The organism is Fictibacillus sp. 7GRE50, from assembly GCF_015903875.1.
GTDB classification, from domain to species: domain Bacteria; phylum Bacillota; class Bacilli; order Bacillales; family Fictibacillaceae; genus Fictibacillus; species Fictibacillus phosphorivorans.
Map to the genome: position 1 here is coordinate 345,784 of NZ_JACZDW010000003.1, position 115,343 is coordinate 461,126.

Annotated in this window: 119 protein-coding genes and 1 riboswitch (1 of these 120 running past the window's edge); of the genes, 3 read left to right on the forward strand and 116 right to left on the reverse strand. The window is 39.6% G+C overall.

Features of this window, described 5'->3' with window-relative positions; genetic code table 11:
* Window positions 1–450: 450 nt before the first annotated feature.
* The 88 genes from dapA to smc form a co-directional block, all read right to left on the reverse strand.
* Complete coding sequence (gene dapA / locus IHV12_RS12940) at window positions 451–1,320, reverse strand: 4-hydroxy-tetrahydrodipicolinate synthase (RefSeq protein ID WP_197127764.1); 870 nt, start codon at window positions 1,318–1,320, stop codon at window positions 451–453.
* Window positions 1,321–1,332: 12 nt separating this feature from the next.
* Window positions 1,333–2,598, reverse strand: a complete 1,266-nt coding sequence (gene dapG / locus IHV12_RS12945; RefSeq protein ID WP_197127763.1) for an aspartate kinase — start codon at window positions 2,596–2,598, stop codon at window positions 1,333–1,335.
* Between the two features lie 21 nt (window positions 2,599–2,619).
* Complete coding sequence (gene asd, locus IHV12_RS12950) at window positions 2,620–3,663, reverse strand: aspartate-semialdehyde dehydrogenase (protein ID WP_197191129.1); 1,044 nt, start codon at window positions 3,661–3,663, stop codon at window positions 2,620–2,622.
* A gap of 153 nt (window positions 3,664–3,816) precedes the next feature.
* Entirely contained in the window at window positions 3,817–4,410 is a 594-nt protein-coding gene (gene dpaB / locus IHV12_RS12955) for a dipicolinate synthase subunit B (protein ID WP_197127761.1), read from the reverse strand.
* 5 nt (window positions 4,411–4,415) lie between these two features.
* The gene (gene dpaA / locus IHV12_RS12960) at window positions 4,416–5,306 is read right to left on the reverse strand and encodes a dipicolinic acid synthetase subunit A (protein WP_197127760.1); all 891 of its coding nucleotides are present in this window, start codon (window positions 5,304–5,306) and stop codon (window positions 4,416–4,418) included.
* Between the two features lie 305 nt (window positions 5,307–5,611).
* A complete protein-coding gene (locus IHV12_RS12965; RefSeq protein WP_197127759.1) occupies window positions 5,612–6,853 on the reverse strand; it encodes a M16 family metallopeptidase in 1,242 nt (413 codons plus the stop codon).
* 76 nt (window positions 6,854–6,929) lie between these two features.
* Window positions 6,930–7,904: a polysaccharide deacetylase family protein gene (locus tag IHV12_RS12970; protein ID WP_197191130.1), complete on the reverse strand. Its 975-nt coding sequence runs from the start codon at window positions 7,902–7,904 to the stop codon at window positions 6,930–6,932.
* Window positions 7,905–8,104: 200 nt separating this feature from the next.
* Window positions 8,105–10,219 carry a polyribonucleotide nucleotidyltransferase gene (pnp, locus tag IHV12_RS12975; RefSeq protein ID WP_197127757.1) on the reverse strand — a complete coding sequence of 705 codons (2,115 nt, stop codon included), beginning with the start codon at window positions 10,217–10,219 and terminating at the stop codon, window positions 8,105–8,107.
* A gap of 193 nt (window positions 10,220–10,412) precedes the next feature.
* A complete protein-coding gene (gene rpsO, locus IHV12_RS12980; RefSeq protein WP_066240919.1) occupies window positions 10,413–10,682 on the reverse strand; it encodes a 30S ribosomal protein S15 in 270 nt (89 codons plus the stop codon).
* A 139-nt stretch (window positions 10,683–10,821) separates the two neighbouring features.
* Window positions 10,822–11,760, reverse strand: a complete 939-nt coding sequence (gene ribF / locus IHV12_RS12985; RefSeq protein ID WP_197191131.1) for a riboflavin biosynthesis protein RibF — start codon at window positions 11,758–11,760, stop codon at window positions 10,822–10,824.
* Window positions 11,761–11,785: 25 nt separating this feature from the next.
* Window positions 11,786–12,697 (reverse strand): tRNA pseudouridine(55) synthase TruB, encoded by a 912-nt coding sequence (gene truB / locus IHV12_RS12990; RefSeq protein ID WP_197191132.1) that lies wholly within the window; start codon window positions 12,695–12,697, stop codon window positions 11,786–11,788.
* A gap of 82 nt (window positions 12,698–12,779) precedes the next feature.
* Window positions 12,780–13,163: a 30S ribosome-binding factor RbfA gene (rbfA, locus tag IHV12_RS12995; RefSeq protein ID WP_066393771.1), complete on the reverse strand. Its 384-nt coding sequence runs from the start codon at window positions 13,161–13,163 to the stop codon at window positions 12,780–12,782.
* Between the two features lie 31 nt (window positions 13,164–13,194).
* Window positions 13,195–13,473 (reverse strand): DUF503 domain-containing protein, encoded by a 279-nt coding sequence (locus tag IHV12_RS13000; protein WP_144700710.1) that lies wholly within the window; start codon window positions 13,471–13,473, stop codon window positions 13,195–13,197.
* Window positions 13,470–15,794, reverse strand: a complete 2,325-nt coding sequence (gene infB, locus IHV12_RS13005) for a translation initiation factor IF-2 (protein WP_197191133.1) — start codon at window positions 15,792–15,794, stop codon at window positions 13,470–13,472. The genes IHV12_RS13000 and infB overlap by 4 nt, the downstream gene beginning before the upstream one ends.
* Before the next feature lie 15 nt (window positions 15,795–15,809).
* Window positions 15,810–16,115, reverse strand: coding sequence for a YlxQ family RNA-binding protein (locus tag IHV12_RS13010; RefSeq protein WP_197127752.1), 306 nt, complete (start codon window positions 16,113–16,115; stop codon window positions 15,810–15,812).
* Entirely contained in the window at window positions 16,112–16,378 is a 267-nt protein-coding gene (gene rnpM / locus IHV12_RS13015; RefSeq protein ID WP_197191134.1) for an RNase P modulator RnpM, read from the reverse strand. The genes IHV12_RS13010 and rnpM overlap by 4 nt, the downstream gene beginning before the upstream one ends.
* Window positions 16,379–16,398: 20 nt before the next feature.
* Window positions 16,399–17,502, reverse strand: coding sequence for a transcription termination factor NusA (gene nusA, locus IHV12_RS13020; protein WP_197191135.1), 1,104 nt, complete (start codon window positions 17,500–17,502; stop codon window positions 16,399–16,401).
* Window positions 17,503–17,521: 19 nt separating this feature from the next.
* On the reverse strand, window positions 17,522–17,992 hold the full coding sequence (gene rimP / locus IHV12_RS13025) for a ribosome maturation factor RimP (protein WP_197127750.1): 471 nt from the start codon (window positions 17,990–17,992) through the stop codon (window positions 17,522–17,524).
* 156 nt (window positions 17,993–18,148) lie between these two features.
* On the reverse strand, window positions 18,149–22,450 hold the full coding sequence (locus tag IHV12_RS13030) for a PolC-type DNA polymerase III (protein WP_197191136.1): 4,302 nt from the start codon (window positions 22,448–22,450) through the stop codon (window positions 18,149–18,151).
* A gap of 217 nt (window positions 22,451–22,667) precedes the next feature.
* The gene (locus tag IHV12_RS13035) at window positions 22,668–24,380 is read right to left on the reverse strand and encodes a proline--tRNA ligase (RefSeq protein ID WP_197191137.1); all 1,713 of its coding nucleotides are present in this window, start codon (window positions 24,378–24,380) and stop codon (window positions 22,668–22,670) included.
* Window positions 24,381–24,407: 27 nt separating this feature from the next.
* Entirely contained in the window at window positions 24,408–25,670 is a 1,263-nt protein-coding gene (gene rseP, locus IHV12_RS13040) for an RIP metalloprotease RseP (RefSeq protein ID WP_197127747.1), read from the reverse strand.
* A 5-nt stretch (window positions 25,671–25,675) separates the two neighbouring features.
* Complete coding sequence (dxr, locus tag IHV12_RS13045) at window positions 25,676–26,833, reverse strand: 1-deoxy-D-xylulose-5-phosphate reductoisomerase (RefSeq protein ID WP_197191138.1); 1,158 nt, start codon at window positions 26,831–26,833, stop codon at window positions 25,676–25,678.
* A 16-nt stretch (window positions 26,834–26,849) separates the two neighbouring features.
* Entirely contained in the window at window positions 26,850–27,638 is a 789-nt protein-coding gene (locus tag IHV12_RS13050; RefSeq protein ID WP_197191139.1) for a phosphatidate cytidylyltransferase, read from the reverse strand.
* Between the two features lie 13 nt (window positions 27,639–27,651).
* Window positions 27,652–28,407, reverse strand: coding sequence for an isoprenyl transferase (locus tag IHV12_RS13055; protein ID WP_197127744.1), 756 nt, complete (start codon window positions 28,405–28,407; stop codon window positions 27,652–27,654).
* Between the two features lie 169 nt (window positions 28,408–28,576).
* Window positions 28,577–29,134, reverse strand: coding sequence for a ribosome recycling factor (frr, locus tag IHV12_RS13060; protein ID WP_137789640.1), 558 nt, complete (start codon window positions 29,132–29,134; stop codon window positions 28,577–28,579).
* Window positions 29,134–29,859, reverse strand: a complete 726-nt coding sequence (pyrH, locus tag IHV12_RS13065) for a UMP kinase (protein ID WP_066393724.1) — start codon at window positions 29,857–29,859, stop codon at window positions 29,134–29,136. The genes frr and pyrH overlap by 1 nt, the downstream gene beginning before the upstream one ends.
* 337 nt (window positions 29,860–30,196) lie before the next feature.
* On the reverse strand, window positions 30,197–31,075 hold the full coding sequence (gene tsf / locus IHV12_RS13070; protein ID WP_197127743.1) for a translation elongation factor Ts: 879 nt from the start codon (window positions 31,073–31,075) through the stop codon (window positions 30,197–30,199).
* Window positions 31,076–31,177: 102 nt separating this feature from the next.
* Window positions 31,178–31,903, reverse strand: a complete 726-nt coding sequence (rpsB, locus tag IHV12_RS13075) for a 30S ribosomal protein S2 (RefSeq protein ID WP_137789641.1) — start codon at window positions 31,901–31,903, stop codon at window positions 31,178–31,180.
* A 157-nt stretch (window positions 31,904–32,060) separates the two neighbouring features.
* Window positions 32,061–32,492 (reverse strand): DUF6115 domain-containing protein, encoded by a 432-nt coding sequence (locus IHV12_RS13080; RefSeq protein WP_197191140.1) that lies wholly within the window; start codon window positions 32,490–32,492, stop codon window positions 32,061–32,063.
* A 1-nt stretch (window position 32,493) separates the two neighbouring features.
* A complete protein-coding gene (locus IHV12_RS13085) occupies window positions 32,494–32,763 on the reverse strand; it encodes a hypothetical protein (protein ID WP_197191141.1) in 270 nt (89 codons plus the stop codon).
* Window positions 32,764–32,781: 18 nt separating this feature from the next.
* Window positions 32,782–34,122, reverse strand: a complete 1,341-nt coding sequence (locus IHV12_RS13090) for a DUF342 domain-containing protein (protein WP_197191142.1) — start codon at window positions 34,120–34,122, stop codon at window positions 32,782–32,784.
* An 11-nt stretch (window positions 34,123–34,133) separates the two neighbouring features.
* Window positions 34,134–34,898, reverse strand: a complete 765-nt coding sequence (locus IHV12_RS13095; protein ID WP_197127739.1) for a FliA/WhiG family RNA polymerase sigma factor — start codon at window positions 34,896–34,898, stop codon at window positions 34,134–34,136.
* A gap of 30 nt (window positions 34,899–34,928) precedes the next feature.
* Window positions 34,929–35,417 (reverse strand): chemotaxis protein CheD, encoded by a 489-nt coding sequence (locus IHV12_RS13100; RefSeq protein ID WP_197191143.1) that lies wholly within the window; start codon window positions 35,415–35,417, stop codon window positions 34,929–34,931.
* Window positions 35,410–36,042 carry a chemotaxis protein CheC gene (locus IHV12_RS13105; RefSeq protein WP_197127737.1) on the reverse strand — a complete coding sequence of 211 codons (633 nt, stop codon included), beginning with the start codon at window positions 36,040–36,042 and terminating at the stop codon, window positions 35,410–35,412. The genes IHV12_RS13100 and IHV12_RS13105 overlap by 8 nt, the downstream gene beginning before the upstream one ends.
* 1 nt (window position 36,043) lies before the next feature.
* Window positions 36,044–36,508 carry a chemotaxis protein CheW gene (locus IHV12_RS13110; protein ID WP_231618138.1) on the reverse strand — a complete coding sequence of 155 codons (465 nt, stop codon included), beginning with the start codon at window positions 36,506–36,508 and terminating at the stop codon, window positions 36,044–36,046.
* A gap of 11 nt (window positions 36,509–36,519) precedes the next feature.
* On the reverse strand, window positions 36,520–38,526 hold the full coding sequence (locus IHV12_RS13115; protein ID WP_197191144.1) for a chemotaxis protein CheA: 2,007 nt from the start codon (window positions 38,524–38,526) through the stop codon (window positions 36,520–36,522).
* Between the two features lie 18 nt (window positions 38,527–38,544).
* Complete coding sequence (locus tag IHV12_RS13120; RefSeq protein ID WP_197191145.1) at window positions 38,545–39,591, reverse strand: protein-glutamate methylesterase/protein-glutamine glutaminase; 1,047 nt, start codon at window positions 39,589–39,591, stop codon at window positions 38,545–38,547.
* Window positions 39,592–39,598: 7 nt separating this feature from the next.
* The gene (locus tag IHV12_RS13125; RefSeq protein WP_197191146.1) at window positions 39,599–40,456 is read right to left on the reverse strand and encodes a MinD/ParA family protein; all 858 of its coding nucleotides are present in this window, start codon (window positions 40,454–40,456) and stop codon (window positions 39,599–39,601) included.
* Entirely contained in the window at window positions 40,449–41,570 is a 1,122-nt protein-coding gene (gene flhF, locus IHV12_RS13130; protein ID WP_197191147.1) for a flagellar biosynthesis protein FlhF, read from the reverse strand. Before flhF ends, IHV12_RS13125 begins: the two co-directional genes overlap by 8 nt.
* Entirely contained in the window at window positions 41,570–43,603 is a 2,034-nt protein-coding gene (gene flhA, locus IHV12_RS13135; RefSeq protein WP_197191148.1) for a flagellar biosynthesis protein FlhA, read from the reverse strand. The genes flhF and flhA overlap by 1 nt, the downstream gene beginning before the upstream one ends.
* A 23-nt stretch (window positions 43,604–43,626) precedes the next feature.
* Complete coding sequence (flhB, locus tag IHV12_RS13140) at window positions 43,627–44,706, reverse strand: flagellar biosynthesis protein FlhB (protein ID WP_197128219.1); 1,080 nt, start codon at window positions 44,704–44,706, stop codon at window positions 43,627–43,629.
* 4 nt (window positions 44,707–44,710) lie between these two features.
* On the reverse strand, window positions 44,711–45,484 hold the full coding sequence (gene fliR, locus IHV12_RS13145) for a flagellar biosynthetic protein FliR (protein ID WP_197191149.1): 774 nt from the start codon (window positions 45,482–45,484) through the stop codon (window positions 44,711–44,713).
* A gap of 4 nt (window positions 45,485–45,488) precedes the next feature.
* Window positions 45,489–45,758: a flagellar biosynthesis protein FliQ gene (gene fliQ, locus IHV12_RS13150; RefSeq protein WP_066393686.1), complete on the reverse strand. Its 270-nt coding sequence runs from the start codon at window positions 45,756–45,758 to the stop codon at window positions 45,489–45,491.
* Window positions 45,759–45,771: 13 nt separating this feature from the next.
* Window positions 45,772–46,452, reverse strand: coding sequence for a flagellar type III secretion system pore protein FliP (gene fliP, locus IHV12_RS13155; protein WP_137789655.1), 681 nt, complete (start codon window positions 46,450–46,452; stop codon window positions 45,772–45,774).
* Complete coding sequence (locus IHV12_RS13160; RefSeq protein ID WP_197191150.1) at window positions 46,445–47,107, reverse strand: flagellar biosynthetic protein FliO; 663 nt, start codon at window positions 47,105–47,107, stop codon at window positions 46,445–46,447. Before IHV12_RS13160 ends, fliP begins: the two co-directional genes overlap by 8 nt.
* A gap of 7 nt (window positions 47,108–47,114) precedes the next feature.
* Window positions 47,115–47,477 carry a response regulator gene (locus IHV12_RS13165; protein WP_197127729.1) on the reverse strand — a complete coding sequence of 121 codons (363 nt, stop codon included), beginning with the start codon at window positions 47,475–47,477 and terminating at the stop codon, window positions 47,115–47,117.
* Between the two features lie 18 nt (window positions 47,478–47,495).
* Window positions 47,496–48,632 (reverse strand): flagellar motor switch phosphatase FliY, encoded by a 1,137-nt coding sequence (gene fliY, locus IHV12_RS13170; protein WP_197191151.1) that lies wholly within the window; start codon window positions 48,630–48,632, stop codon window positions 47,496–47,498.
* Entirely contained in the window at window positions 48,626–49,618 is a 993-nt protein-coding gene (gene fliM / locus IHV12_RS13175) for a flagellar motor switch protein FliM (RefSeq protein ID WP_137789658.1), read from the reverse strand. The genes fliY and fliM overlap by 7 nt, the downstream gene beginning before the upstream one ends.
* A 34-nt stretch (window positions 49,619–49,652) precedes the next feature.
* Window positions 49,653–50,081 carry a flagellar basal body-associated protein FliL gene (gene fliL, locus IHV12_RS13180; RefSeq protein WP_197191152.1) on the reverse strand — a complete coding sequence of 143 codons (429 nt, stop codon included), beginning with the start codon at window positions 50,079–50,081 and terminating at the stop codon, window positions 49,653–49,655.
* Entirely contained in the window at window positions 50,082–50,294 is a 213-nt protein-coding gene (locus IHV12_RS13185) for a flagellar FlbD family protein (RefSeq protein WP_197127726.1), read from the reverse strand.
* A gap of 48 nt (window positions 50,295–50,342) precedes the next feature.
* Entirely contained in the window at window positions 50,343–51,248 is a 906-nt protein-coding gene (gene flgG, locus IHV12_RS13190; RefSeq protein ID WP_197191153.1) for a flagellar basal body rod protein FlgG, read from the reverse strand.
* 83 nt (window positions 51,249–51,331) lie between these two features.
* Window positions 51,332–51,706 (reverse strand): TIGR02530 family flagellar biosynthesis protein, encoded by a 375-nt coding sequence (locus IHV12_RS13195; RefSeq protein ID WP_197127724.1) that lies wholly within the window; start codon window positions 51,704–51,706, stop codon window positions 51,332–51,334.
* Window positions 51,707–51,718: 12 nt separating this feature from the next.
* Complete coding sequence (gene flgD / locus IHV12_RS13200; protein ID WP_197127723.1) at window positions 51,719–52,171, reverse strand: flagellar hook assembly protein FlgD; 453 nt, start codon at window positions 52,169–52,171, stop codon at window positions 51,719–51,721.
* A 6-nt stretch (window positions 52,172–52,177) separates the two neighbouring features.
* Window positions 52,178–53,335 (reverse strand): flagellar hook-length control protein FliK, encoded by a 1,158-nt coding sequence (locus IHV12_RS13205; protein WP_231620756.1) that lies wholly within the window; start codon window positions 53,333–53,335, stop codon window positions 52,178–52,180.
* Between the two features lie 25 nt (window positions 53,336–53,360).
* Window positions 53,361–53,927 (reverse strand): MotE family protein, encoded by a 567-nt coding sequence (locus IHV12_RS13210; RefSeq protein WP_197191155.1) that lies wholly within the window; start codon window positions 53,925–53,927, stop codon window positions 53,361–53,363.
* Between the two features lie 14 nt (window positions 53,928–53,941).
* Complete coding sequence (gene fliJ, locus IHV12_RS13215) at window positions 53,942–54,361, reverse strand: flagellar export protein FliJ (RefSeq protein ID WP_197191156.1); 420 nt, start codon at window positions 54,359–54,361, stop codon at window positions 53,942–53,944.
* A 17-nt stretch (window positions 54,362–54,378) separates the two neighbouring features.
* Window positions 54,379–55,695 (reverse strand): flagellar protein export ATPase FliI, encoded by a 1,317-nt coding sequence (gene fliI, locus IHV12_RS13220; RefSeq protein WP_197191157.1) that lies wholly within the window; start codon window positions 55,693–55,695, stop codon window positions 54,379–54,381.
* A complete protein-coding gene (gene fliH, locus IHV12_RS13225) occupies window positions 55,692–56,489 on the reverse strand; it encodes a flagellar assembly protein FliH (RefSeq protein WP_197191158.1) in 798 nt (265 codons plus the stop codon). The genes fliI and fliH overlap by 4 nt, the downstream gene beginning before the upstream one ends.
* Window positions 56,482–57,495 (reverse strand): flagellar motor switch protein FliG, encoded by a 1,014-nt coding sequence (gene fliG / locus IHV12_RS13230; protein WP_197127717.1) that lies wholly within the window; start codon window positions 57,493–57,495, stop codon window positions 56,482–56,484. Before fliG ends, fliH begins: the two co-directional genes overlap by 8 nt.
* A 14-nt stretch (window positions 57,496–57,509) precedes the next feature.
* Window positions 57,510–59,102: a flagellar basal-body MS-ring/collar protein FliF gene (fliF, locus tag IHV12_RS13235; RefSeq protein ID WP_197191159.1), complete on the reverse strand. Its 1,593-nt coding sequence runs from the start codon at window positions 59,100–59,102 to the stop codon at window positions 57,510–57,512.
* An 81-nt stretch (window positions 59,103–59,183) separates the two neighbouring features.
* Entirely contained in the window at window positions 59,184–59,486 is a 303-nt protein-coding gene (fliE, locus tag IHV12_RS13240) for a flagellar hook-basal body complex protein FliE (protein WP_197191160.1), read from the reverse strand.
* Between the two features lie 12 nt (window positions 59,487–59,498).
* The gene (gene flgC, locus IHV12_RS13245) at window positions 59,499–59,945 is read right to left on the reverse strand and encodes a flagellar basal body rod protein FlgC (RefSeq protein ID WP_197191161.1); all 447 of its coding nucleotides are present in this window, start codon (window positions 59,943–59,945) and stop codon (window positions 59,499–59,501) included.
* A 2-nt stretch (window positions 59,946–59,947) separates the two neighbouring features.
* Window positions 59,948–60,334 carry a flagellar basal body rod protein FlgB gene (gene flgB / locus IHV12_RS13250; RefSeq protein WP_197191162.1) on the reverse strand — a complete coding sequence of 129 codons (387 nt, stop codon included), beginning with the start codon at window positions 60,332–60,334 and terminating at the stop codon, window positions 59,948–59,950.
* A 451-nt stretch (window positions 60,335–60,785) separates the two neighbouring features.
* Window positions 60,786–61,565: a GTP-sensing pleiotropic transcriptional regulator CodY gene (gene codY, locus IHV12_RS13255; RefSeq protein ID WP_197127713.1), complete on the reverse strand. Its 780-nt coding sequence runs from the start codon at window positions 61,563–61,565 to the stop codon at window positions 60,786–60,788.
* 24 nt (window positions 61,566–61,589) lie between these two features.
* The gene (gene hslU, locus IHV12_RS13260; protein WP_197127712.1) at window positions 61,590–62,984 is read right to left on the reverse strand and encodes an HslU--HslV peptidase ATPase subunit; all 1,395 of its coding nucleotides are present in this window, start codon (window positions 62,982–62,984) and stop codon (window positions 61,590–61,592) included.
* 22 nt (window positions 62,985–63,006) lie between these two features.
* Window positions 63,007–63,546 (reverse strand): ATP-dependent protease subunit HslV, encoded by a 540-nt coding sequence (gene hslV, locus IHV12_RS13265; RefSeq protein ID WP_137789675.1) that lies wholly within the window; start codon window positions 63,544–63,546, stop codon window positions 63,007–63,009.
* Between the two features lie 24 nt (window positions 63,547–63,570).
* On the reverse strand, window positions 63,571–64,476 hold the full coding sequence (gene xerC, locus IHV12_RS13270; protein WP_197191346.1) for a tyrosine recombinase XerC: 906 nt from the start codon (window positions 64,474–64,476) through the stop codon (window positions 63,571–63,573).
* A gap of 61 nt (window positions 64,477–64,537) precedes the next feature.
* Window positions 64,538–65,842, reverse strand: a complete 1,305-nt coding sequence (gene trmFO / locus IHV12_RS13275; protein WP_197127710.1) for an FADH(2)-oxidizing methylenetetrahydrofolate--tRNA-(uracil(54)-C(5))-methyltransferase TrmFO — start codon at window positions 65,840–65,842, stop codon at window positions 64,538–64,540.
* A gap of 13 nt (window positions 65,843–65,855) precedes the next feature.
* Window positions 65,856–67,931, reverse strand: a complete 2,076-nt coding sequence (gene topA, locus IHV12_RS13280) for a type I DNA topoisomerase (RefSeq protein WP_197127709.1) — start codon at window positions 67,929–67,931, stop codon at window positions 65,856–65,858.
* Between the two features lie 99 nt (window positions 67,932–68,030).
* On the reverse strand, window positions 68,031–68,897 hold the full coding sequence (dprA, locus tag IHV12_RS13285; protein ID WP_197191163.1) for a DNA-processing protein DprA: 867 nt from the start codon (window positions 68,895–68,897) through the stop codon (window positions 68,031–68,033).
* A 78-nt stretch (window positions 68,898–68,975) separates the two neighbouring features.
* On the reverse strand, window positions 68,976–69,890 hold the full coding sequence (sucD, locus tag IHV12_RS13290) for a succinate--CoA ligase subunit alpha (protein WP_153238551.1): 915 nt from the start codon (window positions 69,888–69,890) through the stop codon (window positions 68,976–68,978).
* A 34-nt stretch (window positions 69,891–69,924) separates the two neighbouring features.
* Window positions 69,925–71,085, reverse strand: a complete 1,161-nt coding sequence (gene sucC, locus IHV12_RS13295; protein WP_137789680.1) for an ADP-forming succinate--CoA ligase subunit beta — start codon at window positions 71,083–71,085, stop codon at window positions 69,925–69,927.
* Window positions 71,086–71,286: 201 nt separating this feature from the next.
* Window positions 71,287–71,445 carry a small, acid-soluble spore protein, alpha/beta type gene (locus IHV12_RS13300; RefSeq protein ID WP_197127707.1) on the reverse strand — a complete coding sequence of 53 codons (159 nt, stop codon included), beginning with the start codon at window positions 71,443–71,445 and terminating at the stop codon, window positions 71,287–71,289.
* Window positions 71,446–71,491: 46 nt separating this feature from the next.
* On the reverse strand, window positions 71,492–71,767 hold the full coding sequence (locus IHV12_RS13305; protein ID WP_197191164.1) for an EscU/YscU/HrcU family type III secretion system export apparatus switch protein: 276 nt from the start codon (window positions 71,765–71,767) through the stop codon (window positions 71,492–71,494).
* Complete coding sequence (locus tag IHV12_RS13310) at window positions 71,764–73,230, reverse strand: hypothetical protein (RefSeq protein ID WP_197191165.1); 1,467 nt, start codon at window positions 73,228–73,230, stop codon at window positions 71,764–71,766. The genes IHV12_RS13305 and IHV12_RS13310 overlap by 4 nt, the downstream gene beginning before the upstream one ends.
* Entirely contained in the window at window positions 73,223–74,008 is a 786-nt protein-coding gene (locus tag IHV12_RS13315; RefSeq protein ID WP_197191166.1) for a ribonuclease HII, read from the reverse strand. Before IHV12_RS13315 ends, IHV12_RS13310 begins: the two co-directional genes overlap by 8 nt.
* A 357-nt stretch (window positions 74,009–74,365) precedes the next feature.
* The gene (gene ylqF, locus IHV12_RS13320) at window positions 74,366–75,229 is read right to left on the reverse strand and encodes a ribosome biogenesis GTPase YlqF (protein ID WP_197191167.1); all 864 of its coding nucleotides are present in this window, start codon (window positions 75,227–75,229) and stop codon (window positions 74,366–74,368) included.
* An 11-nt stretch (window positions 75,230–75,240) separates the two neighbouring features.
* Complete coding sequence (gene lepB, locus IHV12_RS13325) at window positions 75,241–75,792, reverse strand: signal peptidase I (protein ID WP_144700811.1); 552 nt, start codon at window positions 75,790–75,792, stop codon at window positions 75,241–75,243.
* Between the two features lie 84 nt (window positions 75,793–75,876).
* The gene (rplS, locus tag IHV12_RS13330; protein ID WP_066393605.1) at window positions 75,877–76,218 is read right to left on the reverse strand and encodes a 50S ribosomal protein L19; all 342 of its coding nucleotides are present in this window, start codon (window positions 76,216–76,218) and stop codon (window positions 75,877–75,879) included.
* Between the two features lie 113 nt (window positions 76,219–76,331).
* Window positions 76,332–77,072: a tRNA (guanosine(37)-N1)-methyltransferase TrmD gene (trmD, locus tag IHV12_RS13335; RefSeq protein ID WP_197191168.1), complete on the reverse strand. Its 741-nt coding sequence runs from the start codon at window positions 77,070–77,072 to the stop codon at window positions 76,332–76,334.
* On the reverse strand, window positions 77,072–77,587 hold the full coding sequence (gene rimM / locus IHV12_RS13340) for a ribosome maturation factor RimM (RefSeq protein WP_197127701.1): 516 nt from the start codon (window positions 77,585–77,587) through the stop codon (window positions 77,072–77,074). The genes trmD and rimM overlap by 1 nt, the downstream gene beginning before the upstream one ends.
* A gap of 49 nt (window positions 77,588–77,636) precedes the next feature.
* Window positions 77,637–77,768, reverse strand: coding sequence for a hypothetical protein (locus tag IHV12_RS22910; RefSeq protein WP_255520069.1), 132 nt, complete (start codon window positions 77,766–77,768; stop codon window positions 77,637–77,639).
* Window positions 77,769–77,985: 217 nt separating this feature from the next.
* Window positions 77,986–78,213 carry a KH domain-containing protein gene (locus tag IHV12_RS13345; RefSeq protein WP_066393598.1) on the reverse strand — a complete coding sequence of 76 codons (228 nt, stop codon included), beginning with the start codon at window positions 78,211–78,213 and terminating at the stop codon, window positions 77,986–77,988.
* Between the two features lie 21 nt (window positions 78,214–78,234).
* The gene (gene rpsP, locus IHV12_RS13350) at window positions 78,235–78,507 is read right to left on the reverse strand and encodes a 30S ribosomal protein S16 (RefSeq protein WP_066393596.1); all 273 of its coding nucleotides are present in this window, start codon (window positions 78,505–78,507) and stop codon (window positions 78,235–78,237) included.
* 82 nt (window positions 78,508–78,589) lie between these two features.
* Complete coding sequence (gene ffh, locus IHV12_RS13355; protein WP_197191169.1) at window positions 78,590–79,936, reverse strand: signal recognition particle protein; 1,347 nt, start codon at window positions 79,934–79,936, stop codon at window positions 78,590–78,592.
* A 15-nt stretch (window positions 79,937–79,951) separates the two neighbouring features.
* Window positions 79,952–80,275, reverse strand: coding sequence for a putative DNA-binding protein (locus IHV12_RS13360; protein WP_066393591.1), 324 nt, complete (start codon window positions 80,273–80,275; stop codon window positions 79,952–79,954).
* Between the two features lie 271 nt (window positions 80,276–80,546).
* Complete coding sequence (gene ftsY, locus IHV12_RS13365; RefSeq protein ID WP_197191170.1) at window positions 80,547–81,530, reverse strand: signal recognition particle-docking protein FtsY; 984 nt, start codon at window positions 81,528–81,530, stop codon at window positions 80,547–80,549.
* Between the two features lie 14 nt (window positions 81,531–81,544).
* Window positions 81,545–85,111 carry a chromosome segregation protein SMC gene (gene smc / locus IHV12_RS13370; RefSeq protein ID WP_197191347.1) on the reverse strand — a complete coding sequence of 1,189 codons (3,567 nt, stop codon included), beginning with the start codon at window positions 85,109–85,111 and terminating at the stop codon, window positions 81,545–81,547.
* A gap of 231 nt (window positions 85,112–85,342) precedes the next feature.
* Between smc and IHV12_RS13375 the strand changes: the two genes are divergently transcribed.
* Window positions 85,343–85,567 (forward strand): DUF1128 domain-containing protein, encoded by a 225-nt coding sequence (locus IHV12_RS13375; protein ID WP_144700821.1) that lies wholly within the window; start codon window positions 85,343–85,345, stop codon window positions 85,565–85,567.
* A 50-nt stretch (window positions 85,568–85,617) separates the two neighbouring features.
* Here the strand turns inward: IHV12_RS13375 and rnc are convergent, their stop codons facing one another.
* The 11 genes from rnc to IHV12_RS13430 form a co-directional block, all read right to left on the reverse strand.
* Entirely contained in the window at window positions 85,618–86,328 is a 711-nt protein-coding gene (gene rnc / locus IHV12_RS13380) for a ribonuclease III (protein WP_231607268.1), read from the reverse strand.
* A 184-nt stretch (window positions 86,329–86,512) separates the two neighbouring features.
* Entirely contained in the window at window positions 86,513–86,746 is a 234-nt protein-coding gene (gene acpP, locus IHV12_RS13385) for an acyl carrier protein (RefSeq protein WP_066240701.1), read from the reverse strand.
* Window positions 86,747–86,891: 145 nt separating this feature from the next.
* Window positions 86,892–87,632 (reverse strand): 3-oxoacyl-[acyl-carrier-protein] reductase, encoded by a 741-nt coding sequence (gene fabG / locus IHV12_RS13390; RefSeq protein WP_197191171.1) that lies wholly within the window; start codon window positions 87,630–87,632, stop codon window positions 86,892–86,894.
* Window positions 87,625–88,575 carry an ACP S-malonyltransferase gene (gene fabD / locus IHV12_RS13395; RefSeq protein WP_197191172.1) on the reverse strand — a complete coding sequence of 317 codons (951 nt, stop codon included), beginning with the start codon at window positions 88,573–88,575 and terminating at the stop codon, window positions 87,625–87,627. Before fabD ends, fabG begins: the two co-directional genes overlap by 8 nt.
* 3 nt (window positions 88,576–88,578) lie before the next feature.
* Window positions 88,579–89,577: a phosphate acyltransferase PlsX gene (gene plsX, locus IHV12_RS13400; RefSeq protein WP_197191173.1), complete on the reverse strand. Its 999-nt coding sequence runs from the start codon at window positions 89,575–89,577 to the stop codon at window positions 88,579–88,581.
* 6 nt (window positions 89,578–89,583) lie between these two features.
* Window positions 89,584–90,156, reverse strand: a complete 573-nt coding sequence (fapR, locus tag IHV12_RS13405; protein ID WP_197127695.1) for a transcription factor FapR — start codon at window positions 90,154–90,156, stop codon at window positions 89,584–89,586.
* A gap of 171 nt (window positions 90,157–90,327) precedes the next feature.
* Window positions 90,328–92,364 (reverse strand): ATP-dependent DNA helicase RecG, encoded by a 2,037-nt coding sequence (gene recG / locus IHV12_RS13410; protein ID WP_197191174.1) that lies wholly within the window; start codon window positions 92,362–92,364, stop codon window positions 90,328–90,330.
* 2 nt (window positions 92,365–92,366) lie between these two features.
* On the reverse strand, window positions 92,367–93,254 hold the full coding sequence (sdaAA, locus tag IHV12_RS13415) for an L-serine ammonia-lyase, iron-sulfur-dependent, subunit alpha (protein WP_197191175.1): 888 nt from the start codon (window positions 93,252–93,254) through the stop codon (window positions 92,367–92,369).
* 12 nt (window positions 93,255–93,266) lie between these two features.
* Window positions 93,267–93,929 (reverse strand): L-serine ammonia-lyase, iron-sulfur-dependent subunit beta, encoded by a 663-nt coding sequence (gene sdaAB, locus IHV12_RS13420; protein WP_197127692.1) that lies wholly within the window; start codon window positions 93,927–93,929, stop codon window positions 93,267–93,269.
* Between the two features lie 96 nt (window positions 93,930–94,025).
* The gene (locus IHV12_RS13425; protein WP_197127691.1) at window positions 94,026–95,708 is read right to left on the reverse strand and encodes a DAK2 domain-containing protein; all 1,683 of its coding nucleotides are present in this window, start codon (window positions 95,706–95,708) and stop codon (window positions 94,026–94,028) included.
* A 15-nt stretch (window positions 95,709–95,723) separates the two neighbouring features.
* A complete protein-coding gene (locus IHV12_RS13430) occupies window positions 95,724–96,086 on the reverse strand; it encodes an Asp23/Gls24 family envelope stress response protein (protein WP_066240675.1) in 363 nt (120 codons plus the stop codon).
* Window positions 96,087–96,320: 234 nt separating this feature from the next.
* On the opposite strand from IHV12_RS13430, the gene rpmB reads away from it, so the two are divergent.
* Window positions 96,321–96,509, forward strand: a complete 189-nt coding sequence (rpmB, locus tag IHV12_RS13435) for a 50S ribosomal protein L28 (RefSeq protein WP_066240673.1) — start codon at window positions 96,321–96,323, stop codon at window positions 96,507–96,509.
* Between the two features lie 235 nt (window positions 96,510–96,744).
* Here the strand turns inward: rpmB and spoVM are convergent, their stop codons facing one another.
* The 17 genes from spoVM to IHV12_RS13520 all read right to left on the reverse strand — a co-directional run bounded on the left by spoVM (window position 96,745) and on the right by IHV12_RS13520 (window position 114,445).
* The gene (gene spoVM / locus IHV12_RS13440; protein WP_007202502.1) at window positions 96,745–96,825 is read right to left on the reverse strand and encodes a stage V sporulation protein SpoVM; all 81 of its coding nucleotides are present in this window, start codon (window positions 96,823–96,825) and stop codon (window positions 96,745–96,747) included.
* A gap of 104 nt (window positions 96,826–96,929) precedes the next feature.
* Entirely contained in the window at window positions 96,930–97,574 is a 645-nt protein-coding gene (locus IHV12_RS13445; RefSeq protein WP_197191176.1) for a thiamine diphosphokinase, read from the reverse strand.
* The gene (thiT, locus tag IHV12_RS13450) at window positions 97,571–98,140 is read right to left on the reverse strand and encodes an energy-coupled thiamine transporter ThiT (protein ID WP_197191177.1); all 570 of its coding nucleotides are present in this window, start codon (window positions 98,138–98,140) and stop codon (window positions 97,571–97,573) included. Before thiT ends, IHV12_RS13445 begins: the two co-directional genes overlap by 4 nt.
* A 91-nt stretch (window positions 98,141–98,231) precedes the next feature.
* A riboswitch (TPP riboswitch) is annotated at window positions 98,232–98,338 on the reverse strand.
* A 21-nt stretch (window positions 98,339–98,359) separates the two neighbouring features.
* Window positions 98,360–99,007, reverse strand: coding sequence for a ribulose-phosphate 3-epimerase (gene rpe, locus IHV12_RS13455; RefSeq protein ID WP_197191178.1), 648 nt, complete (start codon window positions 99,005–99,007; stop codon window positions 98,360–98,362).
* Window positions 99,007–99,897, reverse strand: a complete 891-nt coding sequence (gene rsgA, locus IHV12_RS13460) for a ribosome small subunit-dependent GTPase A (protein ID WP_197127687.1) — start codon at window positions 99,895–99,897, stop codon at window positions 99,007–99,009. The genes rpe and rsgA overlap by 1 nt, the downstream gene beginning before the upstream one ends.
* A 2-nt stretch (window positions 99,898–99,899) precedes the next feature.
* Window positions 99,900–101,933 (reverse strand): Stk1 family PASTA domain-containing Ser/Thr kinase, encoded by a 2,034-nt coding sequence (gene pknB / locus IHV12_RS13465; RefSeq protein WP_197191179.1) that lies wholly within the window; start codon window positions 101,931–101,933, stop codon window positions 99,900–99,902.
* Window positions 101,930–102,688, reverse strand: a complete 759-nt coding sequence (locus tag IHV12_RS13470; protein ID WP_231620737.1) for a Stp1/IreP family PP2C-type Ser/Thr phosphatase — start codon at window positions 102,686–102,688, stop codon at window positions 101,930–101,932. Before IHV12_RS13470 ends, pknB begins: the two co-directional genes overlap by 4 nt.
* Window positions 102,689–102,695: 7 nt before the next feature.
* The gene (gene rlmN / locus IHV12_RS13475) at window positions 102,696–103,781 is read right to left on the reverse strand and encodes a 23S rRNA (adenine(2503)-C(2))-methyltransferase RlmN (protein ID WP_197127684.1); all 1,086 of its coding nucleotides are present in this window, start codon (window positions 103,779–103,781) and stop codon (window positions 102,696–102,698) included.
* Window positions 103,774–105,147 (reverse strand): 16S rRNA (cytosine(967)-C(5))-methyltransferase RsmB, encoded by a 1,374-nt coding sequence (gene rsmB, locus IHV12_RS13480; protein ID WP_197191181.1) that lies wholly within the window; start codon window positions 105,145–105,147, stop codon window positions 103,774–103,776. Before rsmB ends, rlmN begins: the two co-directional genes overlap by 8 nt.
* A 2-nt stretch (window positions 105,148–105,149) precedes the next feature.
* The gene (fmt, locus tag IHV12_RS13485) at window positions 105,150–106,079 is read right to left on the reverse strand and encodes a methionyl-tRNA formyltransferase (RefSeq protein ID WP_197191182.1); all 930 of its coding nucleotides are present in this window, start codon (window positions 106,077–106,079) and stop codon (window positions 105,150–105,152) included.
* A 2-nt stretch (window positions 106,080–106,081) separates the two neighbouring features.
* Window positions 106,082–106,555: a peptide deformylase gene (def, locus tag IHV12_RS13490; RefSeq protein ID WP_197127681.1), complete on the reverse strand. Its 474-nt coding sequence runs from the start codon at window positions 106,553–106,555 to the stop codon at window positions 106,082–106,084.
* A 19-nt stretch (window positions 106,556–106,574) separates the two neighbouring features.
* Complete coding sequence (gene priA / locus IHV12_RS13495) at window positions 106,575–108,983, reverse strand: primosomal protein N' (RefSeq protein ID WP_197191183.1); 2,409 nt, start codon at window positions 108,981–108,983, stop codon at window positions 106,575–106,577.
* Window positions 108,980–110,188, reverse strand: coding sequence for a bifunctional phosphopantothenoylcysteine decarboxylase/phosphopantothenate--cysteine ligase CoaBC (gene coaBC, locus IHV12_RS13500; RefSeq protein ID WP_197191348.1), 1,209 nt, complete (start codon window positions 110,186–110,188; stop codon window positions 108,980–108,982). The genes priA and coaBC overlap by 4 nt, the downstream gene beginning before the upstream one ends.
* 140 nt (window positions 110,189–110,328) lie before the next feature.
* Entirely contained in the window at window positions 110,329–110,535 is a 207-nt protein-coding gene (rpoZ, locus tag IHV12_RS13505) for a DNA-directed RNA polymerase subunit omega (RefSeq protein WP_197191184.1), read from the reverse strand.
* Window positions 110,535–111,152 carry a guanylate kinase gene (gene gmk / locus IHV12_RS13510; protein ID WP_197127678.1) on the reverse strand — a complete coding sequence of 206 codons (618 nt, stop codon included), beginning with the start codon at window positions 111,150–111,152 and terminating at the stop codon, window positions 110,535–110,537. The genes rpoZ and gmk overlap by 1 nt, the downstream gene beginning before the upstream one ends.
* Before the next feature lie 15 nt (window positions 111,153–111,167).
* Window positions 111,168–111,425 carry an extracellular matrix/biofilm regulator RemA gene (gene remA / locus IHV12_RS13515; protein ID WP_066240628.1) on the reverse strand — a complete coding sequence of 86 codons (258 nt, stop codon included), beginning with the start codon at window positions 111,423–111,425 and terminating at the stop codon, window positions 111,168–111,170.
* Between the two features lie 347 nt (window positions 111,426–111,772).
* Entirely contained in the window at window positions 111,773–114,445 is a 2,673-nt protein-coding gene (locus tag IHV12_RS13520) for a calcium-translocating P-type ATPase, SERCA-type (RefSeq protein WP_197127677.1), read from the reverse strand.
* A 97-nt stretch (window positions 114,446–114,542) separates the two neighbouring features.
* Here IHV12_RS13520 and IHV12_RS13525 point away from each other — a divergent pair, with 97 nt between their 5' ends.
* Window positions 114,543–115,343, forward strand: the start of a protein-coding gene (locus IHV12_RS13525; protein ID WP_197191185.1) for an Rqc2 family fibronectin-binding protein. Its footprint extends 909 nt past the window's final position; the window shows 801 of its 1,710 coding nt (coding positions 1–801); the start codon lies at window positions 114,543–114,545; its stop codon lies off the right edge, out of view.

The window sequence follows — 115,343 nt, forward strand, 5'->3', positions numbered from 1 at the left end:
CGTCACTTAAAAACATTATACTCTATGAGAGGAATACAAAACAAGACTGAGCAAAAGACAAATAAAAATAAGGTTATCGTTGTACGTAATAGTTTTGACACTTTGGACTAATTTTTTCTGTATTTAGACACCAGCTGGCAGTACGATCAATTATGAGTAGAATTAAGTCTCTGATTCGATGTTTCTTGATTGAATCAGGGCTTTTTTGTTTTACATGGTAGCCTTTGCCGCTGTTTGATCTAGATTGAAACGTTCGTTTTGTTTGTGGAAATCGCAAAGTTAAATAATTTCACGGTAATATATTTTATTTTCACGGTAAATCAAAATATATTCACATATAGAGCCAATAATTTCACGGATAAAATTATTTAACCGATTTTCGACAAAATGCGGCAACATCAAAAAAAGGGCAGCGCATATAAATCACATGCGAAGCCCTGTTTTACTGTTTTACAAGCTGTTTAATCTGTTTGAGAGTGCTTCTCTTTCAGATTGATTTAAAGGTAATAACGGCAATCTGACTCCACCAACATCAAGCCCTCTTAATTGTAGCGCTGTCTTTACAGGAGCTGGACTCGGTGCTTTAAAGAGCTCCTGCATAACCGGAAGCAACTTTCGGTGAATACGAGCAGCTTCTTTATTTTCGCCATTGCTAAACGCTTTAATCATCGTTTGCATCTCGTTACCGATCACATGTGAAGCCACTGAAACGATTCCCGCACTTCCTATTGCTAAAGAAGGAAGGGTTAGACCGTCGTCACCGCTGTAAACAACAAAGTCGTCCGGAGTATTCTCAATAACTTCACTCATTGTATCTAAATTTCCGCCTGCATCTTTTAATGCAACAATGTTCGGTACTTCAGCTAGTCGAAGCACGGTTTCAACCGAAAACGTAATTACTGATCTTCCCGGTATGTTATACGCCATGATTGGAAGGCTGATTGCACTTGCAATTGCTTTATAATGAGCGATGATACCCTCTTGACTTGGTTTATTATAATACGGTGCTACGATCATAATTGCATCCACACCGATTTCTTCAGCTTTTTTTGAAAGATCAATGGATGCTTTCGTATTGTTACTTCCTGTTCCTGCAACCACAGGTACTCTGCCATCGACTACTTTTACAACATGTTTAAAAAGTGCTATTTTTTCTTCTGTAGTCAAAGTCGCAGACTCTCCGGTAGTCCCAGCTACTACTAGACTATCCGTTCCATTGTTAAGCAGATGGTTAACCAGTTTCGTCGTTCTGCCAAAATCGATGTTCCCTTTGCTGTCAAAAGGCGTTACCATCGCAGTGCTAATACTACCAAAATTCATTTACTTCACTCCTCAATACTCATTAAACTGCTGCTGTACAATTTCTTGTAAGTTCGCAGATATTCCTTCCTCATTCAAACGAAAAGCGGAATGAAGAGCATTTACCGATTCAATCAGATCTGCTTTCTTAACCAGTACCCAGATCGTCGTATGCGAATCAGCAGATTGTAAGATTTGTATGTTCCTGCTAGATAATGATTCTACGATAGCTGCTGTAACCCCTGGCGTTCCTGCGATGCCCGCTCCCACTGCTGATACTTTAGCACAATCACGGTTCACTTCAGGTTCGTATCCAAGATCTTTTAATTTTGCTAAAGCCATATCCGTCTTGTCTTCCATGATCGTATATACGACACCTTTTGGACTGATGTTGATAAAGTCTACTGAAATTTGTTCTTGGGCCATGGCTTTGAACACTTTTGTATGAAGGTCATACTGACCATCGTTGGCATACACTTTAATTTGAGTAATGTTTGAAACATGTGCAATACCCGTGATGATCGATTCCTGAACGTCTTTACCAGCAGGTCCCTTTACGGCTGATGTAACAAGGGTTCCTGGAAGATCTGAATAGGTTGAACGAATTCTTAACGGGATCTTGGCTTGCATGGCGATCTCTACAGCACGTGGATGAATGACCTTTGCTCCTTGATAAGCCATGTTGCAGATTTCAGCATATGTTACGACGGATAGCGGTCTTGCATCTTTAACAAGTCTAGGGTCAGCAGTCATTACCCCTTCTACATCTGTAAAAATATCAATAAACTCAGCTTCTAAAGCAGCTCCTAATGCCGAAGCACTCGTGTCACTTCCACCTCTACCAAGTGTTGCGATATCTCCAGTTTTAGATTGGCCTTGAAAACCTGCAACAACTACTACTTGATGATGTTCAAGTTCTGACTTTATCCGATCTACTTTCATATCTATAATTCTAGCATTTGAGAAGTCATCATTGGTTCTAAAGCCTGCTTGTGGACCTGTTAAGGCTACAGATGAAAGACCTGTTGTATTTAACATTCCAGAGAATACAACTGATGAAATGATTTCTCCGCAAGACAACAAGAGGTCTTGTTCTCTGTTAGAAATCTTATTTTTATCCCCTACAAGGCTTAATAAAGTATCAGTAGCGTAAGGATCACCGAAACGTCCCATTGCTGAAACGACACAAACCACTTTATAGCCTTCTTCTACAGCATTTTTAATATGACGGATCGCTTCAACACGTCCTGTGTCATCTTTTAAAGAAGTTCCCCCAAATTTTTGAACGATTATCTTCATGAATGCACCTTCTTTATAAAATTAAAGCAGATCTAATTTGATTAAGCTCTCTGCGATTTGAACGGAGTTATATGCAGCACCTTTAAGTAAGTTATCTGATACTACCCACATGTGATAGGCGTTATCACGGTCTAAGTCTTTACGTATTCTGCCAACAAAAACATCAGGCAGACCTGCAGCTATTGCAGGCATAGGGTAGATCTGTTCTTCAGGCTGATCCTGAAGCGTGATGCCTGGAGATGTTTTTAATAGTTCTCTTATTTCTTGAACGGTAGGGTTGCCATTCTCAAATTCTGCATACAAAGATTCTGAGTGTCCTGTCTCAACAGGTAATCGCACGCACGTTGCTGCGATCTCTAGATTTTCTAAGTGCATAATCTTTTTTGTTTCGTTCATCATTTTCAACTCTTCAAATGTATAGCCGTTCTCTTCAAATTTATCAATTTGTGGAACCGCGTTGAAAGCGATCTGATAGTGCTTTTTGTCTGAAGCACAAGGCATGATGGAAGCCTCGAAAGATTCATCGTTTAGAATCGCTCTTGATTGTTCTTTTAATTCCTCAACTGCTTTTGCTCCTGCTCCTGAAACAGCTTGATAAGTAGAAACAATTACTTTTTTAAGGCCGAACCTTTCGTGAAGAGGCTGAAGAGCAACGACCATCTGTATGGTCGAACAGTTCGGATTTGCAATAATTCCATTATGTTTTAATAGATCTTGTTCGTTTACCTCTGGTACAACGAGTGGTACGTTCGGATCCATCCTGAATGCGCTCGTGTTGTCTACAACGATTGCTCCTCTTTTCACCGCTTCGTGTGCAAGAGCTTTTGAAACTGAACCTCCAGCAGAGAACAAAGCAAGATCTACACCTTCAAATGCTTCTGGTGTTGCTTCTTGAATTGTATGAGATTCTCCATTAAAGGAAATGACCTGTCCTGCTGAACGTTTACTTGCAAGAAGGGATAGTTTCTTTATTGGAAAATTTTTTTCACTTAACGTGTTTAACATCTGCTGGCCAACTGCGCCAGTTGCTCCTACTACAGCTACATGAAATGATTTTTGGCTCATACTTTATTAACTCCTTTATTGTTTAAGGTAAGCAATCTACAACAGAAGGAGAAACTCAAAGTTTTAGTTTCTCCTAGTTAATCCATATAATTTATCATATTTTATCATAAACTTTGAGGTTATGAACGGATTTTCTTCTGTTGTTTCAATCTATTACCCTAAATCTCTTACCCTAAGAACGGGCTGGAGCTGTTTCCCTTGTATGGCTAGCTCGATTGTTTCAATAAGGGTATCCATGTGAGCGACTAATGAATTTTGCTTTTTGACTGGATCATCTTGACTGAAGGGAATAAAATAGATGTTCTTTGTCGCCATCAACCTCATGATATTTACACCGTTCAATCCAAGACCATCGTTTGTCGATATTCCGAGAACAACCGGTTTTTGGTTACGAAGTGTTGCTTTTGCTCCCATTAATACAGGAGAATCTGTCATAGCATTAGCAAACTTGCTTATCGAATTTCCGGTCAACGGAGCAATAACCATACAATCTAGTGGTGTTTTCGGTCCAAATGGTTCAGCCTTTACGATGGAATCTACTGGATCATTTCCTGTGATCTGTTTAATCTTTTCCACCCATTCTCCTTCTTCTCCAAAACGTGTAGACGTGTGCCCTACGGTATGTGTAAAGAATGGAGAAACATTCGCCCCGAGCTCTACTAGCTTTTGAATCTGTGGAAATACGGCATCATACGTACAATGAGATCCTGTTAAACCAAAACCGATATGTTTACCTTTAAAATCCATTATAATTACCCCTTCCGCTTAAATTCATTGATTAAGAGCTGCGAAAGTACGTTTGCAACGATCTTACCCGCTGTTTTAGGTGCAACAATTCCTGGCAGTCCAGGTGCAAGAAGTGCTTTAATCCCTCGTTTTTCTGCATACCTAAAGTCAGTGCCTCCAGGCTTTGAAGCCAGATCAACAACTAATGTATGTGAAGGAAACTTTGAGATTACATCAGCATTAACAATCTGTGTAGGAATCGTGTTGATGCAAACATCCGTTTCATAGACCTCATTTTTCAGATCATCTAAATGAAACGGAATCATTCCCATCTCTGAGATCCTAGCCATATGTTCAGATTTTCTCGCTCCGACTTTTACGCGTGCCCCTAATGCTTGGAAAGTTCTTGCAACACTCATTCCTACACGTCCAAAACCTAGAACAACCGTATTAGATTGATGGATGGTTATATCTGTGTGTTGGATGACCATCATGATCGTTCCTTCAACAGTAGGAATGCTGTTATAGATCGCAACATCATCTCTTTCAAACAACTTCGTTAGTTTTCTGTTGCTGTTTGTTGTAATACCATCTAAATAAGAATTGCTGATTCCTGAAAATACTTGGCAGTGGTCTTTCGTCTTTTTAAGATGATCTTCTGTTAGAATCATTTTTTTATTAGAGAAAATGGTATCGATCTCCCCTTGCAGTCCTGTTCCACTCACAGGCAGAATGATACTGTCTAACTTTGAGAAATCTACTTCATCTATATTCATTTTTGAAGCCCCAGTGAATCCGTGATCAAGTTGGTCATAACCGATAAGTGTAAGTATCGCATCCAGTTCTGTTAGTTTCCGAATAACCTCTAACTGTCTCGCATCGCCGCCAAAAACTGCGATATGCAAATCCGTTAACATTCTTTCTCCCCTTTCTCCGTTGTTCCATTTCTTGCAGGGGATTGCTATCCACGCTCAACATCATATGAACACCCCGCCTATCTGGTGACAGAAAGACTTTCTGTACAACGGTAAAACTGATATTTAAAGTCATCATTTCAATACGCTAAGTAACACGATCATAAGTTTTCAATCAACATCATTATATTCACGAGCAACTCCTATGTTTGGGGCATTTTAGGAAACGTTTAGCCCATTTTTAAAGAGGTTTTTTGAAAACTCAAAAAACCCGGATGAACTCCGGGTTTTTTAAGAATAACTGTATGCTATTGAAGTCCTTTTGGAAGTTCTCCATTTGGACTCACTAGAGATGCTGAACATCCTTCACTAAAGATAGACTGAACCAACGTGTCCACATCGTCTTTGGACACTTTATCGATCGATTCGACCATATCATCAAGGGTACGATGATAACCTAAGATGAGCTCATGTTTTCCATTGCGGCTCATTCTGCTATTCGTGCTCTCAAGACTCAGCATCAAGTTTCCTTTTATCTGTTCTTTAGAGTTTTTCAGCTCTTTGTCAGTAATTCCGTTCTCTTTTAAATCATCAACTATATTTAAGACCGTATCATACAGCTCATCTAATTGATGTGGAGCTGTTCCTCCATAAATAGTAAAGATCCCATTATCCTGAAACGCTGAATGGTAAGAGAACACCGAATAAGCTAATCCCTTCTGCTCCCTTACTTCTTGAAACAAACGGCTAGACATGCTTGATCCAAAAATGTTATTGAGGATGATCAAACTGTAGCTGCGTTTATCTTTAAGAGAAAGTCCTGGAAAACCTAGACATAGATGTGCTTGTTCTGTTTCTTTCTTACGAGAAAGTTTCTCTGGATAGAAAACCGGCGTTTCAATTACTGGTTTAATAACTCCACTTGTTTTGTAGTCACCGAACCATTTTTCAACTTCCTTTATGAAAGATTCATCAACGTTTCCTGCGACAGAGATGACTACTTCTTCGGGAACGTAATGAGTATCCATATAATCTCGAAGTGTATTCCCCGTAAACGTGTTCAATGTTTCTTCCGTTCCTAATATAGGAAATCCGAGTTCGTGGTTTTGAAAGCTAGCACGGCTCAACATATCGTGAACAATATCATCTGGTGTATCTTCATACATTTTAATTTCTTCTAACACAACATTCTTTTCTTTTAATAACTCTCCTTCGTCAAAGGTTGAGTTAAAAAACATATCTGCTAGTACTTCAAGAGCATATGGTGAATGCGTATCAAGAACTTTTGCATAATAACATGTGTATTCTTTTGAAGTGAAAGCATTCACTTGTCCACCGATGCTATCAAAAGATTCTGCAATTTCTCGTGCTGTTCTTGTCTTTGTACCTTTGAAGAACATATGCTCCAGAAAATGCGAGATTCCGTTATTTTTTGTGTTTTCAAATCTGGAGCCTGTGCCGATCCATACACCGATCGCAACAGAGCGTACAGTTGGAATGTTTTCCAAAACAATTCGCACGCCGTTTGAGCATGTATATCTGTTAATCAAACTTGTTTCCCCCTAGCTGTCAGTTGTTCCACTAATCATAGGAACAATATACCATTATCATAACACGTACACAACTTTACTTGATTGTTTTAGGGACTAATCTCTTCTCATCCATCAAATCTGACACCGTTCCGATGCTGTATCCTTTTTCTTTTATTCCTTTAATTAATTTATCTAGACCTGCTGAAGATGATTCTGTTGGGTGCATTAAAATCATTGCACCAGGATGTACTTTGCTGAGAACTCTGCTTACCATTTCGTCAGGATTAGGTTTTCTCCAATCGATCGTATCAACCGTCCAAAGTATCGTTTTCATATCCATCTCTGAGGCGATCTGCACAACGTCGTTTCGAAAACTTCCACTTGGAGGCGCAAACCATTTTGGATGGATGTCTAGTGTTGCATGTATCACTTCGTTGGTCTGTTTAAGTTCCTCTGTAATCCGTGAATTGGTCATCTTTTTTAAATCCGGATGAGAGTAAGCGTGATTACCGATCTCATGTTTTTCTTCTGCAATCATTTTCGCGAGTGACGGATTCTTTTTCACCCAAGAGCCATCTAGAAAATACGTTGACTTCACATTATTCTTTTTCATCGTCTGAAGCATACCAGGCAGGTACTCATTACCCCACGCTACGTTTACTAACAGTGTAACCATAGGCTTTTCTGGATTACCTCTATAGATTGGAGATGCAGGAAGGTTTTCAAGATGAACACTTGGATTTATTTGCTTTATAACAAGTTTATTCTCATCAAATTTATTTGCTTTCTTCATCGCTTTAAAGGATGCTTCCATGTCAACAACAATGCCATTATAACCGGGAGTGGCTTTCCAGACTGGATCGATCTCTGCATTTTTAGGAGGACGATTTAGCTCCTTCGCTTTTTCTTTGATCTGCTGATAGATTGAATTAGACTCCATTTGTGAAACGGCTGTGCTCTGAGCCTTCAAACTTTCGATATAGGTGCTCGTAAATGGATTATGCAACGAAAACGCTATCGCAGTGATAACAAATACTACTAATGACCATTGAAGAATTTTATTTTTCACGTAAACTCCCTCCCTGTAATCAAGGTATGTATGTGTTGGACAGGTTAGAACGTTTATACGATTCTCGTAGGGAAGAGAGATTTAGTATGGATGAATTATCAAGTTTATATTCAAATCACATTGAAAAATAAACAAAAAAAAAGACTGACCAACCGGATACAGAGGTATCCGTTTTTGGTGCAGTCTTTTTACTTCCTATATTATACGTTTTGCTGCTGTTCGTTCTTTGCTTTTTCTTCTTTCAACACAACTTTGCGAGATAAGTTTACGCGACCTTGATTATCGATCTCCATAACTTTAACCATGATCTCGTCACCGAGCTTCACAACATCTTCAACTTTTCCTACACGTTCTTCAGCAAGTTCAGAGATATGAACGAGTCCATCTTTGCCGCTGAATAGTTCTACAAACGCACCAAACTTTTCAATACGTTTAACTTTACCCATGTAGTATTCTCCAACTTGAACTTCACGAACAATATCTTCAATGATCTTCTTCGCTTTTTTGTTCATAGATTCGTCAGTTGAAGCGATGAAGACTGTACCATCTTGCTCGATATCAATCTTAACACCCGTTTCTTCGATGATCTTATTGATGATTTTCCCGCTTGGCCCGATTACATCACGGATCTTATCTGGGTTGATCTTCATCGTTAAGATCTTAGGTGCATATTGAGAAAGTTGTGTACGAGATTCTGAAAGTGTAGCGAGCATAGACTTCAGAATGATCATACGTCCTTCTTTTGCTTGAGTTAAAGCTTCTTGAAGAATTTCACGGTTGATTCCTGAAATTTTAATATCCATTTGAAGAGCAGTGATACCGTTCGGAGTTCCTGCCACTTTAAAGTCCATATCTCCAAGATGATCTTCCATACCTTGAATATCTGTTAGAACCGTTACATCTTCACCGTCTGAGATCAGACCCATAGCGATACCAGCAACTGGAGCTTTGATCGGAACACCAGCATCCATCAATGCAAGCGTACTTGCACAAATACTTGCTTGCGATGTAGAACCATTTGACTCTAATACTTCTGAAACAAGACGGATCGTGTATGGAAACTCTTCTTCGTTCGGAATCACTTGCTCTAAAGCACGCTCACCTAGTGCACCATGTCCGATCTCACGTCTACCTGGTCCGCGCATAAATCCTGTCTCACCCACACTGAATGGAGGGAAGTTATATTGGTGCATGAATCGTTTTGATTCTTCTACACCTAGACCATCTAGAACTTGAACGTCGCCAAGAGCTCCTAACGTACAGATGCTGAGGGCTTGAGTTTGTCCACGTGTAAATAGACCTGAACCATGCGTTCTTGCTAAGATGCCGACTTTTGAAGAAAGTTGACGGATTTCATCTGTCTTCCTTCCATCCGGACGTACTTTCTCCTTAAGGATCAAGCGTCTCACTTCTTCTTTGATGAGTTTATGTAAAACCTCTTTAGCTTCGCTGGCTTTATCTTCATCTTCTTCGTAACGAGAAGCGACGTTTGCACTTACAGCGTCTAAAGCTTCTTGACGAGCATGCTTTTCAACAACTTTAACTGCTTCTTTCACATCGTTTCCAACAAATTCACGAACTTCTTGTTCCACATCTTTATCTAGCTCATGAAGAACGATCTCCATCTTTTCTTTACCGATTTCAGAAACAATCTCTTCTTGGAAAGCGATTAAGCGTTTGATCTCTTCGTGACCGAACATGATCGCTTCAAGCATAACTTCTTCAGAAACTTCTTCTGCACCAGCCTCAACCATGTTGATGGCATGTTTAGTACCTGCCACAATCAGTTGAATATCACTCTTTTCATTTTGTTCAACCGTTGGATTAATCACAAATTTGCCTTCGATTCGACCAACTGTTACTCCAGCGATCGGTCCTTCAAAAGGAATATCAGAAATAGACAACGCAAGTGATGACCCAATCATTGCAGCCATTTCTGAAGAACAGTTTTGATCCACACTCATTACTGTGCTGACAACTTGTACTTCGTTACGGAACCCATCTGCGAATAAAGGACGGATAGGGCGGTCGATCAAACGACTCGCTAATACCGCTTTTTCGCTTGGTCGTCCTTCACGTTTAATAAATCCACCTGGGATTTTACCTACTGCATATAAACGCTCTTCGTAGTTTACTGTCAGCGGAAAGAAGCTAAGATTTTTAGGCTGTTTTGATGCAACAGCTGTTGAAAGTACTGCAGTATCGCCATATCTGACCATTACAGCACCGTTCGCTTGTTTTGCTAATTCTCCAATTTCGAACGTAAGCGTTCTACCCGCCCAGTCCATTGTAAAAGTTCTTTTTTGTTGATCCATTTTACTTGGTACTCCTCTCAACACTTAGAAAAATCCTATCATATTATGGTTCTATTATATCCTAACGTAGTCCTTCCTAAAAAGAAAAACTCGAAAGAATTTACTCATACATACCAAGAATAACATGTTTAGTGCCGTTTATGGATGAATGCTTGCAATAAAAAAAGCGGGAAATATATCCCGCTTTGCTGGATTAACGACGTAATCCAAGTCTTCCGATCAATTCGCGGTAACGCGTGATGTCCTTGTTACGTAGGTACGTTAACAAGTTACGGCGCTTACCAACCATTTTCAATAGACCACGACGTGAGTGGTGATCTTTCTTGTGTGTACGCAAGTGATCATTCAACTCATTGATTTGTTCAGTAAGGATAGCGATTTGAACTTCTGGAGATCCAGTGTCCGTATCATGTACCTTATACTCGCTGATTAGTTCGTTCTTACGCTCTTGAGTAATAGCCATCCTTTTCACCTCCTTAATAATAGAAACACCAATTACCGAGCAAACGTCGGTGACTCGATTTGCCAAGCAATGGTTATATGCACATTAAAATGTACAGTTATTATCATAGACTTTTTATAGAATAAATGCAAGTTTTTTATTACAGGGACTGTATGATTTCAAATGTTCTGCTTTTATCAGCATGAAGCTGGGCAATAAGTTCGTCTATTCCGCTAAATTTCTTCTCATCACGAATTCTCTTCAACCAAGTGATTCGAACATCTTCCCCATATATCTCTTTGTTGAAATCGAAGATATGAACTTCGAGAGATGGTTTTTTTTGATCATCTTTAAATGTAGGTTTGTACCCTACGTTCGCCATCGCGAAATAACTCTTATTATCGATGATAACTTCTACTGCGTAAACTCCTACTTTTGGCAATGAATATTGATCGGTGTCTAAGTTCGCTGTTGGAAATCCTATCGTCCGACCACGTTTATCGCCATGTATCACTGTGCCGGTGAGTGTATACCTTCTACCAAGGTAAGGCTGAAGCTCATCGACTAGACCTTCTTTAAGATGGTTTCGAATCAATGTAGAGCTTATTTTTTGACCATCTTTTTCGATCTTTTCAATAACAGTCTGCCCAAATTGACCGTTAGATTCTTTCACTAAAGTTTCAACATTACCTTTTCCATACTTTCCATATGAAAAATCAAAACCGGTAACAACATGGATCACATTCAAACCAATCACATACTGATCAACAAACTCCTGCGTATCTAGACCCGCAAATACATGATCAAATTTTACAAGATAAAATCTTTCTACACCCATCTCCTCTAGAATCTTCTTTTTTTCTTCAAGAGGTGTGATGTATGTCCAATTATGATCACTCTTGCCTAACACGACAGACGGGTGCGGGTGAAAGCTCATAACAGCAGGAACAGCGTTGTTCTTCTTAGCAAGTTCTACTGCGGTGTTGATCACACGTTGGTGTCCTACATGAATTCCGTCAAAATAACCTAGAGCCAAAAAAGTTGGTGGAAGGTCATCTTGTTGAAAATGATGCGGATGACTTATAACAATCGTTTCCAAAAAACTCACCTACTAACTTCTTTCATTAATCAATGGCTAACACTTTAACCGGTTTTATTAAACCTGGTTTTGAAGGATGAAGCTCATATATGGCTAGACATTTTCCTTCTTCATTATAAACACCAAACGGACTTTGTACCAAATCTTTTGGTGCTTCAAGCACAGAACCATTTTTTATCTTGAACAACAGCTCTTCTGAAACTGTCCATTTAGGAAAGTGAGAGATTCCTTTTTCAAGTGGAACCAAGTAATCTTCTAATGGCATCTCTCCGCTTTCAAGCTGCTCAAATGTTACGCAGTCTTCAATAGAAAAAGGTCCTGATGCTGTTCTGATCAAAGATGACATGTGTGCAGGGTATCCAAGTCTCTCACCGATCTCAACAGCAAGCGTCCTCACGTATGTACCTTTAGAACATCGTACTCTAAATGAAAATACAGGTTGATCTTTACTTAAAACGTCACCATCGTCAATTAATTGGAGTTCATGGATGGTCACATTTCGTTTCGGGCGTTCAACAGTGAGTCCTTGTCTCGCATATTCATAAAGTTTCTTTCCGTTTACTTTAACAGCTGAATACATCGGAGGAACCTGTTCAATCTCTCCTTGTAAAGCCTTTAAAATGTCTTTTATATCAGAAAATGAGATATCTTTTTCTACTTGTTTCTCTAGTACTTTTTCACCGTGAGCATCTTCTGTTTCTGTAGAGTATCCTAAAGTGACTTCACCTATATATTCCTTACCATAGTCTGACATGTACTCTGCGACCTTCGTCGCTCTCCCTATACATATAGGAAGAACTCCTGTCACCTCAGGATCTAATGTACCTGTGTGACCAACTTTTTTCGTTGAAAAGATTCTTCGTATCTTTGCCACGCAATCATGTGATGTCATACCAGCAGGTTTTTTCAATGCCAAAATTCCTTGTCTTGCACTCATAAAAGCTTCTCCTTTGATCACATTATCTCTTTTTAATAAGCAAAAAATGGATAGACAAAATTAATTGCCTATCCATTTGCTATTATGGCTTCGGATGCTCTTCATTTTCTTCGTCTTCTTCATCCTCACGTTTGATATCAGACAAAAGACTTTCGATCTTGCTTCCATAATTTAGAGATTCATCAAATTTAAAAAAGATGTCTGGTGTTTTACGCATGCGGATGCGTTTTCCGATTTCTGTACGAATAAATCCTGTTGCTTTCGCTAAGCTTCGTAATGTTTGTTCCTTTTGATCGGCATCACCAAACACAGAAACATAAACAGTAGCCTGCTGTAAATCACCTGTTACATCTACCGCCGTAACGGTCACAAAACCTACGCGGGGGTCTTTGATTTTTCGGCCTATAATGTCACTAAGCTCTTTTTTCATCTGTTCCCCAATACGATTGGAACGGATTGTGCCCATTTTTACTACACCCCGTTTCTTGCCACTTGCGTTACAGCCACTCGATGTTTGAACGTGTAACTTCCAACTCAGTAATAGATGTAATAATCGCAAGTGCTCTTTGCAATTCTTTTTCTGCTATTATTTTGTCCGAAGAAACGGTAACCATACTTATCTCGGCGCGCTGCCACAAATCTTGATGATCTGTTTCGGATACAGCCACGTTTAATCGTTGACGCAGCCTGTTTACCGCTTTTTGAACAACTGAACGTTTATCTTTTAACGACTGTGCTTCATAGATGAAAAACTCAACCGTTAAGAACCCGATCATTTTACTTTAATTTCTTCCATGATATAAGCTTCAATGATGTCGCCCTCTTTAATATCATTGAACTTTTCTAACGTGATTCCACATTCGTATCCAGCAGATACTTCTTTAGCATCGTCTTTAAATCGTTTAAGTGCATCGATCTTACCTTCGTAAGATACTACGCCGTCACGAATCAAGCGAACTGTGGAATCTCTTGTGATCTTACCTTCCGTAACGTAACATCCAGCGATCGTACCCACTTTAGAAACTTTGAAAGTCGTACGAACTTCAACTTGCCCGATAACTTTTTCTTCGAATTCCGGATCAAGCATCCCTTTCATCGCTGATTCGATCTCTTCGATTACGTTGTAGATAATTCTATGCAGACGAACATCGACTTTTTCAGCGTCAGCCGTACGTTTCGCACCATTATCAGGACGAACGTTGAAACCAATCACGATTGCGTTTGAAGCAGAAGCAAGCATGATGTCATACTCGTTGATCGCTCCAACACCAGAGTGGATGATTTTAACTTTTACGCCTTCAACATCGATTTTTTGTAATGAACCTGCAAGTGCCTCAACAGAACCTTGAACATCACCTTTGATGATAACATTAATTTCTTTGATGTCACCTTCTTTAATTTGATTAAAGAGGTCATCAAGGTTTAGTTTAGAAGACTCTTTACGCTGTGCATCCTGCTGTTTTTTGAAGCGAGATTCACCAACTTGACGAGCTTTTTTCTCATCAGCGAAGACCATGAACTGATCTCCGGCTTGTGGAACATCATTCAATCCAGTAATTTCAACAGGTGTTGAAGGTCCTACCGTTTTAACTCTACGTCCAAGATCGTTCACCATCGCACGGACACGACCAAATGTGTGTCCAACTACGATTGGATCTCCAACGTTTAACGTACCTGATTGAACAAGAAGAGTTGCAACAGAACCACGGCCCTTATCAAGCTGTGCTTCAATCACAGTTCCAATTGCTGTACGGTTTGGATTTGCTTTTAATTCTTCAACTTCAGAAACAAGGTTGATCATTTCAAGCAGATCGTCAATTCCATCACCTTTAATCGCAGAAACGTTTACGAAGATCGTATCTCCACCCCAAGCTTCAGAAACAAGTCCGTGCTCAGTTAGTTCTTGCATAACACGATCTGGGTTAGCAGATTCTTTATCCATTTTGTTTACAGCAACGATGATTGGAACTTCTGCTGCTTTTGCGTGGTTGATCGCTTCTACTGTTTGAGGCATAACACCGTCATCAGCAGCTACAACAAGAATCGTGATATCCGTTACTTGAGCTCCACGAGCACGCATCGTTGTAAACGCAGCATGTCCAGGAGTATCTAGGAAAGTAATTTGTTTTCCGTTGTTCGTAATTTGATATGCACCGATATGTTGTGTGATTCCACCAGCTTCGCCTGCAGTCACCTTCGTGTTACGGATCGCATCAAGAAGCGTTGTTTTACCGTGGTCAACGTGACCCATAATCGTAACGACTGGCGGACGAACTTGAAGATCTTTTTCTTCATCTACGATTTCGTAGTTTTCGAATTCAGTCTCATCAACGATTATTTCTTCTTCTACTTCTACATCGTAGTCTGCTGCGATCAATTCAATCGCTTCTTTATCAAGCTCTTGATTGATCGTTGCCATGATTCCAAGACCCATTAACTTTTTAATAATCTCAGAAGTATCTTTGTTCAACTTTTTAGCAAGTTCACCAACTTGTAGTGAATCAGTAAACGTAATCTTACTTGGCGTTTCTAGTACTTTCTTTTGAGGAGCTTGTTGTTGCTGGTTTCCGCCGCCTCTGTTTTGCTTGTTGCGATTGTTGTTGTTCTTGTTGTTGTTGTTGTTTCTATTGTTGTTTTGGTTTCTGTTGTTGTTATTCTTGTTGTTTGAATTGCTGTTATTGCTCTTGTTTTGGTTGCTGTTAGTGCTTTTGTTCTGATTGCTGTTGCTAGTTTTGTTTTGATTGTTTTGGCTGTTAGTATTAGTGGACTTTGGTCCTTTAGCTTGTGACGAGTTATTGTTCTCTTTTTTTATTTTCATATTACTCTCTTTTTGAACTTCCTTTTTATTAGATTTGGTGTCATTACCAGGGTTGCTATTTTTCACATCTGATTTAGGGAGTTGATTTTGATTTGTTGATTTTGGTTGATCTTTGTTAGACTTTGGACGATATGCTTCATCCAATTTTTTAAGAGCTGCCTGATCAATCATAGACATATGATTCGCAACGTGGACATCCATCGTTTTAAGCTTTTCAATAATGTCTTTACTTTGAACATTTTTCTGTTTCGCATATTCATATACGCGGATTTTACTCATATGTTCACCCCCGAGTTAGTGATCAAGAAGTTCCTTTAATTTCTTAGAAAATCCTTGATCATTTACAGCAACTACAACTCGTTGCTCCTTACCGATAGCCCTGCCTAAAATATTGCGATCTTCAATCCAAGCTAGATCTATTTTATAGTAAAGGCACTTATCGGTAACTTTTTTCTTTGTATTATCAGAAGCATCTTTTGATAGCAGAACAATTTTAGCGTTTTGCTTTTGGATGCTTTTCACAACTAGTTCTTCGCCGGAAATGACTTTACCGGCTCGAGCTGCTATTCCAAGAAAGTTTGCCCAAGGAGTTGGTTTCAAGATGTATGACTTCCTTTTTCTAGCTGATCAAATAGATCAGCTGGAATCTTTGTTTTGAGATGTGACTCAAGAACCTTTTTCTTTTTTGCTTGTTCGATACAAGCTGGTTCATGACAAAGGTAGGCTCCTCTTCCGGATTTTTTCCCCGTCGTGTCGACAGAGACTTCTCCTTCTGGTGAGCGGACAATACGTGTTAATTCTTTTTTAGCCTTCATCTCTTGACAGGCTACGCATTTTCTCATCGGAATTTTACGTGTTTTCATTGTCTCCACCTCGTCTTTTCTTACTCTTCATCCTCATCAGTATCTTCAAAAAAATCACTGCGAGCGTTTGATGGATCATACACACCTGTTTCTATTGCTTCTGTTTCACTTTTAATATCAATCTTCCAACCTGTTAACTTTGCAGCTAGACGAGCATTTTGGCCTCGTTTACCAATCGCTAACGAAAGTTGATAGTCTGGAACGATAACCGTTGTCATCTTTTCTTCTTCATTCACTTGTACTTCTAGAACTTTAGCTGGGCTAAGTGAATTAGCTACATATACGACCGGATCTTCACTCCATCGAACGATATCGATCTTTTCACCGTTCAATTCGTTTACGATTGTTTGAACACGTGCACCTTTTTGTCCAACACAAGAACCAACCGGATCTACTTCTGGATCAGCAGCATGAACGGCAATCTTTGAACGGTCACCCGCTTCACGAGCGATCGATTTAATCTCAACCGTACCATCATAGATCTCTGGCACTTCAAGCTCGAATAAGCGTTTTAAAAGACCTGGGTGAGTTCTTGATACTAGTATTTGAGGACCTTTTGTCGTCTTTTCAACTTTAGTAATGTACACTTTGATGCGGTCGTTCGTGGTATGAGATTCCCCAGGCATCTGTTCAGCAGCAGGAAGAAGAGCCTCCACTCTGCCTAGGCTAACATACATATAACGGTGGTCTTGTCGTTGAACGATTCCCGTGATGATATCTTCTTCACGATCAATAAATTCTGAGAAGATGATCCCGCGCTCTGCTTCACGTACGCGCTGTGTAACTACTTGTTTAGCTGTTTGAGCAGCAATACGACCAAAATCTTTTGGTGTAACTTCTTCTTCTACGATATCTTCTAATTCATAGCCAGGGTTGATCGCTTGAGCTTCTGCCACTGAGATCTCTTGACGATCGTCCTCAACTTCTTCAACCACATTTTTTCTTGAAAAAACACGGATACTTCCTGTGTCTCTGTTAAAATCAACACGAACATTTTGCGCTTGATGAAAATTGCGCTTGTACGCAGAAATAAGGGCTGCTTCAATTGCTTCAATAATTACTTCTTTACTAATCCCTTTTTCCTTTTCTAACAATGTAAGTGCATCCAAAAGCTCGGTACTCATTTTTCTTCTCCCCTCTTCATTAAAAAACAACCGCAAGACGGGCGTTGGCCACTTTAGCATAAGGTAACTCTACCTTTTTCACTTGCGTTTTCACTCTAATCTCCATGAACAGCGTTTCACCGTCAAAGTCTTTTAAAAGTCCTTCATATACTTTTTCGCCGTTTAATGGCTCATAAAGTTTAATGTTTACATTTTTGCCGATAGCATTTTTTACATCTTCAGGCTTCTTTAGCGGTCTTTCAACACCTGGAGAAGATACTTCTAAAAAGTAGGGCTGTTCGATCGGATCAAGTTCATCTAATTTTTCACTTAATTGTTCACTGACAGTCCCGCATTCCTCAATATCAATCCCATCCGTGGAATCGATATATACACGGAGAAACCAGTTTTTACCCTCTTTAACAAATTCAACGTCAACAAGTTCAAGTCCTAGTTTTTCAACGATTGGGGTTACAAGCTCTGTTGTGAGCTCTGTAATCTTCTGACTCATTGCTGCCCTCCTTCTTACTGAATGACCTCAAAACGTAACGAAAGAGTGGGGAGCCCCACTCTTTCGCCGACAGTTATTCATTCAACAGTATTTCCAAAAATACTATACCATAACCAATAAAATACTGCAACTTATCTAGCCTTCAGAAAGCCCTTGTTAAAAGAGCGAAAGCTGGTTTGCATCAGGCATTCCTTCTAAACATCCTTGGTCATCTAAGTACTCAATAATGGTCTTAGATAACTTCGCACGCTGCTGAAGATCTTCCTTAGAAAGAAATTCACCTTGTTCTCTTGCTTTTACAATGTTTAATGCTGCATTTGTACCTAAGCCTGCGATTGAATTGAAAGGTGGTATTAATGTATCCCCTTCTACTAGGAAGTCTGTTGCGCTCGATCGATACAGATCGATCTTTTGGAATGATAGCCCTCTTTCACACATCTCAAGTGCGAGTTCTAGAACCGTTTGCAAGTTCTTCTCTTTTGTAGAAGCATCAAGACCTTTAGCTGAGATCTCTTCAATTTTTGTCTTTAACGCTTTGGATCCTCTGATCATAGACTCCACATCAAAATCATCCGCTCTTACGGTGAAATATGCCGCATAGAACCAAATTGGGTAGCGAACTTTAAAATATGCGATACGAACGGCCATCAACACGTATGCTGCAGCATGGGCTTTAGGGAACATGTACTTGATCTTCAAGCATGAACCAATATACCAATCAGGTACATCGTTCTTCTTCATCTCTTCGATCCACTCATCCGGCAGACCTTTTCCTTTACGTACACTTTCCATGATCTTAAATGCTAGTGATGGTTCAAGGCCTTTATAGATCAGATAGACCATTATATCATCGCGACATCCAATAACATCTTTTAGCACACAGGTACCGTTTGCGATCAGTTCGTTGGCATTGTTCAGCCATACGTCTGTACCATGAGAGAGTCCTGAAATCTGTACAAGTTCAGAAAAAGTACTTGGTTTTGTTTCTTCAAGCATCTGTCTTACGAACTTTGTTCCGAACTCTGGAATTCCTAGAGTGCCCGTTTTACACATGATCTGTTCTTCTGATACACCTAATACTTCTGGGCCTGAGAAGATTTTCATTACTTCTGGATCTGATGCAGGAATGGTCTTCGGATCAATACCGCTTAAATCTTGAAGCATCCGGATAACAGTTGGATCATCGTGCCCTAGTATATCAAGTTTCAATAAGTTATCGTGAATCGAGTGAAAATCAAAATGAGTCGTCTTCCATTCTGAACCACTATCGTCAGCTGGGAACTGAACAGGGCAAAAATCATAAATATCCATATAATCTGGAACAACAATGATTCCACCCGGATGCTGACCTGTAGTTCTCTTTACTCCTGTACATCCAGATACGAGGCGATCCACTTCTGCAGATCGAATCGTTAAGTTATTGTCTCCTGCGTATCCTTTTACATAACCGTAAGCCGTTTTTTCAGCTACCGTACCAATCGTACCTGCACGATACACATAATCTTCACCAAACAATTCTTTCGTGTAATTATGCGCTCTAGGCTGATATTCACCAGAGAAGTTCAAGTCGATATCCGGTACCTTATCTCCTTTAAATCCAAGGAACGTTTCAAACGGTATATCTTGTCCATCTTTTATATAAAGCACTTCGCATGTTGGACATTCTTTATCTGGAAGGTCATAACCGGATCCTACGGAACCATCATTAAAGAAATGGGATTCTTTACATTTCGGACAAACATAATGTGGAGGCAGTGGGTTCACTTCAGTAATCTCAGTCATTGTCGCAACAAACGACGAACCGACCGATCCACGCGATCCTACAAGATATCCATCGATCAAGGATTTCTTCACAAGTTTATGTGAGATCAAGTAAATAACCGCAAATCCGTGTCCGATAATACTCTTTAATTCTTTTTCCAGTCTCTTTTCAACTAACTCAGGAAGGTTCTCTCCATAGATGCTTTTAGCTCTGTTATAACTCATCGAGCGTACTTCGTCATCTGCGCCCTCAATCTTCGGAGTATATAGATCATCAGGGATCGGTTTGATCTCCTGTATCATGTCAGCGACCTGTCTCGTATTTTCACAAACTACTTTTTGTGCTTTTTCCTCACCTAAGAAAGAGAACAAGTCTAACATCTCATCCGTTGTTCTAAAATGAACATCTGGAAGAGTTTGTCTGTTTAGAGGGTTCGCTCCACCTTGAGAAGAGATCAAGATCTTTCGATAGATCGCATCTTCAGGGTTTAAATAATGAACGTTTCCTGTTGCGACAACCGGTTTGTTCAATTTCTCTCCAAGCTGAACGATATTAGAAAGGATCTCTCTTAAGTTCATCTCATCTGCGACTAATTCTCTTTCGATAAGATGATAATAGTTACTTGGCGGCTGAACTTCTAAGTAATCATAAAACTCCGCGATCTTTTCAACTTCTTCGATCGGTTTTTGCATCATACCTTCAAACACTTCACCTTTATCACAAGCTGAACCGACGAGTATACCTTCTCGAAGTTTACTTAATCGTGATCTAGGGATACGTGGTGTTCGATAAAAATAAGATAGATGTGACTCAGAAACGAGCTTGTATAAATTCTTTAGACCTTCTTGGGTTGCAGCTAAGAGCGTACAATGAAACGGTCTTGATCGCTGAAATCCACCTTGCCCCATGTTATCGTTCAAACGGTCGTGATAGAAGATTTCTTTTTCAAACGTCTCTTTTAACAGTTTCCATAGCAGATAACCGGTTGCTTCTGCATCATAGATGGCTCGGTGATGCTGAGTAAGTTCGATATCGAACCTTTTACAAAGCGTGTTCAATCTATGATTCTTTAATTGCGGCAGCAGAAATCTTGCCAATTCAAGTGTATCAATAACAGGATTCTTCGCTTCGCCTAATCCTATCTTTCGTAAACCTTCGTTCAAGAACCCCATGTCAAAGCTCGCGTTATGAGCTACTAGGATATCATCACCCATAAACGCATGAAAATCACGAAGCACTTCTTCGATCTCAGGTGCGTTCTCGACCATATCATCTGTAATTCCAGTTAATTCAATCGTTGTTTGAGATAGAGATTCATGAGGATTCGCGAACCTTTCAAAACGATCAATGATCTCTCCACCACGTATCTTCACAGCAGCGAGTTCAATGATTTTATTATAAACGGCTGATAAACCTGTCGTCTCAACGTCAAAGACAATGTATGTTTCATCCGTTAATTTTCTCGGCGCCTCGTTATATGCGATCGGTACACCATCATCTACAAGATTTGCTTCAAGTCCATACAGGATTTTGATTCCGTTTTTCTTTCCTGCATTATAAGCTTCTGGAAAGGACTGAACACCAGCATGATCAGTTATCGCGATAGCTGGATGACCCCATTTTTTCGCTTGTCCCACTAAAGAGGAGACAGAGGATATCGCGTCCATCTGACTCATTGGTGTGTGAAGGTGAAGCTCAACACGTTTGTTGTCTTCTTCCGCTAAATCTTTTCTGAATTCAGGTTTGATCTCATTAATATCGTTAGCGATCATGACCAGATCTCTTACAAACGTATCATTTTGTATTCCGCCTCGAACTTTTAACCACATTCCCTTTTGAATACCTTGTAGGATAGGGATATCTTCTTTGTCTCGAGAGAAAATTTTAATGAGTAGAGAATCCGTGTAATCGGTAATTTTAAACGTTAAAAGCGTACGTCCGCTTCTAAGCTCTCTCGTTTCGGAATGAAAGACGTAACCTTGAATCGTTATGCGTCTTTCTTCATCTTGAATCGTTTGAATCGGAACAGGATCATCCTTGATCGAATATCCGATCATAATATCTGTTCTTGCTGCAGGACCTTCAGATCGATTGGCAGCTTTTTCTTTTTCAACTAAAGCTTCCATTACTTTATTCTGATCTTCTTGTTTTCTCTGTTCGATAAACTTTTGAAAATCTTCTTCAGAGTGTTTAATCTCTGTTTTTACCATTACAGAATGGAAGCCAAACTGACTGTACATCTCTTTGATAACAGGAGATAGCTTTCTCTGCACCAATGCTTCTTCCGCATCATTTCTTACGGTCAGACACAAAAAATTTCCTTCGGCAATAGGATCTTGTGTAGAAAGCATGCTTCCTAGACTCGGTGCCGCTGTCTCTACTAACTTTTCTTTGCACAACGGCCAAAAACCAAGAAGCTCTTCTGCTTGAAAACTCTCCTTCGTTTGAATAGAAAAAGACACTGTAGCAATATGTTGAAAAGTTTGGCGAAGGCTGGCACTAAACCAAGCATAGCTGTCCGGCGTTAATGGGCGCAGGAGGCCAATAATAAAATGCCAGCTTCTATTTGCTTTATCTATCGTAAGTTTTTCGATCGTTCCTTCCGAAAAACCGGCTTTCATTTCAAGGGGCATACCTAGTTGTTCTAAAAGAAGCGATAGCCTTTCTTGTCTGATCTGCTGATCATTTCCGCTCATACGAACCTCCTTTTAAAGGGGTTTAATTATGTTTTCACATGACTAACCTACGTATTTTTTATACGTGTCTTTATTTATTATACTATAGCTATAAATCTTTCAGCCTCGAATATCATCATAAAGATTAGATCCTAATTCGTAAAGTACAAAGAGAAAGGCACCTCTTGAATGAGAGGCACCTCCTCTATTAGTTTTATAGATTAACACAAACTTCGCATTATTTCTTAAGATTATTCCACTCTTTTTTAATAAAATCGCTAAGTTCAGAAACTGGCACTTCGAAAGATTCTCCGCTCTTACGAATCTTCACTTCAACGATTCCTTCTGAAGCACGCTTGCCAACCATAACACGAATTGGCAATCCGATAAGGTCGCTATCCGTAAATTTCACACCAGCACGTTCAGGGCGGTCATCATATAAGCAATCAAAACCATCGTTCTTGATCTGAATATACAATTCATCTGAAAGTGCTGCTTGTTCGGCATTCTTACTATTGACAGCAATTAAATGAACATCGAACGGAGTTAGTGATAACGGCCAGATTAATCCTTTTTCGTCATTGTTTTCTTCTGCTACTGCAGCTAATGTACGAGAAACACCTATCCCGTAACAACCCATTGACATAATCTGATTCTTGCCATTTTCGTCCAAGTAAGAGGCTTTCATTGGCTCACTGTATACTTTACCAAGTTTGAACACATGACCGACTTCAATTCCTTTTGCAAAAACGATTGTTCCTTTACCATCAGGTGACAGATCACCTTCCACAACAAAACGAAGATCAGCTGTTTCATTAAACTCAAAATCTCTATTTGGATTAACATTCGTATAATGGTAGCCTGTTTCATTTGCGCCACAAACTGCGTTAACCATATAAGGGACTGTTTGATCTGCGATGATTTTAACGTCTTTTGACAAGTTGACCGGTCCGATAGATCCGTGTTCCGCGTTCAACCATTTTTTTGTTTCTTCCGCTGAAGCTAATTCTACTTCTTTAGCAGAAAGCACATTCTTAAGCTTGATCTCATTAACCTCATGATCTCCTCGGACTAACACTAAAACAGGTTGTTCGTCAGCGATATAAAGCAAAGATTTCATAACTTTTGATGGTGTAACCTTTAATAGCTCTGAAACTTCCTGAATTGTTTTTGCTTGTTTTGTTTCTACTTTCTCAAGCTCCATAAGTGTTTCAGATGAACGCTCTTCACGTATTACAACAGGAGCCATCTCGATGTTCGCTGCAAAATCTGAATCCGTTGAATACGCGATCAAATCTTCACCGATTTCTGATAAGACCATGAACTCATGATTATCTTTACCACCGATTGCGCCTGAGTCTGCTAAAACCGCTCGGAAGTTTAGTCCGCAGCGACTAAAGATAGCGGAGTAGGCATCTTTCATCGCTTCATACGTAGCATCAAGACTTTCTTGTTTATCATGGAAAGAGTATGCGTCTTTCATAATGAACTCTCTTCCGCGCAGCAGTCCGAAACGAGGACGCTTTTCATCCCTGAACTTCGTTTGAATTTGATATAAGTTAAGAGGAAGCTTCTTATATGATTTCACTTCGTCTCGAACGATGCTTGTAATCACTTCTTCATGTGTAGCTCCAAGAGCAAAATCACGCTCGTGTCGGTCCTTTAGTCTCATAAGTTCAGGACCATAGCTATACCATCGGCCACTTTCTTGCCAAAGTTCAGCAAGCTGCAGTGCGGGCATCATCATCTCTTGTGAACCAGCACGATTCATTTCTTCTCGTACAATATTCTCTACTTTATGAAGAACCTTTTTCCCCAAAGGTAGAAATGAGTAAATGCCGGCAGCATTCTGACGTATAAAGCCAGCTCTTAATAAGAGCTGGTGACTTTTTACGTCTGCATCTGCAGGAACTTCTCTTAATGTTGGCATAAACAATTGACTTTGTCTCATTATCTCTACTCCTCAAATCATCCCTGATTAACCAAGGAAAATTTTCTGTATATCATTCCATGTTACAACAAGCATCAATAGCATCAAAAAGGCAAATCCGATAAAATGAACCATTCCTTCTTTTTGTGGATCGATCGGTTTTCCTCTCAATGCTTCAACACCTAAGAATAAAAGGCGTCCTCCGTCAAGTGCCGGTAAAGGCAACAAGTTAAAGATTCCTAAGTTTACACTTAGTATAGCTGCCCACTGAAGTAGCATATAAACACCAGCTTTAGCAGCTTGATCTGTATATTCATAGATTCCAAGCGGCCCCGAAAGTTGGTCGATTCCATGCTGACCAGTAATAAGCTGTCCGAGACCCGTAAATATAGCTGTTGTCATAAACCATGTTTGTTTAGCTCCATATTCTAATGAACCAACAAAAGAGGATTCAGTATATGGATGTGCTCCAATAAATCCTTCGTTCTTATCATCAGCACCTTTGCGAGAGCCAAGCGTAACAGGAACCACTTTCTCTTCACCATCACGGTTTATCGTAAACATTAACTTTTCGCCAGGATTTTCTTGGATTACGGAAACTAACTCTTTCCAGTCGTCCATCTTTTCGCCCTGAACCGCAATAATTTTATCCCCTTTTACTAAACCGGCTTTCTCAGCGCCTGCTCCTTCTTGAAGGGTACCAAGCCTTGATTCATTTGTCGGTATACCTTGCATGAGTGAGAATACAACCAAGATCACAAAAGCAAGTAGAAAGTTCATAGCTGGACCAGCAAAGATAGCAAGTGTTCTCTGCATGATCGTCTTTGATCCAAACTGTCGATTATAAGGTGCGATTTGCATCTCTTGGTGATCTGCTACAAATAATGCATCTTCTTTAACTTTGTAAGTCGAAGATCCAGAGTCTTCATTTTCAAAACCTGTCAAATACAATTCGCGTTCTAGATCAGCTTTTTCAATGGTGATCGTCTTTTGAACCGGATACTTATCACGGTGATTTACAACGATCTTCTCCACTTCTTCTGCTTGGTTGAAGATCAAACCAACTCTGTGACCTGCCTTAAGTTCAATACCTTCTGGATCTTCTCCAGCCATGCGCACGAACCCTCCAAGTGGTAAAAGACGGATCGTATAGACCGTTTCCCCTTTCTTGAAGGCAAACACTTTTGGGCCGAATCCAATTGCAAACTCACGACACAAGATGCCTGCACGTTTTGCTAGCAATAGATGTCCGAGTTCATGAAAGAAAATTAAAGCACCTAAAATGATGATAATGGCTATCACAGTGTTCATTCCCATTACCTGCCTTTACTAAGTAGTGACTCCACATATTGACGAGTCCTATTATCTGTTTCTTGTATTGTCTCAAGGTCTGGCGTACTGACATTAGACAACTCTTGCATAGCACGTTCAATCATCTCTTCAATCTCAAGAAACGAGATATGACCATTCAAGAATAGCTCAACCGCTTTTTCGTTCGCAGCATTTAAAACCGTCGGCATCAAGCCTCCTGCTTTCCCTGCTTGAAATGCCAGTTTTAAACACCTGAACCGGTCGTAGTCCATTTCTTGAAAATGTAACTTCCCAACTTCCCATAAGTTTAACCTTTTCCCGTTTATTAATTCAAGCCGATCGGGATATGTAAGAGCGTACTGTATCGGCACTCTCATATCTGGTTGTCCCAAATGAGCGATAATGCTTGTATCAACAAACTCTACCATAGAGTGTATGATACTTTCCTTATGTAAAATGACGTCTATTTTCGAATAATCAAAGGAAAATAACCAGTGAGCTTCAATAACTTCTAACCCTTTATTCATCATTGTTGCGGAATCAATCGTTATTTTCGCACCCATAGACCAGTTTGGATGATTTAAAGCTTCCTGCACTGTAACTTTTTTTAATTCTTCACGAGTTCGGTCTCTAAAACTTCCACCAGAAGCAGTCAATATCAACTTCTCTACACGGTTTAGGTCTTCACCGTTTAAGCACTGATAGATCGCTGAATGTTCTGAATCGACCGGAAGAATAGGTACGTTGTGTTTTTTCGCTTTTTCCATAACAAGGTGACCTGCAGTCACAAGTGTTTCTTTATTAGCTAAAGCGATCGTTTTTTTTGCTTCGATTGCTTTTAATGTAGGAAGTAAGCCTACACTACCGATTACTGCGTTCACAACAACCGTTGAATCTGTAGAAACCGCGGCTTCAATCAATCCATCCATCCCTGAGACAACTTTTGTTGATGAATTCACCTTAGACCGAAGTACTTTTGCATCTTCTTCGTTTTGAACGGCACAAATTTCAGGCTGGAATTGCTGTATGATTTTTTCAGCAGCCTCAATATTCTTACCTACAGACATCGAACTTAATTTGAACTTTTGTGGATGAGAGGCGATCACATCTAAGGTCTGAATGCCGATCGAACCTGTTGCACCAAGTAAACTAACTGATTTCATACAATACCTCCTAGCGTTATCCTATCAAATGAAGCACGTGAAGCAACGGGAATACAAACAACGCACTGTCTAGTCTATCTAATATCCCACCATGACCAGGAAGTAAAGTACCAGAATCTTTTACATCGTAGATTCGTTTGAATGCCGATTCTGCCAAGTCACCAATCTGACCAAATATGCCTACGACAAGTGAGATAAGTAGAATATTAAATATCGACATATCAACGAAATGAGTGAAATAGCTGATCACCCCTACAACGATACTAAAGAAGATTCCGCCAACTGCACCTTCTATCGTTTTGTTTGGGGAGATAACCGGCCAAAGTTTTCGCTTTCCAATCGATTTCCCAACAAAATATGCTCCAGAGTCAGTCGCCCAAATCATGAATAGTATCAAGAATAGTAGCTGGACACCGTCCTCTAATATTCTCGTTTCTAGTAGATAGAAAAAGCCAAATCCTACATAAATAGAACTAAATAGTACAAAAGAAATATGATTGTAATCTGTATTGTTCTTTTGTATGACCGTTACGACTAGCAGCAGAAGAACTGCAAGTATAATGGCATCAGTTTTAGTAAAGGGTTCTAATGAACTCATCCAATCTTCTGGCAATGCCACCAAGACTGCTAAAAGATAGCCGATTCCCCCGACGAAACTTCGCTCCATCCCTTTCATACGTAATAATTCAAACATGCCAATCCCAGTTAGCAATAGTATTAATAGTGAGAACGGCCAGCTTCCATAAAGGGTAATCCCTATAAATAAAACGGCTGCGATTACACCTGTTATTATCCGTTGTTTCATAAGTCCTCCTTAATTAAACACCGCCATACCGCCTGCCTCGTCCGGCAAATTGTGATACAGCTTCTCTTAAATGCTCCTCAGAAAAATCTGGCCATAACACTTCAGTAAACCAAAATTCAGAATACGCAAGCTGCCATAGCATAAAGTTACTTAATCGAACTTCACCGCTTGTACGAATCAATAAATCAGGGTCCTTTAGATCATGCGTCATTAAATGCTGCTCGATCATAGAATCATCAATATCTGAAGGCTCTAATCTTCCTTGTTTAACTTCAGAAGCCAATGCTTTTACTGCAGCTGTAATCTCATCACGACTGCCATAATTAAGAGCGAAGTTTAAGATTAACCCTGTATTGTTCTTCGTCTTGTTAATCGCCTCATCTACTGCTTTAACAGTATGAAGGGGCAATAACTCTTTTTTACCCATTATTCGCACTTGTACGTTCTCTTTAATCAAATCTGGCAGAAAAGTATTTAAAAATTCTCCAGGAAGCTTCATTAAAAAGTCGACTTCTTCACGTGGCCGTTTCCAATTTTCAGTTGAAAACGCATAAAGGGTCAGCACTTCAATCCCAATCTTATTCGCTTCTTTAACGATTTTCCGAACTGTTTTCATCCCTTCATGATGTCCGGCAATTCGTGGCATCGCTCGTTTCCTTGCCCACCGACCATTACCATCCATAATAATAGCTACATGTTTAGGGATGTTTTCTTCTTTAAATGTATGATTCTCTGGACTTTTTTTCTTAAAGAAAAGCTTGTCAAGCATGTATAAGCCTCCATCTTCTTAGACTTCATAGAATCAACCTCTATAAGAGATTTTCTCCTAATGCCTATCACCACTTATCAATTTAAATCTAGCAAAATGGCGATATTGTCTAATAAAAAAGCCCCCTTTTATAGAGGGCTTTTTATATTTAATTGTACATGGAAAAGCTTTATACTTCCATGATTTCTTTTTCTTTAGCAGAACTTACAGAATCAGCTTCAGCTGTGTATTTATCAGTAAGCTTTTGAACATCATCGTTATAACGGCGTAGTTCATCTTCTGTAATCTCAGCTTCTTTTTCAAGTTTCTTCAAATCATCATTCGCATCGCGGCGAACGTTTCTTAAAGCTACTTTCGCTTCTTCAGCAAACTTCTTAACAAGTTTAACTAATTCTTTTCTGCGCTCTTCTGTTAGAGCTGGAATCGCAATACGAATCACTTGCCCATCGTTAGAAGGTGTTAGACCAAGATCAGACTTTAGGATCGCCTTTTCAATATCTGCCATTGCAGATTTGTCGTAAGGCTGAATAACTAAAAGTCTAGCTTCTGGAGTGGTTACACCTGCTAATTGATTGATTGGTGTTTGAGTTCCGTAGTAATCAACTTGTACTCGGTCTAATAGAGAAGGATTTGCTCTACCTGCACGAAGTGTTGAATATTCGCGTCTTAGAGCTCCGATTGCTTTTTGCATCTTTTCTTCTGCTTGAGTTAAAACTTCTTTTGCCATTAGTTTCTCCCCCTTATAACGGTTCCAATTTTTTCTCCAGCAACTGCTCGTTTGATGTTTCCTTCTTCCATGATCGAGAAAACAACTAACGGGATGTCATTGTCCATACATAGTGACGAAGCTGTTGTATCCATTACAGCTAGTCCGTCTTTTAAAAGATCAAGATAAGATAATGTCGTATACTTCACTGCATTCTCATCCAACTTCGGATCTGCAGAATACACGCCATCCACGTTGTTCTTAGCCATCAAGATGACTTCCGCTTCAATTTCTGCTGCTCTCAGTGCTGCTGTCGTATCGGTTGAGAAATACGGGTTACCCGTTCCTGCTGCAAATATGACAACGCGCTTTTTTTCAAGGTGACGAATGGCTTTTCTTCTGATATAAGGTTCTGCAACCTGACGCATTTCTATTGATGTTTGTACTCTTGTTTGAACCCCGATGTTTTCAAGACTGTCTTGAAGAGCTAATGAATTCATAACTGTAGCAAGCATGCCCATATAATCTGCTGAGGCACGGTCCATTCCCATCTCACTACCCGTCTTACCGCGCCATAGGTTTCCGCCGCCTACAACTACAGCAACTTCTACGTCGAGTTCAACGATTTCTTTTACTTGTTCAGCAATTGACTGAACGATTTTTGGATCGATTCCAGAAGTTTGTTCACCTGCTAATGCCTCTCCGCTTAATTTCAAGACGACTCGTTTATATTTTGAAGTAGTCATTTGTCCCTCCATCACCTAAAAAAATGTATTTACCTGGTTTTCAAGGCTGTTTATTCTAAAAAAAGCTTCGTTGCTTTGTGAAAGTGGTTGATTTCCGTTTCAGGTGCATGCTTTCCGCGGGGCGACCGGTGAGCCACTTGCCGCTTTGCGCCTCTAAGTGTCTCACCTGACCGCTTGTCCCGCAGGAGTCTTGCACCTTACACTACAATCAACAACTAAAGATGTTTTGTAAAACACTTAAGCAAAAATTTTTAAGTAAGTATAGCCATTATGAAACTCAGGTTATTTCTGTAAAAAAAGAGGAACACAACGTGCTCCCCTCTTTTTCAAACTGTGCTTACTTTTTAACTTGAGACATTACTTCTTCAGCGAAGTTGTCTTCACGCTTTTCAAGACCTTCTCCTACTTCAAAGCGAATGAAGGCTTTAACAGTAGCACCTTTGGAAGCTACATATTTACCTACTTTTTGGTCTGGATCTTTAATGAAAGATTGGTCGTTTAAGCAAATATCTTCGAAATATTTACCAAGACGTCCTTCTACCATTTTAGCTACGATGTTTTCAGGCTTTCCTTCGTTAAGTGCTTGTTCAGTTAACACTTTACGCTCACGTGATACTTCTTCTTCACTAACTTCGTCACGAGAGATGTATTTAGGGTTTACTGCTGCAACGTGCATAGAAACGTCTTTTGCAACTTCTTCTTCTGTAGTCCCTTCAACAACTGAAAGAACTCCAATACGACCACCCATGTGTAGGTATGCGCCGAATGCTGCATTGTCGTCTTTTTTCAAGATTTCGAAACGACGAAGAGTAAGTTTTTCACCGATTTTTGCAATTGCAGCGTTGATGTAATCATTTACAGTAGTTCCGTTAAACTCAGAAGCCAATGCATCTTCAACAGAAGCAGGTTCTGTAGCCAACAAGTGGTTACCAAGTTCAGCGATTAAGTTTTTGAAGTTTTCGTTTTTTGCAACGAAATCTGTTTCAGAGTTTACTTCAAGGATTACTGCTTTGTTGCCTTCAACGATTACAGAAGTTAAACCTTCTGCAGCGATACGGTCAGCTTTCTTAGCAGCTTTCGCGATCCCTTTTTCACGAAGGTAATCAATTGCCGCCTCCATGTTACCATCTGTTTCAGTTAATGCTTTCTTACAATCCATCATACCTGCGCCAGTTTTCTCACGCAATTCTTTAACCATTTGTGCTGTAATAGCCATGTGTTTTTGCCTCCTTATGGGATATGTAGTGCTAGTTGTGCTTTTACATAAAAAGGGTGATAAAGGGTCATCCCCTCTACCACCCTTGAGCATTCCATTTAATTAAGCAGTAGTTTCTTCTTCAGCTGCTTCTGCTACTTCTTCTCCGCCTTGGTTAGCTTCGATGATAGCATCTGCCATCTTACCAGTAAGAAGTTTAACTGCACGAATTGCATCATCGTTACCAGGGATAACGTGATCAACTTCGTCCGGATCACAGTTCGTATCAACGATAGCGATGATCGGGATGTTTAATTTACGAGCTTCTGCAATCGCAATGCGCTCTTTACGAGGGTCAACTACGAATAATGCGTCAGGAAGCTTGTTCATGTCTTTAATTCCGCCTAGGAACTTTTCAAGACGATCCATTTCCTTTTTAAGAAGAATAACTTCTTTCTTAGGAAGTACTTCAAAAGTACCGTCTTCTTGCATTTTTTCAAGATCTTTTAAGCGGTTGATACGCTTGCGAATTGTACCGAAGTTTGTTAATGTTCCACCTAACCAACGTTGGTTGATGTAGTACATGTCAGAACGTTCAGCTTCTTCCTTTACTGAATCTTGAGCTTGTTTCTTAGTTCCTACGAAAAGGATCTTTCCACCGTCAGCTGCGATGTTACGCATAACATTGTAGCACTCTTCAACTTTCTTTACTGTCTTTTGAAGATCGATGATGTAGATACCGTTTCTTTCTGTGAAAATGTAACGAGACATTTTCGGATTCCAACGGCGAGTCTGATGACCAAAGTGTACACCAGCTTCTAACAATTGTTTCATTGAAATTACTGCCATAATGGCACCTCCTAGGTTTGTTTACCTCCGTTTGTTTCACCTTTGAGCAATAACTGACTTAGTCAGCACCACATTACTCAAATCCGCAAACGTGTGTGATTAACACCGAGAAATAATATAACATGTTTCGTGCAATTTCTGCAAGTCTTTTTGCTTGTTATCGATAAAATTTTAAAAGTAACTCTACTTCGCCTTTACCTCTTTGAAGCATTTTTGCAATTTCTTCAGCATTATATCCTTCTTGAGCTAATGTTAATACTTCGTTCGTATCTTTAGATAAGTGATCATCTAGAGAAGTATTGTCAGTTTGGGTCTCTACAGATTGGATTGGAGAATTCTCATTAACCACTGTCGAATGATATTTCTGCTGTTGCTCTTCTGTGAATTTTAAAATCATCTTATGCAAACGTTCATTTTCAAGCTTCATCTCTTCTGAGAACAGCTCCAGAAGTTCTTCTACCTCTTCACTTATTCTTGTGTCATTTGAGGCACTCTGCTGCTGTAGTTTTTTGCGCAAATTAAAAACAGAATAAAGACAGACTACATTTAATAAGAAACTTAGAAAAACTAAGGCGTACATCACATTCATCCTAACCTGTATAATCAATTTTCTTCCCTTTATAAGGATGACTCTGACTTCTAGAACTCGTCTTTTCTTGTTGTTGATTTGATTGAAACAAGCCTGCATCAGCCGCTTCTTTCTGATTGACCCGTTTCGATTCATTCTTGTCTTTCTTACGTATTTCTTCTGTGGTCTGCTGTTGTTGTAGAAGTCCTCTGTTCATTAGATCTAGACTTGCTTTTGACGCATCAACTGTTCTTGGAATTGCAACTTGAAGCTCTATTAATTTCAGACTCACAGCATCCACATCCAATTCTTATAGGGAGTGAACAACAATTTCTTTCTCTTCTATAAATACTTTTGCAGCATTAAATGGAGATTGAATTTTTCGTTTGTATTTTCCAATACAGATCTCAACATTAGGGTGAAGCGTGCCTTTTATATTTATAGATGAGTTTGAAGAACTTTTACATCTTTGGATTTTCTTTTGTAGGTCAACGATTTCGTGTTTCGCTTGAGAGATTGTATTAATGATACGATTAATCGTTTGTCGTTCTGAATTTTTCTGAATCAACACAGTCTTTAAATGATTTAATTTCTCTAAATTTGTTTGCAGTTCAAGAATTTTTTGTTCGTATTTTAAGATATCGCTCTCCATTTTAGCATTTGTTTTTATGTGTAATAGCGTTTTGGAGTACGTTTCATTGCCTATATCAATCGCTGATATTCCGTTCCCAGCAATACATGTACCACCCGATATATTCCCTTTTCCGCTTGTACATGTAACAGTCAATTCTGCCTCACAATAACTGTGTAGAATCGTTTGAGCTACCATTATATTTCCATTGGCGTAGACATTTCCTTGACTAATATACAGTGAAGTAAAGTCTCCTCCACAACGGATCGTTCCTTTACCTTGGCCTAAGACACCACCACCGATAACAACGTTTCCGTCTGTATTGATATCTGCTGCTTCTACGACTCCTTCGATCCTCACATCACCTTTTGCTGATATTTTAAATCCGGAAGGAACATCGCCCGTTATATGAACATTTCCAACAAAATCTATGTGACCAGTCTTTAAGGAAACATCTCCATTCACTCGATAAACAGGATAAATATTTACTCTGTTCTTTTGAAAGGTTACTTCCCCGCTTGCTGAAGCATAAACGTATTGCTCTGATTCGTTAAATACGGTGTTCATACCATTTTTCACTAGCAGATCATTTCCTTTTTTTGCAGATAGCACTTTTCCGAAAACACTTATTCCTGCGATGCCTTCTGTAGCATTTACTTTTCTTGCTAAGATCTCTCCGAACTCAGCTGTTGGAATTGTAAAAAGTCGTTTAAAATCCAGCTTCGCATTTTCGTTGATCGTAACGACTTTCTCATTTGAGATAGACGGTATAAGTCTTGCAGGTTCTCCGTCCTTCGGTAGTTTTCCTTTTGCGATTTCAGCCGGGAAAATAAATGTATCTAGATTCTCAGCTATCAAACTCAAAACTTCATTTCGAATTCCATGTCGTATACCTTTTGATTCGACCCAAGCTAAAAGACTCGAAAATGTGACTTCTCCAGATGGGATTTCAACTTCTTTTTTTAATAAAAGAGCCTGCGTTTCATTATCTTCATATTTAATATGAAACCATTGATCCATATCCCTACCCCTTACATATATCGTTGTAGAACCTGTCGAATTCTAAAGAGTGCTTTTGAGTGTATTTGAGATATTCTGGATGTCGATAGACCAAGTACTTGACCGATTTCAGTCAATGTTAATTCTTCAAAGTAGAACAAACTCACTACAAGCTGCTCTTTTTCAGATAATTCCTTGATCACTAATGCAAGTTCGCCATGAAGTTCTTCTTGCAGCAAACTATTTTCAGGTGTAATCGCTTTTTTATCTTCAATTGTATAACTAACTTTTTCACGACTTTCTGTTTCTTTATTCTCTTCATCGATCGATAATACATTAGCAAGAAAACTTTCAGACATTACGGTTGTTACTTCATTTTCTGAGTATCCTAATTCATCAGCAACTTCTTTCGCGCTTACAGAACGCAGATTTTCTTGTTCTAACCTCTCAATGGCAGCTTCAACTTTTTTCGTTTTTTCTCTTAAACTTCTTGGCAGCCAATCTTCTCTTCTTAAGCCGTCCAAAATAGCACCACGAACTCGAAATGATGCGTATGTATCAAATTTCAGGTCTCTTTCAGGCTCAAATTTTTTTAGAGCATCGTATAACCCTAGCATACCGAGGGATCGGAGTTCATCTTTGTTAACACTTTTCGGCAAACCAACCGATATACGTTGTACATGATAATTGACAAGTGGTAAATATGCACGCATCAGTTCGTCACCTGCTTCTCGATCACGACTAGTGTTCCACTTTTCCCAGCAAGATTGTTCTTCTACTAAAGATGGCTCCGTCATGGTAATCCTCCTCGTTTTTTTTGTGAACTTCTAAATTACTTTCGTTCCTGCATTAACTGTTTTAATCGTTAGTAATGTGTTCTCTGGATTGAACTCAATGGTTCTGCCACTCGAGCCTCCTACATCACTTGCTAGTAAAGGAATTTTCAGAGCAGACAACTCTTCTTTGACACGTTCTACGTTTCTTGGGCCGATTCGCATCATTTCACTTCCGGATGAGAACTTAAACATCTGCGCGCCGCCAGCAATTTTTGCTTTTAGCGCTTTTCCGTTAGCACCACTCTTGATCAGCATGTCGTATAAACTCTTGATTGCTGTATCCGCATACTTTCCTTCATTCAATGTGGGAGTTTTTGATAAAGACGAATCCGGAAGCATGATATGCGCCATCCCTGCCATTTTTTTTACTTGATCGAAAAGTATAACGCCCACACATGAACCAAGACCTGTTGTTCTAATTGTGTTTGGAGGGGAAACGACGTTTATATCAGCGATTCCAACTTTTATGATTTCACTCATCCAACGGAACTCCTAATGCTTCAAAAATTTTTGAGAAGGAAAGAGGATCAGGCAACAAGAAGAAGTGACCTTTTACCTCGTCTTGTCTTTCTATATCTGTAAAAGCAGTATCAATAACAATGGCATAATCGCTCACAGTGGAAATTTCGAAAAGTCCAAAACTCAAGATTGCCCCTGCCATATCAATACTTGTTGCAGGTACTGATGGCTGTAAATTCAACCCTGTGAAATCAGAGAACGATGTTAGATATGAGCCTGATAGAATGTTTCCCACTTCCTGAAGAGCAGATAATGAGATGTCAGATTCTTCTCCGTTTGTTAACTTCACTGTCTGGCCGATTAATAAGTCTTCTAAAAGCTGCTCAGCTTGCTCAACTGGAAGCATGAAGAACATACATCCAGGAGCATCGCCAACGATTCTCAAGAAAACAGATGCCACAACGTTCTCTGCTCCGCCAACCATCTCAGATATCTCTTCAAATGAGATCACGTTTACTGAAGGAACTTTCATATCAACAGCTTTGTTCAGCATCGTTGATAAGGCTGTGGCTGCATGTCCTGCTCCAATGTTTCCGATCTCTCGTAAGACATCCAGATGAATCGGCTGAATTTTTAAAAAATCCATCTCAAAGGATACTCTCCTTTGTAGGTTGAACATCCAACTTTTCTGGATTCAACACCTTCACAAGGTCGAGCAAGATCAATAGTCGCTTTTCAATCTTCGCAACCCCATGGATATACTCTGCATCTACACCACCTACTACTTCAGGAGGAGGCTCGATCGACTCTTTATCCAGATCGATTACATCGTTTGCTGCATCGACAATCAGTCCAGCTTCAATGGAACCTACTGAAACAATGATGATGCGAGTTGTATCCGTATGACTTACTTCTTCAATTTCGAATCGTGAACGCAGATCGATAATGGGAGTAACGACTCCTCTTAAGTTAATTACCCCTTTTACGAAAGAAACTGTTCTTGGAATTCTCGTAATCGGTTGCATTCTTTCAATCGATTTTACGTGCTGAACAGGAACTGCATATTCTTCATCTTTTAATTGAAATATGATCACTTTTTCTTCATTCATCATGATTAACCACCTTATTTTATGAGTGCATTGCAATCGAGAATTAATGCTACTTGTCCATCTCCTAGAATCGTTGCACCAGAGATAGCAAATACAGATGTCAAATACTGACCAAGTGATTTCAAGACAATTTCTTGCTGTCCAATAAACGAATCAACGACTAATGCTGCCATCTTGTCACCTTTTCTCACTACCACTACAGGAACGTGCTGACTGGCTTCAGTTGAACCAGGGACTTCAAAAATGTCCTTCATGTTTACAAGCGGTACGACTTTACCTCTAAAATCAATCACTTTCTGATTATGAGCTGAAAGAATATCTTCTTTCTTAATAATGGCCGTTTCAATAATTGATGATAGTGGAATCGCATATTTCTCACGACTAATTTCAACGAGCATAACTGACATGATTGATAAAGTAAGAGGAAGCTGTATGGAAAAAATCGTCCCAGAGCCTTCGGTTGAATCGACAGCGATAGAACCACCTAACGATTCAATCTTATTCTTCACAACATCTAATCCCACTCCACGGCCTGAAATGTCAGAAACAACATCGGCTGTAGAAAAGCCTGAAGCGAACAATAATTCAAAACACTGTTTATCGGTCAAATTTTCAGACATTTCTTTCGTGATGACCCCATTTTCAATCGCCTTACTCAATACCTTTTGCTTATTTATACCCGCTCCATCATCTTGAATCTCTATAAACACATGATTTCCGCTATGAAATGCTCTTAAATAGATGGTCCCCGTTTCATTTTTGCCTTTAGAAGAGCGTTCCCCTGGGTTTTCGATGCCATGGTCAATCGAGTTTCGAAGTAGATGAACAAGCGGATCACCGATCTCATCGATTACGGTTCGATCAAGCTCAGTCTCAGCACCTACGATCTCAAGGTTTACTTTTTTACCGAGATCTTTCGCTAATCCTCTTATCATCCTTGGAAAGCGATTGAAAACTTGTTCTACCGGTACCATTCTCATCGTCAGGATAATATTTTGAAGGTCTCCTGAAACACGAGACATTCGTTCAACCGTTTCATTGAGTTCCATGCTTTTTAATGATTTCGATATCTCTTCAAGCCGTCCTCGGTCAATAACGAGTTCCTCAAACAAGTTCATGAGCTGATCGAGCCTTTCAATATTGACACGAATCGTTTTTCCGCTGCTTCCTGAAATTGAAGTTTGTTGAGGTTCGCTTTTTTTATCTTCTAGTTTCACTTCTTGTTGCTCTAATTTATCATTCTTGTCGCTCTCAGTGTTTGACGAGATGTTGAGTTTATCTGCTTGAATGTCAACCACTTCTACTACATCTACCTCAGACACTTTTAAGATACGTTCCTGTACGTTTTCGGCGGACTCTTTCGTGAGGATGGAAAGAGTAAAATGAGTTCCGAATTGTTCTGTTTCAAGCATGTCTACTGCTGGCATCGTTTTTATGATCTCACCGATCTGTTCGATCACTTCGAAGACCATATATACTCTTGCAGCTTTTAAGATACAGTCGTCCCTTAATGAGATCGAAAGCTCGTAAGCGTTAAATCCTTGTTCTTTTGATTGAATGATAATTTGCTTTTCATATTGATCATAAGCATGTAACGACTCTGCTTCCTTTATTGATTCAGCTTGAATCATCTTTGGAGCTTCTCCCTTTTCAAGGGCCTCTAAATCTCTCACTGTCTTCGTCACATCACGTTTACCGCTTCCACCTTCTGAAATCTCCACTACCATCGCTTCTAAATGATCAAGCGACGCGAACAGAACATCTAGGACAGAAGATGAAACTTCTATTTTGTTGTTTCGAATCGCATCAAGAACATTTTCCATACAGTGCGTAAGATTGGCCAGATCTTCATAACCCATCGTAGCTGACATTCCTTTTAACGTATGAGCAGAACGAAATATCTCATTTACAATTGAAAGCTCTCCTGGTCTTTTCTCTAGCAGCAGCACTTGTTGATTAATAGATTGTAAATGCTCTTTGCTTTCCTCAATGAATATGTCAAGATATTGTGTCATTTCCATCGTATAATTCCTCCTAATTTACAAATGGTTCTGAATAGCTAATCCAATTGACTCTAAATGAACAACTTCATCTACTTTTTTAGTGAGAACCGCGGCTTTTGGCATTCCATAAACGATGCAAGATTCTTCAGCTTCCGCAATAACTACGGTTGAACCAGCTTCTTTTAAGTCTACGATTCCATTTGTACCGTCGGAGCCCATTCCAGTCATTATGACAACGACCTTTTGATAGTTTTTAAGCTTGCAGGCTGAACTGAAAAGTACATTAACCGCTGGTCGATGACCTCCTACTGGAGCATCACTATCTAACGAAACATATAACCGTCCCATTTTTTCGTATAGTCGAACATGAAAACCGCCGGGTGCGATGTAAACATGACCTTTTTGTAGCCGTTCATGATGCTCAGCCTCTTTTACAGAGATGTCTGATAGTGAATTCAATCGATCTGCTAATGATTTCGTAAATCCTGCTGGCATATGTTGAACGACAACAACAGGTGCATCCAGGTCTATAGGTAGCTTAGTAATCACTTGTTGTAAAGCTCTTGGGCCGCCTGTAGATGTACCTATTAAGACTAGCTTCTCTCTATGATCAATTCTGTTTGATCTTTTAGGCACTTTGTTTTCAAATGTATAAGGCGACAGTGTTTTTTTTGTTACAATATTCGCTTTAGAGGAAGCGATCACTTTTTCTATCAAACTAGTCTTTACCTTATGTAAATCTAAGGATATTGCTCCTGATGGCTTAGCGATAAAATCAATAGCTCCTGCTTCCATAGCTAGAATTGTATTTTCTGCACCGACTTTTGTTGTGCTAGATAACATGATGATTGGAACAGGAAAACTCTTCATAATGGTTCTTGCTGCGTCGATCCCATTTAAAATGGGCATCTCAACATCCATCGTTATCACGTCTGGTTTTATTTTTAGTGTTTTTTCAACTGCTTCTTGTCCATTTCTTGCTGTATCGATCACCAAAATTCTAGGATCTTCGCTTAAGAACTCTTTGATCAGCTTCCTCATAAAGGCAGAATCATCCACAATTAGCACTCTGATCTGTTTCATGCAGCATCTACCTTTCTCTGAAAAATGACTTTAGCTTACCGATGAAAGACTTATAAGATACTTCTTGCTGTTTTACTGTACCAACATAGGTTTCCGCTAGCTGATATACAGCTCTGGATGCTATTGATGAAGGTTTATGAATAGAAAAGGGAATCTGTTTTTTCACAGCATGTAATACATCCTGATCCATCGGTATCTTACCTAAACAGATCAGCTCTTTTTTCAAAAACTGTTTACAAACATGACTTAACTTTTCAACCGTTTCTTTTCCTTCTCTCACATTTTCATATCGATTGATGACCAAATAAAAGGGCAGGTCCTTATCTTTCATATAAATGAATTTCATCATAGAATATGCATCTGTTAGTGAGGTGATCTCAGGTGTAGCTATCACCAATATCTCATGACTGGAAAGTACAAATTTTAAAGCTGTTTCTGTTGCACCTGCACCCATGTCTAAAAAAATATAGTCATAAAACCTCTCTAATTCTTCCAGTTGCTTCATAAAGTGTACCAACATGTCATCCGTTATTCTTGTAAGCGAACCGAAATTCCTTCCGCCGGCAATCGTATGAAGTCCGTCTTTACCCTCTTCGATGATCTCCCATACGGATAATTGATTCTGCAGCATATCCATCATATGCTTGTCAGATCTTCTGCCTAGAATCAAATCTACATTTCCCATACCTATATCAAGATCTAGTACTAACACACGTTTTTTCATTTCAACCAATGAAAGAGCAAGATTCACCGTGACGTTCGTTTTACCCACTCCACCTTTACCACTGACTACAGAGATAACTCTTGCACTGTTTGATGAGGCAGAGACTAATTGTTTACGAAGACTTATCGCTTGATCAAGCATGAAGTAGCTTTTCCTTTACTAGAGCCTGAACAAGTTCATCCGCGTCAGCCTCAAACATGTCATCAGGTACGTTCTGGCCATTCGTAACATATCCGATCGGTACACTGTTTAAGATTGCAAGATTCAATAATGAACCGTACGTCGTCGTTTCATCTTTCTTCGTAAATATCACCTTATGAACCGGCAGACTCTTAAACTGACTATAAATCGTCTCCATATCCCGGTATTTTGAAGTTAAAGAAAGAACGAGATAGTTTTTCATATCTTTATCAAAATGAATGATACGTTGCAATTCTTCGATGTAAAAACGATTTAAGAAGTTTCTGCCTGCCGAATCTACGAGGACTAGATCATAATCTTCAAACTTTTCCTTAGCCTTCTTAAAATCATCAGCAGTATAAGCGACTTCACATGGTATGTTTAATATCTCAGCGTACGTTTTTAGTTGGTCGATAGCTGCAATACGATACGTATCAGTCGTAATAAACGCCACTTTTTTTCCGTCTTTTAAAACCGCTTTTGCTCCAATCTTCGCTATGGTTGTTGTTTTACCAACACCGGTAGGTCCGATTAAGTTTAAGAATTTTGTTTCATAATGAAAGCCGCCAAATTCGCTTTTAGCCATTCTTGCGCTTAAGTAGCTGCTGATCCATGTATTCCAGTCATAGCTGTCTCGCTCCATTTCATCGAGACTTTCGTATTTATTTGATAAAGAAGGGATGAGTTCTTCGATTATCGTTAAGTCTACTTCTTGACTTAAAAGAAAAGTTTCCCATTCTTTAATGAATGGAGCTGCATCTTCTGCAGATTTTGATTGTACGGTCAAAGAGTGAACCATCTTCTTCAGCTGACGAATTTCCTTTGTCAACTCCTCGTCCTGGAACACAGCTTGCTGTTCTTTCACATTATTCTTGTTAGTGTTCTTTGTTGGATGATAATCTACGTCTTGATCCAATCCAGCGAAAATTTCAACATTCTTCTTTGTGAAAAATCCGAAGAAGCCACCAACTTGAACCTCTCTTGTATTTAAAATGACTGCACCACTGCCCAGATCCGCTCTAACTAATTTCATAGCTTCTGGCAAGTTCTGCGCTGTATATTTCTTCACTTTCATCAGATGTTCACCACCCCTACACTTTTCACTTCGAGCTCAGGTTCCAATTCGTTGTATGATAAAACCGCGACATCAGGAAGATAACGTTCAATGAGTTGTCTTACATACATTCTTACAGCCGGTGAACATAAGAGAACAACAGATTGGTCAAAACTTCGCCCAGATTCAAGCTCAGTAGTAATGCTGTTAAAGATCACTTGAGAGTCTTGCGGATCTAAAGACAGATAATTCCCATGTTCGGTTTGCTGAACTGCATCAGCTATCTTCTTTTCCACCGAGCCGCCAAGTGTGATAACATGCAGAGGCTCATTTTCATTACTATAGCTTTTTGAGATCTGTCTGGATAAGCCTTGTCTTACATACTCTGTTAATAGATCTGTATCTTTTGTCATTTTTGCAAAATCAGCTAACGTTTCAAAAATTACCGCTAAGTTTCGAATTGAGATTCGTTCTCGTAAAAGTTTTGATAACACTTTTTGAACCTCTCCGATGGTAAGAGCATCTGGAGTTACCTCTTCCACGATCGCTGGATACGATTCTTTTAAGTGATCTACAAGTTGTTTCGTTTCTTGTCTGCCAATCAATTCGTGTGCGTGCTTCTTGATCACTTCTGTTAAATGCGTCGAGACGACTGACGGCGGATCTACGACTGTATATCCTGAGTATTCAGCTCGCTCTTTCATCTCTTCACCGATCCAAATAGCTGGTAGACCAAAAGCTGGTTCCATCGTTTCGATACCTTGCACCTCTTCATCGTCTATACCTGGGCTCATCGCTAAATAATGATCCAACAGCAGCTCACCTTTTGCGACTTGGCTGCCTTTTATTTTGATCCTGTATTCATTCGGCTGAAGCTGAATGTTGTCACGAATTCGAACGACCGGTACGATCATTCCAAGTTCTAATGCAAGCTGCCTTCTGATCATAACGATCCTATCCAACAGGTCACCGCCTTGCGAAGTGTCTGCTAATGGAATAAGACTGTAGCCGAATTCAAATTCGATCGGGTCGATCTGTAGAAGGTTCACAACAGATTCAGGGCTTTTCAGCTGTTCTGTCTGAATATCCTCTTCCACCACTTCTTCTTTTTCTTTTTGCTCACGTTCTGCTTTTAATAGAAGATAACCACCGATTGCTAAAATTCCTCCGATCGTAATCGTGAAAAAGTCATTGATCGGTGTGAACAAGCCAAGCATGATGATGGTGCCGCCAGCAACAAAAAGCATGATAGGATATGCAAGCAATTGTTTACTGATATCAAACCCTAAATTTCCTTCTGAGGCCGCACGAGTAACAATAATTCCTGTCGCTGTTGAAATGATCAGCGCAGGGATCTGAGATACTAATCCATCACCAACCGTCATTCTTGTAAACAATTCTGCACTCTCACCAAAGCTAAGGCCCATCTGAAGCATTCCGATGATGATTCCGAACAACATATTGATCAAAACGATGATTATACCTGCTATAGCATCACCTTTTACAAATTTACTCGCACCATCCATCGCTCCATAAAAATCTGCTTCGCGTTCAATCGTTTCACGTCTTTCTTTCGCTTCCCGATCTGAAATCATGCCAGCGTTTAAGTCTGCATCGATACTCATCTGCTTACCAGGCATCGCATCAAGCGTAAATCTTGCAGCTACTTCTGATACACGTTCAGATCCTTTCGTAATTACGATAAATTGAATGATGATTAGAATGAAAAATACAACGATACCAACAAGAATATTTCCACCAACTACAAATTCACCGAAAGTATGTACAACGTTTCCTGCATCTCCGGTTGAAAGGATACTCCTCGTTGTCGAAACGTTTAGCCCAAGTCTGAAAAGCGTCACTAACAATAACAATGACGGAAATATAGAAAATTGGAGAGGCTGTGTTGTATTCATGGCAATCAATATGATTAAAAGTGCCAGAGATATATTTGTTATGATTAAGAAGTCCAACATAAACGTTGGCATTGGTATGACGAGCATGGCGATAATGAGAATAACGCCCGCTAAAACACTCATGTCTCTAGCTTTCATCTGTTAACTCTCCTATTCATTCCTTACGCTTTTTTCTTTACACGGTATACAAAGGCTAAAATTTCAGCTACTGCTTTAAAAAGATCTTCAGGAATCACATGCCCGATCTCAACGCGGGCGTACAGCGTTCTTGCTAGAGGCTTGTTTTCTACAACCGCTACGTTATGCTCTTTTGCGATTTCTTTGATGCGTTGAGCGATAAGATCCACTCCCTTTGCCACAACAACGGGAGCATCCATGTTGTTATCGTCATACTTTAAGCAGATCGCATAGTGTGTAGGATTTGTGATGATCACATCTGCTTTAGGCACTTCTTGCATCATTCGCCTCATAGCCATCTGCCTTTGTTTTTCCTTGATCTTCCCTTTAATCTTTGGATCACCTTCAGATTTTTTGTATTCATCTTTGATATCTTGTTTCGACATCCTAATATTTTTTTCAAAATCGTATTTTTGGTACATATAGTCAAGAAACGCAAGAAAAAGTAAAACGAGTGAAGCTGCAAAACCCATCTTGACAGCAAGTCCTCCAAAGACAGGAAGTGAAGATTCAATACTCACTAGGCTCATTCTTAAATAGATATCACGTTCACTCCAAAGGATAAAAAATGTCACTCCACCGATAAGCAGAATTTTAAGTATTGATTTTGATAGCTCTACTAATGCACGCACCGAGTAGATCCTCTTAAATCCAGATAAAGGATTGATTCGTTCGAGTTTCATCTGAATCGCTTCTGTTGATAACAAAAACCCAACTTGCAAATAGTTTCCTAAGACTCCGGCTATCATAGCCGCAATCATTACGGGAGCTATGATGATCGCGACTTCAAGCGAAAGCTCCCAAAATAGTTTAGGAATACTCGATTCAGTTACGTTATAGAGAAGTTTCTTATCTAAACTATATGCGAAGAGATGAAGCAACCTCTGACCCATCCAGCTTCCCATAAAGGAAAGAAACATAACGGATGCAAACAGTACAAGTGCAGCGTTGATGTCAGCACTTTTGGCTACTTGACCTTTTTTCCTGCTCTCCTGCCTTTTTTTCGGTGTTGCTTTTTCTGTTTTTTCTCCTGAAAAGTATTGTAAAGTAATTGGATATCTCATCAACTTAAGCCGCTCCCAACAATTCCATTAAGTTAATCATGCTGTCACGCATCTGATCGACTAGCATCTGAACAGATACGAAGAATGCGGGCATTACTACTAAAAACAACACAAGAGCAATTAATATTTTCACTGGTAGGCCGATAACAAAAATGTTCATCTGAGGAACGGTTCTTGCTACGATCCCAAGTGCTAGATCTGCTAGAAACAACGTGCCTACGATCGGAATCGCCATCTGCAGAGCAACTAAGAACATACCTGAGAACACACTTATTACAAATCTCGTAATCCCGCCATCTCCAAAATTAGATATGGTTGAATCAATCGGTAAAAATTGGTAACTATAAAAGATTCCATCGAGTAACATGTGATGAGCATCGGTAGCTAACAAGAAAAGAATCGCAAACGTATACAGATATCTACCCATCAAAGGAGTCTGAATGCCTGTCTGCGGATCAAACACGTTCGCTATCGCAAAACCCATCTGAAGATCAATAAATCCACCAGCTACTTGAATCGCGTAGAAAACAATCGCTGCAATAAATCCGATGGATAGTCCTACCATCGCTTCTTTAATGATTAACAGAAAAAATGAACCATCTAACGGAATCGGTTTTGGGTCAATCGCGTACAACATGATCCACGATAAAAATAGGGATAATCCGATTTTATGCATAACAGGTAAATTTTTATTGGAAAACACAGGAATTGTTAAGAAAAATGCCGATACTCTAGTTAGGATTAATAAAAAAGCAGGGAAAGCAACTAAATCTACCATTTTATCATCCTATATAAGTGTGTAAATTTTGAAAGATATTTGATGTGAAACCTAATATTTGTGAAAGCATCCAAGGTCCGAAAAACACGAGTCCTACTAAAACGGCAACAATCTTTGGTATAAATGCGAGTGTTTGTTCCTGAATCTGTGTTGTTGCTTGAAAAATACTGACGATCAAACCTACAATCAGGGCTAATAGCATAAGCGGACCGCACAAAAGCAAGGTCATGTATACCCCTTTTTCAGCTAAAGAAATTACAAATTGAGAATCCATGTTTACACCTGCCTTAATAGCTTAATAGCAATGATTTAACGATGAGGTACCAGCCATCAACCAGTACGAATAATAAGATCTTAAATGGCAGTGATATCATCACGGGTGGCAGCATCATCATCCCCATAGCCATTAAAATAGACGCAACGACCATATCAATGATCAAAAAAGGTACAAAAATCATGAATCCAATCTGAAAAGCTGTCTTTAATTCACTAATCGCAAACGCTGGAACAAGAGTCGTTAAAGGAATATCTTTAATACTTTCCGGTTTCTTAGCACCTGAATATTCCATAAACAGCATAAGATCTTTTTGTCGTGTATGCTTAGCCATAAACTCTTTGATGGGAAGACTTCCTTTATCAAAGGCTTCCTCCTGAGAAATCTCACCTTTTACTAACGGCTGAACCGCCTCTTTGTTTACTTCATGCATCACTGGCGCCATGATAAAAAAAGTTAAGAACAAAGCAATCCCAATCAGAACTTGGTTAGGTGGCATCTGCTGCGTTGCCAGTGAAGTTCTAACAAATGACAGAACGATAATGATCCTCGTAAAACAAGTCATAAGTATTAATATACTTGGAGCAAGCGAAAGGACCGTTAAGAGCAGCAACAGCTGAATGGTAGTTTCCATGTTCGCTGGATCGCTATTATTTATAAAATCCAAGTCTAATCCAGGAATAAATTCATTCATGATGTTTCCCTTTCTCAAGTACTCTCTGAAGATCTTTTTGCTGATTCTTCTTATCTTGAACGATCGATTGAAGCATATTCTTAAACGTTTGGGTCTGATCTTTTGTCCCTGTTTCATTTGCAGGCTTACTTGATTCTTCGTTTCTGCTTTTCATCCACTTTAATTTCAATTGATTTGTCATCGCTGAAACATTTTGAGACGGACGCTGATCGAGCATCATCTGAACTTCAACTTCATCTGTAATCTCTTTTAGCAGTGTTACCGAATCACCAACACCTACTACCAAGACAGAATTACCCGTTTTGATCAGTTGTACAGAACGGTTCTGTCCAATTCCGATTCCCCCTAAAGACTGAAGGTTTTTCCCGTCTTGAAAACTGACAGATTTTCTTTGAATAAATCGTAAGACAAAGAATAAGATCGCTAGAACGATACCAAGCATAAACACGAGCTTGACAAGCATCATAAATGTGCTTTCGCTCTTAGAACTGACAGGGCTACTAGTTGCTGGTGACTTTTCCTTCTCGCCCTTTTGATCCGAACTATTTATAGTGTCATAAACACTTTTCCCTGAACTGCTGCCTTCCGCTTGTACACTAATTGGTACAAGCGAAAGACAAACTGCTGCAAAAAAACTAATTAACCATCGATACATGAAAGGTTTATCCTAAAGTTTTCTTGATAGCTTCAATTACACGGTCAGCTGCAAACGGCTTAACGATAAAATCTTTTGCCCCAGCTTGAATCGCATCGATTACCATCGCTTGCTGTCCCATCGCTGAACACATGATAATTTTTGCATCAGGGTTTGTTTTCTTGATCTCTTTCAAGGCTGATATACCGTCCATTTCAGGCATCGTAATATCCATCGTAACTAAGTCTGGTTTTAACTCTTGGAATTTCTCTATCGCCTGCGCACCATCTGCCGCTTCACCTACAACATCAAATCCATTCTTAACTAAAATATCCTTGATCATCATTCTCATAAATGCTGCATCATCAACAACTAAAATACGTTCTCCCATTTCACTTACCTCCGATAATTATTTCAATTTTTCAAGACGATCACGCTGGCTTAAAATTTCAGTTACACGAACTCCGAAGTTCTCATCGATAACTACAACCTCGCCTTTTGCGATCATCTTTTGATTAACAAAGATATCAACTGGTTCACCAGCTAGTTTATCGAGCTCTACGATCGAACCTTGAGACATTTCCAAAATATCTTTAATCGTTTTTTTCGTTCTTCCAAGCTCTACTGTTACTTGTAGCGGAATGTCTAACAGCATATCTAAATTCTTCGTATCTCTTTGATTCGTCTCATACTCCCCAAAGTCTGAAAAGCTTGCCGGCTGAATGGAGACGTCTCTCATCTGTGATTGATAAGTAGGCTGCGGATCGTTTCTTAATTCATGATGAACTCGCTCTTGATAATGATCTGCCGGTGGAGATGGCGGAGCCACTTCTTCATGAGGTACATAATCAGCAACCGGCTCTTTTTCAACAACTGGTTCAGGATTCATCAACTTATGTACAAGGTCCTTTGAAAACTCAGCATCGATCAGCTGCATGATATTCGAATCAATCAGTTCACCCACTTTAAGTCGGAATGAAACTTTTACTAAAATCTCTTCATCAGGAATCAAACTTGTGTTTGATTCAACATCCAGAAAATCAATCTTTGGAGGAGAGATGTCTACTTTTTTATTAAAGATCGTAGACATCGACGTTGAAGCGGATCCCATCATCTGATTCATCGCTTCACCGACAGCACTTAATTGGAGCTCTCCAAAATCCGGAGAAGGATTCGTGCCTTCACCACCAAGCATCAAATCTGCAATGATCTGTGCATCTGTCTTACGGATCACTAACAAGTTTGCTCCTTCGATGCCTTCTGTGTATGTAACTTGAACCGCAACATGTGGAATCGGAAACTCATCTTTTAACTCAGTGCGTTTTACGACTGTTACTTGTGGCGTCGTAATATCTACCTTTTGATTTAACAGGGTGGATAGTGCTGTTGCAGCACTTCCAAATGAGATGTTTCCGATCTCACCTAACGCATCTCGTTCAATCGATGATAGGTATTCTTCGGTTTCTGTCGCTCCGGACGAGGAAGGACTTCCACCATTCAACAAAGCATCAATTTCGTCTTGTGAAAGCATATCTCCACTTACCATTGATCCTCATCCTCCTTAATGGTTTCGATAATTTGAACGGCTAGCTTTTTCTTCACTTTTCCAGGTTGACCGTAGAACTTCGGATTGTTCTCAACTTTGATCACGAGCGGTTGGTTGATCCTTTGATCAAGTTCAATACAGTCACCGATAGATAAGTTCAGAAACTCTTCTATCGACATGTCTGAAGATCCTAGCTCAACCTTAAATGGCAAAAAGGCGTTCTTTATCTTTTGTTCAATAAATTCAGTTTCTCCCGGAATTCTTGTCTTCTTTTTATTCTGCATCCAATGATGAACAGATAGCTTTGGTATGATCGGCTCTATGACAACATGCGGAAGGCAAATATTAATCATTCCGCTCGTTTCGCCAATCGTCGTGTTTAACGAGATGACGACAACCGTTTCGTTCGGAGAAACCATCTGTAAAAATTGTGGATTTACTTCCAAATCGAGCATGAACGGCTCCAGTTCGATCACACTTGTCCAAGCCTCTTTAAAACTATCAAGTGTGTTTTCAAATAACTGATTCATGATTCGTGTCTCAATCTCAGTTAAATTCTCGATCTTATTCATCCCTGCCCCGCTGCCGCCCATCACTCTATCAAGCATGGCATATGCGATATTCGGATTTACTTCCATTAAGATGCGCCCTTCAAACGGATGTGCTTCAAACACATTCAATAAAGTCATCTTCGGAACAGAACGAATAAATTCCTCATATGGTAGCTGATCAACAGACGCTACCCCTATCTGGACGTACGTTCTAAGCTGTGCCGAAAAATAAGTCGTTAAGAGTCTTGCAAAGTTCTCATGCAATCTAGTTAAACTGCGGATCTGCTCTTTCGAAAAACGAAGGGCTCTTTTAAAATCGTAAACTTTAACCTTATTCTCTGACTCTTCCTTTTTAAGCTCTTCTGCATCCATCTCTCCTGTGGAAAGGGCGGAGAGAAGAGCATCTATTTCGTTTTGTGACAAAACATCAACCAAGAGTCTCACCTCTTTTCATGCCGTTTTTAGTGAATTATTGTATGATCTTTTGAGTTGTGTAGACTCTGACTACTTTCCCATCTTGCATAACCTTATTAATCTCTGTTTTCAACTTGTCTTCAAGAGAGATCAATCCTTGTTGCCCAGATAGTTCTTCTGTTTTCTTGTTCGAGATCTCATAGATGATAAGATTGTTCACTTGAAACAATCTTTTTTCTAGTTCGTGTTTCGCATCTTCATTATCCGCTTGAATCTTGAACTGAATCTTCACATAAGACTGATCTGCAAGATTGGTTGTCATTTCATTGGTTTCGACCATCAGCTTGTCCAGCTCTTCTGCTGTAGGTTCTGAAGCTTCGGTCTTAGGTGAGAACTGCTTAAACCCGTAATATCCTGCTGCACCGATTAAACCGATTGCTACGAGCATAGAGAGCATGATCGTTACCGCTTTATTTTTTCCCAACTACAGACCCTCCTTTTTCTGACTTAGTGGCAGCAAATTAATATTTCTATAAAAAGTTGATATCAATTGAGCAACCTGTTCTTCACTTTCTTTAACAACATACTTTTTGCCTGTTGTTAAAGTGATCGTCGTATCGGGAAACGATTGGATCTGTTCAATATAGATCGCATTCAGCGTAAACGTATTCCCGTTTAACTGAGTTAAAGAAATCATGAGTTTCGGAGCTAAGCCTTTTCCTGCTCACCCCTGCCTCCCTTCACGTTAACGTTTTAAGTTCACAAGCTCCTGAAGGATCTCATCAGATGTTGTAATGATTCTTGTATTCGCTTGAAACCCACGTTGTGCAACAATCATCTCAGTGAACTCTTCAGATAAATCTACGTTGGACATTTCGAGAGTTCCTGCAACTAGGCTACCTGCTCCCCCGGAACTAGGAACAAACATATCTGCGGCAACCTTTAAATCTCCTGAGTTAGCAGAACTTTTAAATAAATTTCCGCCAACTTTTTCAAGTCCTTCGTTATTTGGAAATTTCGCTATCATTATCTGGCCTGCCTTGAGTAATGCACCGGTTGTACCGTCTATATAACTTACAACACCATCAGATCCAACACTAAAGCTTTTTGCACTAGTTGGAATAACAATTTTACCAAACTTACCATTATCTATTGAGTTAGTAGGAGGGTTTGGAGCTACCGTTATAGGTGCAGTGGATGGTTGGCCAATTACGAACAATCCGTCTGAGTTAACTAAGTTTCCTTGTTGATCCAAATAAAAATTCCCTGCTCTTGTAAAATTCATTTCTGGAGTACCTGTAAATGCATTAGGCTGTGCTCCATTTATAGCCCCAGTGCCTACAATAAAATATCCATCTCCAGAAATACCTAAATCCAGAGGTCTATTTGTATTCTGCAAGCTCCCTTGTGTATGAACAGTATCAATTGAGGATAGCTGTGATCCTAATCCAACCTGCTTAGCATTTACGCCTCCACGACCAGTCCCCGGAGCACTCGCCCCAGCAATCTGCTGACTCACAAGATCTTTAAAAGTTGTACGGCCTTTCTTAAAGCCATACGTATTAACGTTTGCGATGTTATTTCCGATTACATCTAGCTTCACCTGAAAATTTTTCATACCGCTGATTCCTGAATACATAGAACGTAACATTTGTTTTTATCTCCCTTACTTGGTTTAATGACTGCCTCTGTCAATCGGCAGTTTTGTGAGCCTCCTGTAAAGGTCCAGCTCGTTTATTCGTCTATGACGATGGCACCATTGATGTTTGTGAAGATCTGAGATGTGCTTTCGTTTCGATCTAACGCTGTGATTACGGTTTGATTCGGAGCATTTACGACAAGAGTGACATTCTTCATGATCACCAACGAGTCTTTAATGCCTTTTTGCCCAGCTTCAATCACCTTTTCACTTATCTTGTTCCAGCTTGTTTCTGATATCGTAATATTTCTATCTTGCAATCTTTTTTGAGCGTGTTTACTAACGGTTAGTTGGTTTTCAAGCTCTTTATAAAGAACTGACTGAAAAGATCGATTTACTTTTTTCTGCTGTTGATGATTCGGGTAAAGGATCGGCTGGTACAATTGATGAGCGTGTATACGTTCGCTCATGTTATCCACTCCTTACTTTGCCTGATCAGATATTTTGATCACTTGGTAACTTGTGATCTTTGTTCCATCACTCATTTCCAACATGACAGATCCTTTTTCAAATAACACAGATTTAACTAGACCTTCTTTTTCCTCTATCTTTTTGTTACCTTCTTCATCTACTGTTTCGGTTTCGTACGTTACTTGTTTACCGATCATCTCGCTTTGCTGTAACAAGGAAGATTCTGTTTGAAACGATAAGAACTGCTGCATCGTTTGGTTCATGTTTGTCATCTGTTCTAGTGATGAAAAGCTTGCCATCTGTGCGATAAACTCTCGGTCTTGCATCGGACTTGTTGGGTCTTGGTTTTGAAGCTGTGTAATTAATATCTTTAGAAAATCATCTTTTCCCAAAATGTTTGAACCTGTTTGCTTTGTTTTTGCTTGATAATTAGAAAGCATCAGATCTTCAGAGATCTTGGTCATGACTCATCACACCTTTTCGTTTAATACCAATTGTGATAATTGTTCATCAAATGATAGATGTTCTGATATATCTTCCTCAGACATACTTTCATCTGTTTGCTGTTGATCTTCAAATTCTTGATTACTTTGATCACGGAAATCAAAGGACTGTTCGTCTCCGTTTAGAAAGACATCAATCTTTTCAAAGTCTATATCTTGACTAGTGAAAGCTTGTTTCAATTGTGTGAGTTGACTATCTAGGGCATCCTTTGCACCTTGACTAGATGCGATGATCTTTGCAGTGATCTCACCATGTTTTTGGATAAGCTGAATCTCGATGTTACCGAGATGTTCAGGTGTTAAACGAATCTGCATTTTCGTAAATCCAGTTTCTGTAACGACCAGCTTTCCTCTTGAAATAATCTGTTGAACCTCACGAACAAATTGTTCTTTTTGTCCTTCTCCTCCTGTAGCAGGAACCTTCAACGTCCATTGTTCTATAGGAGAAAGTGGAGCTTGAACGGTTTGCAGTTCCTTTGAAGCTGAAACATTTGGTTCGATCGATTTTGTCGGGACGAACCGTTGAAATGCATGATCTGCAAAGCTTTTTATCTTTTTCTCGGCTGATAAGGTTTCAAAGACTTTCATGAAAGCATTCTTATCATTACTTGTTGAGTCACTCAAAAGCTTTTTTATCTCTCCAAAGATCTGCTCTGTTTGTTTTGGTATTGAATCTTTTTGATCTAGCTTCACTCCTGGAAACCATCGTCCTATAATATCTGCCATTTGCTTTTGGTCTTTTTGAGATAATGGACCTGCCTCTTCGTTAAAAGCAACCTGCAATAAGATCGCTAGTTTCATCTCAGGAGTGGGGTTTACTGCAAGGTGTGAGAAATCGATCTCATTCTCAAGAAGGTTTTCAATAACTTCCTTCATTTCTGGTGGCAGTTCGTTTAATAATGATTGAACGGTCTCGTTATTCAGTAGGTCAGCATTCCAGTCAAGCCCCTCAATGCTTCCTAAGACACTTGCGATCATATCTCCTAAACCTTCAGGAAGCTGTTCACTCTCTGCGCCAGAAGATGCTAGCAATTGAGAAAAGAGAGAATCCATATTGTTTCCTTTTTCCGAAGAAACTGATATTTGTGATGTCTGTGCTCCTGAAACAGCTGGCTGCGAAATCATTATTTGCACGTTTTTACACCTCCTTTTATAGAGACTTGTTTGCCATGAGTACCGTAAGCTCTGCTGCACGTTTTGCATCAAGTTTGGCAAGAATCGCAGCTTGTGTTTCCGATTGTAAAAGCATTAAGATGCCCATGATTTGATTGTTGTTCATCTCTGACATTACGGCCGCAGCATCTTTTGCTGACATTGCTTCATATAATTTCTTTAATTGTTCATTCTCTTCTTCTTTCACACTAGTTTCTGCATCTTCTACTTGCTTTTCTAATAGTGCAATATTACTTTTTAAATCCGTGACTTCTTTTTCTTTCTTTTGCAGATCAGCAGATAGTATTTTGATGTAATCTTCTTGCTCATCGAACTTTGATTTCCACTGTTTCTCTTGTCCATTGTTTGTTACAGCTACTTCGGACTTTTCGCTAAAAACATTTTTAATTATAGGCATGTTTTTACTCGTGTTCTTTGCCTCTTCCCATACGTCCACTCCCATGAACGACAGAACGATACCGAATACAGTTAGTGCAAAAACGAAAGGTACGAAGACTACTAATAAAAACCAAACCATTCTGTTGGATTTTTCGTTCTGTTTCATCTGATCACCCGATTTTATGACTTCGCAAAACGCAATACAGAAAATTCGTCGTTCTGCTTATTCTCATAAGAAGCAACTTCCACTTTATATGCGCTGAGTTGTCTTTCTTTTAGCTTTTCGTATTTTTTCACTTCAATCGTCTGCTGTAATAACCTTTGCTGGATAACTTGCATTCTTTCTCTTGCTCTTTGTAATAACGGCTGTAATTCTTTGATCTTGTTTGTCATGGATAAAAGAAAACGCTGTGTATTCTGAAGATCATTTACTATGATTCTCTGCTGAAAGGTAAAATTCGATTGGTTCTCAATGTCTTCTTTCCTCTTAAGGAGGCTGTATATCTCTTCTGCGATGCTCTCGAACGCTTGTACAGCTTCTCCTAATTCTTGTTCAATCGATTCTTTCTCCTTTTGTTTAACAGACAAAACTTTTTCCATAGAAAAATGAAATGACATCAACGTTCATCCTTTCCAAATTCAATCAACAGCCGCTCAAGAGCTTGTTCATAACTAACATCTTCATCTACTTGCTGCTTCAAAAACGCTAGAATGTTAGGGTACATCTGAATCGCTTCATCCACTGATTTAGAGGATCCCCTCTTATATGCGCCAATGCTGATCAAGTCTTCTGCTTCGACGTAGGAAGACAAAAGTTCTCGAAGTCGTTCAGCAGCTTGTCGATGCTCTTTTGGAACGATATCATTCATAACCCTGCTAATACTCTTTAGAATATTTACAGCAGGAAACTGCCCTTTATTAGCTAAGTTTCGATCTAAGATAAAGTGTCCATCTAGAATTCCTCGAACAGTATCTGAGATCGGCTCGTTGAAATCATCTCCATCTACTAAAACCGTGTAAAATGCTGTAATCGTTCCATTCTTATTCGTTCCAGACCGTTCTAATAATTTTGGAAGAACTGCAAATACGCTTGGTGTGTATCCCTTTGTTGTTGGCGGCTCACCAACAGCTAAACCGATCTCACGTTGCGCCATAGCAACACGAGTTACTGAATCCATCATCAACATGACGTTCTTCCCTTGGTCTCGAAAATATTCTGCGATACTCGTTGCCGTCAATGCACCTTTTATACGCATTAAAGCCGGTTGATCTGAAGTCGCAACGATTACAATGGACCGCTTTAAACCTTCTTCACCTAGATCTCGTTCAATAAAATCAAGAACTTCGCGTCCTCGTTCACCGATTAGAGCGATAACATTCAGGTCAGCAGTCGAATTACGTGCCACCATACCAAGCAACGTACTCTTACCCACTCCACTTCCGGCAAAAATACCTACCCGCTGGCCTTTCCCGACCGTCAACAAACTATCGATCGACCGAATACCTAGCTGAATGCTTTCATAAATTCTTGGTCTTTCCATCGGATTCGGCGGCTCGTTCTCTGAAGGATAGCGAAACAACCCGCGAGGCAGAGGAGAGCCATCTAAAGGAACACCCATACCATCAAGTACTTTTCCGATCAAAGAAGGTCCAACCTTTATTTCCAACGCTCGATGTGTTGCTTCTACCAAACTGCCAACTGCAATATTTTTCACATATGTAAATGGCATCAACAAAACATTCTCTTCCTGAAAGCCAACTACTTCTGCTTTAATTCTTTGCTTGTTGTTCCCAGTGTGTATATAACAGACATCACCGATTGACGTTTTAGGTCCTTTTGATTCGATCATTAGCCCAACTACCCTGATCACTTTTCCATATCTTTTATATGAATCTAGTGATTGAAGGGAGTCGATCATGTGTTCCACGTTCATTGATCTGACACCTCAAGTTGTTCTAGCAGTTTTTCTCTGATCTCTTTTAACTGAACGTCTAGTGTTGCGTCGATCTTTCCAAACGGAAACTCGATTACTGCACCATTCTCAGTTAAGTTCTCGTCTGGATAGATGAAAAGAGTCGCTGTCGATTGAAGCATGTTCTTTAGTTCCTCACGATAGTTTTGCGTAAGTTCGAACCATTGTGGTGGAACATAAAGCTTTATCTCTTCAAACTCTCGAGCTTCTTTTACAAGTTGCTTTACGATAGCAATCCATGTTTCAGGTGCTTCTTGTAGCTTTTTTCCTAAGATTTTCTCAGCAGCTGCCATAGCGAGGATGACTATCTGTGGCTCTGCTTCACTCAGGATGTTATGATAGTCGTTTCTTAACGTATCCATAAAGCTTTTGACTTCATTTAATTGCGAAGCCCAGCTTTCATGGCCTTGTTCTAAACCATTTTGAAAGCCAGCATCGTATCCTTCATTCTTCGCCTGTTCATAAGCACTTTCTAATTTCAACTTCCAAGCGGCCTCTTCTTCAGCTAAGCTTTTGATTTGCGCAGCCTTATATTCTTCTACTTCCTTTGTTATAGAAGCTGCTTCGCTCTTTGCTTCTTCTAGCAAGGTATACGCTTGATTTTTTAAACGGATGACCTTTGTCTCTTCATCCTCATCTTCTAAACTTGCATAGTTTCTCGTGTTAAATAATGAAAGTGCTTGAATACCGATCACTATTTCATTTTTTTCCGCTTTTTCTTTGTGATCGTGAAAAGATTTTATGACTTTAGACAATCACATCATCTCCTCCGCCTCGAGCGATAACGAGCTCTCCTGCTTCTTCAAGTCTTCTAATGGTTCCAACGATCCTAGACTGAGCTTCTTCTACATCACGCAGTCTAACAGGACCCATAAACTCCATTTCTTCCTTAAAGTTCTCGGCCATACGCTGTGACATGTTATTGAACATCACTTCTTTTACTTCCTCGCTTGATGCACGTAAAGCAAGAAGTAGATCTTCGTTTTGCACTTCACGTATAACTCTTTGAATTGCACGGTTATCAAGGGTAACGATATCTTCGAACACGAACATTCTTTTCTTGATCTCTTCCGCTAACTCCGGATCTTGGATTTCAAGCGCATCCAGAATCGTTCGTTCCGTGCTCCGGTCTACACCGTTCAACACTTCAACAACCGCTTCAACTCCACCAGCTTGTGTGAAATCTTGTGTAACAGTAGCAGATAACTTTCTTTCTAAAATCTGCTCCACTTCATTGATCACTTCAGGTGATGTTCGATCCATTAATGCAATTCTTTTAGCAATATCTGCTTGCATCTCTTGTGGAAGTTCAGAAAGTATCTGTCCAGCTTGAGAAGAATCCAAATATGATAAGATCAGAGCAATCGTTTGCGGGTGCTCGTTTTGAATAAAGTTTAATATTTGACCTGGATCTGCTTTTCGAGCAAAGTCAAACGGTCTTACTTGTAAAGTCGAAGTTAAACGATTGATGATCTGCATCGCTTCATCTTTACCTACCGCTTTCTCAAGTACCGTCTTCGCGTAGCCGATTCCACCTTGGGTAATATAATCTTGAGCAAGAGCTAGCTGATGAAATTGTGTGATAATATCATCTTTTAATGTTGAATCTACTTTTCTAACTTGTGAGATTTGAAGTGTTAATCTCTCAATCTCTTCTTCACTTAAATGTTTATATACTTGCGCAGCCACATCAGGTCCTAAAGAGATAACGAGGATTGCCGCTTTCTCTTTACCTGATAGTTCTTTCATGCCTTTTGCCATCGATCGTTACCTCCTTACTCTTCTGATAGCCATGTTCTTACTAACTTAGCGAATTCTTCTGGCTTTTCTTTTGCCATTCTTTCTAATTGTTCCTTACGAACTGTCCCCTCTGACCCTTTTTCTTGGTTTACATCAGGTACATAGTACGACTCTTGTGGTTCATCCATCTCAAACTCTTCAATCTTGCTTTCCGTCTCTCTTCTTCTTTTTCGAGTAAGCAAGAAGATTAATAGAAGGATAACGATTAACAAGATTCCACCAACAATATAGATCCATACTGGAATTCCGGTCTTAACGGCAGTTGCTTCTTGCTTACCGTTGAACGGCTGAGCAGATACAAAGATTTTTTCTTGAATATCATCTTCTGATAATGTTTCATTTATATCTTTTGAGATACTTGTTCTAACGATCGCACTCAAAATTTGTTCAATATCATCTAATCGTTCTTGTGGTAACGATTCTGGTTTGTTTGGAGTCGGTGGCTCTACCATGACTTGAATACCTAGATCTCTTATTTCGTAAGGACTTTCCACGATTTCTTTACGAATCTTGTTGACTTCGTTATTGATACGTTCTTCAACTTTTTCATAGTCACCGTTTGAGCCTGCAGCTGAACCTGGATAGGTAGGTACCTCTTGATCACCTGTTCCTCCAACTCCGCCTTCTCCTGCACCTTCTCCTGTAAACGTCTCTCTTATTCGTTCTACGCTTACTTCAATGCCTTTCATGTTCTCTTTGTCAACGGGTTCTACAATGTTTTCTTCACGTTTTTCCTCGGTAAAGTCAATATCTGTAGTAACAGTAGCAACCACTTTTCCTTGTCCCATGATCGTTGATAACATCTGTTGAACTCTTCGTTGTAAGTCTCTTTCAACATCTTGTTTAATCTTTCTCTGTTCCTCATATTTAGAAGCTGAAGAACTAGAGTTCACAGAATTTAAATCATAATAATTAAAGTATTGATCCGTAATGACGATATTTTCCATAGGTAGATTACTTACACTCTTTGAGACAAGGTGATAAAGAGCTTTTACTTGATCTTCATCTAATTTGGCTCCCGCTCCTAAAGATAGGACAACAGAAGCTGATGCCTTCTCTTCTTCCTGATTCACCCAAACACTGCTTTCAGGAAGTGTGATCATAACGCTCGCATCTTCAACCCCGTTTATGCTCTTTATTAAACTAGCAATCTCGGTCTGTGTCGCTTCTCTTTCTAGAACACCAAACTCTTTGTCTGTTATTCCAAATCCTGATTTCTCACCAAAATATGAAAAATCAATATTCCCGCTTTCAGGCAATCCTTCTGCAGCAAGCTGCACTTGAAGGTTGTTTACTTGTTCTTCAGGAACTAATATTGTTTTCCCCCCATCTTGTACTTCATTTGCCACACCTTTGCTATTTAAATTCTCTTGTATTTGACCAGCTTCCTGAGGGGAAAGATTTGAATACAAAGGAACAAGGTTGGGTGATGACATCATGATGGTTACAAAGATAAAAGCTGCGATAAATAGAAAGATTCCTCCGAGAATAAATCCCTTTTGTACATTGGAACGAGTTTTAAACCGCTCTGTAGTTTGCTTGATGATGTTTTTCCATTTTTCTTTCATTTTTTCCCCCGATAAACGCAATAAAAATTTTTAAAAGCTACCCCCAAAATCGAATGCTAATATCGAATCATATAACAGAGCCTATACCTGCATCCTCATAATTTCTTGGTAGGCCTCAACAACTTTATTACGAATCTCAAGAGTCGTTTGCATCGTTACACTTGCTTTTTCGGCAGTGATCATAACTTGGTGAAGATTATCCATGTTTCCGTTCATCAAACCTTGAGTAGCTTGATTAGATTGTGCTTGTGTTTCACTCAGCGTATCTAAAGCTCCCTTAAGATAGCTTTTAAAATCTTCTTGAGCTTCATATGGTGTCACTTTTGCTACTGATGATGTAGGGTTACTAATATTCTGAAGTGAACTTATTGAAATTTTGTCCATGTTTTAACACCCCTAACGGCCAATTTCTAATGCTTTTAAGTACATTCCTTTTGCTGCGTTTAATGCAGTAACATTTGCTTCATAAGATCGAGTAGCACTCATTAAGTCGACCATTTCTTTTAGTGGATCTACATTTGGAAGTCGAACAAATCCTTCTTCGTTAGCATCAGGATGTTCAGGTTGATAAACCGTTTTAAATGGAGTTTGATCATTGATTACTCCATTGACTTTAACGCCTGACATTTTTCCGTTATTCACTGCTTTATTAAACATGTTCTTAAAGCTAGATTCGCCTGAACCTAATACGACCATTTTGCGTCGATAAGGTTCCCACACACCATTCTTAAATTCTCCACGTGTCGAATCGACATTCGCCATATTAGAGGAAGCAACATCCATCCTAAGCCGTTGAGCGGTTAAGCCGGATGCCGATACATTCATTGCATCAAAAACTCCCATATTTATCTCCCACCTTTAACAACCATCTTAATCGAATTAAACTTTCCATTAATCCGCTGTACAAGTGTCTGATAATAAAGCTGATTCTTCGCTAATTCAGCCATCTCTTTATCTACATCTACATTATTTCCGTTATGATTCATCACAGTATTCGTTTTTTCTTTAACACTAAAAGAAGTTGATGATTCATTACCGAATGAAAAATGTCGCTGATCTGTTCGATGTGCTTGCAAGCTTTTTTTGAATTCCTGGCTAAAAACAGTTTCTTTTGCTTTATATCCAGGTGTGTCCACATTAGCCAAGTTATTTGAAATGGTCTTTTGTTTTAATGCAGATCCATCTAATGCCATTTCTAAGTTTTTCAAGACTGAGCCAGAGAACAAGTTCACCACTTCCCTCTTTTTTACTATAGAAGTTTCATATTATGTTAAATCTTACCTCACTATCATATTTTAAGGGATATATCCAAAAAGTGTCTATGTATTTTTTCCCAAACTGACTTTTTTCGATAGAAAGGACTATATTTCGACCGTGACTTTATACCCAAATTTAAAACTAGTAAGAAAATCCCTATATTTATACGGTTTTTGGTACATGTTTACCATATTTGACCAACTCGACAATTATTTACAATTTAACACAATACCTTTACAAGGATAATAAAAATGGATAAAGAATTTGTATGTTTTCTATAAAGATACTCACTTGTCTCACTGCTCTCTAAAAAGAACAACTAAAACAAAAAAATCCTACCTTTTACATGTATCTAGTAGACAGATCATTTTATTCAACAAAAAAACCAGCTCTGATTTTTCAGAACTGGTTTTTTATCGTTTATTGTTATGAAGTTTTAAGCTTTTCGAGTTCAAGTAAGAATTTGTCGTTCAACACTTTGATATACGTACCTTTCATACCTAGAGAACGTGATTCAATTACACCAGCACTCTCTAATTTACGAAGTGCATTGACGATAACAGATCGTGTAATTCCCACTCTGTCTGCAATCTTACTTGCTACAAGCAATCCTTCGTTTCCTTCTAATTCTTCAAAAATGTGTTCGATTGCTTCAAGCTCACTGTATGATAGTGAACTAATCGCCATTTGAACAACTGCTTTGTTACGAGCTTCCTCTTCGATCTCTTCTGCTTTCTCACGAAGGATCTCCATTCCAACTACTGTAGCACCATACTCTGCTAGAACTAGATCATCTTCTTCGAACGCTGTAGAAAGTCTAGAAAGGATAAGAGTTCCTAGTCTTTCACCGCCACCTACGATTGGAACAATCGTAGTTAATCCTGTAGAGAACAAATCTTTGTTTTCAACTGGAAACGCCGTATAATCGCTCTCTATATCAATATTCGAAAGTGATTCTGTAATGTTAAAAAGATTCTTCGTGTAATCTGTAGGGAATTGACGATCCTCGATCATCTTCTTCATACGCTCGTTCTCAATTTCTTGTTTAAGAGCGAGGCCTAACAGTTTACCGCGACGGCTGACTACGAAAATATTTGCTTCAATCACCGTACTTAGTGTTTCAGCCATCTCTTTAAAGTTTACTTGTTTACCACCTGTTTGTTGAAGCATCGAGTTGATACTTCTTGCTTTGTTCAATAAATTCATTGTATTTCTTCCTCCTACTGCATCCTATAATATATATTGGCTCAGATCCTTGTTCTTTGCGATGTTAGCCAGTTTTTCTTCTACATACTCGGGTGTAATGGTAATTTGATCTAAGCTGATATCAGGCGCTTCAAAAGATAGATCCTCTAATAAGCGTTCTAATATGGTATGAAGTCTTCGTGCACCGATATTATCGGTGTCTTGATTCACTTCATAAGCAATGCTTGCAATCTTAGCAATAGCATCGTCAGAAAATTCAACATTTATACCTTCCGTACTCAATAGAGCTTTATACTGTTTTATAATCGCATTATCAGGCTCTATTAATATACGTGTAAAATCCTCAACAGACAAGCTATTTAGTTCAACTCGGATCGGAAATCTTCCTTGTAGCTCTGGAATGAGATCAGATGGCTTAGAAATATGAAAAGCTCCAGCTGCAATAAACAGTATATGATCCGTCTTAATCGAACCATATTTCGTCATTACCGTAGAACCTTCAACGATCGGAAGGATGTCTCGCTGTACACCTTCACGGCTCACATCCGCAGAGTTTTGGTTCTTTCCTGCAATCTTATCGATCTCATCTATAAATATAATACCTGTTTGTTCGGTCTTGTAAACTGCTTCACTCGTAACATCGTCCATATCGATTAGCTTTGCCGCTTCATCTTGCGTCAATACTTTACGAGCTTCTCGAACAGTGAGTTTTCGTTTTTTCTTTTTCTTCGGCATAAGACCGCCGATCATGTCTTGCATGTTCATACCTACTTGTTCGAGACCTGAACCTTGGAACATGTCTAGCATCGAAGGATTCTGTTCTTCAACTTCTACCGAAACAAGATGATCCTCCATCTCACCGAGCGCCAGCTTCTGCGCCATTTGATTTCGTCTCTGTCTAAGATCCGCAACATCGTCTTGCTGTGGTTTTTGCTCTTGTTCTCCATTACCGCCACCAAAGAACATCTCTAGCGGGTTTTTGAAGCTCGTTTCTGTTTTTTTACCAGGAACTAAAAGCTCTACCAGTCTCTTATTGGCATTTTGCTCAGCTTTGTCTTTTACATCATTCATCTTTAGCTCTTTTACGAGTCTTACTGAAGTTTCTACTAGGTCACGAACCATCGAATCAACATCACGTCCTACATAACCAACTTCAGTAAATTTAGTTGCTTCTAGTTTAATGAAAGGAGCTTGAGCTAGCTTTGCTAATCTTCTAGCAATCTCTGTCTTTCCTACACCCGTAGGTCCGATCATCAGTATATTTTTAGGTGAAACTTCATCACGCAGCTTGTCGTCGAGCAAACTTCTTCTATAACGATTTCGAAGCGCAACAGCGACAGCTTTCTTTGCATCATTTTGACCTATAATATACTGATCTAACTTTTCAACAATCTGCCTTGGAGTTAATTGACTGTTCATTGCAACCGCTCCTTTACTTTTTTTACAATTCTTCTAAAACAATCTCTGTGTTTGTGTAAACACAAATTTCGCCAGCAGTCTTTAAAGATGCAAGAGCGATTTCTTTTGCAGAGAGTTCAGGTGCATGATTCTTCAGTGCCCGACCAGCAGCCAGAGCGTAGTTGCCACCTGATCCAATCGCGAGAATCCCGTCATCCGGCTCAATTACTTCACCAGTACCTGAAATCAATAACATATGCTCTTCGTTCATTACGATAAGCAGAGCTTCAAGTTTTCTTAGAACTTGATCCGTTCTCCATTCTTTAGCCATCTCTACTGAAGCGCGCTGCAGATTTCCGCTATATTCTTCTAACTTGCTCTCAAACTTTTCATAAAGCGTAAATGCATCTGCAACCGATCCTGCAAATCCGGCAAGCACTTTTCCTCCAAACAGCTTTCTAACCTTCTTGGCTGTATGTTTCATTACAACTGCGTTGCCGAACGTAACCTGACCATCTCCAGTCATAGCGGATTTGCCGTTATGCTGAATCGCAAATATTGTAGTAGCATGAAATGTTGACATTGAAAAATCCCTCCCTTTTTGTTTTTATGCTCGAGGATGCGCATTATTATAGATTTTTTTTAAATGACTTTTTGAAACGTGTGTATAAACTTGTGTAGAGGAAAGGTTTGAGTGCCCTAAGAGTTCCTGTACTGCTCTTAAATCTGCACCTTCATTCAGCATGTGCGTCGCAAACGTGTGCCGCAAAACATGCGGGCTGATATGTATGGTAAGGGAAGATTCCTCAATTAGTTTATTTAATATAGTTCTTACGCCTCTCGCGGTTAAAGGTTCCCCTTTATAGTTTAAAAATAATGCTTCCGACTTCTTTTCTGTTTTTTCAAGCAGCAGGTTGCGGCCGTTTTGTATATACTTTGCAAGAGATTCTCTTGCAAACGATCCGATCGGTACATATCTTTCTTTTTTTCCTTTTCCTTTAACAAGCGCTATCTCTACATTCAAATCAAGATCCTTCAGCTGCATCTTACACAATTCACTGACACGCATTCCAGTTCCGTACAGTATTTCGAGGATTGCTTGATTTCTCTGTCCCATGGGTGTTGTAACATCAGACACATTAAAAAGCCTCTCCAACTCTTTTTCATAAAGAAATTGAGGAAGCATTCTTGCTTTTTTAGGGAGTGATGCCATAGCGAAAGGGTTATGTTCTTCAACGATTTTTTCGCGGTTCAAAAAACGATAAAAACTTCTCATCGCCGATATCTTTCTTGCTACCGTATTTCGAGCATACTTCTTCTCATGAAGCGTCACTAAATATTGCCTGACTAAAACATAAGAAACAGCAGCGAATCCTTCGATTGCTTGCTGTTTCAAAAAAGAAATAAAATCATTAATGTCTTTTTCATAGTGTTCAATCGTATAAGGTGAACAGTTCTTCTCGATCATTAAATAATTCAAGAAATCCACCACATGTTGGCGTTCTGATACCATTTCATACACCTCACAAAGCCCCTAAATCGTAACACAATTTAGGGGCTAAATCAATACATGTTCACAAATTTGTTATAAAATTCTGAATAGTTTCCAGTGCTCTTTCAGCTAGAGCTGTATTGCGTTCTTGTTTGTTTTTGATTCTCTTTTCAAGTGGTGGAAGAAGGCCAAAGTTAGCATTCATCGGCTGAAAATTATCTGGGTTAGCTGTTGTAATATAATACGCCATGCTTCCAATCGCTGTTTCTTTCGGGAATACAGCCAGTTCTTCGCCTTTTATCAGCTTCGCTGCATTGATTCCCGCGATCAATCCTGAAGCGGCACTTTCAACGTACCCTTCTACTCCAGTCATCTGACCTGCGAAGAAAAGATCTTTTCTTGCTTTTAACTGATACGTCTCTTCTAAGAGGCGTGGCGAGTTCAGGAATGTATTCCTATGCATTACACCGTAACGTACTACCTCAGCATTCTCTAAGCCTGGAATCAGTCTTAGAAGCTCTTTTTGTGGTCCCCATTTTAGATGTGTTTGGAAACCTACGATATTATATAAAGTTCCTGCACTGTTATCTTGTCGTAATTGAACAACTGCATAAGGAATCTTTCCTGTTTTCGGATCCTCGAGGCCAACAGGCTTCATCGGTCCGAACAATAATGTCTTCTTTCCTCTTTTAGCCATTACTTCAACTGGCATACATCCTTCGAAAAAGATCTCTTTTTCAAATTCTTTTAAAGGGACTGTTTCTGAAGTGATCAATGCTTCATAAAAACGGTCAAACTCTTCTTCTGTCATCGGACAGTTTAAATAAGCTGCTTCGCCTTTGTCGTAACGAGACTTTAAGTACACCTTGTCCATATCGATGCTGTCTACTTCGATGATCGGAGCAGCTGCATCGTAAAAATAGAGGTACTCTTCACCCGTTAACGAGTTTAGCGATTTTGATAAGTTATCAGAAGTTAAAGGTCCTGTCGCAATAATGGTCGGACCTTCTGGAATCTCTGTTACTTCTTCAGTGATTACTTCTACATTTGGATGGTTCTTAACCCGCTCTGTTACAAGGCTAGCAAATTCATGACGGTCAACCGCCAGAGCTCCACCAGCTGGAACAGCACAATCATCTGCTGATGAAATAATAACAGAATCTAATTTTCTCATCTCTTCTTTTAGTACACCAACAGCGTTTGTAAGTGTATTAGCACGAAGTGAGTTCGAACACACTAGTTCTGCAAACTTCTCTGTATGATGAGCCGGCGTTTGTCTAACCGGTCTCATCTCGTATAATTTTACTTGAATTCCTCGGCTAGCGATCTGCCAAGCTGCTTCACTGCCAGCAAGACCTGCTCCGATTACGTTTACATGTTGATTCATGAAGATAAACTCCTTACTTTGCTTCCTCTTCAGCATAATCGCAAGAAACACATTGTACGACTTTGCCTTTTTTCGTTTTCTTTTCTACTAACATACTATTACACTTCGGACATGTTCTGGCAATAGGTTTGTCCCAAGAAACGAATTCACAATCTGGATAACGGTTACATCCATAGAACAGTCTTTTTTTCTTACTCTTCCGCTCTACGATTGTTCCTTCATGACAGGTCGGACACGTAACACCGATATCTTTCACGATTGGTTTCGTGTTTCGGCAATCTGGGAAGTTTGAACAAGCCATAAACTTTCCAAAGCGTCCCATCTTATAGACCATCTCATGTCCACATTTCTCACAGTCTTCACCAGCTGGTTCATCTTTAATCTCTACTTTTTGCATCTCTTCTTCTGCAATCTTAAGCTTCTTTTCAAAGCCTTTGTAGAAGTCATCGATGATTCTGATCCAGTTCTCTTTTCCGTCTTCTACTTCGTCAAGATCGCTTTCCATCTTAGCGGTAAATTCAACGTTGAATACTTCAGGAAAGAATTCCAATGTCATCTCTAAAACAAGACCACCTAGTTCTGTTGGAACAAACTTCTTTTCATCGAGAGCTACATATCCACGTTTTTGGATGGTATCAAGTGTTGGTGCATATGTTGACGGTCTGCCTATACCCAATTCTTCCATCGTACGAACAAGCCTAGCTTCTGTATAACGTGGAGGAGGCTGCGTAAAATGCTGAGTTGGCTCAAGTTCTTTCTTTTCTACCTTCATGCCTTCTTGAACATCTGGAAGAATACGATCTTCTTCTTTTTTCCCATCATCGTTGCCTTCAACATAGACTTTCATGAATCCAGGAAACTTAACTTTAGATCCTGTCGCACGGAAGTAGACTCCATTGTTCTCTAGATCCACTGTCATCGTATCAAGAACTGCTGATGCCATTTGGCTTGCTAAGAATCGCTCGAAGATTAATTTATATAATCTGAGTTGATCTCTTGAAAGGTAAGTCTTCAAATCTCGTGGGTGATACATAACAGAAGTAGGACGAATCGCTTCATGGGCATCTTGAGCGTTCTTACCAGATTTCTTTTCCACTCTTGATTTGTTGACGAACTGCTCTCCATATTCTTTCTCTATGAATTCAGCAGCTTCGGTTTTAGCTGTATCTGAAATACGTGTAGAGTCTGTACGCATATACGTGATCAGACCGACAGTACCTTCTTTTCCTAGATCAATTCCTTCATATAATTGTTGTGCGAGCATCATTGTCTTTTTAGCACGGAAGTTTAATTTTCTGGCCGCTTCCTGTTGTAGTGAAGAAGTGATAAAAGGTGGTGAAGGATTTCTGCGTCTTTCTTTCTTCTGAACAGAATCAATCTTAAATTGCTTGCCTTTTATCGTCTTTAGAATATCGTTTACTTCTTCTTCATTTGATAGATCTTTTTTCTTGCCGCCGACTCCATGAAACTGAGCTTCAAATTCCTCTCCAGAAGCACTGAAGGTTCCTTTAATCTTCCAATACTCTTCCGGTTGGAAAGCTTCTATTTCTTTCTCACGTTCAACGATCAATCGAACCGCCACCGTTTGTACACGGCCAGCGCTCAATCCTTTTTTTATTTTCTTCCATAATAATGGACTGACTTTGTATCCTACTAGTCTGTCTAGCACCCTTCTTGCTTGCTGCGCATCAACTAAGTCCATATTGATCTTTCTTGGTCGTTTAAAAGAGTCTTTTATCGCATTTTTAGTAATCTCATTAAACACAACTCTACATTCAGAATCTAAATCCATGTCCAAACTGTGAGCAAGATGCCATGCAATTGCTTCACCTTCGCGATCCGGGTCAGCTGCGAGAAAAATGCGTTTCGCTTTTTTCGCTGCAGTTTTCAAGTCTTTTAAAATTGGACCTTTACCACGAATCGTAATGTATTTCGGTTCATAGTTTGCTTCTACATCTACGCCAGTCTGGCTTCTGGGAAGATCACGAACATGTCCCATAGATGCTTTAACGTCATATTTGCTCCCTAGATACTTTTTTATTGTCTTTGCTTTTGCGGGAGACTCAACAATGACTAAATATTTTTCCATTTACAGTTTATCCCCCTTTAAGGGTTTAGTGAAATCTTCCCTATTATTAAATAATGTATCTGCATTTGTCAAACTGTTTCCTCATTTAAATGAAAACGGTTAGAAACTTTCATTTTGAATATCTTCTGCACTCATGACCAATTTTGCTCCATTTTGAATCAAAAAATTGGTCCCGTTCGCACACTCTTCTAAAATCGATCCTGGAATCGCAAACACATCTCTTCCTTGCTCGAGTGCTTGATCAGCTGTAATCAACGAACCACTCTTTGTTCTTGCTTCAGCAACAAGCGTTGCACGTGTGAGACCGCTTATTATACGGTTACGCAACGGAAAATGCCAGCGTTTTGGTGAAACGTGTGGTGAAAACTCCGATAATACAATTCCTTGCTCACTTATTTTATGTGCGAGTTCTCTATTTTCATTCGGATAGACCTGTAATAACCCTGAGCCCAGAACAGCTGCTGTCAAAGAATTCTTTTGTATACTTAACTCATGAGCGAACGTGTCGATTCCTTTAGCCAATCCGCTGATCACGACCCATCTATCATCAATTAAAGGACTAAGAACCTTTCGTAACGCTTGTTTTCCATGACTGCTAGGATTTCGAGTGCCGACCACACTAATCATTTTATCCCGATTTAGGACCGTCCAATCGCCTTGTCCATAAAGAACCCATGGCGGGTCATAAATATTCTTTAATAGTGGAGGGTAATTTCCATCGAATATCGTTACAGCTGAAATAGATCGTTTTACTAGATTCTTCATTATGTATGTACTATTATTTTGTTTCATGTGATGATAGAGACGCTTTGCCGTCAGTTCACTCAAACCATACGACATTTTCAACCTGCGAATGTCCATTGAAAAAACAGATTTTAGTTCAGGATCAGCAACAACTATTGATCTTAATTGATTCCAAGTGAGTCCTTCGCAATGATGAAGAAAAATTAAGCGTTCTTTATCCAAACTTCATTCCTCCTCATGAAACCATTAAATGTAAATAAAAAGCTCCCGATCTGGGAGCTTTTCACGTTGTAATCGTTATTACGCTTTTGCTTTGTTTGTTACACAGCGATCATATAGATCGTTTTCTTTTAAAGCTTCAACTAAAGTCTCACCCATAACAGATGGTGTTGCTGCAACTTTAATTCCACAAGCTTTCATCGTTTTGATCTTCTCATCTGCCGTACCTTTACCACCAGAGATAATCGCACCAGCGTGCCCCATACGTTTTCCTGGAGGTGCTGTTTGACCACCGATGAAACCTACTACAGGTTTAGTCATGTTCGCCTTTACCCATTCAGCAGCTTCTTCTTCTGCTGTTCCACCGATCTCACCGATCATGATTACAGCATATGTGTCCTCATCTTCGTTAAATGCCTTTAATACGTCGATAAAGTCTGTACCATTGACTGGGTCACCACCGATACCAACTGCAGTAGATTGACCGATTCCACGCTCTGTAAGCTGGTGTACAGCTTCATAAGTTAATGTTCCAGAACGTGACACTACGCCAACATGGCCTTTTGTATGGATATAGCCTGGCATGATACCGATCTTACATTCTTCAGGAGTGATTACACCCGGGCAGTTCGGACCAACTAGACGTGTCTTCTTGCCTTCCATATAACGCTTAACTTTTACCATATCCAATACTGGAATACCTTCAGTAATACAGATTGCTAGATCAAGTTCAGCGTCAACAGCTTCAATGATCGCTTCTGCAGCAAATGCAGGCGGAACATAGATGACAGAAGCGTTAGCTCCTGTTTCTTTAACTGCATCAACAACCGTGTTGAAAACAGGAAGACCTTCAACTTCCGTACCACCTTTACCTGGTGTAACACCGCCTACAATTTTCGTACCATATTCAAGCATTTGTTTTGTATGAAAAAGACCAACAGAACCTGTAATACCTTGAACGATAACTTTTGTATCTTTATTAATAAAAATGCTCATGCATCAATCCATCCTTCCTACGATGTTTTCTCTATTACTTAACTAAAGCTACGATCTTTTCTGCACCATCAGCCATAGAATCTGCAGCTGTAATGTTTAAACCAGATTCTTTAAGAATCTTTTTACCAAGATCAACGTTAGTACCTTCTAAACGCACAACAAGAGGTAACTCAAGACCAACTTGTTTCGTTGCTTCAACAACGCCGTTCGCGATGATATCACATTTCATAATTCCACCGAAAATGTTAACAAAGATCCCTTTAACATTTTGGTCAGAAAGAATGATTTTGAATGCTTCTGTTACCTTCTCAGTAGTCGCGCCGCCCCCAACGTCAAGGAAGTTAGCCGGGTCGCCGCCGTAATGTTTAATGATGTCCATCGTTGCCATAGCAAGTCCAGCACCATTAACCATGCAGCCAATATTTCCATCAAGAGAAATATAGCTAAGATCGTATTTAGATGCTTCGATTTCTTTTGCATCTTCTTCTTCAAGATCTCTGTATTCTAAGATGTCTTTGTGACGGTATAAAGCATTAGAATCAAAGTTCATCTTTGCATCAAGTGCCATAACATTTCCGTCACCTGTTACAACTAATGGATTGATTTCTGCGATTGAACAGTCTTTTTCAACGAAAGCCGTATATAGACCAATCATGAATTTCACTGCTTTTCCTACTAATTCAGTAGGGATGTTGATGTTATAAGCAAGTCTTCTTGCTTGGAATGCTTGAAGGCCGATCGCTGGATCGATTACTTCTTTGAAGATTTTTTCAGGTGTCTTTTCAGCCACTTCTTCAATTTCAGTTCCGCCTTCTTCAGATCCCATCATAACAACACTAGATGTTGCACGATCTAATACAAGACCGATATAGTATTCTTTCTTAATATCACAGCCCTCTTCGATAAGTAAGCGCTTAACTTCTTTACCTTCTGGACCTGTTTGATGAGTTACAAGAACTTTTCCTAAGATTTCATTTGCGTATGTACGCACTTCATCGATATTTTTAGCGACTTTTACGCCACCTGCTTTACCGCGGCCACCTGCGTGGATCTGTGCTTTAACAACAGATACAGTGCTCCCCAGCTCATTAGCAGCTTCTACTGCTTCTTCAACGGTAAATGCTACTTTCCCGTTTGGAACAGCCACACCATATTTTCTAAGTATCTCTTTACCTTGGTATTCGTGGATATTCATTTACTCTCCATCCTCCTATCATGGTGAAAACTTAAAGTACCGTTATCATTGTATAAGACCTAGTCTATTATGTCTACTATTCTTCAGAAAATTGCAAGCGCATACACCTTTTTAGCCAAAATAAAAAACCAAAATCACTATAAAATGACTTTGGTTTCATCGCTTTTTCGTCCCCTTTAGGAACGAAAACACTTTCTCTTTTCATTTGTTTTTTTCGTTTTTCTGTTTCTTGATTATTTTTGGTGTTATCGCTTCAGATTCGGCTACTGAACGATACATCCCAAACTCTTCAGCCATCTCTTCTTTAAATTGGTTCACTAGTTGTTCGGATTGCTGTACGACTAATTTATTTCTAGGCATTAAAACACACTCCTTTAAAGATAGGAATGCCCCGTTTCAATTATATTTATGTAGTTTCTCCTGCTTCTTTATCTAATTTATAAATAAAAGCAAACAGTTCAGCGACCACTTCATACAATTCTTCAGGTATACTCTCGTCGATCTCTAGCTTCGATAATAAATGGACAAGTGACGGATCTTCCTGAATAGGAATTTCATGATTTTCAGCTGACCTTAGTATACGCTCGGCTGTTTCGCCCTTACCCTTTGCGATAACGACAGGCGAGTTAGATTCAAGAGGACTATACTTTAACGCCACAGCTTCTTTTTTACTTTCACTCATATTCTCAGATCCAATCCTTTGTATGAAATAGAAGTTTCGGTATTTTTTATCTTCTTATTTTGAGAACTGAATGTTACGGATGTTAGTGTATAATTCATGTTCTTCATACTAATCTTTAACGTGTTCAATAACTGTTCTGAAAATTTTTCGATAGCCGGATGCGAATTGTACACTTTTAATGAAACGATTCTGTTTTGAATATGCACATCTACAGCTACATCTTTTAGATGCTTCATTTCTAACCAAAAAAGCATCCTACAATGGTCTGGATCGATCCCTTTTCCATCTTGCTTTTTGCTTTCCCAACGAACGGTCATCTCTTTCGGATTTTCCGATCCATTAAACGGAATATGAAGGATAAATTGCTGCATGTTCTCGTTGCTTTGTATATTCTGTAACTGTTGAGCTGTAAGTTTATTTAAGGCTTGTTCTGTTTTTTGCTGTATGATCTCAGGCAGCTCTATGCGGTCAGCGTTCTTTTGCAGGTTCAATAGTTGTGACTTTAGCGTTTCCGTTTGTTTTAGTTGTATCGGGTCTAATAAAATGTTTTTTTCATGCAGTAGACCAGATTTAATCAACCACTTTTTTGCGGCTGTAATAAATTCTTCTGATGGGTTCAGATTTGTTTCTTTAGAAACCTTCATTACCTCGCCTTTTAATTGTGTGGGTAGATTTTCTTGCACGTTATATATACTTGTTGTCTGAACCTTTAATGGATCTGGAAGTTTTCCATTCAACGGCATAACGATGTCTGCTGTGTTTTTTAAATCCATACTTCGTACTCTATCTTGAATGGCAGCCTGTTGCTTACTTGACTCGTTACCTTTAAATGCATAGAGTTCTTGTAATAGCTCTATGGTTTTCGAAACAGCTTTATCTTTATGAATAAAGGGCATGAGAGCCTCATAGAGCTGTTTGAATTCATTACTTGATCCTGCATGTCTTTTTAGACTGAAAGCAACTGCTTGAACGATCTCTTGCTTAGGAGGCAATTGAAGCTCCATCATACGCTGAACTACTGCTTTTTTTTCATGTAGTGGCAACTCGTTTGTGAATTTCATAACTTCGGAAACGGTTTTTATGTTCTCTTTTAATAGAGGTAACTTTTCTATGATCGCAAATTCAACTGCTTTTTTGTTTATATCGGATGCTGGAAGGCTCCATCTCGATAAAATCTGCTCTGAAGTAGACTTAACTGGATCCGTATCTACCTTTTTCAAATAGATCGTATTGTTTTTCTCTGACACTTCAAATAGATAGTTATCTCCTTTGATTAATGGCGCTTCTAATTTGGCATGAAGTGTTGACCCATTATAAAGAACCTTCGCTGATTGATCAGGGAAGATTTCTAAAATCTTAGCAGTTATAAACTGATTAAGCTTTAACAACAATGGCTGATCCATTGTTCTAGCCGGAGTTAACGATTTACCATGAATTTGGTTGAATTGTAACAGGTTAATCACTTCCTGTAATTTTTATAAGTTCTCCTACCGGACTAAATGATTTACGATGAATCTCTGTTGGCCCATACTGCTGAAGGGCGTTTAAATGATCCTTCGTTCCATAACCCATATTTGATTCGAATCCATATTGGGGATATTTTTCATCTAGCATCTTCATATAGCGGTCTCTTGCAACTTTTGCAACGATTGATGCAGCCGCGATCGAAATACTCTTCTCATCCCCTTTAATGATTTTCAATTGATCGATCGCTAATGGGACTTCCATAGCATCAATTAATAGCTGATCTGGAGTAACATTTAGCGAGCACACAGCTTCTGTCATCGCTAACTTAGATGCTTGATATATGTTGATCGCGTCGATCTGATCAGGTTGCACGAAATGGACACAGTAAGAAATCGCATCCTTCAAAATGATCTCATAAAGGGCATCTCTTTTTTTCTCGGACAATTTTTTAGAATCATTGACCCCTGGTAGCATATACCCTAAAGGTAAAATAACCGCAGCAGCCACGACGGGACCAGCTAATGGTCCACGGCCGACTTCATCTACACCCGCGATCAAAGTTTTACCCTGTCTTTGGCATTGCTCTTCGTAAGTATGCATTAATTTCAGTCTTGTTCTCTCAGCTTCTTCTCGCTCTAAGCGTTTCGAGAAAGTTTGGAATAATTTTTTTGCACCTACTCTTTCATCTTCAGAGAGGATGCTCAGTAGAGATACCAACTCAGTATCTTCACAAGCTTTTAATTTTAGTTCCCATTCTTTTATCGACAGTTTCATGTTTATCACGCTCTTTATGTATGTATTATCGGTTTAGATATAAGTTCTTTTTAGAAGGTGTTTCATATTAGATTGTTTATTATTCATTGGCATCATTGACAAGTTGATAGGAGTGCAAGGTGCGAGACTCCTGGGGGATCAGCGTGCCTTCTGCATGAATAACATCTTGCAAGGCATGCGACGAGGAAGCCCACTTCAGTAGCATTGCTTGTAGACGCAGGAGCAAATATCGGAAACCGAGCAACCTGAAATAGAAATCAACCACTTCCAAAAAACAATTTTGTCTTTAGAAAAACTTTTAGAGAGCCTTTATAATTTTAAAAACAGGCACTTTCATCAGCGCCTGTTCGGTTTACACTATTTAATTTCAAACTCATTTGGTCGCTCATACGACAAGCGCCCTAGCTTTTCTGCACGAAGATCTCGTAGAACAATCTCAGCGGTCTTTTCAAGATCCACTTCTCCGCCACTCATCATACAGCCACGTTTCTTTCCGATTTCTTCGAAAAGAGGCAACGAATCATCTGGAATCTCAGACAACTTGTATCGTTCCACTAGACGCTCTTCATAGTGCTCTTTTAAATACTTGATCGCATACAACACTACTTCAGTAAAATCAAAGAGCGTTTCTTTAATAGCTCCTGTAACCGCTAATTTCAAACCAATTGTTTGGTCTTCAAATTTCGGCCACAATATTCCTGGAGTATCTAATAATTCTAATGTCTTACCCGCTTTGATCCATTGCTGTTTTTTTGTTACACCAGGCTTGTCACCTGTTACAGCAATGTTCTTACCCGCCATACGGTTAATGATCGTGGACTTACCAACGTTAGGTATGCCGACAATAAGTGCTCTAACCGCACGTGGTTTAACGATTCCCTTTGCTCTCATCTTATCGAACTTTTCTTTTACTAGCTCATGAGCAAGCGGTTCTATTTTTTTAATCCCTTTACCATCTTGCGAGTTAATAGCAAGAGAGGGAATTCCTTTTTCTGAAAAATAACTTTCCCACATCGATGTTACTTTTGGATCAGCCAGATCTGCTTTGTTCAAAAGAACAATTCGAGGTTTCTGTCCAAGAATTTCATCGATCATAGGATTTCTAGAAGCTAGAGGAATTCTAGCATCTACTAACTCAAATACGACATCGATCATTTTGAGTTTTTCAGTTATCTCCCGGCGCGCTTTGGCCATATGTCCAGGAAACCATTGAATGGTCATGTTATCTCACCCTACTTTACAAATCCAATATCCTTTAACGGCCAGAAACGGAAAGATGCTTTTCCTAAGATTGTATCATCATCCACAGTTCCAATATTTCGGCTGTCTTGAGAATTTCTTCGATTGTCACCTAATACAAATAGCTGACCTTGAGGAACCTTTTGCTTACCCGTTACTTCAAGTAACTTAAAATCATAAGTGAAGTTTCCATCTTTTGTTTTCTTTTTATACGCTTCTAAATATTCTTCTTTTACCTGTTTACCATTTACATATAGGGTGTCATCTTTATATTCGACCGTATCTCCAGGTAACCCGATTACTCTTTTTATGTAATCCTTTTCTTCGGTTGCATGGAAGACTACAATATCGAATCTTTTTGGATCGCCAATCACATAGGAAAACTTGTTAACGATCAGACGATCTCCGTTGTGCAGAGTTGGCATCATTGATTGTCCATCCACCACGACGGGTGCGAAGAGGAAAAATCTAATGATTCCTGCTAATAATAAGGCTGCCGCTAATGCTTTAATCCATTCCCACGTTTCGTTTTTTGTACGTGCCATTCTTAATCCTCACCATCTCTAGAAATTCCTTACTTATAATATGGAAAAAGGAGCTTGAATAAGTCAAGCTCCTTTCGAGAATTATTAGCGAATTTCTTTAATACGAGCTGCTTTACCGCGAAGTGCACGTAGGTAGTATAGCTTCGCACGACGAACTTTACCACGACGAACTACTTCAAGGTTCGCGATCTTCGGTGAATGTAATGGGAACGCACGCTCCACTCCTACACCGTAAGAAATTTTACGAACAGTAAACGTTTCAGAAATTCCTGATCCACGCTTCTTGATAACTACACCTTCAAAAAGCTGGATACGCTCACGAGTACCCTCGATTACTTTCACGTGTACACGAACAGTGTCACCTGAACGGAATTTTGGTAAATCTTTTAATTGATCTTTCGCTAGATCTGCAATAAGCTGTTGCATAGTTTATTGCCTCCCTTCCCATGGATGTTCTTGCTAAATGATAAAGCAGCGGAACACCGGATTAAACGGGCATAAGCCACAAATAATATAATACCATATAACTTAAACAGTGTTCAAGTTGTTTTATTATCTTTTATCTCATTAAGCCAAATTTCTTCTTCTTTTGTTAACTTGATTTTTTCAAGCAAGTCAGGTCTACGTTCATACGTCCTTCTTAAAGACTCTTTTTTGCGCCATGTTTCAATGTTCTTATGGTTTCCTGACATCAGAACATCAGGAACTCTCATACCTCGAAAATCTGCAGGTCTCGTATACTGAGGATGTTCTAACAAACCTGTGCTGAATGAGTCCTCTTGGTGTGAGGCTTCTTTTCCAAGAACATTAGGAAGCAATCTCCCAACAGCATCAATAACGACCATTGCACCAAGCTCTCCACCGGTTAACACATAGTCACCGATTGAAATCTCATCCGTTACAAGGTGTTTCCTAACACGTTCATCATAACCTTCATAATGGCCGCACAAAAAAATAAGATGTTCTTCTTCAGCCAACTCTTCTGCTTTTCCTTGATTAAACGTTTCACCTTGAGGACATAGAAGGATGATTCTAGGTTTTACAGTTGCCTCTTTCGTTAGATGATCAACCGCATCAAACAAAGGCTGAGGAGTAAGGACCATGCCTGCTCCTCCTCCGTATGGATAGTCATCTACATTACGATGTTTGTTCGTTGAGAACTCACGGAAATCGATCACTCGAAGTTCTAGTGCATTCTTTTCCTGTGCCTTTTTTAAGATCGATTGACCAAAAACGCCTGAAAACATTTCTGGAAAAAGGCTTAAGACATCTATTTTCATTAGAATAATCCTTCTAATGGCTCAATAACAATCTTTGACTCTTTCACATCCACAGATTTAACAACAGAAGGAATGTAAGGGATAAGTATATCTGAACCGAATCCTTTTCTCTTCACTACCCATACATCGTTTGCTCCAGGAGACAATATTTCTTTTACTTTTCCTAGTTCTTCACCTTCAACAGTGAAAACTGAGCAACCGATGATATCATGATAGAAAAACTCTCCTTCATCTAACGAAACAGACTGTTCTTTAGGCACTTTAAGAAGATTGCCTTTAAAACGTTCTACATCATTTATGTTATGCAGGTTTTCAAACGTCAAAAGATCAAATTGCTTATGTTTTCTATGCGTTTCAATCTTTACAGGTATATGATCTGATCCCATATCTACATATAATGTGTTTCCGATCTTATAGCGTTCCTCAGGAAAGTCAGTTCTAGAGATCACTCTGACTTCTCCTCTAATTCCATGTGTATTTACTATCTTACCTACGTTCAGCCATTCATTTTCCATATGATACACTACCTCCGTACAAATTAATCAGTTACTTATAATCTAAATTTTAGCATAAAACTCGATATGTATACTTTTTATAGGCCATTTTCGCACTTTGTTGCCCTTGAAAGTAGTTGATTTCCGTTCCAGGTGCTCGCTTTCCGCGGGGCAGGCGGTGAGCCACATTTGTTCGTTTCACTCTTAAGTGTCTTCCGCCTGTCCCGCAGGAGTCTCGCACCTTCCACTCCAATCACCTATTCAAAGAAGACAATAAAAAAGAATTAAAAGCAACAGTCCTTTAGAATATAGCCTTTTAATAAATCGTTACGAAACTTTGTTGAACACAATTTCTTGAATATCTAAAGTTATCTAAGTATTTTAATAAATAAAAAAGGAAGAGGTTTCCCTCATCCTTTTTAGACGATTTCGATTGAAATCCTTTTATTTTGATTCGTTCCAGCTGCATTCACAACCGTTCGAATCGCTTTAGCCACTCTTCCTTGCTTCCCAATAACTTTCCCCATATCTGTCTGGTTAACAGTTAATTGATAAACAAGTCGGTGTCCTTCTTGAACCTCTTTGACGCTAACTTCATCTGGGTGATCAACTAGAGCTTTCACAATTGATTCGATCAACTCTGTCATATCTGTTCCCCTTCGTCAAAATTATTTTTGGTTTTTCGCGTTATGGAATTTCTCCATAAGACCAGCTTTTGAGAATAGGTTACGAACTGTATCAGATGGTTTCGCACCGTTTGTCATCCACTCAAGAGCTTTTTCTTCGTTGATTTTAACTTCAGCTGGGTTAGCAACTGGGTTATAAGTTCCAATCTCTTCGATGAAACGTCCATCACGAGGAGAACGAGAATCTGCTACTACTACACGATAAAAAGGAGCTTTCTTAGCACCCATACGCTTTAAACGAATTTTTACTGCCATTATAACTTGCACCTCCGAAAATAGTTCACACAAAATAATATAATAGTATAAATTGACAGGTTTGTAAACCTGAAAATTCAGTTTACATAAAAGGGAATTTAAATCCACCTTTTTTCTTTTTGCCATTCATCATTCCGGACATTTGTTTCATCATTTTCTTCATGTCCTCGAATTGTTTGATGAGGCGATTTACTTCTTGCACCGTTCTACCGCTTCCTTTAGCGATGCGGCGCTTACGGCTGGCATTTATGATATCAGGCTGTTCTCTTTCAGAAAGAGTCATCGAACGGATAATGGCTTCAACGTGACCGATCTGTTTTTCATCGATCTGAACGTTTTTGAGGCCTTTCATCTTGTTCGCACCTGGTAGCATGCCAAGTACTTCATCAAGCGGTCCAAGATTTCTCACTTGTCCCATTTGATCAAGAAAATCATCGAACGTGAACGACATATCACGCATCTTCTTCTGAAGGTCGCGCGCTTTCTCTTCATCTACTGAGGTTTGTGCCTTTTCGATAAGAGTAAGCATGTCACCCATTCCTAAAATTCTTGAAGCCATACGATCTGGATGGAAAGGCTCTAAAGCATCCATCTTTTCACCAAGACCTACAAATTTAATAGGAAGACCTGTAACAGCTTTAATTGAAAGTGCCGCACCACCACGTGTATCTCCATCAAGTTTGGTTAAGACAACACCAGTGATTCCTAACGCTTCGTTAAAGCTCTCTGCTACATTCACAGCATCTTGACCAGTCATTGCATCTACAACTAAGAAGATCTCATCAGGTTTTGAAATTTCTTTTACCTGCTTCAACTCATCCATCAGCGTTTCATCAATGTGTAAACGCCCCGCTGTATCAATAATGACATAATCGTGATGATCTTCTTTTGCTTTTGCGATAGCTGATTCAGCAATTTTGACAGGACTTACTTGATCTCCCATCTGAAACACAGGAAGATCCAATTGCTTTCCTACTGTTTCTAATTGCTTGATCGCAGCAGGACGGTAGATGTCAGCTGCGGCCAGTAGCGGTTTGCGATTTTGCTTTTTGCGTAAATGATTTGCAAGCTTTCCTGTTGTTGTTGTTTTACCAGCACCTTGCAGACCAACCATCATAATAACAGTTGGTGGTCGGTTGGAAACGGCAATCTTGCTTTGTTCCCCACCCATGAGGGTTGTCAGTTCATCGTTAACAACTTTTACTACTTGCTGTCCTGGTGTCAGACTTTTTAATACTTCTTGACCAACAGCACGTTCAGATACTTTTTTCACAAAATCTTTTACTACTTTAAAGTTAACGTCCGCCTCAAGAAGAGCAAGGCGTACTTCCCTCATCATTTCCTTTACATCCGCTTCATTTACTTTCCCTTTTCCACGAATTTTTTGTAAAGTGTTCTGAAGACGGTCGGCTAAACCTTCAAATGCCATCTCACTGAACGCCTCCTATTCCATATTTTCAAGGCGATCGATAATTGCAATTACGTTATCAGGTTCAGAATTCAGAAGCTCTCTTAAAGATGACAGCAACTGATCACGTTCCTGAAACTTTGCAAAAAGCCCTAACTTTTCTTCATATTCTTCCAGCATCGCCTCTGTCCGTTTAATATTATCATAAACGGCCTGGCGGCTGACATTATATTGTTCAGCAATTTCACCGAGAGAATAATCGTCCAAATAGTACAAACCCATATAATTCTTCTGTTTAGGGGTTAATAATGCTTGGTAAAAATCAAATAGATAATTAATTCTCATTGTTTTATCTAGCATTTTTCCACAACCCTTGTTAAGTGAAATGCCTTTACGTGATTACTATACAACCCATGGTTTTAGATGTCAAGTTTTTTTCTTAACAGAGAAGAATTGATTTAGTACTAAAAGAGTTTTGAATCTATATTTACTAATATTGGGTTTTTATTGACTAGATTTGGCTTTATATTGACTAATTCAATTTAAACATTGACCAATTCCAGCTTGTGTAACTTTTTAATATCTATAAAAAAGCCTTTTAGCTCTATATAGAGCTAAAAGGCGGTAAATTTTATTCTTCTTCTTCTGTTCCTGCAAATAAACCATATACAAACTGATCAGCATCAAACTCCTGCAGATCATCAATCTTCTCACCAAGTCCCACAAACTTGACTGGAATATCTAGTTCGTGACGGATCGCTAAAACGATACCGCCTTTTGCTGTTCCATCAAGTTTAGTTAAAACTAAGCCCGTTACATCTGTTGATTGACCGAATGTTTTTGCCTGATTCATTGCATTCTGACCTGTTGTAGCATCAACTACAAGCAAAACTTCATGAGGAGCACCAGGAATCTCTCGTTCGATGACACGTTTCACTTTTGAGAGCTCGTTCATCAGATTCACTTTATTTTGCAGTCTACCAGCTGTATCACAAAGCAGTACATCAGCTTTCCGAGACTTAGCAGCCTGGATGCTGTCGTAAATAACAGCTGCAGGGTCTGCTCCTTCATGATGTTTGATCACATCAACGTCAGCACGTTCTCCCCATACTTCAAGCTGATCGATCGCACCTGCCCGGAAAGTATCTCCGGCCGCTAAAATCACTTTCTTACCATCTGTCTTCAACTGATGAGCAAGTTTCCCGATCGTTGTTGTTTTACCAACACCGTTAACTCCTACGAACAAAATAACTGTCATTCCATCCGTCTGTAAGTTCAGTTTATTATCGGTTTCTTCTTTTTGAAGCATTTCAGCTAATTTCTCAGTAATCGCTGATCGAAGCTCCATTGGATTTTGAATGTTTTTAGTTCGTGCAACATCTTTAAGTTGATCAATAATGTCAAGTACGGTATGAACCCCAACATCCGCTCCGATCAAGATCTCCTCTAACTCCTCAAAGAATTCTTCATCTACTTTTCTAAATCTCTTGAGTAGATCGTTAACTTTAAATGAAAAAGAGTTCCTCGTTTTCTCTAGTCCACTCTTAAACTTTTCCGATGATTCCTCAGATTGCTGAGTTGAGAATTTTTCTTTTAATCGTTTCAAAAAACTCACTATCAATTTCCTCCCTATGATGTTACAAGTTCTTTTGTTTCTTCTAGTCTTACGGAAACAAGCTTCGAGACACCAGACTCCTGCATGGTGACTCCATAAAGTACATCCGCTTCTTCCATTGTACCTTTACGATGCGTAACAACGATAAATTGAGTCTCTTTACTAAATGCTCGTAAAAATTTAGCGAAACGATTTACGTTCGCATCATCAAGTGCTGCTTCAACTTCGTCTAAAATACAGAACGGAACAGGTCTGACTTTCAGAATTGCAAACAGTAAGGCAATAGCAGTTAAGGCTCGTTCTCCACCAGATAATAGGCCTAGTTGCTGCAACTTCTTGCCAGGTGGCTGCGCCATGATGTCTACACCCGTTAATAGCATATCATCTGGCTGAGTTAAAACGAGATCAGCTCGACCACCACCAAACAACTCTTTAAAAATTACACCAAAATGGGAACGAATTGAAGTAAATGTCTCTTCAAAACGGTTCTTCATCTCTTCGTCCATTTCGGAGATCACGCCATAAAGTGTATCCTTTGCCTCTGTTAGGTCGTTTCTTTGTTCTGTAAGAAAATCAAAACGCTGGCTAACTCTGTCGTATTCTTCGATCGCACCAATATTTACTGCCCCGAGCTCTTCGATCGCCATTTTGATCAGCTTTACTTTTCGTTTTGCGTCTTGTAGCGGTATCTCCAATCGATGCTTCAGCTTCGCACCTTCATATGAAAGTCCATATTCTTCTCTAAGATGAGTAAGTCTTGATTCTAGTTCAACATCGAGACGATTAATACTAACTTCTTCTGTTCTAAGTCCATCATGAAGTTGCTTATATTGCCTTTTTGCCTCTTTTAGTCCGATCTCCATACTTTCGATCGATCGGAAAGAATCCGTTCTTTCTTTTCTACGTTCTGCAATTAATTTCAATGCATTGTTCTTTTCATGTCTTCTCTGTTGAATCTGCTCATCAAGAGAATCTTCACCAGAAGAGCTTGAGTTCATCTCTTCCTCAAGAAGCCAATAATCTTCTTCTGTTTCTTTGCTCTTAACTTCCACTTCGTGAAAATCTTCTTGAATTCTTAAGCACTTTTCACGCTGATTGGCAACCTGTTGTTCGAGTTCGGCTGTTTTAATCTTCAATAGTGTTAGTGCTTCTCTGAGTTCTTCTTTTGAGCTCTGATTATTCTTCTTTTTCTCTGTCAGATCAGCAATCGTCTTTTCAAGTTCTTTCCCAGACTTCAAAGCAAGATCGAGTTTCTTTTGAAGATCAGTGAGACGACTATCTGCAGCCGATCTTTCAGATTCATAGGAATTCTTTTCGCGATCATACAGCTGAAGTCTATCGTTTAAACTCTTCTCTTCCATTTCAACTTCTCGTAAAGAGGCTTTCAGCTCTTGTTCTTGTTCTCTTAAGAGCTCTCCTTCCGTTTGAAGGGATTCAAGTATTTCTTTCTTCTTGATTACTTTAGATCGTAATTCATTTACTTTTTCCTCTAGTTGAAGAGTTTGCTTCTCCATTGTCCCCACTTTATCCGTAAGAGAATCAATCTCTCTTTGTCTGCTCAGTAGAGAGTTGCTTTTTTGTTTCAGACTTCCTCCAGACATGGACCCTCCAGGAGACACGACATCTCCTTCAAGAGTAACGATTCGATAACGATAGCTCACTTGCTTTGCAATCTTGTTCGCACCAGCTAGATCTTTGGCAATGATAATATTTCCTAATAGATTGCCTACTATATTTTGATATTTAGCATCAAACGTAACAAGGTTTGCAGCAATCCCTACAAATGCTTCGATAGAGCTTGCCTGGTGAGCATCTGCACTAGAGATCTGTCGCGGTTTAATCACATTCAAAGGTAAGAAAGTGGCTCTTCCTGCTCTCGTTTGCTTCAAAAATTGAATGGCTTTCATGGCATTTTGTTCATGATCTACAACAATATGCTGCATAGAAGCGCCTAGAGCCGTTTCAATCGCCGTTTCAACTTCTGAAGGTACCGATAAAAGCTCAGCTACTGCGCCTTCAATACCAGAAAGCTTTGTATCTTTCGCTTTTAAAACCTCTTTAACTCCTTGCATGAAACCTGCGTATTCGTCTTGCATCGATTCAAGCATCTCTTTTTTAGATTTGAACTGCTGAATAAACTGATACGCTTGATACAATTTATCTTGAAGTGTTCTCGTTTCCTGATCCTCGATCGATATTTCTGATTTTAATGTTTGATATTCTTCTTGCTTTGTTTTCAATTGCGTTTCAGCTGCTTGATAAGCAGCTTCAGCGTTTCTTCTTGTTTCTTTTAATCTTTCTCTTTGGTCCAGGTATTTAGTATTCTCTTCATCTAAACGAGTGCTCTTTGAGCTCTGCTGTCTAGCCTGGTCCTCTAAATAACGCATCTCGTTCTTAATCGTTGTTTGTTCGTTCAAGCGCTCGAAATAATCACTTTTTAATTTTTCTAGTTCTGCTTCAACGTCCATCTCGAGAACAGACAATCGTCCTTCCTCGTCTTTCACTTGTTTTTTTATGCGTTTTAGTTGTTTTTCTTTATCTCGTAATGAGTCTTTTTCAACACTAAGCTGTTTTTCTAATTCTTCTTTTTTTGCCTTGTAAAGCTGAATTTGTTCTAAAAGTGCCGTTTTATTTTGATCGTAATTCTTTTTACGTTCTTTTAAAACTTCTTTCTTTCCTTCTAGCTTTTCCAACGTCTCACTCGCTAAAAGAAGGGCATTTTGCAGTTCGTCGATCGATTCATCCATCGCTTGCATATCAAGTCTTGATCTTTCGATCTTGGTTTCGCCTTGTTTCACTTTTGCTGAAAGAATTGATTCTTGCTGCTGTAGTTCTGCAACAAGTTCTTTCTGCTTTTCCCATCGAACGTGCAATTCTTCGATCTCTTGAACAAGAACAGCCGTTTCAACGACCTCAAGCTCTTCTTTCTTCTCAAGGTAATCTCTTGCAATGGAAGCTTGGATTTTGAGAGGCTCTACTTGACCTTCTAATTCGTGTAGTATATCTTCTACACGATTCAGGTTTTCTTGGGTTTCAGTGAGTTTCGCCTCCGCTTTTTGCTTTCGGGTCTTGTACTTTAATACACCTGCAGCTTCTTCAAAAATCTTTCTGCGCTCATCAGATTTGCTGCTTAATATTTCTTCTACCCGACCTTGTCCGATTATAGAGAATGCTTCTCGTCCAAGTCCAGAATCCATAAACAGCTCTACAATATCTTTTAAACGACACTGTTGTTTATTGATTAAGTATTCACTGTCTCCCGAACGATACACTCTTCGCGTGATCGATATTTCATTGTAATCAAGCGGCAGATGCTGATCCTCGTTATCTAACGTAAGTGTAACTTCAGCCACATTTAATGGTTTACGGTTATCACTACCTGCGAAGATGATATCTTCCATCTTAGAGCCGCGCAAAGACTTCGCTGACTGTTCACCCAGCACCCAGCGTACAGCATCTGAGATATTGCTTTTACCACTACCGTTCGGGCCAACAACTGCTGTAACCCCTTGTACAAATTCAACTTGTATCCGCTCTGCAAATGATTTAAATCCTGCTACATCAATTCGTTTGAGGAACATCATTAAATCCCCCTTTACTTCTCACATTATGCTTTCCCGTATCTATAATTTCGGGCGCTCTATTTTTAAATGGCGTATGTATTGTATTCTTTAACCTTTATATTTTATCATAGATTCACTCATCCATAGTCACAAAGATTACAGTGTGCTAAAATGAAATGTGTTTGGACTTAATATATGCATTTTAGTAAAATCTCACATGAAGATATGTGGATAAAAAAGGAGCCCACCATGGACTTGACGACTCAAAATCATGAGAACTTATCATTTATGATCGAAGGATTAAAAAAGAAGCTGCAACTAGTTAACAGCGGCCTCATCCAACCAGAAGACTATGAACTCTCAAAGTACGAAGACATTAAAGAACTTTATGATATGGTCATGAAGATGCCATCTTTCAGCATTCGGGACATGGAAGGCATCGTTGAAGAACTCGCTTCCCTTAAAACAAAGTAACAGAAACCCCCTCACACGGCTTATCGCCTAATGTTAAGGGGGTTTTTTGTTTAGCTCTTTTTAGAAACTCTCTCTATCGCTTCTTGTGCCGCATGCTGTTCAGCTTCTTTTTTGGATCTTCCATACCCGATTCCGAAACTCGCTTCATTCAATCTTACCTCAGACACAAACTCTCGATTATGTGCTGGTCCTTTTTCCTGAATGATACGATAGTCGATATGACCTAACCCTTCACGCTGAACGTATTCTTGTAACTGACTTTTAAAATCCATCACATGAGAAAAAGCACCTTCGTTTATTCGTGGTACCACATACTGATTTAAAAACTCTTTTACCTTTTCGAGTCCTTGATCTAGATATAGCGCTCCAATAAATGCTTCAAAAACATCTGCTAAAAGGGCTGGTCTTGATCTTCCTCCAGTATTTTCTTCACCTTTTCCCAATAAAACAAACTCACCAAAGTGTAAGTCGTTTGCAAAAAGAACTAATGATGGCTCACATACGATAGCTGCTCTAAGTTTCGTAAGCTCACCTTCACTCATATTTGCAAATTTGCTGTATAAATATTGAGATATGGTCAATTCAAGAACGGCATCACCTAGAAATTCAAGTCTTTCATTATCCTCAAACGTTCTTCCTCGATGCTCATTCACATATGATGAATGCGTAAATGCCTGAGCTAACAATTTTTCATTCTGAAACTTAATGTTTAAACGCTCTTGTATCGGGGCTACTTTTTGAATGCGCACCTTATCATCCATGCCCTTTTTGGAAGCAGATTTAAACCGATTTTTCACTGTTTTCTTTTGAGTTGAATGTTGTTTTGAACCTTTCATAAACTTCCTCCAAAAATCTCGTAAAAGGGCTATTTTGCTATTGATTTTTTTCCTGTTAAAAAGGGAAGAAAGCCCCGCTATTTTGCACGGGACTTTATCCGTCTTACACTTATTGTTTGCTGTTTATGTAATTTACAACGTCACCAACAGTTGCAATCTTCTCAGCATCTTCGTCAGAAATTTCTAGTTCGAACTCATCTTCAAGTTCCATTACTAGTTCAACTACATCAAGAGAGTCAGCACCTAGATCTTCTTTAAAGGAAGCTTCAGGCTTAACCTCAGATGCATCAACACCTAAACGGTCCACAACAATCTTTGAAACTCTATCTAAAACATCTGCCATTTTGTGTGTCACCTCCTTTCAATAGTATATTCTTTTTCCCATTAAAAAACTAGAGGGATTTATAGTCATTAAAGGTTCTTTTCTTATGATTTCAACTTTTGATTGATGTACTTCTAAAAACAGCCTCATTTAAAGTTTATGTTTACTACATCACCATTCCGCCGTCGACATGGAGTGTTTGGCCAGTGATATATGAACTTGCATCACTCGCTAAGAAAGCTGCTGCCGATGCGATATCATCAGGCTGTCCAAAACGCGCAAGTGGAATGTTTCGAAGCATTTCAGACTTGATTTCTTCTTCTAGTTTACCCGTCATATCCGTCTCGATAAAACCTGGTGCAATCGCATTAACCGTGATTCCTCTTGAAGATAGTTCTTTTGCAGCTGTTTTTGTTAGCCCGATCACGCCTGCTTTTGCAGCTACATAGTTAGCTTGGCCAGCATTACCAGATACACCAACGATAGAAGCAATATTTATGATGCGTCCTTTTCTTTGTTTCATCATCTGTCTTGTAACAGCTTTTGTAGTCAGGAATACACCTTTAAGATTTGTATTAATAACCGCATCCCAGTCTTCTTCTTTCATTCTCATCAATAGGTTATCTCTAGTAATTCCAGCATTATTTACGAGAACGTCAAGACTTCCAAACTCATCAACAACTGTTTTTACCATATTCGTCACATCTTCTGACGAGGAGATATCCGCTTTAATGGCAAAAGCAGTCCCTCCGTTTTCTTTTATCTCATTCACGACTTCATTAGCCTTAGCTTCACTACCAGAATAATTCACCGCTACTTTAGCGCCGTTTCTTGCAAAATACAAAGCGATCGCTCGTCCAATTCCACGAGATGCACCTGTAACTAAAACTGATTTTTCATTAAGCATCGACAGACTCTCCTTTTAGTTTCTCAACGGCCATGTTAATCGTTTCCAGATCACTTACAGCGATTACGTTAGCTCTTCGATTTACCTTTTTAACTAATCCTGAGAGTACTTTTCCAGGTCCGATCTCTACAAACGTATCAACACCTAAATCCATTAACTCACGAACCGTTTCTTCCCAACGAACTGGTGAATACAGCTGTTCGATCAACTTTCCTTTAATTTCATCACTATCGGTAATAGCTTTCGCCGTTACGTTAGCGATTACAGGTGTTTTTGCTTCATTTATCACAATTTGATTTAAAATTTCGTTGTACTTCTCCGCAGCAGGTTTCATGAGGGAGGAATGAAACGGTCCACTCACCTGAAGTGGAATCACTTTTGCTCCTTCTTCTTTAGCAAGAGCACTAGCTTTTTCAACTCCGCCTACGGTTCCAGAAATAACGATCTGCCCGGGACAATTAAGATTTGCAACTTGCACGCTCTCTTCACCGTTAGAAACTTCTGTAGTTATCTCTTCTAATCGTTCTTGATCAAATCCAATCACAGCAGCCATCGTCCCTACACCTGCAGGAACAGCTTCTTCCATGAGCAACCCTCTATTTCTAACGGCGTAAACAGCATCTTCAAAAGAAAGGCTGCCCGCTGCAACAAGTGCAGAGTACTCACCAAGACTATGCCCAGCCACATAATCCGCTTGAATTCCACGCTCTTTTAACAGTTCAAGAACAGCTGTTGAAACCGTTAATAACGCCGGCTGTGTATTTTCTGTTCTTTTGAGGACATCTTCTGGTCCTTCAAAAATTATATCTGAAAGCTTTATAGAAAGTTTTTCATCAGCTTTGTCAAAAATAGCTTTTGCTGATGCCTCCTGAGATACTAGCTCTTTACCCATTCCTACTACTTGAGAGCCTTGTCCTGGAAAAAGAAAAGCGATTTTCCCCATTTCTTACTCCTCCTTGTTATCTTGGGATTGTACATGATTTTGAATCGTAGATACTACGTTTTTCTCTATCATGCTTTTTGTTTGTCTGATTGCATTCAACATCGCATTGGCATTTGATGAACCATGTGCTTTGATCACAGGTGCTGCTAGTCCGAACAAACCAGCCCCACCATACTCTGTATAGTCAAGTTTATCTTTAATCCCTCTCAATTTAGGTTTTAATACCCCGGCTGCAAGTTTAGAAGTTAAACTTGATGTTAGCTGTTCTTTAATCATTGAAAACATGCTCATAGCTGTACCTTCAATAGATTTAAGAACGAGGTTTCCTGCAAAACCATCACATACTACTACGTCTGCGGCACCCATTAAGAGATCTCTCGCTTCAACATTACCTACAAAATTAATATCAGCTTCCTGTAAGAGTGGAAATGCAGCCTTAGTAAGAGCGTTTCCTTTTTCACTTTCTGTTCCAACGTTTAACAATCCTACACGGGGCTTTTCAACACCTCGAACTTCTCTCCAGTACACAGAGCCCATCAATGCATATTGTAAAAGGTGTTCTGGCTTCGCATCCATATTGGCACCTACATCTAAAAACAAAAATCCGTCACCGTTCAAAGTTGGAAGTGTCGGAGCAAGTGCTGGACGATCAATACCTTTAATACGGCCAACATAAAACAAGCCACTAGCCATCAATGCACCCGTGTTACCCGCAGAAATATAGGCATCCGCTTTTCCTGATTTCACTTCATTCGCCGCGATTACCATCGAGGCATTCTTTTTACGGCGAACAGCTCGAACTGGCTCTTCTGATGTTTCAATCACTTCATCGGTATGAATGATCGTAAACGCGTGCTTTTCAGGCAAATGTTTCAAGATCTGATTCTGATTTCCAACTAATGTAATTGAGAGCTCTGGATATTGCTCTTTAGCTAGCATTGCACCTTTAACGATTTCTTCTGGTGCATTGTCGCCACCCATTGCATCTATTGCGATATTCATGCTGATTTAACTTCCTTCCTTTGGATCTTGTGCAGATCTATACATTGTAAATTCACCTTTGAAGACAGGCTCATTCTCTACATAACTGTTAACATCTACAATGGTTCTCTCTTGACTCGTCTCTATTACTTTGGCTTTTGCAACCACTCTCTCACCTACTCGAACAGGACGAGAAAACCGAATATTAGCTTTTGCAGTTAAAGCCAGTTCATCATTTATAATCGCCACCGCCAGAGAGTTCGCCTGAGCAAAAACATGATGACCTCTTGCGATCTTATTACGAGAAAAAACATGTTCTTCTTTTATGTCTAATATTGAAATAGCTGATTCATCTAACTGAAGGTCAATGATTTCTCCGATGACCTCTTCAAGCGGCAGTGCTTTTACATCATCCAGTTTTGTTTCAGCCACAGACTTTATTCTTTCCCTAAGCTCTGGAATAGAAAGTTCCAAACGGTCAAGTCTGATCGTCTGAACGCTGACACTGAACTTTTCTGCCAATTCTTCATCTGTAATAAAAGGGGTTAACTTAATCGTTTCCCTTAACAGCTCTTGTCTCTCTTTTTTTGATTTTTTCATAGTTTCTTCCTTCTTCCATACAAAGGTCTCATATATGAGAAAGATAGTGAGTGAAGATGCAGTGCGTAGAAAAGCAGGTAACGCTATTACAGCGTACCTGCCAATTTATCTTTCTGCTATTAAGAGCTGGTACTAATAGTAGTATATAGTATCAATTCTCTTCTTTCAAGATTAATCTAGTCTTTCTTTATCGAGCACACCTTGTCTTGTTAAAACTTCTCGGATCAATCGATATGTTTCATCTTTCCAAAACTCTTCTGATTGAACAAGTCTAGCCGCATCATTTCTAGCTGTTTCTAAAATTCGATAATCATGCACGAGGTCCGCTACTTTAAAGTTCGGAACACCACTTTGCTTATTTCCGAAAAAATCACCTGGCCCACGAAGATCGAGGTCTTTTTCTGAAAGCTCGAACCCATTAGTCGTCTCTGTCATAATCCTCATCCGTTCTTGACCTTCTTCAGATTTCGGATCTGCGATAAGTACACAATAGGATTGTTCGCTGCCACGACCTACTCGTCCTCTTAACTGATGGAGTTGAGAAAGTCCGAATCTTTCAGCGTCATATATAACCATGATGGTAGCGTTCGGAACATTTACACCGACCTCTACAACCGTCGTAGACACAAGGATTTGGCAATCATTCGCTGCAAACTTTCTCATCACTTCATCTTTTTCAGTCGAATGCAGTCTTCCGTGCATCAGACCTACTTGATAATTATGAAAGTAAGCACTTAGCTGAGCATGAACATCTATAGCATTCTGCACATCTATCTTTTCTGATTCTTCGATTAATGGACAGATAACATAAGCTTGCCTGCCAGACTCAATCTCTTTTTTTATAAAATCAAGAACACGGTTTAGCATACCGTGTTTTGCCCAATGTGTGATGATCGGTTTTCTTCCTGCAGGCATTACATCGATCGTAGAAACATCCATGTCACCAAACGCCGATATTGCAAGTGTTCGAGGAATAGGAGTCGCCGTCATAAAGAGAACATCCGGACTCTCACCTTTTTCCCTTAGCACTCTTCTTTGGTTAACACCAAACCGGTGCTGCTCGTCTGTAATCACTAGACCGAGACTATGAAAGTTCACTTCTTCTTGGATAAGGGCGTGTGTACCAACCATAATCTGAATCTCGCCCTGCTGTAAAAGCGCTAATGTTTCCCTACGCATTTTCCCTTTAACAGAAGAAGTTAAAAGAGCTACCGTTATTCCGAACGGAGCAAAAAGCTCTTTTAACGATTGAAAATGCTGTTCAGCAAGGATCTCTGTAGGTACCATCAACGCCCCTTGCCTCTTAGCCGTAACTGCGGCATATAAAGCTACAGCTGCAACTACTGTTTTACCAGAGCCTACATCACCTTGAAGCAACCTGTTCATTCGGCTTGAACCTGATAGATCTCTTAATATTTCATCTACTACCCTCTGCTGCGCTTCCGTTAACTGAAACGGTAAAGAACGAACAAACGTGTCTATTTGGTTTCGATCAAACTGCAAAGCTGCTCCTTCAGATTGCTGTCTGTTCCATTTTCTAAAGATCTGCATCTTTAGTTGAAAATACAACAACTCTTCGTATGCCAGCCTTCTTCTTCCTGCTTTTAATGCTTTGAAATCTTCAGGAAAATGCATCATCTTAAGCGCTGATTCTCGATCTGGAAGTCGATATGATTCTCGAATCTCTTCTGGAAGAGGGTCCACGATTCCCCCAGAAAACTGACGAAATGCGGAATCTATAATCTTACGCATCGTTTTGCCATACAGTGAGCCCTTTACTGAATAGACCGGTTCAATTTTATGATCGTCACTGAATGTTCCAAAATGAACATCACTAACGGTTAACGTCATTTTATTTCGATCCCATTTACCCGTCACCGTAAGCGTCTGACCTAAAGCGATCTGATTCTTAAGGAATGGGCGATTAAAGATCGTAGCTGTAATTAAGTATTTACCGATCAGCATCCTAAAAGTTAAACGTGATTTTTTCTTCGGAAAATAACGCAGAGAAGGTTCAGAATGAACCTTCCCTTCGATCGTTGCTTTTTCATCATGTGCAATTTCCGCGAGATCTTTCTTTTGGTAATCTTCATACCGATAAGGCAGATATTCTAAAAGATCTTCCACAGAATGAATACCCATGCTAGCGAGCTCTTCAGCTTTCTTCTCTCCAATACCATTTACTGTAGTTATGGATTGATTCAACATCTTTACTTCTCGTTTAGCGGGATGCCAAAGATTTTTGCTTCAAGCTCTCTTCCTGTTGGTGTAGCCGCTAAGCCTCCAAGTGCAGTTTCACGCAGTGCAGACGGCATTGAAAGACCAATCTTGTACATCGCATCGATCACTTCATCACACGGAATACGGCTAACGATCCCGGCAAGTGCCATATCCGCTGCTACGATAGCATTGCTTGCACCCATTGCGTTTCGTTTTACACAAGGAACTTCGACCAATCCCGCAACAGGATCACAAACGAGTCCTAGCATGTTCTTTAGTGCAATCGCCATAGCTTCGGCTGATTGCGAAGGAGACCCACCAGCAAGTTCGACGATCGCCGCTGCAGCCATTCCTGTAGCAGAGCCTACCTCAGCTTGACATCCACCAGCGGCTCCAGAAATAGAGGCGTTGTTTGCTACAACAAAACCAAACGCACCTGCAGCAAACAGGTACTCGATCATTTGTTCTCGGGTAGGCTTTAGTTTTTCTTTTAACGCAAACAGAGTGCCAGGAACGACTCCTGCAGATCCTGCGGTAGGTGTAGCACAGATCGTACCCATCGCCGCGTTCACTTCATTCGTTGCCATCGCTTTGCTTACAGCATCAAGCATTAGTTCGCCAGATAGAGACTTTCCAGATTTAATATAGTTCTGAAGAAGTTTTCCATCTCCGCCTGTTAGACCAGAATGAGATTTCACATCTTCAGTAATTCCGCGTAGGACAGCTTCTTCCATCACTCTTAAATTTCGATCCATGAATCCTAGAACTTCATCTCTCGAACGTCCAGTAACATCCATTTCTTGCTGAATCATGATCTCTGAGATCTTACATTTTTTTGATTCCGCTAATTCTATTAATTCAGCTACATTACGAAACATACTTCTCACCTCTTAATCGTGTATCTTTACTACTTGTTGAACAATCGGGAGAGAATTTAGTTCGTTTATGATGATCTCATCTGCATTTTGATCGATCTCAATAACCATCAATGCTTCTTTCCCTTTTTCTTTTCTTGAAACTTCCATATGACCAATATTGATCTCATGTTTTGCTAATATGTTCGCCACTCCTGCTATCGCCCCATATTTATCATTATGAACGATTAATAGAGCGGGATGATTTCCAGATAATCGTAACGCAAAACCGTTCAGTTCTGTAATCTCAATTTTCCCGCCACCGATCGAAATTCCAACTACTTCAATTTTATCGTCGTCATCGCCAATAATAACACGAGCTGTGTTTGGATGGTCCGTTATAGCATCCTCAGCAGTCATTGTGACCTCGATACCTTCTTGTTCCGCTATTGTAAGCGCATCCACAATTCGAGTATCAAACGTGTCATAATCCAGGATTCCACCAACAATCGCTACATCCGTTCCGTGACCTCGATAGGTTTTAGCAAAAGAGCCATAGAATGAGATGGTTGCGTATTTGGGTTTCCTGCCAAAAAGGCTTCTCGCTACTCGTCCGATTCGTGCAGCGCCGGCTGTATGTGAACTAGAAGGTCCTATCATAATGGGACCGATAATATCAAATACACTTTTATATTTCATGACGTTCTCCTTCAAGTTGCGTTTTTTCCCAATAAAATAAGTATTCCCTCTTAACTTTATCACACTTTAAGTTTAAGAGAGAATACTTTTCATTTTTTACTCTACTGATAAGATGAATGAATAGATCGGCTGCTTACCGTTATGAATTTCAGCTTCCGCATCGGGATACTTTTCTTCAATAAATTCAGCAAGTTCCTGTGCCTCTTCCTCAGAGCTATCTTCACCATAGATGATCGTAACGATCTCTGAATCTTCATCGAGCATATTTGAGAGTAGTTCTTTCGTTACTTCTTGTTTGTCTGTCTTAGAAGTTAGAATTTTTCCTTCTGAGATTCCCATAAAGTCACCTTTAGCAATTTCAACACCATCGATAGATGTATCACGAACTGCATAAGTAACTTGGCCTGACTTAACAGAAGTAATGGCTTCGTTCATCTTCTTTTCGTTCTCTGCCATATCAGCAGAAGGATTGAAAGCTAATATAGAAGCGATACCTTGTGGCACTGTTTTTGTGCGGATGATCACAACTTCTTCATCAACAACACTTGCAGCTTGTTCAGATGCCATGATGATATTGCTGTTATTCGGAAGGATGAACACTTTCTCTGCGTTAACCTCAGAAATTGCTTTTACGATATCCTCAGTACTTGGGTTCATCGTTTGTCCACCTTGGATAACTGATGCACCCATTGATGAAAACATCTCTTCGATGCCTTCACCCATAGCAACTGTAACGATACCATATTCCTTTTTCTTCTCAGGAGTAGGAGTAGATTGTGAGTATGAAGGAATCACTTCATTCTCGCTCTCTAGAATCGCTGAGTGCTGCTCACGCATGTTTTCGATCTTGATGTTGATCAAGCTTCCGTAACGATGCGCAAGTGTTAGCATATTACCAGGTTGCTCCGTATGGATGTGAACTTTTACAACGTCCTCATCAGCTACAACAAGCAAAGAATCACCATGTTGACTTAACTCATTACGGAAGTTGATCTCATCGAATGGATTGTTTTTGATCTTTTTTTCTTCGAACCTTACCATAAATTCTGTACAATATCCGAAATGGATATCTTCCGTCTTCATGTGCATCTGTGCTTTATGATGCTCGGCGTTAACAAGTTCACCCATCGAAGGAGCGTTAACAGATACTTTCGGCAGCTCTTTGCCTTCAAGTACAGCTAAAAACCCTTCATAAACAGTGACTAACCCTTGTCCACCAGAATCAACAACGCCAACTTCTTTTAGAACCGGAAGTAGATCAGGAGTACGGTTTAAGGAAGCTTTCGATTCTTTAACAAGCTCTTTCATAATGTATAGAATATCGTCTGATTTTTTAGCTTCTTTAACTGCTTTTTTTGCAGCGTCTTTAGCTACAGTTAAAATCGTACCTTCTACTGGTTTCATAACTGCTTTATAAGCAGTTTCTACACCTTTATCAAATGCATTGGCAAATTCAGCAGCGTTAATCGTCTCTTTTCCTTCGATTGATTTAGAGAATCCTCTAAATAACTGTGAAAGAATAACACCAGAGTTTCCACGCGCTCCCATTAATAAGCCTTTAGCAAAAGCACTGGCAACAGCGCCAATTTGACTAGACGTGTTTTTTTCTACTTCTTTTGCACCAGAAGTAATCGTTAAGTTCATGTTCGTTCCTGTATCACCATCTGGTACAGGGAAAACATTAAGTGCGTCGACCATTGCTGCATTCCGTGTTAAGTTTGAAGCACCCTCGAGTACCATTTTTGAAAACTTTTTTCCATCTAATACTTTTAAAGACACAAAACTTCCTCCTAACTAAGGGGTTGTCACCCTGACACCCTGAACGTAGATATTGACTGAGTCAACCGCCAAACCAAGCATTTGATCCAGGGTATATTTCACTTTGTTCTGAACGTTATGAGCCACTTCAGAAATCTTTGTTCCATAACTAACGATGATGTACATGTCAATATGTACTTCATCCTCTTCTTGTCGAACAACGATCCCTCGGGAGAAATTTTCACGTCCTAAAAGTTCAGTTATTCCATCCTTTAATTGCTTCCTTGATGCCATGCCAACAATTCCGTAACAATCAATTGCTGCTCCACCGGCTATAGTGGCAATTACTTCATTAGAAATATCAATTTGACCATAGGTTGTTTTCATTTCAATGGACATGCTTATATCCCCCTTTAATTTGTTAAATGGCTAACAAATATTTTACTATACATCAGCCTATTTTGAAAGGACTACTACATTTCACACTATGTAAATAGTATTGTCAAGGAAATTTACTTGAAAACCTTTTACGAATATGTTGCATTGCTACTGAAGTCATGCTAATATTATTTAGTATTTAACATACGATTGAATTGATGCAAAGCTTTTTTGCTGTAAAGGAGGTTCACCTACATGGCTCGTAAATGTTTTATTACTGGAAAAGGACCTAAAACTGGTAACAAGCGTTCTCACGCAATGAACAAATCAAAGAAAAGCTGGGGAGCTAACGTCCAAAAGGTTCGTATTCTTGTGGACGGAAAGCCTAAACGCGTATACGTATCTGCTCGTGCCCTTAAATCTGGCAAAGTTGAACGTGTATAAATAAAAACAGCAGCAACCGCTGCTGTTTTTTTCTTTGCCCAAAAAGCTCTTTGAAGACCAAAATAGATCCAAGTGGACAGTATTTTAAAAAAAGTCGACAGTAAAAAGCTGAAAGCGGACAGTATTTTCTTTAAACTGGACAGTAAATCATCCAATCTGGAGCGGAAAGAACTGCTTTCATAGAACCACTCATAAAAAACAAACAAAAAAAGCGCACAGGCGCTTTTTTTGTTTGTTATCCTTTTTTGAAAGAACCTAAGACGGCACGTACGAAGCCTCCCAAAAATTTAGGAAGTTTAATGGTATAAAATTTCATCTTACCCCTCCTCCAGGCCCATAAAAAATGATAAGAGCTAAACAATAAATACTTTATTCCCCTTTTTATAAAAAGGTGCTTTGGGGCCTGTATTCCGTGATTTTTTAATCACGGCTCTTTACCATCAATATTATGCCGGAGTCAAAAGAATAAGTACCACTTTTATTTACAAGCTCATTGGAAACACATAACGATGAACCAGCCTGAAGTTTAGCTTGGTTTAACGGGTATTTAAATCCCTCTAAGGTGATGCCTGTCACTTCTTCACTTTGAGCCAGAAATGAGATATATGAGTATCTGTGATCTTGCTCAATTTCATAACATCCAGGTAGATGAAGTGAGATCTCATTCCTTGTATCCTTTATCCTTACATCTGCATGATTACTCCGACTTTTAAATAAAAGTTGGATGTTCATCAGTTCGTGATCTAACCTTCCACCAGTCGCACCGAATATGAGTATTTGTTCTGGATTCTGTTTCAACGCCCACTCTAGTGCAATCTCCATGTCAGTGGAATCTTTTTCTGATCGGTATTGATTCACTTTTATCGAAGAGTTCATTATACTTCTTCTCTCATCATCTGAAACAGAATCAAAATCACCAAATGCATACTGTGGAAAGATATCATTTCTCAATAAAAAGAGGGTTCCTCTATCGACACCGATCCAAATATGATCCGATGATAGATCATATGCCTTCAAATCAGGAATCAAATGCTCCGGACCTCCTGCAACTATGCTTATCTTCATGCTGCTTGATGGCGACCGTTATGAGCAGCGTGCAGTAGTTTAGGAGCTGTGTTTGTTAGTAGTATAACGACTAGAGCAGTAATCCCGAAAATAACGACCATGAACGATCCGTTGTATAAGAACGAATAGAGCCATATGTTCATCTCTTCTGCTAGATCACTAAAGAATATAACCCCTGATAATACATGTGAGATCGTTCTTAACAAGCAACCTACGAAAATTCCTATAACCATCAAGAACGTTCTCTTGCTGGCACCTTGAGTGATAGACGGTGCAAATGCCCCCGCAACGCCCGCTAGAGCGAACGCTAACGGATAGTCTAAGATCATCTGTGCTGGATGAATAACATAAGGATTCACAAGAAGCTGAAGCAGTCCTACAGCTAAGCCTGTAAGCACCCCTGCCTTTAGCCCTCTTCTAAAAGCCATTAAAAAGATTGGAACCATCTCTAACGAAACAGAACCACCTTGTGGCCAAGGACCAGCAAATTTAATTAAACCTAAAATCAATGATAAAGCAGACATGATAGCGATTTCTGTTAATAATGATATGTTGTTTGCTTTCATACATGATAACCCCCTATTTTCTATGCTAACAGAAAAACAAAAAAAGCAACCGGCATGTGAGCTCGGTTGCTTTTTAGATTTACATTCAAAAAGTCATACGACTCCACATCCCTACGCAGGTATGATCCAGCTTCAGGTTCAAAGGGTCGGGAGAACACTCCCCTCTCAGCCCTTTAAAGGACTCCCCCTGTGGTTGCTTATTTAATTTTCTTTAATCAATTATACACCACGAATGGCTTTTATTGCATCCTTTAAATCTTTCTTCCCATAAATGGCAGAACCAGCAACTAATACATTCGCACCAGCTTCCACACAAAGACGAGCTGTTTCTGGATTTACACCGCCATCAACTTCAATCTCAACGTTCAATCCTTGTGTTTGTACGAGATCGGACACCTCTTTGATCTTGGGCACTACGCTCTCTATGAATGCTTGTCCACCAAACCCAGGATTAACAGTCATTAACAACACAAGGTCAACATCTTGTATTATGTGTTTGATAGAATCGACTGGTGTTGCTGGATTAATCACCACACCCGCTTTTACACCTTGTTGTTTAATAAGTTGAACCGTTCGATGTAGATGAGGTGATGCTTCAACATGCACAGAAATAATATCAGCACCTGCTTTTGCAAATTCTTCAATGTATCGATCTGGATTTTCAATCATGAGATGTACATCTAACGGAAGTTTTGTAACAGGTCGGATCGCTTGAACAACAAGTGGTCCGATCGTGATGTTTGGTACGAAATGGCCATCCATCACATCAACATGAATATAATCCGCACCCGCTTCTTCTACTGCTTTTATATCATCGCCTAACCTTGAGAAGTCAGCCGACAGAATAGATGGAGCTATTTTAATCATCAGTACCTCCGTTTTTGATCTTTAATTTCTTGTAAAAAACTTACGTAATGGTCGTAGCGGAACTTTGGAACGACTCCGTCCTCTACCCCTTTTTTAACTGCACATTTCGGTTCAGACGTATGTGAGCACCCTCTAAATTTGCAATCGCCCCGAAGCTCGTCCATTTCTGGGAAGTACATCGATAAGTCTTCCGCTTCAATATTTAAGAAATCTAGCGAGCTGAACCCAGGCGTGTCAGCAACTAAGCCATTACCAAAGAGAATGAGTTCCACATGACGAGTCGTGTGCTTCCCTCGGCCTAAATGGCTTGAAATCTCATTTGTCTCAAGCATAAGCTCTGGATTGATCGCATTCAAAAGGGAAGATTTACCAACTCCAGACTGCCCTGCAAAAACGGTAACTTTATCTTTGAAAAGTGGATAGAACATTTCAAGACTATCATCTGTTTTCGTCGAAGTTGGAATGACTTCATAACCTAATGTTTTGTACGCCTCTATATAATGGTTGATTTCCTCGATCTCTTCAGGTTTCTGTATAAGATCCATTTTTGAGATACAAATAACAGGTAAGATATCGTTCGCTTCAATATGAACAAGGAAGCGATCTAATAAAAGCGTGCTAAAATCCGGTTCAGTAGCTGAAAAAACTAGAATGGCTTGGTCCACGTTCGCGATAGGAGGACGAACTAGCTCGTTTTTGCGTTCCTTCACATCAAGAATGTATCCATCTGTAATGTTGCTTGACTCGTATTCTACCCAGTCCCCTACCAATGGATTTACTTTCTTTTTGCGAAAATTACCTCTTCCTCTGCATTGGAAAACTTCGGCCTTACCATTTTCCTTAACGTAATAAAAACCAGCGAGCGCTTTAACAATTCTTCCTTCAGGCATGCTTAATCACCATCGTCCCCTTCCTCATCATCATTATTATCATTACTCATTCTTGCGTTAGCACTTTTGGCATCATCATAATTTATCGTCTCCGATTCCTCTTCTTTTCCGTTGATATATACAACGTAAGAAGCAGAACCTCCCTCAGCGATCGTCAGAGGCAGCTGATATTTCTTTTTGTCTGTAATCTGTTCTTCAACAAAAACTTCATTTGAAGCGTTTTTATCGGAATATACAATTCTTACTGTAACTGGTTCTCTTCTGTCCTTCTTATCTAGCTTAACTTCGATATCCTTTGTCACTGTACGGTCTTCGGCGGGTGGTTCCTCTTCAGCAGGAGGCTCTTCTGATTCTTCTGGGCCATCAGAAAGAACGACAGAGATCGTTGCTCCTTTTTCTACTTGCGTAAAAGGAGATGGATTTTGCGAGATCACTCTTCCTTTTTCGACCGTATCAGAAAACTCTTTTGAAAATTCAACGGTAAGACCAGCATTCTCAGCAAACGTATTTACATCTTGTTCTGTCGCACCTATTAAGTTTTCAACTTGAACAGTTGGTGTTCCAGAACTAACCGTTAGTGTAACTTCAGTTTCTGCAGGTGTTACTTTTTCATCACGATCTGGACTTTGTTCGAGTACCGTACCTTCTGGCTCAGTGTCTGATTCTTCATAGTCGATATTGATTTGTGAGAAGCCATCTTCTTTCAAACGTTCTTTCGCATCTTCTATATTATAGCCTTCTACATCAGGCATATTTTCCTTTTCAGGTCCTTTTGATACGAATAACGTAACGATTGCTTGCTGTTTTACTTTTGTTCCTGGAGATGGATCCTGCCTTACTACAAGACCTTCTTCAATCTCGGGATCAAATACTTCCTGCCTTTTCACTTCAAGTCCTTCGGCTCTCAAGCTATCAAAAGCATCTACATATTCTTCTCCCGCTACATCTGGAACACTGACTTCTTCAACATAAAAGATAGAAGGCATCATCGTGAAAGCAGCTATTCCCGCACCGCCTAACAAAAGAAGTGATATAAGTAAAATAAGCCACCAGTTTCTTTTCTTCTTAGGTTTTTCGGGCTTTTTCTCTTTTTCTTTTTCTCTTTCTTCTTCTGCTTTCTTCACAGGTGTTTCGATTGGTGGCACGACTATAGGAGGAATGTACTTTGTTTTCTCATCTTCCTCGTTTTCTTCGTTCCACTTTTGTTCATACATACGGTCTGGATCTAACGCTGAACTCATATCCCTCAACAGTTCATCAGCACTGTCATATCTTTTTAAGGGATTTTTCGCCAACGACTTTAAAACAATATTCTCCACACTCTGTGGGATTTCAGGATTCAATCTTCGTGGTTCGATCACGTTTTCTTGGAGATGTTTTAACGCAACCGACACCGGCGAATCTCCAACGAACGGAACTCTCCCTGTAACCATTTCATAGAGTACTGCTCCGAAAGAATAGATATCAGATTTTGCGTTCGCGATACCGCCTCTTGCTTGTTCAGGCGAAAAGTAGTGAACAGATCCAAGAATAGAGTTTGTATGCGTGATCGTTGCTGAAGTAATAGCGAGCGCAATTCCAAAGTCTGTTAACTTTGCTGTACCGTTATCAGTAATTAATATATTATGCGGTTTAATATCGCGATGAATGATTCCATGATCATGAGCGACTGCCATACCTGAAACGATCTGCTTCATAATATGCAGAGATTCTTCTACCGAGATTTTGCCATGTTCTTTTATGTATTGCTTTAGTGTTTTTCCCTGCACATATTCCATCACGATAAAATAGATCTCTTCATCTTCTCCAACATCATAGATACTCACAATGTTCGGATGGTTAAGACTCGTTGCTGATTCAGCTTCTCTTTTAAATCGTCTGATGAAATCTTCGTCCTTATTAAACTCAGATCGTAGTACCTTTACTGCTACATCTCTATCTAATATTAAATCTTTTGCTCTATAAACGATGGCCATTCCGCCGTCACCGATAACTTCTAAAAGCTTGTAGCGGCCACTGACTCTTTTTCCTATCATGTTATTGCTTCCCCTTTTGTTTCTGTGTCAGAACTGTTCTGTATAAGGATAGCAGTAATGTTATCTTCTCCACCGGCATCTTTTGCCCAAGTGATCAATCGTTCTACCTTCTCGGTAACGGATTCCATTTGATCTTCAAACACTTCTTGAAGACGTTTAGAAGATACTTTATCTGATAGACCGTCCGAACAAAGCAAAAGATAGTCACCATTGTGCCAAGTGATCGTATTAAACTCAGCTTCTACGGTTTCATCAGTACCGACAGCTTTCATGATCATGTTTCTTCTTGGATGAATCTCTGCCTCATCCTCTGTAATCTGACCAGATTTCACTAGTTCTTGGACTAGTGAATGATCATCCGTTACTCTTTTCAGTTCCCCATTCGAATACAGATAACATCGGCTGTCACCGATATGCGCGACTGTAATTTCTTTATTCGTACCTAAAGCAGCCACAACCGTAGTTCCCATACCTCTAGTTTCAGGATTCTCCTGAGAAAAATCAAAAATATGTTTATTCGTATCTTTCAAAACGTTCTGGATCCATTCTTTCACGTTTTCCATGTTTTCTTCAAATTGAGACCATGCATCTTTCATCACTTTAAGGGCTTCTTGGCTAGCGATATCTCCTGCTTTATGTCCACCCATTCCATCTGCGATAACTGCAAGAAAGTGTTCACCCTTTGTGAACACTTCCCCGCTGTCTTCATTATGCTTCCTTACCATTCCAACGTCTGTTTGAAAGGCAATTTGCATCTTCCCGTCACCTCGTCTCTTCTTTACGTTCCTTCGCACGCAGCTGACCGCATGCAGCATCAATGTCATGTCCTTGTTCTCTTCTGATGGTGGCATTAATGCCTCTGGAGGTTAACGTCTCTAAGAACTTGAAAATTTGTGTTTTCGGTGTTCGGACATAGTCTCTTTCTGGTACATAGTTTACTGGGATAAGATTTACGTGACACTTAATATCTTTGATTAAGTCTGCTAGCTCGTTCGCGTGTTCTACGGAATCGTTAACTTTACCGAACAATCCATATTCAAACGTCACACGGCGTCCCGTCTTTTTAATGTAATAACGAATAGAATCCATCAATTCGTTTAACGGATACATTCTGTTTACTGGCATCAATCGGCTTCTCGTCTCTGTGTTCGCCGCATGCAGGGAGATTGCAAAATTGATCTGCATGCCTTCGTCCGCAAACTTGTAGATGTAAGGTACAACACCACTCGTGGAGATCGTAATATGGCGAGCTCCGATATTAAGGCCTTGATCGTGGTTAATAATCTTCAGAAACGACATGAGCCCTTCATAGTTATCAAAAGGCTCACCGATACCCATAACAACTACTGAACTTACTCTTTCTTCTGTTTCATCTAGCGCGCGTTGAACTTGAAGCACTTGAGCGACGATCTCACCAGCTAGAAGATTACGTTTAAGTCCGCCTAGTGTGGAAGCACAGAACGTACAACCTAGGCGGCATCCTACTTGAGTTGTTACACAAATACTATTTCCATATTCATGTCTCATAAGAACCGTTTCGATCGAATAACCGTCTTGAAGCTCGAATAAAAACTTAATCGTGCCGTCCGAAGACTCCTGACGTACGACTTCTTTTAATGGTTTGATATAAAAGTCTTTCTCGAGCTTTTCACGAAGACCTAAAGGAAGGTTCGTCATTTCCTCAAAAGAAGACACACGTTTTTTATACAGCCATTCAAAGATCTGTTTTCCTCTGAACTTTGGTTCTCTTATATCAGTAAGCCACGCTTCTAACTCATGAAGTTCTAAAGAAAAGATAGAAGGTTTAATATTTGGTTTTGTTTGTTTCTCTGTTAAAGGTTTAAGCATGTTTCTCACCACCTGTTGTCTTTTTTCTGTATGCTGCTATATAGAATCCGTCACTATTAAAATAATGAGGCATGATCTGAATATCTGATCTACCATCTATTATATAGGATTTTATGTTATTCGGCATTTTTTCCGCAAATTGGGAATCCCACTCGAATTCTGGATGGTTTGATAAGAACCAATCTGCAACGTTATCGTTTTCTTCTTTATCAACTGTACACGTACTGTATACGAGCAGTCCGCCATCTTTGACCATATCTGAAGCAGCATGCAAAATATCTCTTTGAATGTTCGTCAATCTTGTCACATCTTCTTCTGTTTTAGACCATTTCAGATCAGGCTTTTTACGAATAACTCCGAAACCGCTGCAAGGCGCATCTACGAGAACTCTATCAAATGTTCCTGATTCAAACTGATCAGATACTTTTCGTGCATCTAACACGGATGCTTCAATATTTTCAAGTCCAAGACGTTCTGCTTGTCTTTTGATCAAGTCAATCTTATGAGAATGAAGGTCTAATGAAACTACCTTTCCTTCTCCTTGCATCATTTCTGCCATATGTGTTGACTTCCCACCTGGTGCGGCGCAAGTATCAAGAATCGTTTCTCCAGAAACAGGATCAACAGCCCGTGCCACTAACATTGAACTTTCATCTTGGATCGTTACGAGACCTTGTTTATAAACATCAGTTGCTGGTAGATAGCCTTCTTTAACGATGATACCTTCAGGAGACAATTCTCCTTCTTCAGCGACAATTCCTTCTTCTAATAGAAGCTCCAAAACGTCTTTTCTATTGCTTTTCTTCGTGTTCACCCTTGCAGTCACAGGAGAAGCTAATAAGTTAGATTGTGCCATTTTCTCCGCATCTTCTTGTCCGAACTGATCTCTCCAGCGGTCAAACAACCATTGAGGCATACTGTATGAAAGAGCTTCTTTATCAGCACCTTCTCCTGCAATTTTATCCATAGCTTCTGTTCCTTCTCGCTGAAGTTTACGTAAGATACCATTTACGAGACCGGCAAGTCCTTGGTTTCCTCGTTCTTTCGTTATCTCTACAGCCTCATGAATGATCGCATGATCAGGAACTCTATCTAAATATAACATCTGAAAAAGAGATAGCCTCAGTAAAGAAAGAACCCAACGGTCTTTTTTCTTGATCGGTTTGTTCAACAATTGATCCAAATAAAAATCAATCGTGTTTTTTCTTTGTATCGTTCCGTACACGATGTTTGTCAAGAGTGCTTTATCTACACTCTTCATATTCGAGTTCTGCAATGTTTGATTCAGTTGTAAATTACTATAAGCCTGGTTCTGTTCTATTTTAAGTAAAACGTCCAGGGCAATCGCTCTAATGTTGTTATCCAACTCTACTCACCTAATCTCAAGCCTTTTGAAACGCTTGCTCCTTTAAGATAATCACTTGCTAACATTCTCTTTTTTCCAGAGGGCTGCAAATCTGTAATGATAATGCTTGTTTTGTTTCCTGTTGCGACCTGAAGACCTTTTTCGTGAACACCGATTACAGTCCCAGGCACTCCATCAGTACTTGTTTCTTTCTTTTCACCCCACCATACTTTAAGTGGCTGTCCGTTCAAATACGTATAAGCAACCGGCCATGGGTGTAGCCCACGAATGTGGTTATAAATTTCTTCACCTGACAATGTCCAATCAATCTTCTCTTGATCTCGCGTGATATTCCATGCAAATGTAACTTCCTCAGCCACTTGTGGCAAAGGGGTTAGTTTTCCTTCAACAAGTTGAGGGATGGTTTCAGACAATAACTTTGCACCGGCTGCACTCAACTTATCGTGCATTGAACCAACGTGATCATTTTCTTCGATTTCAACTTCAACTTGGGTAAGTATATCACCTGCATCTAATTTTTCAACCATATACATGATCGTAATCCCGGTCTTGGCGTTTCCGTCCATGATACTTTTATGGATTGGAGCACCTCCACGATACTTTGGAAGCAATGATGCATGAACATTGATACATCCATGCTGAGGTGTTTCAAGAATCGCTTTTGGTAAAATCTGTCCATATGCTGCTGTGACGATTAAGTCTGGTTGAAGAGCGATGATGTCTTCATAGTCTTCTCGCAGTTTAATAGGCTGATACACAGAAATTCCATGTTTTAAAGCTTCCTCTTTAACTGGAGTCTGCTTGATCTCTTTTTTTCTGCCAACTGGCTTGTCAGGTTGTGTGACAACACCAACGACATTGTAGCCATCTTCAACGAGCTGACGAAGAACGGGTACGGAAAAATCAGGTGTTCCCATAAATAATACTTTCATGTTTATCCCTCCAGTTCTTCCGTCTCGTAATATTCGATTACTTTTGATGTGAACAAGATACCATGCAGATGATCGATTTCATGTTGGATGGCACGAGCAAGAAAATCACTTGCTTTTAATGTAAACTCTTTTCCGTTTACGTCGTAAGCTGTAACGATAACTTCAAAAGGACGTTCAACTTCACCAAATAATCCCGGGAAACTTAAACAGCCTTCAGGCCCACTTTGGCTCCCAGAAGCTTTTTTTATAACCGGGTTGATCAGAACTAGCTGACCCGTGTCATCACCGATATCTACAACTGCGATCTGTTCTGCAATTCCAACCTGAGGTGCAGCGAGTCCAACTCCTTCTGCCTCATACATCGTCTCGAACATATCTTTAACTAACGTTTTTAAATTTTTATCGAATGTTTTAACTGGTTCACATTCTGTTTCTAACACTGGATGTGGATGTTCTACAATTTTAAGAATGGTCATTTTGTATCTCCTTAACTAGCTACATAAGTGTTTGGGCGTTTAAATCACCCGTTATCTGAAGATCTTTATTCTCTTTATCGTTTTGGAAATGAGCAATAATCTCTTCAAACCAGGTTCTTAGCTCCGGCTCATTTTTGTATTTTATCATGACCTGATAGCGATATCTATCCTTCACACGTGCAATGGGTGAAGTTACAGGTCCAAGAAGCAGACTATCCGGTGATAACCTCTTCGATAGGTAGGTTGCTGCTTTCTCGCTTGCTTCAACCACTTGCATGAGATCGAGATGACTGAACGTTAACAAACCTAAATAATAAAAGGGTGGATATTGATGAAGTTTTCGCGTTTGCATCTCTTGATTATAAAAGGAGTGAAAATCGTGCTTGGATGCTAATTGAATGCTGTAATGCTGAGTATCGTATCCTTGTACAATAACCTTTCCCTCTAGTTCGTGTCTGCCTGCACGGCCACTCACTTGTGTGAGAAGCTGGAAGGTTTTTTCTGAAGCTCTAAAGTCTGGCAGATGAAGCATCGTATCAGCAGCCAAAACACCTACCAATGTTACTTTAGGAAAATCCAGCCCTTTTGCGATCATCTGTGTACCGAGCAGGATATCAGCTTCACCGTTTTCAAATGCCGTTAAGAGCTTTTCGTGACTGCCTTTTTTTGAAGTCGTATCAACGTCCATACGAATCACACGTGCTTCAGGAAGAACTTTAGCAAGTTCTTCTTCAACTTTCTGTGTACCAGTTCCAAAAAAACGGATATGTTCGGAAGTACAACTCGGACAAACAGAAGGTGTACTCTCTTTATAACCGCAATAGTGGCATTTCAATTCACCAAAACGCTTATGGTAGGTTAAAGAAATGTCACAGTGAGGACATTGTGCTACATAGCCACAATCTCTGCAAAGAATAAAAGAAGCATAGCCTCTTCTATTCAAGAACAATACCGACTGTTCTCCTTTTTGAAGTCCGTTCTTCAGCTTGTCCATCAGAGCAAGGGAAAACATAGAGCGGTTCCCGTTCTTCAGTTCCTCTCTCATATCTACTATGGTGACTTCTGGCATCGGATTAGCATGTACGCGGTTAGCTAGCTCTGCTAATTGATACCTTCCTTTTTGCGCTCTTGCATATGTCTCAAGTGCCGGTGTCGCACTTCCAAGGACGATTGGACACGAATGATAGTTTCCTCTCCATATCGCCACATCTCTTGCATGATAGCGCGGGTGATCTTCTTGTTTATAACTTGTTTCGTGCTCCTCATCTATTATGACGATTCCTAAGTTTTGGAACGGAGCGAAGATCGCGGAACGCGCTCCTACAACGACGGAAACTTCTTTTCTAAGAATCTTTCGCCATTCATCATATTTTTCTCCTATCGATAATCCACTATGAAGTACCGCAACTGCACTACCGAAACGACCTTTAAAGCGGTTTACCATCTGCGGGGTGAGCGAGATCTCAGGTACGAGTACGATAGCTTCTTTTCCTTTATCCAATACATTTTGGATGGACTGCAGATAGATCTCTGTTTTCCCGCTTCCTGTGACACCATGGAGAAGTACCGTTTCGTGTATATTGTTCTCGATAGAATGCAGAATCGGTTTGATCGCACTTTCTTGATTTTCTGTTAATTCAAGAGGCTGTGTTCGTTTCATCGTACGACCTTGAAACGGGTCACGATAGATCTCTTTTTCTTCTATAAGTAGAATACCTTTTTTAGATAGTGTTTGTGCTGTTGAGAGAGTAGCTCCTGTTTCCTTTAAAATTTCCTGCAACACGTACTCTCCATCTGGCCGATGTAAGAGTTCTAGAAGAATCGCCTTTTGTTTCTCAGCATTCTTATTTAAATTTCGAATCAGTTCTTCTGCTAAAGCCCGGTCTGTAACAGAAACGAATTTTTGCTTCTTTTTATTTGCTTTATTTTTCACTTTATAAACAACATCTAGAATTCCTTCTTTCGCCAAAGACTGCAAGAGTGGTAACAGATCAGGATTTGATTTTGTCACATCACTTACATGAATCTCGTTGTTGACTGAAAGAAGGGGACGTATCGAATCAGGAAGTTTATCAGATCTCATCACTTGAAATGACTTTTCATAAGTAGCTTTCATTGCAGCTGGCAACATGGCTTGATAAGCCGTAATGTAAAAACTAAGTGTATTCTCAGCCAGCCACCTTCCTAACTCGATCAGTTCGGACGTTAACACAGGCAATGGGTCCAGAATCTCCGTTATATTTTTCATTCCTTTTACCGTAGAAGTTGATTTTATCTCTAAGATAAAACCTTGAAGCTTTCTCGGCCCAAACGGAACGATAACACGCATCCCAGGTTCAGCCCAACCTTCCCAAACTGCTGGAATTTTATAGTCAAAAGTTTTGTTTACACTTCCTGAAGGAACATCAACTACGACTGCCGCGATCATCTTTTCATCAATTCCATAACTTCTACTAATATTTCATGTGCTGCATCTTCCTTTGACAGAATCGGCAGTACCTTCTTAGTTCCATCTTTTTTTATCATCATGATCTCGTTCGTGTCGCTCCCAAAACCTGATCCTTCTTTTGATACATCATTCCCTACAACCATATCTAGGTTTTTTCGAATCATCTTATCTTTTGCGTAGTTCTCAAGATTTTCTGTCTCTGCCGCAAATCCAACTAAAACTTGATGTTCTTTTTTCTCACCAAGAGACTGCAGGATATCAATCGTCTTTTTCATCTCGATCGTCCAAAGATCGTTTTTCTTCTTAAATTTCTTTGAATGAACGGTGACAGGTGTATAATCTGCAACCGCTGCACATTTAATAACAACATCTTGTTCATGAAAACGAGACATTGTTGCTTCAAACATATCTTTAGTGGAAACGATTTTTTCAATAGTAATGCCTTGAGGTTCTGGTAATGCGGTTGGTCCTGTAACAAGAGTCACATCTGCACCTAGTTTCTTTGCAACTGATGCAATTGCATATCCCATCTTGCCTGAAGAGTGGTTTGTAAAGTAACGAACAGGATCCAGTTCCTCTCTAGTTGGACCAGCTGTTACAAGTATTTTCTTCCCAGCTAACGGCTTATCTCCATCCTGATTCTCATTAAAATAAGCATGAACAGATTCTATCAATTCTTCAGGTTCAGCAAGTCTTCCTTTACCGATCCATCCACATGCTAAAAGTCCTTCGTTCGGTTCTATGAAACGCCAACCGAATGAAGCTAACGTTTCCATGTTCTTCTTAACTGCAGGATGATTGAACATATTTACATTCATTGCAGGTGCGATCAGTACGTCTGCTTTTGTAGCGAGCAGTGTTGTTGTGAGCATGTCATCTGCAATTCCGTTAGCAAGTTTGCCGATAGAGTTTGCAGTCGCCGGTGCGATCAAAACAAGATCCGCCCAGTCTGCAAGGTCAATATGACTAACAACTGCAGGATTTTTTTCTTCAAACGTATCTGTATAAACTTCTTCTCTCGTCAGCGTTTGAAAGGTAAGTGGTGTAATGAACTTTTGTGCAGATTGAGTCAGGATCACTTTTACTTCGAATCCGTTTTGATATAATCTACTTGCTACTGTTGCCGCCTTATATGCAGCTATTCCGCCTGAAACAGCAAGCAATATTCTCTTCTTTTCCATAATAAACCCCTTCCGCCGCTCTTGACTTATACATGCTAACTCTATTTTACAGCATTTATATGTATTAAAAAATCGATTGAAATCTATTCAGAACAAAAAAATAACAACCTTTAGTCAAGGTTGTATATTTTTTCGCTGTTCTATTAATCTTCTGGTGTTTCTCCGACTTTCATTAGTATACCGGATTGAATTTCTTCAAGTGCTTTACCGACAAACTTGTGTGATACAGGTTTTGCGATCTGCTGATTATCATATTGTTGAATTTCTCTAGCGCGCTTTGAGCTAAGAGTAACTAGTGAGTATTTTGAATCAATCTTTTCCATAAGAGAATCGATGGATGGATATAGCATTATTGGTCATCTCCTAAAATTTTTTCGTATTTTGGACGAACTCGATCCACGCGGCAATGCTCCGTGGTAATGATTGCTTTGATTCGATTGCAAGCAGCTTCGATCTCATCATTCACTACAGAATAATCATAATGTCTCATGAGTTCAATTTCTTCCTTGGCTACGGACATGCGGTTGTTGATCAAATCTTCTGTCTCTGTACCGCGTCCAACAATACGACTTCTTAATTCGTCCAGACTTGGCGGTGTTAAAAAGATGAAAACACCTTCTGGAAATATGTTTTTCACTTGAAGTGCACCTTGTACTTCGATCTCTAGAATAACATCTTTTCCTTCGTCAAGCGTACTATTCACATATTCAATCGGTGTCCCATAATAGTTGCCAACATATTCTGCCCATTCGAGCAGCTGTTTATTTTCAATCATATTAAGGAACTCTTCTTTTGTTTTAAAGAAGTATTCTACCCCATGCCGTTCGCCTTCACGCGGCTTTCTTGTCGTTGCTGAAACGGAATATTGAATGTCCAGCTTTTGTTCACGAAGCGCTTTACACACAGTTCCTTTTCCAACACCTGACGGACCGGAAAGAACAAACAGAATGCCTCTTTCTTTTTCCATAAAAACCTCCACAACCTAACTTTCTTCTGAGCCCTCATCAACCGACATCAGTCTGTGAGCTACTGTTTCAGGCTGAACAGCTGACAAGATAACATGATCACTGTCAGTCACAACAACCGCTCGCGTTCTGCGGCCATATGTAGCATCAATCAGCATGTTTTTCTCTCGTGCTACCGTGATTAATCGTTTTATCGGTGCAGATTCAGGACTGACTACCGCAATAATTCGGTGAGCAGCAACAATATTTCCGTACCCAATATTAATTAATTTCATCTCTAAACGCCCCTAACCTGCTACTATTCTAGCCAAATGGAATAACGGGTCATACGCTAATTGTACGATATTGTGAAAAACTGTACACATGTTCTTATATTTTAGCACATAAATCCTGAAATCTAAACTAATTTCCCTATTTTTAAGGAAATAGCGTAAAAAAGTTGCTAGCGAGATCTTCGACCATGTTCAGCTTTGAATTCTGGGCAGAGGTTTAGAATTGCTCATAAAAGTCTAGAACGTTCGTCAAGCGTGTTTCACAGTCGCTGGACGAGCGCATATACCTCTTGTCTTGCTAAAAATAATAGAAGCTGGTACCCAAACATACGGGAACCAGCTTTATTTGTTTATCTTGCCTCTTTTTTAAATAACTGAAAGCCTGCTAGAGCAAATGTTGGAATAGAAGCCATGCCAAGAACGAGCAGCCATTGTCTCATGGAGAGCGGCACCGTATGGAAAATATTTTGCAATGGCTCTACGTACATGACCACTAGCAATAACAGAATAGATGAAATAACAGCCAGGACTAGGTAACCATTCTGAAACGGATTTCTATGGAAAACAGAGCGCTCACTTCTGCAATCAAACACGTGGATCAACTGTGCCATAACAAGTGTTGCAAAAGCTACGGATTGCGCGACGATCAGTTGATCTGGATTTTCTTTTAAGGTAACCCAGAAAGCAAGTATTGTCGCCCCACCGATCAAGAATCCCCTTGAAACGATCTTCCATCCTAGCCCTCTTGAGAACACTCCTTCTTTCGCTTGCCTTGGTTTTCTTCTCATAACGTCTTCTTCTGCCTGGTCAACACCTAATGCCATTGCAGGCAAACCATCTGTCACTAAGTTCACCCAAAGAATCTGAATCGGAACTAATGGAAGGGGTAAACCCATGATCATCGCAAAAAGCATAACTAAGATCTCACCTACATTGGATGCTAGAAGATAACGAATAAACTTTCTAATATTTTCATAGATGTTTCTTCCTTCTTCAATCGCTGAACGAATCGTAGCAAAGTTGTCATCACCAAGCACAAGAGAGGAAGCTTCCTTCGCAACGTCTGTTCCTGTTATCCCCATCGCAATACCAATATTTGCTGACTTAATGGCTGGCGCGTCATTTACTCCGTCACCTGTCATCGCAACAACATGGCCTCTTCGCTGAAGAGACTTTACGATTTTCAACTTGTGCTCTGGAGAAACTCGCGCGTATACGTACACATCTTCTGAAACTTTGTCCAATTCATCGTCACTTAATTGAGCGAGCTCAGCACCTTCCATCACTCTTCCACCGTTAGGCAACATGTTTAGTTTTTTTGCGATACTTGCTGCAGTTACAACATGGTCTCCCGTAATCATTACGGTTTTGATACCAGCAGTCTGACAATCTCTGATACTTTCTTCAACTTCAGGACGAGGTGGATCCATCATTCCCTGTAATCCAATAAATGTTAGACTTCTTTCTGCAAAAGAAGCTTGTGAGTAGTGCTCTCCTTCTTTTAAAGGACGAATCGCAACCGCAATGGTCCGCAGTGCTTGACTGCCGAGTGCATAGATGGCTTCTTTTATTCTTTCTTTATGTGCTTGTTTGATCAATTGTTTTTTATCATCCCACACAATATAATCACTTTTCTCTAGTAATACGTCTGGTGCTCCTTTTACTACTAGCATGTGATTTCCTTCAGTATCGCGTACAACAACACTCATCATTTTACGGGTAGAGTCAAAAGGGAACTCATGCTGAATCGTAAATTGTTCCCTTAATGATTCTTTCGTGATTCCCGCTTTGTAAGCACTGACTAATAACGCCGTTTCTGTTGGATCACCAACTTCTAACAAAGTGCCCTTCTTGCCTTCTTCTATCGTGGCATTGTTACAAAGTGCCGCATATGCCAAAACTTCTGTGAGCTTATCTTCTCTCTTATTGTTTTCTTGAATCCCGCCGCCTACGATTTCAAAACCCTCTTCATTAACACTCCACTGTCTACCTTGAGACCAAACCCGTGTAACCGTCATCTTATTTTGAGTAAGTGTTCCCGTTTTATCAGAACAGATGACCGTTGCACAGCCTAATGTTTCAACAGACGGTAACTTTCTTACGATCGCTCGTTTTCGAATCATTTTTTGAACACCTAGCGCGAGTGCAATCGTAACGATCGCTGGAAGTCCTTCTGGAATGGCCGCAACAGCTAAAGACACACCTGCTAAAATCATGCTGTAGAGGTCATGTCCTTGCATAACACCTGCTAAAACTACTAAGACAGTTAAAAGCAACGCAAGGGCGATCAAAATTTTCCCAAGCTGTTCAAGTTTCATCTGAAGAGGTGTTGCAATGTTTTCAGCAGTTTGAATGAGATGTGCGATCTTGCCCATCTCCGTTTTCATGCCTGTCCCTACGACGATACCTTGTCCGGTTCCTCTTGTGACCATTGTGCCCATGAACGCCATGTTCTCCTGATCACCAAGGTTTAGGTCTTCAGCAGAAATCAGGTTGTTATGTTTTTGGGCAGGAACAGATTCTCCTGTGAGTGCTGATTCCTCGATCTGCAATCCTGATGTTTTTAAAAGTCTAATATCTGCTCCTACTCGATCGCCACTTTTAACTTTTATAACATCACCCGTTACGACGTCTTTCGCAGCAATAGAAACCCACTTGCCTTCTCTTAAAACCTGGGCACTAGGAGCAGATAATTCTTTTAATGACGCTAAGGATTTCTCTGCTTTTCTCTCTTGGATAAACCCAAGAACTCCGTTCATCACTACGATTAAAATGATTGCGATCGCGTCTAGATATTCTCCTAAGAAACCGGATAACAAAGTAGCCGCTAACAGGACAAGGACCATAAAGTCTTTAAATTGTGCAAGGAACATTAAAATGGCAGACTGCTTCTTTCCTTCTTCAAGTTGGTTCGGTCCATCTAACTTCAACCTTCGTTCTTGCTCGCTTTTTGAGAGCCCACTCTCCATCCTGCTGTTAAGAATGGATTCAATTTCGTCTTGCGGCAGCTGGTACCAATTCATAGCTTCCACCTCTGATAAGATTAGTTAATAGCATTTATATGCAGGCATGTCCGCAAAAATGCTATACTATGAATCAGAAATAAGAGGTGAACATAACATGAGCTTTGATGGAATAATGACACGTGCCATAACAACTGAACTACAAAACACACTTACTTCAGGACGAATATCTAAGGTTTATCAGCCACATAAAACAGATCTTGTTTTTACAATCCGTGCAAATGGAAAAAATCATAAACTGTTATTATCTGCAAATCCTTCTTTTGCAAGAGTACATCTAACTGAACATACGTATGAGAATCCAGATACTCCTCCAATGTTCTGTATGCTTCTCAGAAAGCATTTAGAAGGCGCTTTTATTGAAAAAATAGAACAGCTTGATCTTGAGAGAATTATAACGATTACCGTGAAGAATAGAGATGAAATCGGCGACGAAACGACAAAAGTACTTTATATCGAAATCATGGGAAGACACAGCAACATCATTTTAGTCGACGAAAAATCAAAGAAGATCGTTGACAGCATCAAGCACATTCCTAGCTTTCAGAATCGCCATCGTACTATTCTTCCAGGTTTTGAGTACATCATGCCTCCAGCACAAGAAAAAACAGATCCTTTTACAGTAACCAATGCAGATGAATTTGTTTCTAAGATTTCTTGGAACGAAGGTAAATTGGATAAACAACTTGTAACCAGATTCAGCGGGTTCTCTCCCTTGATCGCAAAAGAAATCGTGCATAGATCCGGACTATCGGTTAAAAACGAAGTTGCGGACGCCTTTTTTAGTGTGATGAAGCAGTTATCAAATCAAGAATATGAACCTCAAATGATCACAAACGATAAGAAAGAGTATTTTTCAGTTCTGCCACTACATCATGTTTCAGGGGAAAGTCGATCC

Coding starts and splice junctions, on each gene's coding strand:
- IHV12_RS13115 (WP_197191144.1), bottom strand. CDS start 38,526: ATGGAAATGACACAATATCTTGACATATTCATTGAGGAAAGCAAAGAG.
- IHV12_RS13520 (WP_197127677.1), bottom strand. CDS start 114,445: ATGAATTGGTACCAGCTGCCGCAAGACGAAATTGAATCCATTCTTAAC.
- IHV12_RS13100 (WP_197191143.1), bottom strand. CDS start 35,417: ATGAGTGAAATCATAAAAGTTGGAATCGCTGATATAAACGTCGTTTCC.
- hslV (WP_137789675.1), bottom strand. CDS start 63,546: ATGTCAACATTTCATGCTACTACAATATTTGCGATTCAGCATAACGGC.
- fliJ (WP_197191156.1), bottom strand. CDS start 54,361: ATGGAAAAAGTTTTGTCTGTTAAACAAAAGGAGAAAGAATCGATTGAA.
- asd (WP_197191129.1), bottom strand. CDS start 3,663: ATGAGCCAAAAATCATTTCATGTAGCTGTAGTAGGAGCAACTGGCGCA.
- rseP (WP_197127747.1), bottom strand. CDS start 25,670: ATGAACACTGTGATAGCCATTATCATCATTTTAGGTGCTTTAATTTTC.
- frr (WP_137789640.1), bottom strand. CDS start 29,134: ATGGCAAAAGAAGTTTTAACTCAAGCAGAAGAAAAGATGCAAAAAGCA.
- IHV12_RS13205 (WP_231620756.1), bottom strand. CDS start 53,335: ATGATTTCGCAGCCAGCTGTTTCAGGAGCACAGACATCACAAATATCA.
- fliY (WP_197191151.1), bottom strand. CDS start 48,632: ATGGTAAGTGGAGATATGCTTTCACAAGACGAAATTGATGCTTTGTTG.
- IHV12_RS13080 (WP_197191140.1), bottom strand. CDS start 32,492: ATGAATGTGATGTACGCCTTAGTTTTTCTAAGTTTCTTATTAAATGTA.
- recG (WP_197191174.1), bottom strand. CDS start 92,364: ATGTTGAATCAATCCATAACTACAGTAAATGGTATTGGAGAGAAGAAA.
- rimP (WP_197127750.1), bottom strand. CDS start 17,992: ATGAGTCAGAAGATTACAGAGCTCACAACAGAGCTTGTAACCCCAATC.
- IHV12_RS13210 (WP_197191155.1), bottom strand. CDS start 53,927: ATGAAACAGAACGAAAAATCCAACAGAATGGTTTGGTTTTTATTAGTA.
- remA (WP_066240628.1), bottom strand. CDS start 111,425: ATGAAATTAATTAATATTGGGTACGGAAATATTGTTGCTGCTCACCGA.
- ylqF (WP_197191167.1), bottom strand. CDS start 75,229: ATGACCATTCAATGGTTTCCTGGACATATGGCCAAAGCGCGCCGGGAG.
- fabD (WP_197191172.1), bottom strand. CDS start 88,575: ATGGGGAAAATCGCTTTTCTTTTTCCAGGACAAGGCTCTCAAGTAGTA.
- IHV12_RS13110 (WP_231618138.1), bottom strand. CDS start 36,508: ATGATGAATGAAGAAAAAGTGATCATATTTCAATTAAAAGATGAAGAA.
- nusA (WP_197191135.1), bottom strand. CDS start 17,502: ATGAGTACCGAGCTTTTGGATGCACTTACATTGTTAGAAAAGGAAAAA.
- IHV12_RS13345 (WP_066393598.1), bottom strand. CDS start 78,213: ATGACAGAGTTGATCGAATCAATTGTGAAAGCTCTAGTTGATCACCCA.
- smc (WP_197191347.1), bottom strand. CDS start 85,111: ATGTTCCTCAAACGAATTGATGTAGCAGGATTTAAATCATTTGCAGAG.
- codY (WP_197127713.1), bottom strand. CDS start 61,565: ATGAATTTATTGAACAAAGCAAGAAGTATCAACTCGATGCTTCAACAA.
- flhB (WP_197128219.1), bottom strand. CDS start 44,706: ATGAGATATCCAATTACTTTACAATACTTTTCAGGAGAAAAAACAGAA.
- IHV12_RS13470 (WP_231620737.1), bottom strand. CDS start 102,688: ATGCAAATTGCCTTTCAAACAGACGTTGGAATGGTAAGGAAGCATAAT.
- trmFO (WP_197127710.1), bottom strand. CDS start 65,842: ATGAATCAACATGTAAACGTAATCGGAGCAGGTCTTGCTGGCAGTGAA.
- IHV12_RS13375 (WP_144700821.1), top strand. CDS start 85,343: ATGGACTTGACGACTCAAAATCATGAGAACTTATCATTTATGATCGAA.
- IHV12_RS13445 (WP_197191176.1), bottom strand. CDS start 97,574: ATGAAGATAAGCATAGTTGCAGGAGGTCCGGAGCATTTGATTCCTGAT.
- tsf (WP_197127743.1), bottom strand. CDS start 31,075: ATGGCTATTACAGCACAAATGGTTAAAGAATTGCGTGAGAAAACTGGC.
- xerC (WP_197191346.1), bottom strand. CDS start 64,476: ATGGTATCAGAACGCCAACATGTGGTGGATTTCTTGAATTATTTAATG.
- rbfA (WP_066393771.1), bottom strand. CDS start 13,163: ATGGGCACAATCCGTTCCAATCGTATTGGGGAACAGATGAAAAAAGAG.
- rpsP (WP_066393596.1), bottom strand. CDS start 78,507: ATGGCAGTAAAAATTCGTTTAAAGCGTATGGGTGCTAAGAAAGCTCCT.
- ffh (WP_197191169.1), bottom strand. CDS start 79,936: ATGGCATTTGAAGGTTTAGCCGACCGTCTTCAGAACACTTTACAAAAA.
- fapR (WP_197127695.1), bottom strand. CDS start 90,156: ATGAAAAAATCAAAAAAAGAGAGACAAGAGCTGTTAAGGGAAACGATT.
- IHV12_RS13105 (WP_197127737.1), bottom strand. CDS start 36,042: ATGGATTTTTTAAAAATTCAGCCGATTCATCTGGATGTCTTACGAGAG.
- fliF (WP_197191159.1), bottom strand. CDS start 59,102: ATGAAAGAAAAATGGAAAAACATCATCAAGCAAACTACAGAGCGGTTT.
- rplS (WP_066393605.1), bottom strand. CDS start 76,218: ATGCAACAGCTTATTGCAGATCTAGCGAAAGATCAATTAAAAGATTTA.
- rpsB (WP_137789641.1), bottom strand. CDS start 31,903: ATGGCAGTAATTTCAATGAAACAATTGTTAGAAGCTGGTGTACACTTT.
- def (WP_197127681.1), bottom strand. CDS start 106,555: ATGACCATTCTTAAAATTGTAGAACATCCACATCCAGTGTTAGAAACA.
- dpaA (WP_197127760.1), bottom strand. CDS start 5,306: ATGTTAACGGATTTGCATATCGCAGTTTTTGGCGGCGATGCGAGACAG.
- pyrH (WP_066393724.1), bottom strand. CDS start 29,859: ATGACTACTTCAAAATATAAACGAGTCGTCTTGAAATTAAGCGGAGAG.
- flgD (WP_197127723.1), bottom strand. CDS start 52,171: ATGACCAAGATCTCTGAAGATCTGATGCTTTCTAATTATCAAGCAAAA.
- IHV12_RS13030 (WP_197191136.1), bottom strand. CDS start 22,450: ATGAGCGGAAATGATCAGCAGATCAGACAAGAAAGGCTATCGCTTCTT.
- flhF (WP_197191147.1), bottom strand. CDS start 41,570: ATGAAAGTGAAGAAATATACAGCGCAGAACTTGCCAGAAGCTATGAAA.
- gmk (WP_197127678.1), bottom strand. CDS start 111,152: ATGGAAAAAGAAAGAGGCATTCTGTTTGTTCTTTCCGGTCCGTCAGGT.
- fliR (WP_197191149.1), bottom strand. CDS start 45,484: ATGGTAGATTTAGTTGCTTTCCCTGCTTTTTTATTAATCCTAACTAGA.
- fliP (WP_137789655.1), bottom strand. CDS start 46,452: ATGAATGAATTTATTCCTGGATTAGACTTGGATTTTATAAATAATAGC.
- dapG (WP_197127763.1), bottom strand. CDS start 2,598: ATGAAGATAATCGTTCAAAAATTTGGGGGAACTTCTTTAAAAGATGAC.
- truB (WP_197191132.1), bottom strand. CDS start 12,697: ATGAGTGCAAGACAAGGAATTTTGGCATTGAAAAAACCTGCTGGTATG.
- rpsO (WP_066240919.1), bottom strand. CDS start 10,682: ATGGCTATTACTCAAGAGCGTAAGAACGAACTAATCAGCGAGTATAAG.
- trmD (WP_197191168.1), bottom strand. CDS start 77,072: ATGAAAATAGATGTCTTAAGCCTTTTTCCAGAAATGTTTTCAGGCGTT.
- IHV12_RS13430 (WP_066240675.1), bottom strand. CDS start 96,086: ATGTCCATTGAAATGAAAACAACCTATGGTCAAATTGATATTTCTAAT.
- dpaB (WP_197127761.1), bottom strand. CDS start 4,410: ATGGATTTTAAAGGTAAACATATCGGTTTTGGTTTAACAGGATCTCAT.
- fliI (WP_197191157.1), bottom strand. CDS start 55,695: ATGAACGTGGAACACATGATCGACTCCCTTCAATCACTAGATTCATAT.
- rpmB (WP_066240673.1), top strand. CDS start 96,321: ATGGCTCGTAAATGTTTTATTACTGGAAAAGGACCTAAAACTGGTAAC.
- dapA (WP_197127764.1), bottom strand. CDS start 1,320: ATGAATTTTGGTAGTATTAGCACTGCGATGGTAACGCCTTTTGACAGC.
- plsX (WP_197191173.1), bottom strand. CDS start 89,577: ATGAATATCGCAATAGATGCAATGGGTGGCGACAATGCACCAGAAGAA.
- rnc (WP_231607268.1), bottom strand. CDS start 86,328: ATGGATGATAAGGTGCGCATTCAAAAAGTAGCCCCGATACAAGAGCGT.
- topA (WP_197127709.1), bottom strand. CDS start 67,931: ATGGAAAAATATTTAGTCATTGTTGAGTCTCCCGCAAAAGCAAAGACA.
- flgG (WP_197191153.1), bottom strand. CDS start 51,248: ATGTTACGTTCTATGTATTCAGGAATCAGCGGTATGAAAAATTTTCAG.
- IHV12_RS13050 (WP_197191139.1), bottom strand. CDS start 27,638: ATGAAACAACGGATAATAACAGGTGTAATCGCAGCCGTTTTATTTATA.
- lepB (WP_144700811.1), bottom strand. CDS start 75,792: ATGGCACGTACAAAAAACGAAACGTGGGAATGGATTAAAGCATTAGCG.
- IHV12_RS13120 (WP_197191145.1), bottom strand. CDS start 39,591: ATGAAACAGATCAGAGTGCTAATTGTGGATGATTCTGCCTTTATGAGG.
- sdaAB (WP_197127692.1), bottom strand. CDS start 93,929: ATGAAATATAAAAGTGTATTTGATATTATCGGTCCCATTATGATAGGA.
- IHV12_RS13300 (WP_197127707.1), bottom strand. CDS start 71,445: ATGCCTAGAAATAAATTAGTCGTACAGCAATCCGAACAACTAGTGAAC.
- IHV12_RS13315 (WP_197191166.1), bottom strand. CDS start 74,008: ATGAAACTGTCGATAAAAGAATGGGAACTAAAATTAAAAGCTTGTGAA.
- IHV12_RS13090 (WP_197191142.1), bottom strand. CDS start 34,122: ATGGATCAATGGTTTCATATTAAATATGAAGATAATGAAACGCAGGCT.
- rpoZ (WP_197191184.1), bottom strand. CDS start 110,535: ATGCTATATCCATCCATCGATTCTCTTATGGAAAAGATTGATTCAAAA.
- thiT (WP_197191177.1), bottom strand. CDS start 98,140: ATGAAAGCAAACAACATATCATTATTAACAGAAATCGCTATCATGTCT.
- sdaAA (WP_197191175.1), bottom strand. CDS start 93,254: ATGTTTCGTAATGTAGCTGAATTAATAGAATTAGCGGAATCAAAAAAA.
- fmt (WP_197191182.1), bottom strand. CDS start 106,079: ATGAAAGTATTATTTATGGGAACACCTGATTTTTCCGTACCCGTTCTT.
- IHV12_RS13165 (WP_197127729.1), bottom strand. CDS start 47,477: ATGGGAGAACGTATTTTAGTTGTTGATGATGCAGCATTTATGAGAATG.
- IHV12_RS13305 (WP_197191164.1), bottom strand. CDS start 71,767: ATGAGTGAAAGTAAAAAAGAAGCTGTGGCGTTAAAGTATAGTCCTCTT.
- pnp (WP_197127757.1), bottom strand. CDS start 10,219: ATGGATCAACAAAAAAGAACTTTTACAATGGACTGGGCGGGTAGAACG.
- IHV12_RS13000 (WP_144700710.1), bottom strand. CDS start 13,473: ATGATCGGGTTCTTAACGGTTGAGTTTTTCATCTATGAAGCACAGTCG.
- IHV12_RS13095 (WP_197127739.1), bottom strand. CDS start 34,898: ATGACGGAGCCATCTTTAGTAGAAGAACAATCTTGCTGGGAAAAGTGG.
- IHV12_RS13360 (WP_066393591.1), bottom strand. CDS start 80,275: ATGCTAGATAAAACAATGAGAATTAATTATCTATTTGATTTTTACCAA.
- flgC (WP_197191161.1), bottom strand. CDS start 59,945: ATGGGAGTTTTTGATGCAATGAATGTATCGGCATCCGGCTTAACCGCT.
- rimM (WP_197127701.1), bottom strand. CDS start 77,587: ATGGAAAATGAATGGCTGAACGTAGGTAAGATAGTAAATACACATGGA.
- priA (WP_197191183.1), bottom strand. CDS start 108,983: ATGATCGCGGCAGTCGTAGTTGATGTTCCTTCAGGAAGTGTAAACAAA.
- IHV12_RS13035 (WP_197191137.1), bottom strand. CDS start 24,380: ATGAGACAAAGTCAATTGTTTATGCCAACATTAAGAGAAGTTCCTGCA.
- fliG (WP_197127717.1), bottom strand. CDS start 57,495: ATGGCAAAAGGCATGAAAGAACTATCAGGTAAAGAGAAAGCGGCAATC.
- acpP (WP_066240701.1), bottom strand. CDS start 86,746: ATGGCAGATGTTTTAGATAGAGTTTCAAAGATTGTTGTGGACCGTTTA.
- spoVM (WP_007202502.1), bottom strand. CDS start 96,825: ATGAAATTTTATACCATTAAACTTCCTAAATTTTTGGGAGGCTTCGTA.
- rnpM (WP_197191134.1), bottom strand. CDS start 16,378: ATGAAAACACGTAAAATTCCGATGAGAAAATGCGTAGCCTGTCAAGAG.
- sucD (WP_153238551.1), bottom strand. CDS start 69,890: ATGAGCATTTTTATTAATAAAGATACAAAAGTTATCGTTCAAGGTATT.
- rlmN (WP_197127684.1), bottom strand. CDS start 103,781: ATGCTTAAACCTTTAACAGAGAAACAAACAAAACCAAATATTAAACCT.
- sucC (WP_137789680.1), bottom strand. CDS start 71,085: ATGAATATCCACGAATACCAAGGTAAAGAGATACTTAGAAAATATGGT.
- fliQ (WP_066393686.1), bottom strand. CDS start 45,758: ATGGATTCTCAATTTGTAATTTCTTTAGCTGAAAAAGGGGTATACATG.
- fabG (WP_197191171.1), bottom strand. CDS start 87,632: ATGCTTAATGAAAAATCAGTTTTAGTTACAGGTGCATCTCGTGGAATT.
- dxr (WP_197191138.1), bottom strand. CDS start 26,833: ATGAAATCAGTTAGTTTACTTGGTGCAACAGGTTCGATCGGCATTCAG.
- IHV12_RS13195 (WP_197127724.1), bottom strand. CDS start 51,706: ATGAGCGAACGTATACACGCTCATCAATTGTACCAGCCGATCCTTTAC.
- rpe (WP_197191178.1), bottom strand. CDS start 99,007: ATGATTAAAATAGCTCCATCTATTCTGTCGGCTGACTTCTCAAGGTTA.
- rsgA (WP_197127687.1), bottom strand. CDS start 99,897: ATGCCTGAAGGAAGAATTGTTAAAGCGCTCGCTGGTTTTTATTACGTT.
- pknB (WP_197191179.1), bottom strand. CDS start 101,933: ATGATAGGAAAAAGAGTCAGTGGCCGCTACAAGCTTTTAGAAGTTATC.
- hslU (WP_197127712.1), bottom strand. CDS start 62,984: ATGAACAGTCAATTAACTCCAAGGCAGATTGTTGAAAAGTTAGATCAG.
- IHV12_RS13125 (WP_197191146.1), bottom strand. CDS start 40,456: ATGCTTGATCAAGCGATAAGTCTTCGTAAACAATTAGTCTCTGCCTCA.
- infB (WP_197191133.1), bottom strand. CDS start 15,794: ATGAGTAAAATCCGCGTATATGAATATGCGAAACAGAAAAATGTTCAA.
- flhA (WP_197191148.1), bottom strand. CDS start 43,603: ATGAAAGCTAGAGACATGAGTGTTTTAGCGGGCGTTATTCTCATTATC.
- fliE (WP_197191160.1), bottom strand. CDS start 59,486: ATGGACAAAATTTCAATAAGTTCACTTCAGAATATTAGTAACCCTACA.
- IHV12_RS13055 (WP_197127744.1), bottom strand. CDS start 28,407: ATGCTTGACAAGCTTTTCTTTAAGAAAAAAAGTCCAGAGAATCATACA.
- IHV12_RS13185 (WP_197127726.1), bottom strand. CDS start 50,294: ATGATTTCTTTAACTCAGTTAAACGGGAATACGTTTACGCTGAATGCG.
- IHV12_RS13160 (WP_197191150.1), bottom strand. CDS start 47,107: ATGTATCGATGGTTAATTAGTTTTTTTGCAGCAGTTTGTCTTTCGCTT.